The 83,579-nt window shown below is 42.0% G+C and carries 50 protein-coding genes, 2 tRNA genes and 15 rRNA genes; 57 read left to right on the top strand and 10 right to left on the bottom strand.

Annotated features, from left to right (window positions below; all coding sequences use genetic code 11):
• The first annotated feature begins 263 nt into the window (after positions 1 to 263).
• The 8 genes from HWV00_RS20780 (at position 264) to mnmE (ending at position 6,601) form a co-directional block, all read left to right on the top strand.
• Positions 264 to 1,016 (top strand): amino acid ABC transporter substrate-binding protein, encoded by a 753-nt coding sequence (locus tag HWV00_RS20780; protein ID WP_211684156.1) that lies wholly within the window; start codon positions 264 to 266, stop codon positions 1,014 to 1,016.
• 66 nt (positions 1,017 to 1,082) lie between these two features.
• A complete protein-coding gene (locus HWV00_RS20775) occupies positions 1,083 to 1,682 on the top strand; it encodes an amino acid ABC transporter permease (protein ID WP_255554851.1) in 600 nt (199 codons plus the stop codon).
• A gap of 1 nt (position 1,683) precedes the next feature.
• Positions 1,684 to 2,418, top strand: a complete 735-nt coding sequence (locus tag HWV00_RS20770) for an amino acid ABC transporter ATP-binding protein (protein WP_211684155.1) — start codon at positions 1,684 to 1,686, stop codon at positions 2,416 to 2,418.
• A 373-nt stretch (positions 2,419 to 2,791) separates the two neighbouring features.
• Positions 2,792 to 2,926: a 50S ribosomal protein L34 gene (gene rpmH / locus HWV00_RS20765; protein ID WP_211684154.1), complete on the top strand. Its 135-nt coding sequence runs from the start codon at positions 2,792 to 2,794 to the stop codon at positions 2,924 to 2,926.
• 42 nt (positions 2,927 to 2,968) lie between these two features.
• The gene (gene rnpA / locus HWV00_RS20760; protein WP_017223413.1) at positions 2,969 to 3,292 is read left to right on the top strand and encodes a ribonuclease P protein component; all 324 of its coding nucleotides are present in this window, start codon (positions 2,969 to 2,971) and stop codon (positions 3,290 to 3,292) included.
• On the top strand, positions 3,259 to 3,510 hold the full coding sequence (yidD, locus tag HWV00_RS20755) for a membrane protein insertion efficiency factor YidD (protein ID WP_211684153.1): 252 nt from the start codon (positions 3,259 to 3,261) through the stop codon (positions 3,508 to 3,510). Before rnpA ends, yidD begins: the two co-directional genes overlap by 34 nt.
• A gap of 7 nt (positions 3,511 to 3,517) precedes the next feature.
• Positions 3,518 to 5,161, top strand: a complete 1,644-nt coding sequence (yidC, locus tag HWV00_RS20750) for a membrane protein insertase YidC (protein WP_211684152.1) — start codon at positions 3,518 to 3,520, stop codon at positions 5,159 to 5,161.
• 75 nt (positions 5,162 to 5,236) lie between these two features.
• Complete coding sequence (mnmE, locus tag HWV00_RS20745; protein ID WP_211684151.1) at positions 5,237 to 6,601, top strand: tRNA uridine-5-carboxymethylaminomethyl(34) synthesis GTPase MnmE; 1,365 nt, start codon at positions 5,237 to 5,239, stop codon at positions 6,599 to 6,601.
• Positions 6,602 to 6,879: 278 nt separating this feature from the next.
• Here mnmE and HWV00_RS20740 read toward each other — a convergent pair whose 3' ends face one another.
• On the bottom strand, positions 6,880 to 7,917 hold the full coding sequence (locus HWV00_RS20740; RefSeq protein ID WP_211684150.1) for an HDOD domain-containing protein: 1,038 nt from the start codon (positions 7,915 to 7,917) through the stop codon (positions 6,880 to 6,882).
• Positions 7,918 to 8,007: 90 nt separating this feature from the next.
• Between HWV00_RS20740 and mioC the strand changes: the two genes are divergently transcribed.
• From mioC to glmU, 15 genes are all read left to right on the top strand, one after another.
• Positions 8,008 to 8,457, top strand: coding sequence for an FMN-binding protein MioC (mioC, locus tag HWV00_RS20735; protein WP_211684149.1), 450 nt, complete (start codon positions 8,008 to 8,010; stop codon positions 8,455 to 8,457).
• Between the two features lie 388 nt (positions 8,458 to 8,845).
• Complete coding sequence (gene mnmG, locus HWV00_RS20730; RefSeq protein WP_211684148.1) at positions 8,846 to 10,729, top strand: tRNA uridine-5-carboxymethylaminomethyl(34) synthesis enzyme MnmG; 1,884 nt, start codon at positions 8,846 to 8,848, stop codon at positions 10,727 to 10,729.
• A gap of 190 nt (positions 10,730 to 10,919) precedes the next feature.
• Positions 10,920 to 11,540, top strand: coding sequence for a 16S rRNA (guanine(527)-N(7))-methyltransferase RsmG (gene rsmG / locus HWV00_RS20725; RefSeq protein WP_211684147.1), 621 nt, complete (start codon positions 10,920 to 10,922; stop codon positions 11,538 to 11,540).
• 12 nt (positions 11,541 to 11,552) lie between these two features.
• Positions 11,553 to 12,356 carry a ParA family protein gene (locus HWV00_RS20720; RefSeq protein ID WP_211684146.1) on the top strand — a complete coding sequence of 268 codons (804 nt, stop codon included), beginning with the start codon at positions 11,553 to 11,555 and terminating at the stop codon, positions 12,354 to 12,356.
• On the top strand, positions 12,353 to 13,246 hold the full coding sequence (locus HWV00_RS20715) for a ParB/RepB/Spo0J family partition protein (protein WP_211684145.1): 894 nt from the start codon (positions 12,353 to 12,355) through the stop codon (positions 13,244 to 13,246). The genes HWV00_RS20720 and HWV00_RS20715 overlap by 4 nt, the downstream gene beginning before the upstream one ends.
• A 388-nt stretch (positions 13,247 to 13,634) precedes the next feature.
• Positions 13,635 to 14,024 (top strand): ATP synthase subunit I, encoded by a 390-nt coding sequence (locus HWV00_RS20710; protein WP_211684144.1) that lies wholly within the window; start codon positions 13,635 to 13,637, stop codon positions 14,022 to 14,024.
• A gap of 3 nt (positions 14,025 to 14,027) precedes the next feature.
• Complete coding sequence (atpB, locus tag HWV00_RS20705) at positions 14,028 to 14,804, top strand: F0F1 ATP synthase subunit A (protein WP_211684143.1); 777 nt, start codon at positions 14,028 to 14,030, stop codon at positions 14,802 to 14,804.
• A 51-nt stretch (positions 14,805 to 14,855) separates the two neighbouring features.
• Positions 14,856 to 15,098, top strand: coding sequence for a F0F1 ATP synthase subunit C (gene atpE / locus HWV00_RS20700; RefSeq protein WP_017223402.1), 243 nt, complete (start codon positions 14,856 to 14,858; stop codon positions 15,096 to 15,098).
• Positions 15,099 to 15,134: 36 nt separating this feature from the next.
• A complete protein-coding gene (gene atpF, locus HWV00_RS20695) occupies positions 15,135 to 15,605 on the top strand; it encodes a F0F1 ATP synthase subunit B (protein ID WP_211684142.1) in 471 nt (156 codons plus the stop codon).
• A 14-nt stretch (positions 15,606 to 15,619) separates the two neighbouring features.
• Positions 15,620 to 16,153, top strand: a complete 534-nt coding sequence (gene atpH, locus HWV00_RS20690; protein WP_211684141.1) for a F0F1 ATP synthase subunit delta — start codon at positions 15,620 to 15,622, stop codon at positions 16,151 to 16,153.
• A gap of 12 nt (positions 16,154 to 16,165) precedes the next feature.
• A complete protein-coding gene (gene atpA / locus HWV00_RS20685) occupies positions 16,166 to 17,707 on the top strand; it encodes a F0F1 ATP synthase subunit alpha (RefSeq protein ID WP_211684140.1) in 1,542 nt (513 codons plus the stop codon).
• 48 nt (positions 17,708 to 17,755) lie between these two features.
• Positions 17,756 to 18,622: a F0F1 ATP synthase subunit gamma gene (gene atpG, locus HWV00_RS20680; RefSeq protein ID WP_211684139.1), complete on the top strand. Its 867-nt coding sequence runs from the start codon at positions 17,756 to 17,758 to the stop codon at positions 18,620 to 18,622.
• A 29-nt stretch (positions 18,623 to 18,651) separates the two neighbouring features.
• The gene (atpD, locus tag HWV00_RS20675; RefSeq protein ID WP_211684138.1) at positions 18,652 to 20,037 is read left to right on the top strand and encodes a F0F1 ATP synthase subunit beta; all 1,386 of its coding nucleotides are present in this window, start codon (positions 18,652 to 18,654) and stop codon (positions 20,035 to 20,037) included.
• A gap of 15 nt (positions 20,038 to 20,052) precedes the next feature.
• The gene (locus HWV00_RS20670) at positions 20,053 to 20,478 is read left to right on the top strand and encodes a F0F1 ATP synthase subunit epsilon (RefSeq protein WP_211684137.1); all 426 of its coding nucleotides are present in this window, start codon (positions 20,053 to 20,055) and stop codon (positions 20,476 to 20,478) included.
• A gap of 162 nt (positions 20,479 to 20,640) precedes the next feature.
• On the top strand, positions 20,641 to 22,005 hold the full coding sequence (gene glmU, locus HWV00_RS20665; protein WP_211684136.1) for a bifunctional UDP-N-acetylglucosamine diphosphorylase/glucosamine-1-phosphate N-acetyltransferase GlmU: 1,365 nt from the start codon (positions 20,641 to 20,643) through the stop codon (positions 22,003 to 22,005).
• A gap of 66 nt (positions 22,006 to 22,071) precedes the next feature.
• On the opposite strand, the gene nadE is transcribed toward glmU, so the two are convergent.
• Positions 22,072 to 22,911, bottom strand: a complete 840-nt coding sequence (nadE, locus tag HWV00_RS20660; RefSeq protein WP_211684135.1) for an ammonia-dependent NAD(+) synthetase — start codon at positions 22,909 to 22,911, stop codon at positions 22,072 to 22,074.
• Between the two features lie 446 nt (positions 22,912 to 23,357).
• On the opposite strand from nadE, the gene HWV00_RS20655 reads away from it, so the two are divergent.
• From HWV00_RS20655 to HWV00_RS20545, 23 genes are all read left to right on the top strand, one after another.
• A 16S ribosomal RNA gene (locus HWV00_RS20655) occupies positions 23,358 to 24,902 on the top strand.
• Positions 24,903 to 25,002: 100 nt separating this feature from the next.
• Positions 25,003 to 25,078: transfer RNA gene (locus HWV00_RS20650), tRNA-Glu, on the top strand.
• Between the two features lie 219 nt (positions 25,079 to 25,297).
• Positions 25,298 to 28,189, top strand: a 23S ribosomal RNA gene (locus HWV00_RS20645).
• 140 nt (positions 28,190 to 28,329) lie between these two features.
• A 5S ribosomal RNA gene (gene rrf, locus HWV00_RS20640) occupies positions 28,330 to 28,445 on the top strand.
• A gap of 1,031 nt (positions 28,446 to 29,476) precedes the next feature.
• Positions 29,477 to 31,021 (top strand): 16S ribosomal RNA (locus HWV00_RS20635).
• Between the two features lie 266 nt (positions 31,022 to 31,287).
• Positions 31,288 to 34,179: ribosomal RNA gene (locus tag HWV00_RS20630) — 23S ribosomal RNA — on the top strand.
• A 140-nt stretch (positions 34,180 to 34,319) separates the two neighbouring features.
• Positions 34,320 to 34,435: ribosomal RNA gene (gene rrf / locus HWV00_RS20625) — 5S ribosomal RNA — on the top strand.
• Between the two features lie 1,031 nt (positions 34,436 to 35,466).
• Positions 35,467 to 37,011: ribosomal RNA gene (locus HWV00_RS20620) — 16S ribosomal RNA — on the top strand.
• Between the two features lie 266 nt (positions 37,012 to 37,277).
• Positions 37,278 to 40,169 (top strand): 23S ribosomal RNA (locus HWV00_RS20615).
• A 140-nt stretch (positions 40,170 to 40,309) separates the two neighbouring features.
• Positions 40,310 to 40,425 (top strand): 5S ribosomal RNA (gene rrf / locus HWV00_RS20610).
• Positions 40,426 to 41,456: 1,031 nt separating this feature from the next.
• A 16S ribosomal RNA gene (locus HWV00_RS20605) occupies positions 41,457 to 43,001 on the top strand.
• A 266-nt stretch (positions 43,002 to 43,267) separates the two neighbouring features.
• Positions 43,268 to 46,159 (top strand): 23S ribosomal RNA (locus tag HWV00_RS20600).
• A gap of 127 nt (positions 46,160 to 46,286) precedes the next feature.
• A 5S ribosomal RNA gene (rrf, locus tag HWV00_RS20595) occupies positions 46,287 to 46,402 on the top strand.
• Positions 46,403 to 47,440: 1,038 nt separating this feature from the next.
• Positions 47,441 to 48,985, top strand: a 16S ribosomal RNA gene (locus HWV00_RS20590).
• A 266-nt stretch (positions 48,986 to 49,251) separates the two neighbouring features.
• A 23S ribosomal RNA gene (locus HWV00_RS20585) occupies positions 49,252 to 52,143 on the top strand.
• A 126-nt stretch (positions 52,144 to 52,269) separates the two neighbouring features.
• Positions 52,270 to 52,385, top strand: a 5S ribosomal RNA gene (rrf, locus tag HWV00_RS20580).
• Together the 16S, 23S and 5S rRNA genes with 2 tRNA genes alongside form the textbook arrangement of a ribosomal RNA operon.
• Before the next feature lie 56 nt (positions 52,386 to 52,441).
• Positions 52,442 to 52,518 (top strand) — tRNA-Asp (locus tag HWV00_RS20575).
• Between the two features lie 207 nt (positions 52,519 to 52,725).
• Positions 52,726 to 53,325, top strand: a complete 600-nt coding sequence (locus HWV00_RS20570; RefSeq protein WP_211684134.1) for a Yip1 family protein — start codon at positions 52,726 to 52,728, stop codon at positions 53,323 to 53,325.
• 286 nt (positions 53,326 to 53,611) lie between these two features.
• Complete coding sequence (locus HWV00_RS20565; RefSeq protein WP_211684133.1) at positions 53,612 to 55,771, top strand: FAD-dependent oxidoreductase; 2,160 nt, start codon at positions 53,612 to 53,614, stop codon at positions 55,769 to 55,771.
• 147 nt (positions 55,772 to 55,918) lie between these two features.
• A complete protein-coding gene (locus HWV00_RS20560; RefSeq protein ID WP_211684132.1) occupies positions 55,919 to 57,334 on the top strand; it encodes a PLP-dependent aminotransferase family protein in 1,416 nt (471 codons plus the stop codon).
• A gap of 316 nt (positions 57,335 to 57,650) precedes the next feature.
• A complete protein-coding gene (gene ccoG, locus HWV00_RS20555) occupies positions 57,651 to 59,057 on the top strand; it encodes a cytochrome c oxidase accessory protein CcoG (RefSeq protein ID WP_211684131.1) in 1,407 nt (468 codons plus the stop codon).
• Positions 59,058 to 59,228: 171 nt separating this feature from the next.
• Positions 59,229 to 60,218, top strand: a complete 990-nt coding sequence (locus HWV00_RS20550) for a serine/threonine protein kinase (protein ID WP_211684130.1) — start codon at positions 59,229 to 59,231, stop codon at positions 60,216 to 60,218.
• 50 nt (positions 60,219 to 60,268) lie between these two features.
• On the top strand, positions 60,269 to 60,892 hold the full coding sequence (locus HWV00_RS20545) for a thiol:disulfide interchange protein DsbA/DsbL (RefSeq protein ID WP_211684129.1): 624 nt from the start codon (positions 60,269 to 60,271) through the stop codon (positions 60,890 to 60,892).
• 72 nt (positions 60,893 to 60,964) lie between these two features.
• Here the strand turns inward: HWV00_RS20545 and HWV00_RS20540 are convergent, their stop codons facing one another.
• From HWV00_RS20540 to HWV00_RS20525, 4 genes are all read right to left on the bottom strand, one after another.
• Positions 60,965 to 62,626 (bottom strand): AMP-binding protein, encoded by a 1,662-nt coding sequence (locus HWV00_RS20540; protein WP_211684128.1) that lies wholly within the window; start codon positions 62,624 to 62,626, stop codon positions 60,965 to 60,967.
• A gap of 235 nt (positions 62,627 to 62,861) precedes the next feature.
• The gene (locus HWV00_RS20535) at positions 62,862 to 63,758 is read right to left on the bottom strand and encodes an acyltransferase (protein ID WP_211684127.1); all 897 of its coding nucleotides are present in this window, start codon (positions 63,756 to 63,758) and stop codon (positions 62,862 to 62,864) included.
• The gene (locus HWV00_RS20530) at positions 63,759 to 64,655 is read right to left on the bottom strand and encodes an acyltransferase (protein WP_211684126.1); all 897 of its coding nucleotides are present in this window, start codon (positions 64,653 to 64,655) and stop codon (positions 63,759 to 63,761) included.
• A gap of 75 nt (positions 64,656 to 64,730) precedes the next feature.
• Positions 64,731 to 66,248, bottom strand: a complete 1,518-nt coding sequence (locus tag HWV00_RS20525; RefSeq protein WP_211684125.1) for a YifB family Mg chelatase-like AAA ATPase — start codon at positions 66,246 to 66,248, stop codon at positions 64,731 to 64,733.
• 499 nt (positions 66,249 to 66,747) lie between these two features.
• On the opposite strand from HWV00_RS20525, the gene ilvG reads away from it, so the two are divergent.
• From ilvG to ilvA, 8 genes are all read left to right on the top strand, one after another.
• Complete coding sequence (gene ilvG, locus HWV00_RS20520) at positions 66,748 to 68,406, top strand: acetolactate synthase 2 catalytic subunit (RefSeq protein ID WP_211684124.1); 1,659 nt, start codon at positions 66,748 to 66,750, stop codon at positions 68,404 to 68,406.
• Positions 68,393 to 68,650 carry an acetolactate synthase 2 small subunit gene (gene ilvM / locus HWV00_RS20515; protein WP_255554850.1) on the top strand — a complete coding sequence of 86 codons (258 nt, stop codon included), beginning with the start codon at positions 68,393 to 68,395 and terminating at the stop codon, positions 68,648 to 68,650. The genes ilvG and ilvM overlap by 14 nt, the downstream gene beginning before the upstream one ends.
• A 97-nt stretch (positions 68,651 to 68,747) precedes the next feature.
• The gene (locus HWV00_RS20510; protein ID WP_211684123.1) at positions 68,748 to 69,677 is read left to right on the top strand and encodes a branched-chain amino acid transaminase; all 930 of its coding nucleotides are present in this window, start codon (positions 68,748 to 68,750) and stop codon (positions 69,675 to 69,677) included.
• Between the two features lie 139 nt (positions 69,678 to 69,816).
• A complete protein-coding gene (gene ilvD / locus HWV00_RS20505; RefSeq protein WP_211684122.1) occupies positions 69,817 to 71,664 on the top strand; it encodes a dihydroxy-acid dehydratase in 1,848 nt (615 codons plus the stop codon).
• A gap of 281 nt (positions 71,665 to 71,945) precedes the next feature.
• Positions 71,946 to 73,061, top strand: a complete 1,116-nt coding sequence (gene ald / locus HWV00_RS20500) for an alanine dehydrogenase (RefSeq protein ID WP_211684121.1) — start codon at positions 71,946 to 71,948, stop codon at positions 73,059 to 73,061.
• A 62-nt stretch (positions 73,062 to 73,123) separates the two neighbouring features.
• Positions 73,124 to 74,056, top strand: coding sequence for a glucosaminidase domain-containing protein (locus HWV00_RS20495; protein ID WP_211684120.1), 933 nt, complete (start codon positions 73,124 to 73,126; stop codon positions 74,054 to 74,056).
• A gap of 520 nt (positions 74,057 to 74,576) precedes the next feature.
• Entirely contained in the window at positions 74,577 to 75,854 is a 1,278-nt protein-coding gene (locus HWV00_RS20490) for a dicarboxylate/amino acid:cation symporter (protein ID WP_211684119.1), read from the top strand.
• 176 nt (positions 75,855 to 76,030) lie between these two features.
• The gene (gene ilvA / locus HWV00_RS20485) at positions 76,031 to 77,596 is read left to right on the top strand and encodes a threonine ammonia-lyase, biosynthetic (protein WP_211684118.1); all 1,566 of its coding nucleotides are present in this window, start codon (positions 76,031 to 76,033) and stop codon (positions 77,594 to 77,596) included.
• Here the strand turns inward: ilvA and HWV00_RS20480 are convergent.
• Positions 77,593 to 78,354 carry a DUF4852 domain-containing protein gene (locus tag HWV00_RS20480; RefSeq protein ID WP_255554849.1) on the bottom strand — a complete coding sequence of 254 codons (762 nt, stop codon included), beginning with the start codon at positions 78,352 to 78,354 and terminating at the stop codon, positions 77,593 to 77,595. The two genes, ilvA and HWV00_RS20480, sit on opposite strands and share 4 nt — an antisense overlap.
• 201 nt (positions 78,355 to 78,555) lie before the next feature.
• On the opposite strand from HWV00_RS20480, the gene HWV00_RS20475 reads away from it, so the two are divergent.
• The 3 genes from HWV00_RS20475 to HWV00_RS20465 all read left to right on the top strand — a co-directional run bounded on the left by HWV00_RS20475 (position 78,556) and on the right by HWV00_RS20465 (position 81,425).
• The gene (locus HWV00_RS20475; RefSeq protein ID WP_211684116.1) at positions 78,556 to 79,398 is read left to right on the top strand and encodes a 23S rRNA (adenine(2030)-N(6))-methyltransferase RlmJ; all 843 of its coding nucleotides are present in this window, start codon (positions 78,556 to 78,558) and stop codon (positions 79,396 to 79,398) included.
• Positions 79,399 to 79,476: 78 nt separating this feature from the next.
• Positions 79,477 to 80,331, top strand: a complete 855-nt coding sequence (locus tag HWV00_RS20470; protein ID WP_211684115.1) for an alpha/beta fold hydrolase — start codon at positions 79,477 to 79,479, stop codon at positions 80,329 to 80,331.
• Positions 80,332 to 80,348: 17 nt separating this feature from the next.
• Entirely contained in the window at positions 80,349 to 81,425 is a 1,077-nt protein-coding gene (locus HWV00_RS20465) for a potassium channel family protein (protein ID WP_211684114.1), read from the top strand.
• Positions 81,426 to 81,528: 103 nt separating this feature from the next.
• Here HWV00_RS20465 and HWV00_RS20460 read toward each other — a convergent pair whose 3' ends face one another.
• The 3 genes from HWV00_RS20460 to ilvY form a co-directional block, all read right to left on the bottom strand.
• Positions 81,529 to 81,765, bottom strand: coding sequence for an accessory factor UbiK family protein (locus HWV00_RS20460; RefSeq protein WP_211684113.1), 237 nt, complete (start codon positions 81,763 to 81,765; stop codon positions 81,529 to 81,531).
• Between the two features lie 85 nt (positions 81,766 to 81,850).
• Positions 81,851 to 82,462 (bottom strand): LA_2272 family surface repeat-containing protein, encoded by a 612-nt coding sequence (locus HWV00_RS20455; protein ID WP_211684112.1) that lies wholly within the window; start codon positions 82,460 to 82,462, stop codon positions 81,851 to 81,853.
• Between the two features lie 86 nt (positions 82,463 to 82,548).
• Positions 82,549 to 83,427 (bottom strand): HTH-type transcriptional activator IlvY, encoded by an 879-nt coding sequence (gene ilvY / locus HWV00_RS20450; RefSeq protein WP_211684111.1) that lies wholly within the window; start codon positions 83,425 to 83,427, stop codon positions 82,549 to 82,551.
• Positions 83,428 to 83,579 lie beyond the last annotated feature (152 nt).

Raw genomic sequence — 83,579 nt, 5'->3', positions numbered from 1 at the left:
TCTCCACACTCCAGATAAATAATAAAAAATAATGCATTATTTTACTGCTAATTGTGAATAAGCGCTAGCATGAATAAACAGTTATCCACACAAAAGCAAAATAAAAACCAATAACACGCTAATCAGTATAAAAAAAACCAACATTACAATTAATCACACTATCTTTTAGCAATTAGTTATAACTAAACGCTATTTATAATTCATTTTACATTAGAATATCATGCACGCATTAAACATATAATTTGCGTCACATAGGATGGACCATGAAAAAACTATTATTAGCCGCAGCAGTACTTATAAGCTCAACGTTAACCACATTTGCACAGGCGCAAGAAACAATTAAAGTCGGCATGTCAGGTAACTACTTTCCGTTTACTTTTTCAAAAAACGATCAGCTACAAGGCTTTGAAGTCGATTTATGGAAAGAGATAGCGAAACGTAATGACTCAAAAGTTGAATTCATCACTGTTAATTTTTCTGGTCTATTTGGTATGTTAGAAACGGGTCGTATCGATACAATTTCTAATCAAGTAACAATCACACCAGCACGCACAGCTAAATATTCATTTAGCCAAACTTACGTTTATGACGGTGCACAAGTTGTCGTAAAAAAAGGCAACAAAGAAATTAATGGTATTAAGGACCTATCGAACAAAACTGTAGGTGTGAATTTAGGTTCAAACTTTGCTGATTTATTACGCAAATACGACACCAATAACAGTATTACGATTAAAACTTACGACACTGGTATTGAACGTGATGTAGCATTAGGTCGTACAGACGCATTTGTGATGGATCGTTTATCATCACTTGAATTAATCAACAAATCACCATTACCGTTGCAACTAGCAGGCCCAACGTTTGAAACAATCGAAAATGCAATGCCATTTTTGAAAACAGAAAAACAAGAAGCACTGCGTTTGAAAGTAAATACAACACTCGATAACATGCGTGCAGATGGGACGCTTGCAACAATTTCAGAAAAATGGTTCTCAACGGATATCACTGTAAAATAAATGCAATTTAATTTCGAATACATGCTGAACCTGTTCCCAATACTATTTAAGTATTTGGGAACAACCATGCAGATGGCACTTATCGGTGTCGTCTTTGCCTTGATATTAGCAATCGGCTTAGCAGTGGTACGTACCTTCAAAGTACCTGTACTTAATCAGCTTGCCATATTGTTTATTTCTTTTTTCCGTGGCACCCCGCTTCTAGTCCAGTTGTTTTTGTTGTATTACGGCCTACCTCGCCTATTTCCAATACTCATTAACATGGATGCCTTTACCGCATCTGTGATTGGCTTAACGCTACATTTTGCCGCCTACAAAGCAGAAAGTATTCGCGCTGCAATCATGGCTGTTGATAAGTCACAAATGGAAGCATCACTCAGTATAGGGATGACCTCGAGTCAAGCGATGCGCCGCATCATTTTGCCACAAGCAGCACGTATCGCGACGCCATCATTAATGAATTACTTTATTGATATGATTAAAAGTACTTCATTGGCATTTACGTTAGGTGTTACCGAAATCATGGCAAAAACCCAAATGGAAGCCTCATCAAGTTTTTACTTTTTCGAGAGTTATCTTGCCGTTGCGCTGATTTATTGGGCTGTAGTACTTGTGTTTACCCAAATACAAGCACAGCTAGAACGCTACCTTAATAAGGCGTATTAACATGATCAAAGTGGAAAATTTAAGTAAACATTTTGGTGACAACATTGTATTACGCCAAATTGATTTAAGCATAAAAGAAGGTGAGACAACCGTTATCATTGGTCCTTCTGGTACCGGAAAGTCGACACTTTTACGCTGTCTAAACTTTCTAGAACAGCCTACAACAGCTAATATAACAATTGATGACTTAATTGTTGATGCCAATACGGCAACAAAAAAACAAATAACAGAATTACGTAAAAAAACAGCGTTTGTATTTCAAAATTATGCATTATTCGCTAATAAGACAGCATTAGAAAATATTACTGAAGGCTTGATTATCGTTAGAGGTAAATCACCTGCTATCGCTAAACAAGAAGCACTTACTATCCTAAATAGTATTGGTTTAGCTGATAAAAAAGACAGTTATCCATCTGCCCTTTCTGGCGGTCAGCAGCAGCGTATCGGCATCGCTCGCGCCATGGCTGCACAAAGTAAGGTCATTTTATTTGATGAACCGACGTCAGCACTAGACCCTGAATGGGTCGGTGAAGTACTCGGATTAATGCGCCAATTAGCAACACAGAAACAAACAATGCTGATTGTCACGCATGAAATGCAATTTGCAAAAGAAATCGCAGACCGGGTGATTTTTATGGATCAAGGTCAGATTATTGAACAAGGATCCGCGGATATGATCTTTAATAACCCGCAAGATCCTCGTACTCGTCGATTTTTACAGCGAGTAAATCAATAATCAGGCACTATAAAGTGGATAAATTAGCAGCGCTGACTTGTTAGTTAGTAAATAGCCTGTATAATTCCCCGCTTGATCCCTTGTGATCAGATTGGAATAACAGCAATTATTAAACCGAATTATAATTTTTATCTGTATAGATAGGAATTTAGCCCATTATTTCATGTATCCAATCGCATATTAATCGGCCGAAATAATCGAATTGAAGTAAGATATTGCTATTTTCACGAGGCGAATATTGATTAATTATTGACTTGTTTTACAACAATGATTAAAATTCCGCCTCTTTTTGTGTTAGTCAAGTTGACGACCGGTCATTATTTCTTGACTGACTCAACATAACTGTACAGTTAATTTTATAACGGATAAAGCTATGAAACGTACTTTTCAACCAAGTAACCTTAAGCGTAAACGTTCACACGGTTTCCGCGCACGCAAAGCAACTGTAGGTGGCCGTAAGGTTCTTGCACGTCGCCGTGCAAAAGGTCGTAAGTCTTTAAGCGCTTAATTATCAGACGTGATAGATAAGAGCTTTCCTCGGGAGTTACGTTTGTTAACTCCCGAACACTTCAAAAACGTATTCGCAGACCCTGTGCGATCAGCCTCACCTCATATAACTATACTTGCCAAAAATAACTCACTTGGACATACTCGTCTTGGTTTAGCTGTACCTAAAAAAGCAATTAAACTTGCTGTCGGCCGTAACCGAGTTAAGCGTCTAATTAGAGAAAGTTTTCGGACACGCCATCATGATTTTCCCAATGTTGATATCGTGGTTATCGCTAAATCTGGTATTGCAAACTTGGAAAATGCAGAAATCGATGCATTATTGGAGAAGTTATGGCGCAAACTTTGTCGCCGTTGCAATGGTTAGGCACCAAATTAATACGAGGTTACCAATTATTTATTAGTCCAATAATTGGCCCTCGCTGTCGCTTCACTCCTACGTGTTCCCAATATGCGATAGAATCAATAAAACTCCACGGATTTACAAAAGGTTGTTGGCTCACAGCCAAACGTCTATTAATATGTCATCCTTTTAGTAATAAACATGGTTACGATCCTGTACCAGAACCCAAACAAAGAGATTAATTAGATTATGGAATCCCAACGTAATTTACTTGTCATCGGATTATTGTTTGTCAGCTTTTTGCTATTCACCGAGTGGCAAAATAAAGACAACCCGGTTGCAGTACAAACAACGACTCAAGCGATCACAAATGGTTTAACTGGCGATGTACCAGCAGGCAGTGACGCAACAACTGACGCTCCGAATTCTGAGCAATCAAATAACTTGATTACTATCAGCTCTGATGTACTTGAACTGACTATCGACACATTAGGTGGTGATATCGTTCGTGCAGATTTACTTGAGCATGCGACAGAATTGGATGCTGAAGAGCGTTTCACATTATTACAAAATGACGCAACGAATGTGTATATCGCACAAAGTGGTCTTATTGGCGCAAATGGTCCTGATGCAAATGCAAATGGCCGTCCACAATACACGACAACTGCAGAAAGCTTCTCTATCTCAGGTGATACGTTAAGTATCCCGCTTTCATATACAGATGCAAACGGTGTTCAGTTTACGAAAGTATTCACTCTGACACGTGGCAGCTATGACATTGAAGTTAGCTATAAAATTAATAACCAATCAGCTAATGTAATATCAGTTCAAATGTACGGTCAATTAAAGCAAAACATTGATTTGTCAGAAGACACTGGTAGCAGCATGATGATGCAGGCTTACCGTGGTGCAGCACTGGGTACAACTGATAAACGTTATGAAAAATACGATTTCAGTGATATCAGTGATGCAAACCTAAGCCGCACTACTACGGCAGGTTGGGTTGGCATGTTACAGCATTACTTTGTATCCGCTTGGATCCCTGGTAATAGCCAAAACCACTTCTACAGTTTGAACATTGGTCGCACTGACTTTACACAAGGTCAAGCGATTATCGGTTTCAAACAACCTGTTGAAGCGATTGCACCGAACAGCGAAACAACTATCTCTGCGAAACTTTGGGTTGGTCCAAAATTACAAGATGAGATGGGCGAATTAGTTGAAGGTCTTGACCTAACAGTTGATTACAGCTGGTTATGGTTCATTGCACAGCCGCTATTTAAATTACTACAGTTCTTCCATGGTTTAGTGGGTAACTGGGGTATTGCTGTAATCATGATCACGTTTACCGTGCGTGGTTTGATGTATCCGCTAACTAAAGCGCAATACACATCAATGGCAAAAATGCGTTTACTACAGCCTAAACTGACTGCATTACGTGAAAAACACGGTGATGACCGTCAAAAAATGTCGCAATCAATGATGGCATTGTATAAAGAAGAGAAAGTTAATCCATTAGGTGGCTGTTTCCCAATGATCATCCAAATGCCGATTTTCATCTCGCTATACTGGGCATTAATGGAAAGTGTGGAATTACGTCACGCACCATTCGCATTATGGATTAACGATTTATCAGCACAAGACCCGTACTACGTATTACCGCTATTAATGGGTGTTACTATGTACATGATTCAGAAAATGTCTCCGACACAAGTTCAGGATCCAATGCAACAGAAAGTAATGCAGTTTATGCCTGTTATGTTTACTTTCTTCTTCTTGTGGTTCCCTGCTGGTCTAGTTCTATACTGGTTAATGAGTAACGTAGTTACAATTATCCAACAAACTATTATTTTCCGTGCACTGGAAAAACAAGGTTTGCATAGTAAGAAATAAGCTTGCTAATCTTATCAAGGCGGCACTTGTGCCGCCTTTTTTCATATCAAAAACCTACTATCTTCGGGTAATCACATGCTAACTAATGAAACTATCATTGCACAAGCCACACCGCCAGGACGAGGTGGTGTTGGTATTATTCGTATCTCTGGACCAAAAACAGAGTTAGTCGCACAAACAATTTTAAATAAAATACCAACCGTGCGTAAAGCCGATTACTTATCTTTCCTGGATGAAGAGCAACAGACTATTGACCAAGGTATCGCTATCTTGTTCAAAGCGCCGAATTCATTTACCGGTGAAGACGTTTTAGAATTACAAGGTCACGGTGGTCCAGTGATCATGGATATGTTAATGCGACGTATCTTAAAAATTGATGGCATTAGAATGGCTCGCCCTGGTGAATTCTCTGAGCGTGCATTTCTGAATGACAAAATGGATTTAACCCAAGCAGAAGCAATTGCCGATCTTATTGATGCAACATCTGAACGTGCAGTTAAATCAGCAATGAATTCATTACAAGGTGAGTTTTCAAAAAAAATTAATACGCTGACAGAAAGTTTAATTCACTTACGTATTTATGTTGAAGCAGCCATTGATTTCCCAGAAGAAGAAGTCGATTTTCTTGCCGATGGTAAAATAGCCCAAGCACTCTACAAAATTATGGACAACCTAACCGCAGTTCAAAAAGAAGCGAAGCAAGGTGCCATTATTCGAGAGGGTATGAAAGTCGTTATTGCTGGTCGTCCTAACGCCGGTAAATCAAGCTTATTAAACGCATTAGCAGGTAAAGAGTCTGCGATTGTGACAGACATAGCTGGTACAACACGTGATGTACTACGCGAGCATATTCACATAGACGGCATGCCGCTACATATTATTGATACAGCCGGTCTACGAGAAAGTCCGGATCGTGTAGAGCAAATTGGTATTGAACGAGCTTGGGAAGAGATCAACAATGCGGATCAAGTACTCTTCATGGTTGATGGAACAACAACTGATGCAACGGATCCTGCCGAAATATGGCCAGACTTTATTGATCGTCTTCCAGCGTCGATCGGACTGACAGTCATCAGAAATAAGATGGATCTAACCGGAGAGACGTTAACGAAAGGTGAAGATCAAGGCCATGCTGTTTTTAAAATATCAGCAAAAGAAAATCTCGGCTTAGATGAATTGAAGGACCACTTGAAAGAGTGCATGGGTTATCAAAGCAGTACAGAAGGTGGCTTTATTGCCCGTCGTCGCCATTTAGATGCAATTGAAAAGGCCGATGAGCACCTGCAGATAGGTAAGCATCAACTAGAGGTTTACATGGCTGGAGAGCTGCTTGCAGAGGAACTGCGCTTAGCACAAGATCAATTATCAGAGATTACAGGTGAATTCACCTCAGATGATCTTCTTGGTCGTATCTTTACATCATTCTGTATCGGCAAGTAATCTTCTAACATTATTTAAGATGATCCTAACTGGGATCATCTTAAATAGCAGCAACGACTCCCTTAGTGCATCAGAGAGTTAAGATCATAATTGCCACATTTAATATACTTACGCAACGATTAAATAAAATCCTGATTACAAACCCATCCACAGAGTTACCCACAACTTAGCATGACTAAATGATAACTATTTCAAGGTCTAAACGAGCGTGTTCAGCCATCTAAGAAAGAGCTAATTATAAGTAAATAAGCCTCGTAGACTAGGTGCTAATATTGAAGTTAAACACCCGCAATACAAGCATCGATATCTAAATCATGCTCACGGCAAAACTCACTCGCCTGCTGTAGTGAAATAAGCTGCTTTTCGAGTAATAAATGTATCTCGCTATATAAATTAGCATCTTCCAGTACCTTTCCAGGGCCTGTATGCTCAACTGTCGCCGTATTATTAACTTGCTCATGTAGTGCTTTAACCACTGAGCCTGGAAGCAACCAAGACTGAGCGATAAGAGTCGACAATCGTAAAGAGTGTTTCGTCATCATCTGACGAAATAGCTTCGAGTTTGGTCTGAATTGCGGGTCGCTTATATTCATTTCATCCACAATTAATTTAAACAGCGCAATCTTACCCACATCATGAATCAACCCTAAAAAATAAGCTAAATCAGGATCCTCTCCCCTACTCTTCGCTAACTTTTTTGCCCACAAGGCAGTGCTTAACGAATGTTGCCATAAATGCTGACCAAACAATTTAAAGTAAATCGGTTTTATATCGGTCATATTTTGCATCACGATCGTTAATACTATCGACTTAATTTGTAATCCGCCTAAACGAACAACAGCTTCCTGTAAGCTAGTCACCTCTTGCCCACCTAATTGATACCCAGCAGAATTAACAAGCTTAATAACATCAGCAGCAAGTACTGGGTCCCGAGAGATCAATTCAGCGAGTTGTTCCGCAGTGTAACTATCACTGTCAATTAAGTTCGATACCTTATGCAACACCTCCGGTAATCGAACCACATTCAATGCAATACTTTTTGGTCGCCCAATACTCGCCTCAACTTTCAGTAAAATACTTTTTTCTAGCGGGTTCAACCCAGCATTAGATTCAGCATTTACATCTTGATTATTGAAAAGTAGATCGTAAAACAATGAGCTAGTGTCAATTATCTCATCCCTTAAACCGACATCAGGTATACTCACTGGAGCTGTAGCAATTCTATTAATAACAGGTTTGGGTGTGGAGATCGTCGTTTGTTTCGTTACTTTAGGCTTACTAAATACATTACACAAACGTTGAAAAATTGAAGCCATAAACACCTTAATAAGCTATAAAGAAAATAGTTAGAATTACGATATATTACCGTAAAAATAAAATAATAAACCATTTAATAAGAGGAAATCATGTATACATTTGAAATTATTGTCGGTACTACCTTGGGATCAGCTGAATACGTAGCGGATCATTTAGTTGAAAAACTTGTAGAGCAAGGTTTTAAGACCAACATACACCTCGATCCTAAGTTAACAGACTTGCCGATCAACAAAAATAACCCTTGGATCATCTGTACAGCGACCCACGGGGCTGGCGATTTTCCAGAAAACATACTTCCATTCACACAGCAGCTCGAACAAAACAGCCCTGATTTAAGCAACGTAAAATACAGCGTGATCGCCCTAGGCTCCAAATCTTATGATCAATTTTGTAATGCTGGACATATGATCGATCGTCAACTAGCAAAACTTAAGGCAGAAAAAGTAGCGATCACACTCGAGATATGCACATTAGAAACGCCGATCCCTGAAGACATGATCGATATTTGGTATCCAGAATGGTCTCAAAATTGGCTATAATATGACCATGATCGCATTTTTTTATTTTTATTTTCTGTGGATAACTATGGATCTTTCTTGTGATCAACCTATAGTTATCCTTGTAGAATAAATCAAGGCTTTCAGACCCTGTGTATAACTCGGCTATTTACACCCAACTTATACGTAACAAGCACAACCCTTACTAACAGCAAGTGATCGCACCTAAATAACTGATCTTGCTAGATCAAAGTGAGTTATCAACAGAACAAGGCGATCTTAATAATAGATCTAATAAGATCTCTTTTAAGATCTAAAGATCAACAGTTAGATCTAAATAAAAAAATATTTAAGATCATTTGCATCTGTTAGAGAAAACCGTAAACTGTGCCGCTCTGAATATTTCCGCCAAATAAAACCGAGGTGATACATGGCATACCATGAACAATTTGAAGTTATCGTCGTAGGTGGCGGACATGCTGGCACTGAAGCTGCTGCAGCTGCTGCTCGCATGGGAAGAAGCACATTATTATTAACCCATAACATCGATACGCTAGGGCATATGTCATGCAATCCAGCAATCGGTGGTATTGGTAAAGGCCATCTGGTTAAAGAAATTGATGCACTTGGCGGTATCATGGGTCAAGCAACTGACCTTGGTGGTATTCAATTTAGAACATTAAATTCAAGCAAAGGCCCTGCTGTTCGAGCTACTCGTGCTCAAGCGGATCGATTATTATATAAATCTGCAGTACGTCAGAAACTTGAAAACCAGCCAAACTTAACTATATTTCAGCAATCAGTTGATGATCTTATCGTTGAGAACGATCGTGTTGTAGGTGTTGTTACTCAAGCTGGTCTTACATTTAGAGCAAAATCAGTTGTATTAACGGTAGGTACATTCCTTGATGGACTTATCCACATCGGTTTGCAAAACTATGCAGGCGGTCGTGCTGGTGATCCAGCATCTGTTTCATTAGCAGCTCGTTTACGTGAGTTACCTATACGTACTGATCGTTTGAAAACTGGTACGCCACCACGTATTGATGGTCGCACGATCGATTTCTCTGTAATGGAAACGCAGCATGGTGATGAAATCACGCCTGTATTTTCTTTTGTAGGTAGCCGTAAAGATCATCCACAACAAACACCTTGTTTTATTACTCACACCAATACGAACACACATAACGTGATCCGTAACGGTATGGATCGTAGCCCTATGTATACAGGTGTGATCGAAGGTATTGGTCCACGCTATTGTCCGTCGATCGAAGATAAGATCACTCGTTTTGCCGATAAAGATTCACATCAAATATTTATTGAGCCTGAAGGTTTAACGACGCACGAAGTATATCCTAACGGTATTTCAACAAGCTTACCGTACGACGTTCAAGTTGATCTTGTACGTTCGATCCGTGGTTTAGAGAATGCGCATATCACTCGTCCTGGTTACGCGATCGAATACGACTACTTTGATCCCCGCGATCTTAAGTTAACGTTAGAGAGTAAATTTATTGAAGGTTTATTCTTTGCGGGTCAAATCAATGGCACAACGGGTTATGAAGAAGCTGCTGCACAAGGTTTACTTGCTGGTTTAAATGCTGCTCGTACAGCACGTGATGAAGACACATGGAACCCACGTCGTGATCAAGCCTATTTGGGTGTGTTGATCGACGATCTTGCAACGCTAGGTACTAAAGAACCGTACCGCATGTTTACTAGCCGTGCTGAATATCGTTTATTGTTACGTGAAGATAATGCTGATGCACGTTTGACAGAGCAAGGTCGTGAACTTGGCTTAGTTGATGATCATCGCTGGCAGGTGTTTAACGAGAAGATGGAAGCGATCGAACTAGAACAGCAGCGTTTACGTTCTACGTGGATCAATCCAAATAAAGACTTTGCAGATAAGATCAATGCATTGCTAGCAAAACCATTATCTCGTGAACATACTTTAGAAGATCTTGTTCGTCGTCCTGAAGTGACTTATAACGAATTAATGACGATCGAAGAGTTAGGTCCGAAGCTAGAACATGAATCTGCAGCGGAACAAGTTGAGATTACTATTAAGTATGAAGGTTACATTAATCGTCAGAAAGCGGAAATTGAAAAGCAACGACGTCATGAAAACACGACGTTACCAACAGACTTAGATTACGCAAAAATTAAAGGCCTTTCTAACGAAGCTGTGGCTAAATTAGTTGAAGTTAAACCTGAAACAATTGGCATGGCATCTCGAATTTCAGGTATCACACCTGCGGCAATCTCAATTCTATTAATTTACTTGAAAAAGCAAAACCTACTAAATAAATAAAATTTTACTACTACAGCCACCGTTAACTCATTTATCGGTGGCTATATAACCTCATTTTTGACATTATTCCCTAATTTTCAATGCTACTATTTAACCAAGGTGTCTTTACCTTGCTTAGTAGGTTGTCTATTCTTTTTTCTACGATTCAATATTCACTTATATAATCAAGTTTACCGGAGTAAATCTACGCATGATCAACCGCCTCGAAGCCTTATTAGCACAAACATCTTTAGTTGTTACTGATACCCAAAAACAGCAATTAGTGGCATTAGTGAACTTGTTACATAAGTGGAACAAAGCATACAACCTGACTTCGGTTCGTGATCCTGAAGAGATGTTAGTAAAACATATTCTAGACAGTATTGTCGTTAGCCCATACTTAGAAGGTGAGCGCTTTATTGATGTTGGTACTGGTCCTGGTTTACCTGGTTTGCCACTCGCTATCATGAACCCTGATAAAGAATTTGTTTTACTTGATAGTCTAGGCAAACGAATTCGTTTTATTACCCAAGCTGTTCACGAATTAAAATTAACGAACGTAACGCCAGTTCAGTCTCGTGTTGAAGAGTACCAGCCTGAAATTAAATTTGATGGGGTATTAAGTCGTGCGTTTGCTTCACTAGAAGATATGTTACATTGGTGTAAGCACCTACCAAAACAAGATGGATTATTTTACGCGTTGAAAGGGGTTAAACCAACGGGCGAAATAAAAACATTGAATACCAAATTTAAACTGGAAGTTGCACATAAACTAACTGTGCCAGAGTTAGAGGGCGAACGTCATCTAATTGTCATGTCTGAGATAAAATAATAGGGAATATTTGTGGGCAAAATCATAGCAATAGCTAACCAGAAAGGTGGCGTAGGAAAAACAACGACTTGTGTCAATTTAGCAGCCTCAATGTCGGCGACTAAACGTAAGGTATTGCTCATTGATCTTGACCCACAAGGTAACGCGACAATGGGAAGTGGTGTTGATAAGTATACGGTCGAACACTCGGCTTATGACTTATTAGTCGATGAAAAACCTGTTAATGAGGTGATGGTTACTGAGACCTCGGGAAAATATCATTTGGTTGCGGCTAATCAAGATGTCACCGCCGCGGAAATTAAATTGATGGAATTTTTTGCCCGTGAGTTACGTTTAAAAAATTCGTTAGCGGCAGTAAAAGATTATTACGATTATATTTTTATTGATTGTCCGCCATCATTAAACTTATTAACCATTAATGCGATGGCAGCTGCGGATTCGATTATCGTGCCGATGCAATGTGAGTATTACGCGCTTGAAGGTCTTACAGCATTAATGGATACCACCAGTAAATTAGCCGCTGCTGTTAACCCTAATCTAAAAATTGAAGGCATATTACGGACGATGTTCGATCCACGTAATCGATTAGCCTCAGATGTTTCAGAACAACTGAAACAACATTTTGGTGATAAAGTATATCGCACCGTCATTCCACGTAATGTACGTTTAGCTGAAGCGCCAAGTTTTGGTACGCCTGCGATGTATTATGATAAATCATCGAATGGTGCTAAAGCGTATCTTGCGCTTGCAGGTGAAATTATACGTCGTCAAGAATTAGCCAATGAACAGAGCGAACAGACTAAGGAAGAAGCATGAACGCGAAAAAACGAGGTTTAGGTAAAGGTCTGGACGCATTATTGGGCACAAGTGCTGTTGCAAGAACGAAAGAACAAAATGCTGATGCGCAATTACAACCTGTCGTTACTGTTGATAATGAATTAAAGAAATTACCTGTTGAATGGTTATATCCAGGTAAGTACCAACCACGCAAGGATATGGCGACTGATGCATTAGATGAATTAGCTGCATCAATCAAAGCACAAGGTATTATCCAGCCTATTATTGTTCGTGAACTAAAGACACACGAATTTGAAATTATTGCCGGTGAGCGTCGTTGGCGTGCTGCGCAATTAGCAGGGTTAACTAAAGTGCCTTGTATTGTCAAAAATGTCGCTGATGAGGCGGTAATGGCAATGGCCTTAATTGAAAATATTCAGCGTGAAGACTTAAATGCAATGGAAGAGTCAATTGCATTACAGCGTTTAATTGAAGAGTTTTCATTAACACATCAGCAGGTCGCGGATGCTGTTGGTAAATCACGTGCTTCAGTCTCTAATTTATTACGCTTAAACAGCCTTAATAATGATGTCAAAATACTACTTGAACACGGTGATATTGAGATGGGGCACGGGCGTGCTTTATTGGCATTAGAAGGTGAGTTACAATCGCAAGCGGCAAGCAATATAGCCCAGCGTGGTTTAACGGTTCGTGACACCGAAAAGTTGGTTCGAAAGTTACTGGAACCGAAGACAGAAGTCGGCTTGAAAAAGGTTAAAGATCCAGATGTTGTTAATCTAGAATATCGTTTATCTGAGCGCTTAAAAGCTAAAGTGATCATCAAACAAGGTGCAAATGGCTCTGGAAAGTTAACAATTGACTATAATAGCCTTGCTGAATTGGATGATATCATTACAACTTTTGGTTAAACTTTAACCTTAAGATGATAAAGATCAAAATAAGTTAACATTTTTTAAAGTGGTATGGTGAGTGCATAAATGCACTTACCTTATTGATATTAGCTTTTTTTTATTATTATCTTCACTTGAAATATCAAAGGCTTATATTTACCCAAATGTCAAAATAACTTTATTTCATAATAATAGCGTTATTTAGAATTTAATATTATAAGGGTGGTACTCATTAGTGGGTAACACCTGTCATCTCTCATTTTTCAGAATATTCTACTTAGCTTTCCGGATCGGCTCTGCAATGAGTTGCATTAGAATCACTTCAACGTATAATTTAAGCTGCTTTTAGAAGCGTTTTTGTATATTTTTTTTAAATGCTTCAAAAAGATTGTTTTAGGGGTTAATTGTGTCTAATAAATTAGCAATGAATGCGTTCAATCAAGCTATTAAATTGATTGTATTTCAGGTGCTATTAGTAGCCCTTTGCGCGTTAATCTTTTTGTTTATTGATGGCGAGCTTTCAGCTCGATCTGCAGTGTTTGGTGGCATTATTTATGTCTTACCAAATTACATCTTTACGCGCTTGGCTTTCCGTTTCATGGGAGCCAGACAAATTCAAGATGTTGTAGCATCATTTGCATTAGGTGAATCGCTAAAATTGGTACTGACAGTTGTGTTTTTTATTGTTGTGTTAGGTTTCGTTAAGGTGAATTATCTTCCTCTTTACGTGACGTTTTCATTAGCGATAGGCTCACAATTATTTGCTCCTTATTTTATGAACAAAAAACTGGGATGAAAAATGTCTGCAACAGGTGAAGCACTAACGTCGACCCAATATATCCAACATCACTTAACTAATTTAGCGGTTGGTGAAGGATTTTGGACTTGGCACCTAGACACACTTTTCGTAACCCTCGCTTTAGGGATTTTATTCTTAGGGACATTCTATAAAGTTGGTCAGAAAGCGACAACGGGCGTACCGGGTAAATTTCAATGTTTTGTTGAAATGTGCATCGAGTTCGTAAACGACACTGTGAAAGAATCTTTTCACGGTCGTAATGCATTAATTGCACCATTGTCATTAACTATCTTCATGATGGTTATTCTGATGAATACAATGGATTTAGTTCCTGTGGATTTTATTCCTGAAGCAGCAAAAGCAATGGGAATTGACTACATGAAAGTTGTTCCAACAACCGACTTAAATACTACTTTCGCTATGTCGTTAAGTATTTTTGCGCTTATTGTTGGTTTCAGCATCAAGGTTAAGGGTTTCGGTGGGTTCACTAAAGAACTGACTATGAATCCATTTAACCACTGGTTATTTATTCCTTTTAACTTTGCACTGGAAATGGTTACTTTACTGGCTAAGCCTATTTCATTAGCGCTTCGTTTGTTTGGTAATATGTACGCAGGTGAGCTGATCTTTATTTTGATCGCGCTTATGCCTTGGTACCTTCAGTGGGGACTAAGTGTGCCATGGGCGATTTTCCATATTTTGGTAATCGTTCTACAAGGGTTTATCTTCATGATGCTGTCTATGGTTTATCTAAGCAGTGCATGTGAAGAACATTAATTTATAAACACAAATTTTTAATTAAAATTTTTTATCTTATTGGAGAATAAAATGGAAACTGTATCAGCTACTATTTTCGCTGTTGCTATCTTACTAGGTTTTGCTGCATTCGGTACAGCAATTGGTTTCGCTATCTTAGGTGGCAAATTCCTAGAGTCTTCTGCACGTCAACCAGAGATGGCACCTGCACTACAAACTAAAATGTTCATTGTTGCTGGTCTTCTTGATGCGATCTCTATGATTGCAGTTGGTATCGCATTATTCCTATTATTCGCGAACCCATTCATCGCTTAATCAGCTTTTGGTCCACTACTAACCAGGAGGTTCGTTGTGAATATCAACGCAACTCTTTTAGGCCAAGCGATTTCTTTCACGTTATTCGTACTATTTTGTATGAAATATGTATGGCCACCATTAATTGCGGCTATCGAAGAACGTCAAAAGAAAATTGCTGATGGCCTTGCAAGTGCGGATAAAGCTGCTAAAGATCTGAAGCTAGCGGAAGCTAAAGCAACAGATCAATTAAAAGATGCTAAAGCGCAAGCGGCAGATATCATTGATGCAGCAAACAAGCGTAAAGCTCAGATAGTCGATGAAGCTAAAGAAGAAGCAAATGCAGAGCGAGCTAAAATTCTTGCTCAAGCAGATGCTGAAGTTGAAGCTGAACGTAATCGTCTAAAAGAAGAGTTACGCAAACAAGTAGCTGGTTTAGCTATTGCCGGTGCTGAAAAAATTATCGAACGTTCTATCGATGAAGCTGCTAACAGTGACATCGTAGACAAAATCGTTGCAGAACTTTAACAACTGGGGGGCTTATGTCTGATTTGACTACTATTGCTCGTCCATATGCTAAAGCTGCATTTGATTTTGCCGTTAAGGAACAGGCTATTGATAAATGGCAAGAAATGTTAGCGTTTACGGCGGAAATCGCGATAAACAAAGACATTTCTACATTATTAAATGGAGCTGTTGGCTCAAACGCTATTGCTGATATCTTTATCAACGTAGCTGATGAGCAACTTAACGAATCGGGTCAAAACTTTATTAAAGTATTGGCTGAGAACGCTCGGTTAAGCGCATTACCAAGTATTGTTACTTTATTTGCACTTTACAAAGCTGAACATGAGAAATCTATTGAAGCTGATGTAACTTCTGCAATGCCATTAACGGCAACGCAAGAAGCAAATATCGTAATCGCGTTGGAAAAGCGTTTAGCACGCAAAGTTAAGTTAAATTGCAACGTTGATAACACTTTAATTGGTGGTTTGATTATTCAGACTGGTGATTTAGTTATTGATGGCTCTGTACGCGGTAAGTTAAATAAACTTGCGGAAGCGCTACAATCGTAATTGGGGAATAGCATGCAACTGAATTCTACAGAAATCAGTGATCTGATCAAACAACGTATTGAAAAATTCAGCGTTGTTAGTGAAGCAAGAAATGAAGGTACGATCGTTTCAGTAAGCGATGGTATTATTCGTATTCATGGCCTTGCAGACTGTATGCAAGGCGAAATGATTGAACTACCTGGCGACCGTTTTGGTATCGCACTTAACCTAGAGCGTGACTCTGTTGGTGCGGTAGTAATGGGTTCTTACTTAGGTCTTGCAGAAGGCCAAAAAGTACGTTCAACTGGACGTATTTTTGAAGTGCCAGTAGGTCGCAACTTATTAGGTCGTGTTGTAAACACACTTGGTGAGCCAATCGACGGTAAAGGACCAATCGACAACGATGGTTTCTCTCCTGTTGAAGTAATTGCACCTGGTGTAATGGAACGTAAATCTGTTGATCAACCTGTACAGATCGGTATCAAAGCGATTGACGCTATGATCCCAATCGGTCGTGGTCAACGTGAGCTTATCATTGGTGACCGTCAGGTTGGTAAAAGTGCGATTGCACTTGATGCTATCATCAACCAAAAAGACTCAGGCATTAAATGTGTATACGTAGCAATCGGTCAGAAAGCTTCTACCGTAGCTAGTGTTGTACGTAAGCTTGAAGAACATGGCGCAATGGAAAACACTATTCTTGTTGTTGCAACAGCTTCTGAAGCTGCGGCACTACAATACCTAGCACCATACTCTGGTTGTGCTATGGGTGAATACTTCCGTGACCGTGGTGAAGATGCACTAATCGTATATGATGATCTGTCTAAGCAAGCCGTTGCTTACCGTCAGATTTCATTACTATTACGTCGTCCACCGGGCCGTGAAGCATACCCTGGTGATGTTTTCTATCTACATTCACGTCTACTAGAGCGTGCTGCTCGTGTAAACGCTGAATATGTAGAAGCGTTCACTAAAGGTGAAGTGAAAGGTAAGACTGGTTCTTTAACTGCTCTTCCAATCATTGAAACTCAAGGTGGTGACGTATCTGCGTTCGTACCAACGAACGTAATTTCTATTACCGATGGTCAGATTTTCTTGACTACAGAACTGTTTAACTCAGGCACTCGTCCTGCTGTTGATCCAGGTATCTCTGTATCGCGTGTTGGTGGTTCAGCACAAACGAAGATCGTTAAGAAACTATCTGGTGGTATTCGTACCGCACTAGCACAGTACCGTGAATTAGCAGCATTTGCTCAATTCTCTTCAGACCTTGATGATGCAACGCGTAAGCAGCTTGATCATGGTGCGAAAGTTACTGAGCTAATGAAGCAAGGCCAATATGCACCGATGAGCGTTGCAGAGCAGGCTCTATCTTTATATGCAGCAGAAACTGGTGCATTAGAAGATGTAGAAGTTAACAAAATTGTTAGCTTTGAAGCGTCTCTACAAGCTTACGCTAAAGCAGAACACGCTGATTTACTTGCTTCTATTAATGAAACAGGCGCGTACGACAAAGATGTTCAAGCTAAGCTAACAAGCTTACTTGAAAGCTTTAAGTCTACACAAACCTGGTAAGAGCGGTGGCAGCCTTTGCTGCCACAGCTAGCTTAATAGGAGAAGCAAATGGCCGGCGCTAAAGAAATTAAAAACAAGATCGGGAGTATTACTAATACTCAGAAGATCACCAGCGCAATGGAGATGGTTGCCGCGAGTAAAATGCGTAAAGCACAAGATCGCATGGCAGCTAGTCGCCCATACGCTAACACAATGCGCAGAGTGATCGGTCATCTCGCTGAAGGTTCTCTAGAGTACTCTCATCCGTACCTAGAAGAGCGTGACGCGAAACGTGTTGGTTATATTGTGATTTCAACTGACCGTGGTCTATGCGGCGGCTTGAACATTAACCTTTTCAAAAAGACTCTCTCTGATATGAAGGGATGGTCGGATAAAAATGTAGAAATAGATTTAGGCCTTATTGGCGCTAAAGCTGGTACATTTTTCTCTAGTGTAGGTGGAAACGTGGTTGCTAATGCAGCAAACCTCGGTGAAGAACCTACGTTAGAAGATTTGATTGGTTCTGTTCGAGTTATGCTAGAAGCATACGATAACGGTAAATTGGATCGCTTATTCGTTGTATATAACAAATTTGTTAATACAATGACGCAAGAACCAACTATCGATCAACTACTGCCGTTGCCTGCATCGGAAGAAAATGAAGCATTACCTAAGCATGGCTGGGATTACCTATATGAAGGTGAACCTGCTGAGCTTCTAACTAAGTTATTAGTTAGATTTATTGAATCTCAAGTGTATCAAGGTGTTGTTGAAAACGCAGCATCTGAACAAGCAGCACGTATGTTCGCAATGAAAAATGCAACAGACAATGCTGGTGACATTATTGATGAGCTGCAGTTAGTATTTAACAAAGCCCGTCAATCTGCCATTACACAAGAGATTTCTGAAATTTGTGCTGGTGCTTCAGCGGTTTAGGCAAACTTGTAAAGTTTAGAGGATTTAAAATGAGTACTGGTATTATTGTCCAGATCATCGGTGCTGTTGTGGACGTTGAGTTTCCACAGCAATCCGTACCTCAAGTGTACGATGCACTGACGTTTGACGACGCTAACCTATCTGAATTGGTGCTAGAAGTTCAGCAACAAATTGGTGGTGGTGTTGTTCGTTGTATCGTTATGGGTTCAAGTGACGGCTTACGCCGAGGCCTTAAAGTAACTAACACTGGTAGCGCAATTAGCGTGCCTGTTGGTGACGAATGTCTTGGTCGTATTGTAAACGTTCTTGGTACTCCAATTGACGGTAAAGGCGCTATCCCAACAGATACGCGTTACGAAATTCACCGTACAGCTCCTTCTTATGAAGAGCAGTCACTTTCTAGCGAATTGCTAGAAACAGGTGTTAAAGTTATCGATCTGATTTGCCCATTTGCTAAAGGTGGTAAAGTCGGTCTATTCGGTGGTGCCGGTGTTGGTAAAACCGTAAACATGATGGAACTGATCAACAACATCGCTAAAGCTCACTCAGGTTTATCTGTGTTTGCTGGTGTTGGTGAGCGTACTCGTGAAGGTAACGATTTCTACTACGAGATGGAAGAAGCCGGCGTACTTGATAAAGTAGCAATGGTTTACGGTCAAATGAATGAGCCTCCAGGTAACCGTTTACGTGTTGCTTTGACTGGCTTATCAATGGCTGAACGCTTCCGTGACGAAGGTAAAGATGTATTACTATTCATCGATAACATCTATCGTTATACACTTGCGGGAACTGAAGTATCTGCACTTCTAGGTCGTATGCCATCAGCGGTAGGCTACCAGCCTACACTAGCTGAAGAAATGGGTATCCTACAAGAACGTATTACTTCGACTAAGCATGGTTCAATTACATCTATCCAAGCGGTATACGTACCTGCGGATGATTTAACGGATCCATCTCCAGCTACAACATTTGCTCACTTAGATGCAACAGTTGTACTGAACCGTAACATTGCTTCAATGGGTATGTACCCTGCGATCGACCCACTAGATTCTACTTCTCGTCAGTTAGATCCTCTAGTAGTTGGTCAAGAACATTACGACATCGCTCGTGGCGTTCAAGGTGTACTACAGCGTTATACTGAGTTAAAAGACATTATTGCGATCCTAGGTATGGATGAGCTATCTGAAGAAGATAAGCAAATCGTATCTCGTGCTCGTAAGATCCAACGTTTCTTAACTCAGCCATACCATGTTGCTGAAGTATTTACTGGTGACCCAGGTGTTCTAGTATCATTAAAAGAAACTCTACGAGGCTTTAAAGGTCTGTTAGAGGGTGATTACGATGATCTTCCTGAGCAAGCATTCATGTATTGTGGTTCTATCGACGATGCTGTTGAAGCTGCGAAGAAAATGTAACTAAGCGAGGGCACTATGGCTATGACTTTTGATTTGAATGTAGTAAGCGCAGAAGGTGTTTTATTTTCTGGGCGTGCTGAAAGCATTCAAGTTACCGGTACTGGCGGTGAGTTCGGCATTTTAGCTGGACATACACCACTATTAACTGGAATAGTACCTGGCATGGTGCGCTTGGTTAAACAACACGGTGAAGAAGAAGTTATTTTCGTTTCAGGTGGTACTTGTGAAGTACAACCTGGCGAAGTTACCGTGCTGGCTGATACTGCGATTCGTGCAGAAGATCTAGATTTAGCCAAAGCGCAAGAAGCCAAAAGACAAGCTGAAGAACTACTTAATAATACTGCAACGAACCAAGATGTAGATTATGTTAAAGTAGCGAATCAATTGGCTGATGCAATTGCTCAACTTCGCGTGCTTAAATTGGTTAAAAAATTCAACTAGTTTGAATTTTTAGCTGAACACGTTTAGTTGTCAAAAAAGCGACCTTAGGGTCGCTTTTTTTATATCTTTAATACACAATTCATATTGTTAAACCTAATAATTACCTATAATCTGAACATTCTATTTATATTTTAAATACCATCTTTCAGATAAGAGCCCATTATGCCTATTAGTGTTGTTATTCTTGCCGCAGGTAAAGGAACGCGCATGCGTTCAGATCTTCCTAAAGTTCTTCACCCAATCGCTAAAAAACCAATGGTTCAGCACGTTATTGATACCGTTAAACAGTTAGATGTTAACGACATCCATCTCGTCTATGGTCATGGTGCTGAGTTACTGAAGTCTCGAATTAAAGACGATAAATTAGATTGGGTTTTACAAGCAGAACAACTTGGTACTGGGCATGCAGTACAGCAAGCGGCCGATCAATTTAAAGCCGATGAGCAAGTACTCGTTCTTTATGGCGATGTGCCATTAATTAGCCAAGAAACACTGACTCATTTATGCCTGTCACAGCCTGAAGGTGGCATTGGTTTACTTACTGTTAAACTAGATAACCCGATGGGTTATGGCCGTATTGTTCGTGATGGTGAGACTGTTGTTGGTATTGTCGAGCAAAAAGATGCATCGGCAGAAGAGCTTAAAATTAACGAAGTAAACTCTGGTATCTTAGTTGCTAACGGTGCCGATTTTCAACACTGGTTATCTCTGTTAGATAATAACAATGCCCAAGCTGAATACTACTTAACGGATGTTATTGCACTTGCACATAAAGCTGGTCGCAAAATTAACGCTGTTCATCCAATTGCTAATATCGAAGTTGAAGGCGTAAATAATCGCATGCAACTGGCTGAACTTGAGCGTGCATATCAAGAGTTACAAGCATACAAATTAATGGAACAAGGCGTGACGATGTTGGATCCGCGTCGTTTCGATTTACGTGGTGAAGTGACAGTTGGTAATGATGTAACTTTTGATATCAATGTGATCATTGAAGGTCAAGTGACGATTGGTAGCGGTGTAACTATCGGTGCAAACTGTATTTTAAAAGATTGTCATATTGGTGAGAACTCTGAGATTAAACCAAATTCGATCATTGAATCAGCGGTTATTGGTGTTGATTGTAGTGCCGGTCCATTTGCCCGTTTACGTCCTGACACGGTATTAGAAGATGATGCACATGTTGGTAATTTTGTTGAGTTGAAGAAAACGACATTAGGCAAAGGTTCTAAAGCTGGTCATCTTGCGTATTTAGGTGATAGTGTTATTGGTGCAAAAGTAAATATTGGCGCTGGTACTATTACTTGTAACTATGATGGCGTAAATAAATTTCAGACGGTTATTGAAGATGGTGCATTTATTGGCTCTGATAGCCAATTAATTGCGCCCGTTACGATTGGTAAAAATGCCACTGTTGGTGCCGGTTCAACTATTGCAAAAGATGTCGCTGCTGATGAACTTGTTATTACACGTGTTAAGCAACGTCATATTAAAAATTGGCCAAAACCCGTTAAAATTAAAAAATAAATTTTATTTAGATTAAGAAAAAGCAGAGATAGAATATCTCTGCTTTTTTATTTAATAAATACGATATTAGCAAGCGGGTGTTGGTATCGCATTACGTTTATGTATCGTCTTATTATATGTATCTATAATTTTAGCTTCTGCACTCATATCAATATCTCTACCTTCTAAAAAGTCATCGATTTGATCGTAAGTAACGCCAAGCGCTATTTCATCTTCCAGCTGTGGACGATCTTCTTCTAAATCTGCAGTTGGTATTTTTTGATAAACATCTTGAGGAGCACCTAAATATTCTGCTAATGCTCGAACTTGGCGTTTATTTAAACCAAATAAAGGCGCTAAATCACAAGCTCCGTCACCGTGCTTCGTAAAGAAACCTGAAATATTTTCAGCACTATGATCTGTACCTGGTACTAGACCGCGGTATAACCCTGCTATCTCATACTGGGCAATCATACGCATTCTAGCTTTTACATTACCTTTATTAAAATCTTGGTTAAATGCTGTTGTTTCTGGTAAGTCTGCATCTTTAACAGATTTTAGTACTTCTGTGTGAATACTATCTGCGCCAGATTGGATGTTTACCGTGACAGATGTTTTTGGATTAATAAAACTCAGTGCTTTTTGCGCATCATCTTCATCAGCTTGAACAGAATAAGGTAAGCGAACGGCAATAAAGTTATAGTCATCACTATTATGATCTGAATTTAGCTCTTCAATTGCGAGTTGGCAAAGGCGCCCACAAGCTGATGAATCAACACCACCACTAATCCCTAGGACTAAACTCGTTAATCCAGAGTTTGTTAATTGCTGTTTGATAAAATCAATGCGGCTACGGATCTCATAAGCGACATCAATACTCGGTTTAACTTTCATTTCTGCGATAATTTGATTTTTAAGTTCAGTCATTGAATTAATCTCCTTCTTTAGGATTATTGTATCGTTATAAACAGACAATACTAGTTATCTCATCATGCAAATATGGCTTATCCATAAGTACTTCAGCTCGAATATTATACGATATTTCGTTATGTCACCTTGTTTGTCTGTTTTTTGTTCGAACTGGTTTTTGTTTTACATATTTCATCATTAAGGCTTGTCAATAAACGTCAGTTCCCTATAATGGCGCCTCACTGACACGGCAATAGTCGTTCAGTATGTTCTTTAACAATTTATTCAAGCAATCTGTGTGAGTACTTACAGAGATATAATGACCAAAAATTATATCAATGTAATTATGAACATTAAATTAAATCGAAAGATTTGGTTTTATAAACAACAAGCTTCGGTTTGTTGTTGAAGTACAGAATTCATTGAGCCGACTTGATTACTTAGGTAATCAGTCAAAAAAACTTTAATTGAAGAGTTTGATCATGGCTCAGATTGAACGCTGGCGGTAGGCTTAACACATGCAAGTCGAGCGGAAACGAAGAATAGCTTGCTATTCTGGCGTCGAGCGGCGGACGGGTGAGTAATGCTTGGGAATCTGCCTAGTCGAGGGGGACAACAGTTGGAAACGACTGCTAATACCGCATACGACCTACGGGTGAAAGGGGGCCTCTTCTTGAAAGCTCTCGCGACTAGATGAGCCCAAGTGGGATTAGCTTGTTGGTGAGGTAAGAGCTCACCAAGGCGACGATCCCTAGCTGGTCTGAGAGGATGATCAGCCACACTGGAACTGAGACACGGTCCAGACTCCTACGGGAGGCAGCAGTGGGGAATATTGCACAATGGAGGAAACTCTGATGCAGCCATACCGCGTGTATGAAGAAGGCCTTCGGGTTGTAAAGTACTTTCAGCGAGGAGGAAAGGTAAGTAGTTAATAACTGCTTACTGTGACGTTACTCGCAGAAGAAGCACCGGCTAACTCCGTGCCAGCAGCCGCGGTAATACGGAGGGTGCAAGCGTTAATCGGAATTACTGGGCGTAAAGCGCATGCAGGCGGTTTGTTAAGCGAGATGTGAAAGCCCCGGGCTCAACCTGGGAACTGCATTTCGAACTGGCAAACTAGAGTTCTTGAGAGGGTGGTAGAATTTCAGGTGTAGCGGTGAAATGCGTAGAGATCTGAAGGAATACCAGTGGCGAAGGCGGCCACCTGGCAAGTAACTGACGCTCAGATGCGAAAGCGTGGGTAGCAAACGGGATTAGATACCCCGGTAGTCCACGCCGTAAACGATGTCTACTCGGAGTTTGGTTCCTTGAGAACTGGGCTCTTAAGCTAACGCATTAAGTAGACCGCCTGGGGAGTACGGCCGCAAGGTTAAAACTCAAATGAATTGACGGGGGCCCGCACAAGCGGTGGAGCATGTGGTTTAATTCGATGCAACGCGAAGAACCTTACCTACTCTTGACATCCATAGAACTTTTCAGAGATGAATTGGTGCCTTCGGGAACTATGAGACAGGTGCTGCATGGCTGTCGTCAGCTCGTGTTGTGAAATGTTGGGTTAAGTCCCGCAACGAGCGCAACCCTTATCCTTATTTGCCAGCACGTAATGGTGGGAACTCTAAGGAGACTGCCGGTGATAAACCGGAGGAAGGTGGGGACGACGTCAAGTCATCATGGCCCTTACGAGTAGGGCTACACACGTGCTACAATGGCGCATACAAAGGGCTGCAAACCAGCGATGGTAAGCGAATCCCATAAAGTGCGTCGTAGTCCGGATTGGGGTCTGCAACTCGACCCCATGAAGTCGGAATCGCTAGTAATCGTGAATCAGAATGTCACGGTGAATACGTTCCCGGGCCTTGTACACACCGCCCGTCACACCATGGGAGTGGGCTGCACCAGAAGTCATTAGCTTAACCTTCGGGAGGGCGATGACCACGGTGTGGTTCATGACTGGGGTGAAGTCGTAACAAGGTAGCCCTAGGGGAACCTGGGGCTGGATCACCTCCTTACGTAAAGTTGTTAATTTTTGTAAGTGCCCACACAAATTGCTTGAATAGAAACGTTAAAGACAACGTTTGGGATGAAATCCAAACGTCGAAAGTAAATTGTGTCCCGTTCGTCTAGAGGCCTAGGACACCGCCCTTTCACGGCGGTAACACGAGTTCAAATCTCGTACGGGATACCACTTTTCTTTCTGATTAAAAATCAAAGCTAAGTATTACTACTTATCTTTGCTTTTTAGCAAATTGCTCTTTAAAAATTTGGAAAGCTGAATAAATAAAGAAGTTCTTAAAACACGTTATTGCTTCGGCAATAACAATATAGTGTTCTTGAGTATTCTTGAGGCGAAAAAAACTAGATAATACCTAGTTATTTCAATTGTACGGTCGACTTTAGATTGTATGGTTAAGTGACTAAGCGTATACGGTGGATGCCTAGGCAGTCAGAGGCGATGAAGGACGTGTTAATCTGCGTTAAGCTGTGGGGAGTTGATAAAAAGCGTTAATCCACAGATTTCCGAATGGGGGAACCCACTCTACTTTGTAGAGTATCGTAACGTGAATACATAGCGTTACGAAGCGAACCGGGAGAACTGAAACATCTAAGTACCCCGAGGAAAAGAAATCAATAGAGATACCCTTAGTAGCGGCGAGCGAACGGGGTCTAGCCCTTAAGCAGTTTGGAAGTTAGTGGAAGATTCTGGAAAGTTTCACGATACAGGGTGATAGTCCCGTACATGAAAACGACCTTACTGTGAAATCGAGTAGGACGGCACACGTGATATGCTGTTTGAATATGGGAGGACCATCTTCCAAGGCTAAATACTACTGACTGACCGATAGTGAACCAGTACCGTGAGGGAAAGGCGAAAAGAACCCCTGTGAGGGGAGTGAAATAGAACCTGAAACCGTATACGTACAAGCAGTGGGAGCAGACTTGTTCTGTGACTGCGTACCTTTTGTATAATGGGTCAACGACTTAATTTCAGTAGCAAGGTTAAGCGAATAGCGGAGCCGTAGGGAAACCGAGTGTTAACTGCGCGAATAGTTGCTGGGATTAGACCCGAAACCCGGTGATCTAGCCATGGGCAGGTTGAAGGTTGAGTAACATCAACTGGAGGACCGAACCGACTAATGTTGAAAAATTAGCGGATGACTTGTGGCTGGGGGTGAAAGGCCAATCAAACCGGGAGATAGCTGGTTCTCCTCGAAAGCTATTTAGGTAGCGCCTCGCGTCTAACTATTGGGGGTAGAGCACTGTTAAGGCTAGGGGGTCATCCCGACTTACCAACCCTTTGCAAACTCCGAATACCAATAAGTTCAATCGCGGGAGACACACGGCGGGTGCTAACGTCCGTCGTGGAAAGGGAAACAACCCAGACCGTCAGCTAAGGTCCCAAAGTGTATGTTAAGTGGGAAACGATGTGGAAAGGCTCAGACAGCCAGGAAGTTGGCTTAGAAGCAGCCATCTTTTAAAGAAAGCGTAATAGCTCACTGGTCGAGTCGGTCTGCGCGGAAGATTTAACGGGGCTAAACATACCACCGAAGCTACGGATGCAAGACTTGTTCTTGCATGGTAGAGGAGCGTTCTGTAAGCCGTTGAAGGTGAGTTGAGAAGCTTGCTGGAGGTATCAGAAGTGCGAATGTTGACATGAGTAACGATAATGGGGGTGAAAAACCTCCACGCCGAAAGACCAAGGGTTCCTGTCCAACGTTAATCGGGGCAGGGTGAGTCGACCCCTAAGGCGAGGCCGAAAGGCGTAGTCGATGGGAAACTGGTTAATATTCCAGTACTCACTTATATTGCGATGGGGTGACGGAGAAGGTTAGGCTAGCATGGCGATGGTTGTCCATGTTTAAGGTTGTAGGCTGTATTCTTAGGCAAATCCGGGAATACATTAAGGCTGAGAACTGATGACGAGTCTCTACGGAGATGAAGTAGTTGATACCCGGCTTCCAGGAAAAACCTCTAAGCTTCAGATATAAGAGAATCGTACCCCAAACCGACACAGGTGGTTAGGTAGAGAATACTAAGGCGCTTGAGAGAACTCGGGTGAAGGAACTAGGCAAAATGGTACCGTAACTTCGGGAGAAGGTACGCCAATGATGGTGAAGGACTTGCTCCGTAAGCTATTGTTGGTCGCAGAGAAATGGTGGCTGCAACTGTTTATTAAAAACACAGCACTGTGCAAAATCGAAAGATGACGTATACGGTGTGACGCCTGCCCGGTGCCGGAAGGTTAATTGATTGGGTTAGACTTAGGTCGAAGCTCATGATCGAAGCCCCGGTAAACGGCGGCCGTAACTATAACGGTCCTAAGGTAGCGAAATTCCTTGTCGGGTAAGTTCCGACCTGCACGAATGGCGTAATGATGGCCACGCTGTCTCCACCCGAGACTCAGTGAAATTGAAATCGCTGTTAAGATGCAGTGTACCCGCGGCTAGACGGAAAGACCCCGTGAACCTTTACTATAGCTTGGCACTGAACATTGAACCTACATGTGTAGGATAGGTGGGAGACTGTGAAACATTGTCGCTAGATGATGTGGAGTCTATCTTGAAATACCACCCTTGTACGTTTGATGTTCTAACGTAGGCCCCTTATCGGGGTTGCGGACAGTGTCTGGTGGGTAGTTTGACTGGGGCGGTCTCCTCCCAAAGAGTAACGGAGGAGCACGAAGGTTGGCTAAACATGGTTGGACATCATGTGGTTAGTGCAAAGGCATAAGCCAGCTTAACTGCGAGACAGACACGTCGAGCAGGTACGAAAGTAGGTCTTAGTGATCCGGTGGTTCTGAATGGAAGGGCCATCGCTCAACGGATAAAAGGTACTCCGGGGATAACAGGCTGATACCGCCCAAGAGTTCATATCGACGGCGGTGTTTGGCACCTCGATGTCGGCTCATCACATCCTGGGGCTGAAGTTGGTCCCAAGGGTATGGCTGTTCGCCATTTAAAGTGGTACGCGAGCTGGGTTTAGAACGTCGTGAGACAGTTCGGTCCCTATCTGCCGTGGGCGTTTGAGAATTGAGAGGAGCTGCTCCTAGTACGAGAGGACCGGAGTGGACGAACCACTGGTGTTCGGGTTGTTATGCCAATAGCATTGCCCGGTAGCTAAGTTCGGAACTGATAACCGCTGAAAGCATCTAAGCGGGAAGCAGGCCTCGAGATGAGTTCTCACTGGGACTTTAAGTCCCCTGAAGGGCCGTTGGAGACTACAACGTTGATAGGCAAGGTGTGTAAGTGCTGTGAGGCATTGAGCTAACTTGTACTAATTACCCGTGAGGCTTAACCATACAAATTAAAGTATGATTAATTGAAATATCGACTTAAGAATAGATTGAACACTTTATGTTTTAAAGACTTCTTTATTTATAGCTTTTCAGATTTTAAAGATTGAAACCATGTGTTTCAAGTTGAAAGCAAACTAGATTTGCTTGGTGACCATAGTGTTACGGTACCACCTGATCCCATTCCGAACTCAGTAGTGAAACGTAATAACGCCGATGGTAGTGTGGGGCTTCCCCATGTGAGAGTAGGGCATCGCCAAGCGCCAAATTAGAGAGAGCCGATATCAGTGATGGTATCGGCTTTTTTGTGTCTGAAATTTAGGGATCGGTGCGTTCCGCTTATTAAATTAGAGACACAAGTAATAAAATTAAGCTGCACTAGCTGTACATAAGATAGTAAAAACCAGCCGTCGGCTGGTTTTTGTGTATTTGAGGATTTGCTTATAGTTGCTGTTCTATGCATAAAGGGATCTGCCAGCATTAATGATGTTATTGGCATGCTCGATGATTAAGAATAACGGGTAGGAATGATTACTTTGGCCCTGTATAAATTAAACGAGCACTATTTTTAGTCATCGATGGCCTCGTTAAATAAAAATAGTGCATTGGTAATGCTTAAGTAACAATAATATTTACAGTGTCACTTCGCTAATTTTTGCTGTTGATCTAATTTTGGTTGGCTAATGTGCATTTATTTTGATTATTATTGGCGTAATTTACTCATTGCTACTAAATTAACGGGGGCTGAGGTGTCGTTTTTATTAAAAAGACATGAGAGAGCTGTGTATTATAAATAATGAGAAGCGCTGTAATAATCACCGTTCGTACGAATCGTGATCGTTAAAATCGGCTTTATTGTTGGTTTTTTCGGCGTTAGATATTAAATCAAGATCTGTGCATAAAAAGCATTGCCAATGTGATCGAAATCTCTATAATGCGACCTCACTGACACGGCAACAGCCGCTAAGTTAAGGTGTTTAAAAACGACTTAGGTTACTTTTTAAGCTTCCGGAATAAAGCATAAATATGTGCTTGACTTCAAAATTGGTTTGCGTAGAATACGCAGCCTGACTACGACGCAAGACGTCAAGGTCAACGCTCTTTAACAATTTATTCAAGCAATCTGTGTGAGTACTTACAGAGATATAATGACCAAAAATTATATCAATGTAATTATGAACATTAAATTAAATCGAAAGATTTGGTTTTATAAACAACAAACCTCGGTTTGTTGTTGAAGTACAGAATTCATTGAGCCGACTTGATTACTTAGGTAATCAGTCAAAAAAACTTTAATTGAAGAGTTTGATCATGGCTCAGATTGAACGCTGGCGGTAGGCTTAACACATGCAAGTCGAGCGGAAACGAAGAATAGCTTGCTATTCTGGCGTCGAGCGGCGGACGGGTGAGTAATGCTTGGGAATCTGCCTAGTCGAGGGGGACAACAGTTGGAAACGACTGCTAATACCGCATACGACCTACGGGTGAAAGGGGGCCTCTTCTTGAAAGCTCTCGCGACTAGATGAGCCCAAGTGGGATTAGCTTGTTGGTGAGGTAAGAGCTCACCAAGGCGACGATCCCTAGCTGGTCTGAGAGGATGATCAGCCACACTGGAACTGAGACACGGTCCAGACTCCTACGGGAGGCAGCAGTGGGGAATATTGCACAATGGAGGAAACTCTGATGCAGCCATACCGCGTGTATGAAGAAGGCCTTCGGGTTGTAAAGTACTTTCAGCGAGGAGGAAAGGTAAGTAGTTAATAACTGCTTACTGTGACGTTACTCGCAGAAGAAGCACCGGCTAACTCCGTGCCAGCAGCCGCGGTAATACGGAGGGTGCAAGCGTTAATCGGAATTACTGGGCGTAAAGCGCATGCAGGCGGTTTGTTAAGCGAGATGTGAAAGCCCCGGGCTCAACCTGGGAACTGCATTTCGAACTGGCAAACTAGAGTTCTTGAGAGGGTGGTAGAATTTCAGGTGTAGCGGTGAAATGCGTAGAGATCTGAAGGAATACCAGTGGCGAAGGCGGCCACCTGGCAAGTAACTGACGCTCAGATGCGAAAGCGTGGGTAGCAAACGGGATTAGATACCCCGGTAGTCCACGCCGTAAACGATGTCTACTCGGAGTTTGGTTCCTTGAGAACTGGGCTCTTAAGCTAACGCATTAAGTAGACCGCCTGGGGAGTACGGCCGCAAGGTTAAAACTCAAATGAATTGACGGGGGCCCGCACAAGCGGTGGAGCATGTGGTTTAATTCGATGCAACGCGAAGAACCTTACCTACTCTTGACATCCATAGAACTTTTCAGAGATGAATTGGTGCCTTCGGGAACTATGAGACAGGTGCTGCATGGCTGTCGTCAGCTCGTGTTGTGAAATGTTGGGTTAAGTCCCGCAACGAGCGCAACCCTTATCCTTATTTGCCAGCACGTAATGGTGGGAACTCTAAGGAGACTGCCGGTGATAAACCGGAGGAAGGTGGGGACGACGTCAAGTCATCATGGCCCTTACGAGTAGGGCTACACACGTGCTACAATGGCGCATACAAAGGGCTGCAAACCAGCGATGGTAAGCGAATCCCATAAAGTGCGTCGTAGTCCGGATTGGGGTCTGCAACTCGACCCCATGAAGTCGGAATCGCTAGTAATCGTGAATCAGAATGTCACGGTGAATACGTTCCCGGGCCTTGTACACACCGCCCGTCACACCATGGGAGTGGGCTGCACCAGAAGTCATTAGCTTAACCTTCGGGAGGGCGATGACCACGGTGTGGTTCATGACTGGGGTGAAGTCGTAACAAGGTAGCCCTAGGGGAACCTGGGGCTGGATCACCTCCTTACGTAAAGTTGTTAATTTTTGTAAGTGCCCACACAAATTGCTTGAATAGAAAATGTTAAAGACGTTAGAGAGTAAAGATAAGCAACGCTTATCTTTGCTTTTTAGCAAATTGCTCTTTAAAAATTTGGAAAGCTGAATAAATAAAGAAGTTCTTAAAACACGTTATTACTTAGGTAATAACAATATAGTGTTCTTGAGTATTCTTGAGGCGAAAAAAACTAGATAATACCTAGTTATTTCAATTGTACGGTCGACTTTAGATTGTATGGTTAAGTGACTAAGCGTATACGGTGGATGCCTAGGCAGTCAGAGGCGATGAAGGACGTGTTAATCTGCGTTAAGCTGTGGGGAGTTGATAAAAAGCGTTAATCCACAGATTTCCGAATGGGGGAACCCACTCTACTTTGTAGAGTATCGTAACGTGAATACATAGCGTTACGAAGCGAACCGGGAGAACTGAAACATCTAAGTACCCCGAGGAAAAGAAATCAATAGAGATACCCTTAGTAGCGGCGAGCGAACGGGGTCTAGCCCTTAAGCAGTTTGGAAGTTAGTGGAAGATTCTGGAAAGTTTCACGATACAGGGTGATAGTCCCGTACATGAAAACGACCTTACTGTGAAATCGAGTAGGACGGCACACGTGATATGCTGTTTGAATATGGGAGGACCATCTTCCAAGGCTAAATACTACTGACTGACCGATAGTGAACCAGTACCGTGAGGGAAAGGCGAAAAGAACCCCTGTGAGGGGAGTGAAATAGAACCTGAAACCGTATACGTACAAGCAGTGGGAGCAGACTTGTTCTGTGACTGCGTACCTTTTGTATAATGGGTCAACGACTTAATTTCAGTAGCAAGGTTAAGCGAATAGCGGAGCCGTAGGGAAACCGAGTGTTAACTGCGCGAATAGTTGCTGGGATTAGACCCGAAACCCGGTGATCTAGCCATGGGCAGGTTGAAGGTTGAGTAACATCAACTGGAGGACCGAACCGACTAATGTTGAAAAATTAGCGGATGACTTGTGGCTGGGGGTGAAAGGCCAATCAAACCGGGAGATAGCTGGTTCTCCTCGAAAGCTATTTAGGTAGCGCCTCGCGTCTAACTATTGGGGGTAGAGCACTGTTAAGGCTAGGGGGTCATCCCGACTTACCAACCCTTTGCAAACTCCGAATACCAATAAGTTCAATCGCGGGAGACACACGGCGGGTGCTAACGTCCGTCGTGGAAAGGGAAACAACCCAGACCGTCAGCTAAGGTCCCAAAGTGTATGTTAAGTGGGAAACGATGTGGAAAGGCTCAGACAGCCAGGAAGTTGGCTTAGAAGCAGCCATCTTTTAAAGAAAGCGTAATAGCTCACTGGTCGAGTCGGTCTGCGCGGAAGATTTAACGGGGCTAAACATACCACCGAAGCTACGGATGCAAGACTTGTTCTTGCATGGTAGAGGAGCGTTCTGTAAGCCGTTGAAGGTGAGTTGAGAAGCTTGCTGGAGGTATCAGAAGTGCGAATGTTGACATGAGTAACGATAATGGGGGTGAAAAACCTCCACGCCGAAAGACCAAGGGTTCCTGTCCAACGTTAATCGGGGCAGGGTGAGTCGACCCCTAAGGCGAGGCCGAAAGGCGTAGTCGATGGGAAACTGGTTAATATTCCAGTACTCACTTATATTGCGATGGGGTGACGGAGAAGGTTAGGCTAGCATGGCGATGGTTGTCCATGTTTAAGGTTGTAGGCTGTATTCTTAGGCAAATCCGGGAATACATTAAGGCTGAGAACTGATGACGAGTCTCTACGGAGATGAAGTAGTTGATACCCGGCTTCCAGGAAAAACCTCTAAGCTTCAGATATAAGAGAATCGTACCCCAAACCGACACAGGTGGTTAGGTAGAGAATACTAAGGCGCTTGAGAGAACTCGGGTGAAGGAACTAGGCAAAATGGTACCGTAACTTCGGGAGAAGGTACGCCAATGATGGTGAAGGACTTGCTCCGTAAGCTATTGTTGGTCGCAGAGAAATGGTGGCTGCAACTGTTTATTAAAAACACAGCACTGTGCAAAATCGAAAGATGACGTATACGGTGTGACGCCTGCCCGGTGCCGGAAGGTTAATTGATTGGGTTAGACTTAGGTCGAAGCTCATGATCGAAGCCCCGGTAAACGGCGGCCGTAACTATAACGGTCCTAAGGTAGCGAAATTCCTTGTCGGGTAAGTTCCGACCTGCACGAATGGCGTAATGATGGCCACGCTGTCTCCACCCGAGACTCAGTGAAATTGAAATCGCTGTTAAGATGCAGTGTACCCGCGGCTAGACGGAAAGACCCCGTGAACCTTTACTATAGCTTGGCACTGAACATTGAACCTACATGTGTAGGATAGGTGGGAGACTGTGAAACATTGTCGCTAGATGATGTGGAGTCTATCTTGAAATACCACCCTTGTACGTTTGATGTTCTAACGTAGGCCCCTTATCGGGGTTGCGGACAGTGTCTGGTGGGTAGTTTGACTGGGGCGGTCTCCTCCCAAAGAGTAACGGAGGAGCACGAAGGTTGGCTAAACATGGTTGGACATCATGTGGTTAGTGCAAAGGCATAAGCCAGCTTAACTGCGAGACAGACACGTCGAGCAGGTACGAAAGTAGGTCTTAGTGATCCGGTGGTTCTGAATGGAAGGGCCATCGCTCAACGGATAAAAGGTACTCCGGGGATAACAGGCTGATACCGCCCAAGAGTTCATATCGACGGCGGTGTTTGGCACCTCGATGTCGGCTCATCACATCCTGGGGCTGAAGTTGGTCCCAAGGGTATGGCTGTTCGCCATTTAAAGTGGTACGCGAGCTGGGTTTAGAACGTCGTGAGACAGTTCGGTCCCTATCTGCCGTGGGCGTTTGAGAATTGAGAGGAGCTGCTCCTAGTACGAGAGGACCGGAGTGGACGAACCACTGGTGTTCGGGTTGTTATGCCAATAGCATTGCCCGGTAGCTAAGTTCGGAACTGATAACCGCTGAAAGCATCTAAGCGGGAAGCAGGCCTCGAGATGAGTTCTCACTGGGACTTTAAGTCCCCTGAAGGGCCGTTGGAGACTACAACGTTGATAGGCAAGGTGTGTAAGTGCTGTGAGGCATTGAGCTAACTTGTACTAATTACCCGTGAGGCTTAACCATACAAATTAAAGTATGATTAATTGAAATATCGACTTAAGAATAGATTGAACACTTTATGTTTTAAAGACTTCTTTATTTATAGCTTTTCAGATTTTAAAGATTGAAACCATGTGTTTCAAGTTGAAAGCAAACTAGATTTGCTTGGTGACCATAGTGTTACGGTACCACCTGATCCCATTCCGAACTCAGTAGTGAAACGTAATAACGCCGATGGTAGTGTGGGGCTTCCCCATGTGAGAGTAGGGCATCGCCAAGCGCCAAATTAGAGAGAGCCGATATCAGTGATGGTATCGGCTTTTTTGTGTCTGAAATTTAGGGATCGGTGCGTTCCGCTTATTAAATTAGAGACACAAGTAATAAAATTAAGCTGCACTAGCTGTACATAAGATAGTAAAAACCAGCCGTCGGCTGGTTTTTGTGTATTTGAGGATTTGCTTATAGTTGCTGTTCTATGCATAAAGGGATCTGCCAGCATTAATGATGTTATTGGCATGCTCGATGATTAAGAATAACGGGTAGGAATGATTACTTTGGCCCTGTATAAATTAAACGAGCACTATTTTTAGTCATCGATGGCCTCGTTAAATAAAAATAGTGCATTGGTAATGCTTAAGTAACAATAATATTTACAGTGTCACTTCGCTAATTTTTGCTGTTGATCTAATTTTGGTTGGCTAATGTGCATTTATTTTGATTATTATTGGCGTAATTTACTCATTGCTACTAAATTAACGGGGGCTGAGGTGTCGTTTTTATTAAAAAGACATGAGAGAGCTGTGTATTATAAATAATGAGAAGCGCTGTAATAATCACCGTTCGTACGAATCGTGATCGTTAAAATCGGCTTTATTGTTGGTTTTTTCGGCGTTAGATATTAAATCAAGATCTGTGCATAAAAAGCATTGCCAATGTGATCGAAATCTCTATAATGCGACCTCACTGACACGGCAACAGCCGCTAAGTTAAGGTGTTTAAAAACGACTTAGGTTACTTTTTAAGCTTCCGGAATAAAGCATAAATATGTGCTTGACTTCAAAATTGGTTTGCGTAGAATACGCAGCCTGACTACGACGCAAGACGTCAAGGTCAACGCTCTTTAACAATTTATTCAAGCAATCTGTGTGAGTACTTACAGAGATATAATGACCAAAAATTATATCAATGTAATTATGAACATTAAATTAAATCGAAAGATTTGGTTTTATAAACAACAAACCTCGGTTTGTTGTTGAAGTACAGAATTCATTGAGCCGACTTGATTACTTAGGTAATCAGTCAAAAAAACTTTAATTGAAGAGTTTGATCATGGCTCAGATTGAACGCTGGCGGTAGGCTTAACACATGCAAGTCGAGCGGAAACGAAGAATAGCTTGCTATTCTGGCGTCGAGCGGCGGACGGGTGAGTAATGCTTGGGAATCTGCCTAGTCGAGGGGGACAACAGTTGGAAACGACTGCTAATACCGCATACGACCTACGGGTGAAAGGGGGCCTCTTCTTGAAAGCTCTCGCGACTAGATGAGCCCAAGTGGGATTAGCTTGTTGGTGAGGTAAGAGCTCACCAAGGCGACGATCCCTAGCTGGTCTGAGAGGATGATCAGCCACACTGGAACTGAGACACGGTCCAGACTCCTACGGGAGGCAGCAGTGGGGAATATTGCACAATGGAGGAAACTCTGATGCAGCCATACCGCGTGTATGAAGAAGGCCTTCGGGTTGTAAAGTACTTTCAGCGAGGAGGAAAGGTAAGTAGTTAATAACTGCTTACTGTGACGTTACTCGCAGAAGAAGCACCGGCTAACTCCGTGCCAGCAGCCGCGGTAATACGGAGGGTGCAAGCGTTAATCGGAATTACTGGGCGTAAAGCGCATGCAGGCGGTTTGTTAAGCGAGATGTGAAAGCCCCGGGCTCAACCTGGGAACTGCATTTCGAACTGGCAAACTAGAGTTCTTGAGAGGGTGGTAGAATTTCAGGTGTAGCGGTGAAATGCGTAGAGATCTGAAGGAATACCAGTGGCGAAGGCGGCCACCTGGCAAGTAACTGACGCTCAGATGCGAAAGCGTGGGTAGCAAACGGGATTAGATACCCCGGTAGTCCACGCCGTAAACGATGTCTACTCGGAGTTTGGTTCCTTGAGAACTGGGCTCTTAAGCTAACGCATTAAGTAGACCGCCTGGGGAGTACGGCCGCAAGGTTAAAACTCAAATGAATTGACGGGGGCCCGCACAAGCGGTGGAGCATGTGGTTTAATTCGATGCAACGCGAAGAACCTTACCTACTCTTGACATCCATAGAACTTTTCAGAGATGAATTGGTGCCTTCGGGAACTATGAGACAGGTGCTGCATGGCTGTCGTCAGCTCGTGTTGTGAAATGTTGGGTTAAGTCCCGCAACGAGCGCAACCCTTATCCTTATTTGCCAGCACGTAATGGTGGGAACTCTAAGGAGACTGCCGGTGATAAACCGGAGGAAGGTGGGGACGACGTCAAGTCATCATGGCCCTTACGAGTAGGGCTACACACGTGCTACAATGGCGCATACAAAGGGCTGCAAACCAGCGATGGTAAGCGAATCCCATAAAGTGCGTCGTAGTCCGGATTGGGGTCTGCAACTCGACCCCATGAAGTCGGAATCGCTAGTAATCGTGAATCAGAATGTCACGGTGAATACGTTCCCGGGCCTTGTACACACCGCCCGTCACACCATGGGAGTGGGCTGCACCAGAAGTCATTAGCTTAACCTTCGGGAGGGCGATGACCACGGTGTGGTTCATGACTGGGGTGAAGTCGTAACAAGGTAGCCCTAGGGGAACCTGGGGCTGGATCACCTCCTTACGTAAAGTTGTTAATTTTTGTAAGTGCCCACACAAATTGCTTGAATAGAAAATGTTAAAGACGTTAGAGAGTAAAGATAAGCAACGCTTATCTTTGCTTTTTAGCAAATTGCTCTTTAAAAATTTGGAAAGCTGAATAAATAAAGAAGTTCTTAAAACACGTTATTACTTAGGTAATAACAATATAGTGTTCTTGAGTATTCTTGAGGCGAAAAAAACTAGATAATACCTAGTTATTTCAATTGTACGGTCGACTTTAGATTGTATGGTTAAGTGACTAAGCGTATACGGTGGATGCCTAGGCAGTCAGAGGCGATGAAGGACGTGTTAATCTGCGTTAAGCTGTGGGGAGTTGATAAAAAGCGTTAATCCACAGATTTCCGAATGGGGGAACCCACTCTACTTTGTAGAGTATCGTAACGTGAATACATAGCGTTGCGAAGCGAACCGGGAGAACTGAAACATCTAAGTACCCCGAGGAAAAGAAATCAATAGAGATACCCTTAGTAGCGGCGAGCGAACGGGGTCTAGCCCTTAAGCAGTTTGGAAGTTAGTGGAAGATTCTGGAAAGTTTCACGATACAGGGTGATAGTCCCGTACATGAAAACGACCTTACTGTGAAATCGAGTAGGACGGCACACGTGATATGCTGTTTGAATATGGGAGGACCATCTTCCAAGGCTAAATACTACTGACTGACCGATAGTGAACCAGTACCGTGAGGGAAAGGCGAAAAGAACCCCTGTGAGGGGAGTGAAATAGAACCTGAAACCGTATACGTACAAGCAGTGGGAGCAGACTTGTTCTGTGACTGCGTACCTTTTGTATAATGGGTCAACGACTTAATTTCAGTAGCAAGGTTAAGCGAATAGCGGAGCCGTAGGGAAACCGAGTGTTAACTGCGCGAATAGTTGCTGGGATTAGACCCGAAACCCGGTGATCTAGCCATGGGCAGGTTGAAGGTTGAGTAACATCAACTGGAGGACCGAACCGACTAATGTTGAAAAATTAGCGGATGACTTGTGGCTGGGGGTGAAAGGCCAATCAAACCGGGAGATAGCTGGTTCTCCTCGAAAGCTATTTAGGTAGCGCCTCGCGTCTAACTATTGGGGGTAGAGCACTGTTAAGGCTAGGGGGTCATCCCGACTTACCAACCCTTTGCAAACTCCGAATACCAATAAGTTCAATCGCGGGAGACACACGGCGGGTGCTAACGTCCGTCGTGGAAAGGGAAACAACCCAGACCGTCAGCTAAGGTCCCAAAGTGTATGTTAAGTGGGAAACGATGTGGAAAGGCTCAGACAGCCAGGAAGTTGGCTTAGAAGCAGCCATCTTTTAAAGAAAGCGTAATAGCTCACTGGTCGAGTCGGTCTGCGCGGAAGATTTAACGGGGCTAAACATACCACCGAAGCTACGGATGCAAGACTTGTTCTTGCATGGTAGAGGAGCGTTCTGTAAGCCGTTGAAGGTGAGTTGAGAAGCTTGCTGGAGGTATCAGAAGTGCGAATGTTGACATGAGTAACGATAATGGGGGTGAAAAACCTCCACGCCGAAAGACCAAGGGTTCCTGTCCAACGTTAATCGGGGCAGGGTGAGTCGACCCCTAAGGCGAGGCCGAAAGGCGTAGTCGATGGGAAACTGGTTAATATTCCAGTACTCACTTATATTGCGATGGGGTGACGGAGAAGGTTAGGCTAGCATGGCGATGGTTGTCCATGTTTAAGGTTGTAGGCTGTATTCTTAGGCAAATCCGGGAATACATTAAGGCTGAGAACTGATGACGAGTCTCTACGGAGATGAAGTAGTTGATACCCGGCTTCCAGGAAAAACCTCTAAGCTTCAGATATAAGAGAATCGTACCCCAAACCGACACAGGTGGTTAGGTAGAGAATACTAAGGCGCTTGAGAGAACTCGGGTGAAGGAACTAGGCAAAATGGTACCGTAACTTCGGGAGAAGGTACGCCAATGATGGTGAAGGACTTGCTCCGTAAGCTATTGTTGGTCGCAGAGAAATGGTGGCTGCAACTGTTTATTAAAAACACAGCACTGTGCAAAATCGAAAGATGACGTATACGGTGTGACGCCTGCCCGGTGCCGGAAGGTTAATTGATTGGGTTAGACTTAGGTCGAAGCTCATGATCGAAGCCCCGGTAAACGGCGGCCGTAACTATAACGGTCCTAAGGTAGCGAAATTCCTTGTCGGGTAAGTTCCGACCTGCACGAATGGCGTAATGATGGCCACGCTGTCTCCACCCGAGACTCAGTGAAATTGAAATCGCTGTTAAGATGCAGTGTACCCGCGGCTAGACGGAAAGACCCCGTGAACCTTTACTATAGCTTGGCACTGAACATTGAACCTACATGTGTAGGATAGGTGGGAGACTGTGAAACATTGTCGCTAGATGATGTGGAGTCTATCTTGAAATACCACCCTTGTACGTTTGATGTTCTAACGTAGGTCCCTTATCGGGATTGCGGACAGTGTCTGGTGGGTAGTTTGACTGGGGCGGTCTCCTCCCAAAGAGTAACGGAGGAGCACGAAGGTTGGCTAAACATGGTTGGACATCATGTGGTTAGTGCAAAGGCATAAGCCAGCTTAACTGCGAGACAGACACGTCGAGCAGGTACGAAAGTAGGTCTTAGTGATCCGGTGGTTCTGAATGGAAGGGCCATCGCTCAACGGATAAAAGGTACTCCGGGGATAACAGGCTGATACCGCCCAAGAGTTCATATCGACGGCGGTGTTTGGCACCTCGATGTCGGCTCATCACATCCTGGGGCTGAAGTTGGTCCCAAGGGTATGGCTGTTCGCCATTTAAAGTGGTACGCGAGCTGGGTTTAGAACGTCGTGAGACAGTTCGGTCCCTATCTGCCGTGGGCGTTTGAGAATTGAGAGGAGCTGCTCCTAGTACGAGAGGACCGGAGTGGACGAACCACTGGTGTTCGGGTTGTTATGCCAATAGCATTGCCCGGTAGCTAAGTTCGGAACTGATAACCGCTGAAAGCATCTAAGCGGGAAGCAGGCCTCGAGATGAGTTCTCACTGGGACTTTAAGTCCCCTGAAGGGCCGTTGGAGACTACAACGTTGATAGGCAAGGTGTGTAAGTGCTGTGAGGCATTGAGCTAACTTGTACTAATTACCCGTGAGGCTTAACCATACAAATTAAAGTATGATTAATTGAAATATCGACTTAAGAATAGATTGAACACTTTATGTTTTAAAGACTTCTTTATTTATAGCTTTTCAGATTTTAAAGATTGAAACCATGTGTTTCAAGTTGAAAGCAAACTAGATTTGCTTGGTGACCATAGTGTTACGGTACCACCTGATCCCATTCCGAACTCAGTAGTGAAACGTAATAACGCCGATGGTAGTGTGGGGCTTCCCCATGTGAGAGTAGGGCATCGCCAAGCGCCAAATTAGAGAGAGCCGATATCAGTGATGGTATCGGCTTTTTTGTGTCTGAAATTTAGGGATCGGTGCGTTCCGCTTATTAAATTAGAGACACAAGTAATAAAATTAAGCTGCACTAGCTGTACATAAGATAGTAAAAACCAGCCGTCGGCTGGTTTTTGTGTATTTGAGGATTTGCTTATAGTTGCTGTTCTATGCATAAAGGGATCTGCCAGCATTAATGATGTTATTGGCATGCTCGATGATTAAGAATAACGGGTAGGAATGATTACTTTGGCCCTGTATAAATTAAACGAGCACTATTTTTAGTCATCGATGGCCTCGTTAAATAAAAATAGTGCATTGGTAATGCTTAAGTAACAATAATATTTACAGTGTCACTTCGCTAATTTTTGCTGTTGATCTAATTTTGGTTGGCTAATGTGCATTTATTTTGATTATTATTGGCGTAATTTACTCATTGCTACTAAATTAACGGGGGCTGAGGTGTCGTTTTTATTAAAAAGACATGAGAGAGCTGTGTATTATAAATAATGAGAAGCGCTGTAATAATCACCGTTCGTACGAATCGTGATCGTTAAAATCGGCTTTATTGTTGGTTTTTTCGGCGTTAGATATTAAATCAAGATCTGTGCATAAAAAGCATTGCCAATGTGATCGAAATCTCTATAATGCGACCTCACTGACACGGCAACAGCCGCTAAGTTAAGGTGTTTAAAAACGACTTAGGTTACTTTTTAAGCTTCCGGAATAAAGCATAAATATGTGCTTGACTTCAAAATTGGTTTGCGTAGAATACGCAGCCTGACTACGACGCAAGACGTCAAGGTCAACGCTCTTTAACAATTTATTCAAGCAATCTGTGTGAGTACTTACAGAGATATAATGACCAAAAATTATATCAATGTAATTATGAACATTAAATTAAATCGAAAGATTTGGTTTTATAAACAACAAACCTCGGTTTGTTGTTGAAGTACAGAATTCATTGAGCCGACTTGATTACTTAGGTAATCAGTCAAAAAAACTTTAATTGAAGAGTTTGATCATGGCTCAGATTGAACGCTGGCGGTAGGCTTAACACATGCAAGTCGAGCGGAAACGAAGAATAGCTTGCTATTCTGGCGTCGAGCGGCGGACGGGTGAGTAATGCTTGGGAATCTGCCTAGTCGAGGGGGACAACAGTTGGAAACGACTGCTAATACCGCATACGACCTACGGGTGAAAGGGGGCCTCTTCTTGAAAGCTCTCGCGACTAGATGAGCCCAAGTGGGATTAGCTTGTTGGTGAGGTAAGAGCTCACCAAGGCGACGATCCCTAGCTGGTCTGAGAGGATGATCAGCCACACTGGAACTGAGACACGGTCCAGACTCCTACGGGAGGCAGCAGTGGGGAATATTGCACAATGGAGGAAACTCTGATGCAGCCATACCGCGTGTATGAAGAAGGCCTTCGGGTTGTAAAGTACTTTCAGCGAGGAGGAAAGGTAAGTAGTTAATAACTGCTTACTGTGACGTTACTCGCAGAAGAAGCACCGGCTAACTCCGTGCCAGCAGCCGCGGTAATACGGAGGGTGCAAGCGTTAATCGGAATTACTGGGCGTAAAGCGCATGCAGGCGGTTTGTTAAGCGAGATGTGAAAGCCCCGGGCTCAACCTGGGAACTGCATTTCGAACTGGCAAACTAGAGTTCTTGAGAGGGTGGTAGAATTTCAGGTGTAGCGGTGAAATGCGTAGAGATCTGAAGGAATACCAGTGGCGAAGGCGGCCACCTGGCAAGTAACTGACGCTCAGATGCGAAAGCGTGGGTAGCAAACGGGATTAGATACCCCGGTAGTCCACGCCGTAAACGATGTCTACTCGGAGTTTGGTTCCTTGAGAACTGGGCTCTTAAGCTAACGCATTAAGTAGACCGCCTGGGGAGTACGGCCGCAAGGTTAAAACTCAAATGAATTGACGGGGGCCCGCACAAGCGGTGGAGCATGTGGTTTAATTCGATGCAACGCGAAGAACCTTACCTACTCTTGACATCCATAGAACTTTTCAGAGATGAATTGGTGCCTTCGGGAACTATGAGACAGGTGCTGCATGGCTGTCGTCAGCTCGTGTTGTGAAATGTTGGGTTAAGTCCCGCAACGAGCGCAACCCTTATCCTTATTTGCCAGCACGTAATGGTGGGAACTCTAAGGAGACTGCCGGTGATAAACCGGAGGAAGGTGGGGACGACGTCAAGTCATCATGGCCCTTACGAGTAGGGCTACACACGTGCTACAATGGCGCATACAAAGGGCTGCAAACCAGCGATGGTAAGCGAATCCCATAAAGTGCGTCGTAGTCCGGATTGGGGTCTGCAACTCGACCCCATGAAGTCGGAATCGCTAGTAATCGTGAATCAGAATGTCACGGTGAATACGTTCCCGGGCCTTGTACACACCGCCCGTCACACCATGGGAGTGGGCTGCACCAGAAGTCATTAGCTTAACCTTCGGGAGGGCGATGACCACGGTGTGGTTCATGACTGGGGTGAAGTCGTAACAAGGTAGCCCTAGGGGAACCTGGGGCTGGATCACCTCCTTACGTAAAGTTGTTAATTTTTGTAAGTGCCCACACAAATTGCTTGAATAGAAAATGTTAAAGACGTTAGAGAGTAAAGATAAGCAACGCTTATCTTTGCTTTTTAGCAAATTGCTCTTTAAAAATTTGGAAAGCTGAATAAATAAAGAAGTTCTTAAAACACGTTATTACTTAGGTAATAACAATATAGTGTTCTTGAGTATTCTTGAGGCGAAAAAAACTAGATAATACCTAGTTATTTCAATTGTACGGTCGACTTTAGATTGTATGGTTAAGTGACTAAGCGTATACGGTGGATGCCTAGGCAGTCAGAGGCGATGAAGGACGTGTTAATCTGCGTTAAGCTGTGGGGAGTTGATAAAAAGCGTTAATCCACAGATTTCCGAATGGGGGAACCCACTCTACTTTGTAGAGTATCGTAACGTGAATACATAGCGTTACGAAGCGAACCGGGAGAACTGAAACATCTAAGTACCCCGAGGAAAAGAAATCAATAGAGATACCCTTAGTAGCGGCGAGCGAACGGGGTCTAGCCCTTAAGCAGTTTGGAAGTTAATGGAAGATTCTGGAAAGTTTCACGATACAGGGTGATAGTCCCGTACATGAAAACGACCTTACTGTGAAATCGAGTAGGACGGCACACGTGATATGCTGTTTGAATATGGGAGGACCATCTTCCAAGGCTAAATACTACTGACTGACCGATAGTGAACCAGTACCGTGAGGGAAAGGCGAAAAGAACCCCTGTGAGGGGAGTGAAATAGAACCTGAAACCGTATACGTACAAGCAGTGGGAGCAGACTTGTTCTGTGACTGCGTACCTTTTGTATAATGGGTCAACGACTTAATTTCAGTAGCAAGGTTAAGCGAATAGCGGAGCCGTAGGGAAACCGAGTGTTAACTGCGCGAATAGTTGCTGGGATTAGACCCGAAACCCGGTGATCTAGCCATGGGCAGGTTGAAGGTTGAGTAACATCAACTGGAGGACCGAACCGACTAATGTTGAAAAATTAGCGGATGACTTGTGGCTGGGGGTGAAAGGCCAATCAAACCGGGAGATAGCTGGTTCTCCTCGAAAGCTATTTAGGTAGCGCCTCGCGTCTAACTATTGGGGGTAGAGCACTGTTAAGGCTAGGGGGTCATCCCGACTTACCAACCCTTTGCAAACTCCGAATACCAATAAGTTCAATCGCGGGAGACACACGGCGGGTGCTAACGTCCGTCGTGGAAAGGGAAACAACCCAGACCGTCAGCTAAGGTCCCAAAGTGTATGTTAAGTGGGAAACGATGTGGAAAGGCTCAGACAGCCAGGAAGTTGGCTTAGAAGCAGCCATCTTTTAAAGAAAGCGTAATAGCTCACTGGTCGAGTCGGTCTGCGCGGAAGATTTAACGGGGCTAAACATACCACCGAAGCTACGGATGCAAGACTTGTTCTTGCATGGTAGAGGAGCGTTCTGTAAGCCGTTGAAGGTGAGTTGAGAAGCTTGCTGGAGGTATCAGAAGTGCGAATGTTGACATGAGTAACGATAATGGGGGTGAAAAACCTCCACGCCGAAAGACCAAGGGTTCCTGTCCAACGTTAATCGGGGCAGGGTGAGTCGACCCCTAAGGCGAGGCCGAAAGGCGTAGTCGATGGGAAACTGGTTAATATTCCAGTACTCACTTATATTGCGATGGGGTGACGGAGAAGGTTAGGCTAGCATGGCGATGGTTGTCCATGTTTAAGGTTGTAGGCTGTATTCTTAGGCAAATCCGGGAATACATTAAGGCTGAGAACTGATGACGAGTCTCTACGGAGATGAAGTAGTTGATACCCGGCTTCCAGGAAAAACCTCTAAGCTTCAGATATAAGAGAATCGTACCCCAAACCGACACAGGTGGTTAGGTAGAGAATACTAAGGCGCTTGAGAGAACTCGGGTGAAGGAACTAGGCAAAATGGTACCGTAACTTCGGGAGAAGGTACGCCAATGATGGTGAAGGACTTGCTCCGTAAGCTATTGTTGGTCGCAGAGAAATGGTGGCTGCAACTGTTTATTAAAAACACAGCACTGTGCAAAATCGAAAGATGACGTATACGGTGTGACGCCTGCCCGGTGCCGGAAGGTTAATTGATTGGGTTAGACTTAGGTCGAAGCTCATGATCGAAGCCCCGGTAAACGGCGGCCGTAACTATAACGGTCCTAAGGTAGCGAAATTCCTTGTCGGGTAAGTTCCGACCTGCACGAATGGCGTAATGATGGCCACGCTGTCTCCACCCGAGACTCAGTGAAATTGAAATCGCTGTTAAGATGCAGTGTACCCGCGGCTAGACGGAAAGACCCCGTGAACCTTTACTATAGCTTGGCACTGAACATTGAACCTACATGTGTAGGATAGGTGGGAGACTGTGAAACATTGTCGCTAGATGATGTGGAGTCTATCTTGAAATACCACCCTTGTACGTTTGATGTTCTAACGTAGGCCCCTTATCGGGGTTGCGGACAGTGTCTGGTGGGTAGTTTGACTGGGGCGGTCTCCTCCCAAAGAGTAACGGAGGAGCACGAAGGTTGGCTAAACATGGTTGGACATCATGTGGTTAGTGCAAAGGCATAAGCCAGCTTAACTGCGAGACAGACACGTCGAGCAGGTACGAAAGTAGGTCTTAGTGATCCGGTGGTTCTGAATGGAAGGGCCATCGCTCAACGGATAAAAGGTACTCCGGGGATAACAGGCTGATACCGCCCAAGAGTTCATATCGACGGCGGTGTTTGGCACCTCGATGTCGGCTCATCACATCCTGGGGCTGAAGTTGGTCCCAAGGGTATGGCTGTTCGCCATTTAAAGTGGTACGCGAGCTGGGTTTAGAACGTCGTGAGACAGTTCGGTCCCTATCTGCCGTGGGCGTTTGAGAATTGAGAGGAGCTGCTCCTAGTACGAGAGGACCGGAGTGGACGAACCACTGGTGTTCGGGTTGTTATGCCAATAGCATTGCCCGGTAGCTAAGTTCGGAACTGATAACCGCTGAAAGCATCTAAGCGGGAAGCAGGCCTCGAGATGAGTTCTCACTGGGACTTTAAGTCCCCTGAAGGGCCGTTGGAGACTACAACGTTGATAGGCAAGGTGTGTAAGTGCTGTGAGGCATTGAGCTAACTTGTACTAATTACCCGTGAGGCTTAACCATACAAATTAAAGTATGATTAATTGAAATAATCGACTTAAGAATAGATTGAACACTTTATGTTTTAAAGACTTCTTTATTTATAGCTTTTCAGATTTTAGAGATACAACTTGAAAGCAAACTAGATTTGCTTGGTGACCATAGTGTTACGGTACCACCTGATCCCATTCCGAACTCAGTAGTGAAACGTAATAACGCCGATGGTAGTGTGGGGCTTCCCCATGTGAGAGTAGGGCATCGCCAAGCGCCAAATTAGAGAGAGCCGATATCAGTGATGGTATCGGCTTTTTTGTGTCTAAAATTTAAGGAAAAAGGACGTTCCAGCTTGTAAAATGACAGGCACAAGTAACGTAATACGATTAAGCAGCAGTAGCTGTACATCAGAAAATAAAAAACCAGCCGTCGGCTGGTTTTTGTGTATTTGAGGTTTTGCTTATAGTTGCTGTTCTATACATAAAGAGATCTGCCAGCGTTAATGATGTTATTGGTATGCTCGATGATTAAAAATAACGGGTAAGAATGATTACTTTGGCCCTGTACAAATTAAACTAACACTATTTTAGTCATCGGTGGCCGCGTTAAATAAAAAAACAGTGCTTGGTAATGCTTAGCCAACAATAATATTTACTGCGTCACCTCGCTAGTTTTTGTTGTTGATCTAATTTTGGTTGGCTAATGTGCATTTATTTTGATTATTATTGGCGTAATTAGTCCATTGCTACTAAATTAACGGGGCTGAGCTGTCGTTTTTATTAAAAAGACATGAGACGGCTACATATTATAAATAATGATAATCGCTGTAATAATCACCGTTCGTACGAATCGTGATCGTTAAAATAGGTTTTACTGTTGGTTTTTTCGACGTTAGATATTAAATCAAGATCTGTGCATAAAAAGCATTGCCAATGTGATCGAAATCTCTATAATGCGACCTCACTGACACGGCAACAGCCGCTAAGTTAAGGTGTTTAAAAGCGACTTAGGTTACTTTTTAAGCTTCCGGAATAAAGCATAAATATGTGCTTGACTTCAAAATTGGTTTGCGTAGAATACGCAGCCTGACTACGACGTAAGACGTCAAGGTCAACGCTCTTTAACAATTTATTCAAGCAATCTGTGTGAGTACTTACAGAGATATAATGACCAAAAATTATATCAATGTAATTATGAACATTAAATTAAATCGAAAGATTTGGTTTTATAAACAACAAACCTCGGTTTGTTGTTGAAGTACAGAATTCATTGAGCCGACTTGATTACTTAGGTAATCAGTCAAAAAAACTTTAATTGAAGAGTTTGATCATGGCTCAGATTGAACGCTGGCGGTAGGCTTAACACATGCAAGTCGAGCGGAAACGAAGAATAGCTTGCTATTCTGGCGTCGAGCGGCGGACGGGTGAGTAATGCTTGGGAATCTGCCTAGTCGAGGGGGACAACAGTTGGAAACGACTGCTAATACCGCATACGACCTACGGGTGAAAGGGGGCCTCTTCTTGAAAGCTCTCGCGACTAGATGAGCCCAAGTGGGATTAGCTTGTTGGTGAGGTAAGAGCTCACCAAGGCGACGATCCCTAGCTGGTCTGAGAGGATGATCAGCCACACTGGAACTGAGACACGGTCCAGACTCCTACGGGAGGCAGCAGTGGGGAATATTGCACAATGGAGGAAACTCTGATGCAGCCATACCGCGTGTATGAAGAAGGCCTTCGGGTTGTAAAGTACTTTCAGCGAGGAGGAAAGGTAAGTAGTTAATAACTGCTTACTGTGACGTTACTCGCAGAAGAAGCACCGGCTAACTCCGTGCCAGCAGCCGCGGTAATACGGAGGGTGCAAGCGTTAATCGGAATTACTGGGCGTAAAGCGCATGCAGGCGGTTTGTTAAGCGAGATGTGAAAGCCCCGGGCTCAACCTGGGAACTGCATTTCGAACTGGCAAACTAGAGTTCTTGAGAGGGTGGTAGAATTTCAGGTGTAGCGGTGAAATGCGTAGAGATCTGAAGGAATACCAGTGGCGAAGGCGGCCACCTGGCAAGTAACTGACGCTCAGATGCGAAAGCGTGGGTAGCAAACGGGATTAGATACCCCGGTAGTCCACGCCGTAAACGATGTCTACTCGGAGTTTGGTTCCTTGAGAACTGGGCTCTTAAGCTAACGCATTAAGTAGACCGCCTGGGGAGTACGGCCGCAAGGTTAAAACTCAAATGAATTGACGGGGGCCCGCACAAGCGGTGGAGCATGTGGTTTAATTCGATGCAACGCGAAGAACCTTACCTACTCTTGACATCCATAGAACTTTTCAGAGATGAATTGGTGCCTTCGGGAACTATGAGACAGGTGCTGCATGGCTGTCGTCAGCTCGTGTTGTGAAATGTTGGGTTAAGTCCCGCAACGAGCGCAACCCTTATCCTTATTTGCCAGCACGTAATGGTGGGAACTCTAAGGAGACTGCCGGTGATAAACCGGAGGAAGGTGGGGACGACGTCAAGTCATCATGGCCCTTACGAGTAGGGCTACACACGTGCTACAATGGCGCATACAAAGGGCTGCAAACCAGCGATGGTAAGCGAATCCCATAAAGTGCGTCGTAGTCCGGATTGGGGTCTGCAACTCGACCCCATGAAGTCGGAATCGCTAGTAATCGTGAATCAGAATGTCACGGTGAATACGTTCCCGGGCCTTGTACACACCGCCCGTCACACCATGGGAGTGGGCTGCACCAGAAGTCATTAGCTTAACCTTCGGGAGGGCGATGACCACGGTGTGGTTCATGACTGGGGTGAAGTCGTAACAAGGTAGCCCTAGGGGAACCTGGGGCTGGATCACCTCCTTACGTAAAGTTGTTAATTTTTGTAAGTGCCCACACAAATTGCTTGAATAGAAAACGTTAAAGACGTTAGAAAGTAAAGATAAGCAACGCTTATCTTTGCTTTTTAGCAAATTGCTCTTTAAAAATTTGGAAAGCTGAATAAATAAAGAAGTTCTTAAAACACGTTATTGCTTAGGCAATAACAATATAGTGTTCTTGAGTATTCTTGAGGCGAAAAAAACTAGATAATACCTAGTTATTTCAATTGTACGGTCGACTTTAGATTGTATGGTTAAGTGACTAAGCGTATACGGTGGATGCCTAGGCAGTCAGAGGCGATGAAGGACGTGTTAATCTGCGTTAAGCTGTGGGGAGTTGATAAAAAGCGTTAATCCACAGATTTCCGAATGGGGGAACCCACTCTACTTTGTAGAGTATCGTAACGTGAATACATAGCGTTACGAAGCGAACCGGGAGAACTGAAACATCTAAGTACCCCGAGGAAAAGAAATCAATAGAGATACCCTTAGTAGCGGCGAGCGAACGGGGTCTAGCCCTTAAGCAGTTTGGAAGTTAGTGGAAGATTCTGGAAAGTTTCACGATACAGGGTGATAGTCCCGTACATGAAAACGACCTTACTGTGAAATCGAGTAGGACGGCACACGTGATATGCTGTTTGAATATGGGAGGACCATCTTCCAAGGCTAAATACTACTGACTGACCGATAGTGAACCAGTACCGTGAGGGAAAGGCGAAAAGAACCCCTGTGAGGGGAGTGAAATAGAACCTGAAACCGTATACGTACAAGCAGTGGGAGCAGACTTGTTCTGTGACTGCGTACCTTTTGTATAATGGGTCAACGACTTAATTTCAGTAGCAAGGTTAAGCGAATAGCGGAGCCGTAGGGAAACCGAGTGTTAACTGCGCGAATAGTTGCTGGGATTAGACCCGAAACCCGGTGATCTAGCCATGGGCAGGTTGAAGGTTGAGTAACATCAACTGGAGGACCGAACCGACTAATGTTGAAAAATTAGCGGATGACTTGTGGCTGGGGGTGAAAGGCCAATCAAACCGGGAGATAGCTGGTTCTCCTCGAAAGCTATTTAGGTAGCGCCTCGCGTCTAACTATTGGGGGTAGAGCACTGTTAAGGCTAGGGGGTCATCCCGACTTACCAACCCTTTGCAAACTCCGAATACCAATAAGTTCAATCGCGGGAGACACACGGCGGGTGCTAACGTCCGTCGTGGAAAGGGAAACAACCCAGACCGTCAGCTAAGGTCCCAAAGTGTATGTTAAGTGGGAAACGATGTGGAAAGGCTCAGACAGCCAGGAAGTTGGCTTAGAAGCAGCCATCTTTTAAAGAAAGCGTAATAGCTCACTGGTCGAGTCGGTCTGCGCGGAAGATTTAACGGGGCTAAACATACCACCGAAGCTACGGATGCAAGACTTGTTCTTGCATGGTAGAGGAGCGTTCTGTAAGCCGTTGAAGGTGAGTTGAGAAGCTTGCTGGAGGTATCAGAAGTGCGAATGTTGACATGAGTAACGATAATGGGGGTGAAAAACCTCCACGCCGAAAGACCAAGGGTTCCTGTCCAACGTTAATCGGGGCAGGGTGAGTCGACCCCTAAGGCGAGGCCGAAAGGCGTAGTCGATGGGAAACTGGTTAATATTCCAGTACTCACTTATATTGCGATGGGGTGACGGAGAAGGTTAGGCTAGCATGGCGATGGTTGTCCATGTTTAAGGTTGTAGGCTGTATTCTTAGGCAAATCCGGGAATACATTAAGGCTGAGAACTGATGACGAGTCTCTACGGAGATGAAGTAGTTGATACCCGGCTTCCAGGAAAAACCTCTAAGCTTCAGATATAAGAGAATCGTACCCCAAACCGACACAGGTGGTTAGGTAGAGAATACTAAGGCGCTTGAGAGAACTCGGGTGAAGGAACTAGGCAAAATGGTACCGTAACTTCGGGAGAAGGTACGCCAATGATGGTGAAGGACTTGCTCCGTAAGCTATTGTTGGTCGCAGAGAAATGGTGGCTGCAACTGTTTATTAAAAACACAGCACTGTGCAAAATCGAAAGATGACGTATACGGTGTGACGCCTGCCCGGTGCCGGAAGGTTAATTGATTGGGTTAGACTTAGGTCGAAGCTCATGATCGAAGCCCCGGTAAACGGCGGCCGTAACTATAACGGTCCTAAGGTAGCGAAATTCCTTGTCGGGTAAGTTCCGACCTGCACGAATGGCGTAATGATGGCCACGCTGTCTCCACCCGAGACTCAGTGAAATTGAAATCGCTGTTAAGATGCAGTGTACCCGCGGCTAGACGGAAAGACCCCGTGAACCTTTACTATAGCTTGGCACTGAACATTGAACCTACATGTGTAGGATAGGTGGGAGACTGTGAAACATTGTCGCTAGATGATGTGGAGTCTATCTTGAAATACCACCCTTGTACGTTTGATGTTCTAACGTAGGTCCCTTATCGGGATTGCGGACAGTGTCTGGTGGGTAGTTTGACTGGGGCGGTCTCCTCCCAAAGAGTAACGGAGGAGCACGAAGGTTGGCTAAACATGGTTGGACATCATGTGGTTAGTGCAAAGGCATAAGCCAGCTTAACTGCGAGACAGACACGTCGAGCAGGTACGAAAGTAGGTCTTAGTGATCCGGTGGTTCTGAATGGAAGGGCCATCGCTCAACGGATAAAAGGTACTCCGGGGATAACAGGCTGATACCGCCCAAGAGTTCATATCGACGGCGGTGTTTGGCACCTCGATGTCGGCTCATCACATCCTGGGGCTGAAGTTGGTCCCAAGGGTATGGCTGTTCGCCATTTAAAGTGGTACGCGAGCTGGGTTTAGAACGTCGTGAGACAGTTCGGTCCCTATCTGCCGTGGGCGTTTGAGAATTGAGAGGAGCTGCTCCTAGTACGAGAGGACCGGAGTGGACGAACCACTGGTGTTCGGGTTGTTATGCCAATAGCATTGCCCGGTAGCTAAGTTCGGAACTGATAACCGCTGAAAGCATCTAAGCGGGAAGCAGGCCTCGAGATGAGTTCTCACTGGGACTTTAAGTCCCCTGAAGGGCCGTTGGAGACTACAACGTTGATAGGCAAGGTGTGTAAGTGCTGTGAGGCATTGAGCTAACTTGTACTAATTACCCGTGAGGCTTAACCATACAAATTAAAGTATGATTAATTGAAATATCGACTTAAGAATAGATTGAACACTTTATGTTTTAAAGACTTCTTTATTTATAGCTTTTCAGATTTTAGAGATACAACTTGAAAGCAAATAGAATTTGCTTGGTGACCATAGTGTTACGGTACCACCTGATCCCATTCCGAACTCAGTAGTGAAACGTAATAACGCCGATGGTAGTGTGGGGCTTCCCCATGTGAGAGTAGGGCATCGCCAAGCGCCAAACAATGTCGAAAGACTATAATTTAGACTGATAATATCAGCACAGATTGTGCGGAGCGGTAGTTCAGTTGGTTAGAATACCGGCCTGTCACGCCGGGGGTCGCGGGTTCGAGTCCCGTCCGCTCCGCCAACAAATAAAAAAAGCCTGAATCTTACGATTCAGGCTTTTTTTATGCCTAAAATTTGGCATAAATATCCAGACCACTTTTCAATAGCTTAACGATCAAATACGTATTCCTGATCACTATTATATGTAATAGTTCTTAATTCACATGGCAATCTCAATATAATCGCTAATACTTAATTTGATGAAACTTTCACATTAAGGGATCAGCTTATGTTAGTAAAACACTTATGGGGTTTATACGTACAGCCCAAGGACGAATGGATTGATATTGATACACACCATGAGTCTTTATTATCTGTAGTTGTGAGTTTGTTCTTTTTTGCGCTAATACCGGCAATCTCTGCATGGTATACCGCATCAGTAACAGGCTGGAAGCTTGGTGTTGGCGATACTACATATTTATCTTCTTCCAGTGCAGGAATAATGGCTGTTGGTATGGTCATTGTCAGTATTGCTATTGTTGCAATCTTTTCGGTATTTGTGCAGTGGATGGCTGGTAACTTTGGTGCATCAGCTACTTTTACTCAGGCTTTGGAACTGACGACTTATACTGCCGCACCGATTTTCATTACAGGTATTGCAGCATTAATACCTGTCGCTTGGGTTATTATGCTCGCATTATTAGTGGGCGTCGCTTTTTCGGTTAGAGCCTTATATACGGGCGTTCCCGTTATTATGCATATTGCCGAAGAAAGAGGCTTTATCTACGCATCGTCATTATTAACTGTTGGGCTCGTGTTGTTTGTTGCATCAATGGGGATCACAGTTGTTATGTGGAGCTTTGGTCTTGGGCCTCAATTCATTATCTAGCTGATAGTTTTATTTTTATATTGAAAGCGATATGGATTAATTTCCACATCGCTTTTTTGTTTTTATAGAACCTGAACTGATTAATACGTTTCCCTATCTATATTATCTCTCCTATTATTCATAAATAACAGGTTACTGTTAGAATCTAAGTTACGCCCACGTTAAGTTAATACTAAACTAATCACTGAATATAAAAATAATAGAGAGTTGTGAGACTTTCGTGATTATTGATGGTTAAGCTTACGGTAATATTTTAGAATTTAGTTGGACAAGGATAGATACCACAATGGCTACTGATGAAAATACTTCAGCGTCACAGAGCAAAAAAATTATTATTTTCGTCATTATTGCAGTATTTTCACTGTGGTATGCCTTTGACCTAAACCAATATGTATCATTGCAGCAAATTAAAGAGTTACAACAAATCTCTGGCGATTATATTAATCAGAATAAAGTGTTTGCGATGCTGGTTTTTTTCATTAGTTATGTGACGATCACTGGGTTCTCATTACCTGGTGCAGTGTTACTGACCCTCCTTGGTGGTGGCTTATTTGGCTTTGGCTATGGTTTACTACTCATCTCTTTTGCTAGTTCGATTGGCGCTACTTTAGCTTTTCTTGTTAGCCGTTATTTATTACGTGATTATGTACAAAATAAATTTGGTGCTCGATTAGATGCGATTAATAAAGGCATTGAAAAAGAAGGCAATTTTTATCTTTTTTCATTACGTCTAATACCCGTTTTCCCATTCTTTTTGATTAATATTTTGATGGGGTTAACTAAAATTAGTACCCGTAATTTTTATTTGGTGAGTCAAATTGGTATGTTAGCTGGCACAGCCGTTTATGTGTGGGCTGGGACTCAATTAAGTGAAATAAATAGCTTATCTGGTATTGCGTCACCATCATTATTAAGCGCACTTGTCCTATTAGGTATTTTTCCTTGGATAGCAAAAAAAGGACTCGCCATGTTTAGTGAACGAAAACGTTATGAAGGCTGGGACAAGCCTAAAAGTTTTGATCGTAATATGATCGTTATTGGTGCTGGTGCTGGCGGTTTAGTGAGTGCTTATATTGCTGCAGCGGTAAAATCAAAAGTTACGTTAGTTGAAAAACATAGGATGGGCGGGGATTGTTTAAATACAGGCTGCGTCCCGTCAAAAGCATTGATTCGCAGTGCTCATACTATTGCTGAAATTGGACGAGCTGATGAATTTGGCATTGATGCAGAAATCAAAAGTATCGATTTTGCAAAAGTCATGGGGCGTATTCAAAATGTAATAAAAACCATCGAACCACATGATTCTATAGCTCGTTATTCTGCTATGGGCGTAGAGTGCCTCACTGCTGAAGCTAAAATTATTGATCCTTGGCGTGTGAAAATTGGTGATCAAACATTGACGACAAAAAACATTGTCATTGCAACGGGGGCACGACCTGTTGTTCCTGCAATGCCAGGGTTAGATCTAGTTCCTTATTTAACATCTGAAACTCTTTGGCAATTAACGGAACAACCTGAACGTTTACTTATATTAGGTGGTGGCCCGATAGGTTGTGAGCTTGCACAAAGCTTTGCTCGTTTAGGCTCAACAGTCACACAAGTTGAGATGGCTGATAAATTACTCGGACGTGAAGATGATGATGCCGTTGCAGTAGTACAAGCAGAGTTATTAGCCGATGGTGTGACGGTTTTATTAGGTAGCAAAGTGGAACATTTTATTAGTGAAAATGGCCAATATAGCGCGGTGTTATCGAATGGTGATTCGGTTGTGTTTGATCAAGTGTTTTTAGCATTAGGGCGACAAGCTAATATTCATGGCTTTGGTGTTGAAGAGTTGGGGTTAGGGATTACTGACAGAGGATTAATTGAAATTAATGAGTTTCAGCAAACGTCGATACCCAATATTTATGCCGTTGGTGATGTTTCAGGGCCCTATCAGTTAACGCATGTGGCGGCACATCAGGCTTGGTTTGCTGCGGTTAATGCTTTGTTTGGTTCGCTGAAAAAATTTGCGACAGACTACCGTGTTATTCCTGCGGTTACTTATACTTATCCTGAGTTGGCTCGTGTTGGTATTAATGAAAGTGAAGCAAAGCAAGCTGGATTAGTTTATCAAGTGACAAAATACGAGATTGATGATCTCGATCGTGCTATTACAGATGGTGAAACGAAAGGTTTTGTTAAAGTCATTACTGCTGAAAACAGTGATAAAATTCTTGGCGTGACGATTGTTGCTAGTCATGCAGGTGAATTGTTAGCTGAATATACGTTAGCGATGAAATACAAACTAGGGTTAAATAAAGTGTTAGGTACTATTCATCCATATCCAACGATGAGTGAAGCGAATAAATATGTTGCAGGTAATTGGAAACGCAATAATAGCCCTGAAAAGCTGCTGGCTTGGGTTGAAAAATTCCATCGCTATATGAGAAAAGGCAAATCGTAATTATAGGCACTGCTAAGGTTATCAGTCTGGATTTAGAAGATAGCACTCATCTGAAAAAATCGTATATAATCAATCGTTCTTAATCAGGTTTTATGTACGATGGCTTGTTCGTTAGTTTTCGAATGATAGATTCAGGTAGATGTATTCATGTCTTTACACAAAAGTCGCTATCATGAGGTAGCTGCTGAAATTCAGTTGCAAATCGAACAACGTATATGGTTGCCGGGTGATCGTATACCGTCGATTCGTAAGATGAGTCAGATCCAACATATTAGCCCTATGACTGTACTCAAAGCATATGAGTTATTAGAATCAGAGGGCTGGGTCTACGCCAAAATTCGATCTGGCTATTTTGTCTCAGCGCATTTAAACCGTCTTGCGATACCAAAACAAACCACGCCACAAATGATTAATCGTGCAATTAAAATTAATGAGCATGTTTTTGATGTACTAAAATCCTGTAAACGACCAGATATTGTGCCTTTCGGTTCAGCTTTTCCAGACCCATCTTTATTTCCATTGAGGCAGCTAGGCCTAGCTCTCGCAAAAACAATTAAAACGATGCCAGTACAAAGTGCGGTGACAGAGCTTCCTCCTGGAAGTATTGCATTACGTCGAGCTATTGCTAAACGTTACATTCGCGATGGTATTGATGTGTCTATTGATGACATTGTTATCACGTCTGGAGCCATGGAATCATTAGGTTTAAGCTTGATGGCGGTGACTAAGCCTGGTGATACTGTTGCAATTGAATCTCCCGCATTTTATGGCGTATTACAAACAGTGGAGCGATTACAACTTAAGGCCGTTGAAGTGGCAACTGATCCACAATTAGGTATGTCTGTTGATGCATTAATGGCGGTCGTTGAACGCCATGATATTAAAGCCTGCTGGTTGATGAGTAAGTTCCAAAATCCGCTAGGGGCCTTGATGTCGGAAGAGAATAAACTTGCGATCAGGGATATTCTAGTGGAAAAAAAGATCCCCTTACTTGAAGATGATGTTTATAGCGAATTATATTTCTCTGAACAAAAGCCTAAACCGATTAAAGCGTATGATGAACAAGGACTTGTTTTGCATTGTTCTTCGTTTTCAAAATGTTTAGCGCCAGGTTTTAGAGTGGGTTGGGTTGTTGCGGGGCGCTATGCTAAGCAGGTAGAGCAATTACAATTGATGACGACATTATCAGCTGCGGTGCCAAATCAACTCGCACTGGCTCAGTTCGTATTACACGGTAATTATGATGTTCACTTACGTAAATTAAGGCGATTACTAGCTGGGCGGCAACAGCAAATGCAAAACGCTATTGAACTATACTTTCCAAGTGAAACTAAGATTACGCGCCCTGAGGGCGGTTATTTTTTATGGTTGGAGCTTCCTGCACATATTAATACGGCTAATTTATTACAAGTATTATTGGATGAGCACAATATTAGTATTGCGCCTGGCACTCTGTTTGCCAGTGATAATAAGTATCAAAATTGCATGCGTATTAATTGCTCCTATGCGTGGACCGATAAGACTAAACGGGCTTTAATTACGTTGGCTAGGTGTATTCATTAATATATATAACGGAGTTCAACTGTTATAGCTTGTTTTTATAACTAAACCATCTGTTATAGGGACGTTTAGTATTGATCTGTACTATGTCATTACACGTTATTTATGTTTCAATACCCCCGCTAGTTTATAAAATATAATCATCCATTTAGAGAGAAGTAAATTAGCCTTGTATTGGCTTGTCTTCAAATTTGTTGATGAGTTTAAATGTTGTGGTAAGTGTCTGATTAAATTAATAAGCATTTGATAAGTTATAGCATTATAAAGACTTATTAAGCTTCTTTGATATAATCGAAGATATAAAAATAAGGAGCATGTAATGTCTGAAGAACGCATAAATATAAAAGATGTAACCCCTAAAGTTAAGCCTAAATACACCAATGTCGGTCCTGATAATCATATCTATGTTAGGAATATGACGGGGGTATTTCAGCGTTTGAGAAAATACATGGGTTGGTTTTTTATGGTGCTGTTTTTTGCATTACCTTTGTTTCAATGGGATGGTCATCAAGCGATCTTATTGAATATCCTTGAGCAACGTATTCATATCTTCGGCTTAACTATTTTTCCCCAAGACTTAATGTTACTGGCTTTATTGCTAATTGTTGGTGCATTCGCATTATTTTTTGTCACGGCTTACTTAGGTCGAGTTTGGTGTGGCTTTATGTGTCCGCAAACAATTTGGACATTTATTTTCATTTGGTTTGAAGAGAAAATAGAAGGTTCAGCGAATAAGCGATTAAAATTAAATCAAGGACCAACAACAGCCGATAAAGTTAAAAAGAAAGTACTTAAGCACACTGCTTGGTTGAGTTTTTCCCTGCTTACTGGTTTAGCATTCATGGCTTACTTTGTGCCTATTTACGACCTTTACTGTGACTTTTTTACCCTTCAAGCTAGCGGTAATGTGTATTTCTGGGTTCTATTTTTTGCATTTTGTACTTATGGTAATGCAGGTTGGATGCGCAGTATTATGTGTACTCATATGTGCCCATACTCTCGCTTTCAGTCCGCTATGTTTGATTCTGATACCTTAATTGTCGGCTATGATTTTAACCGAGGTGAATCTAGAGGCGCTCGTTCACGTAAAGTTGATCATAAAGCTAAAGGTTTAGGTGATTGTATCGACTGTAATTTATGTGTTCAGGTGTGTCCAGCCGGTATTGATATCCGTGACGGCTTACAGTATGAGTGTATTAACTGTGGTGCTTGTATTGATGCTTGCGATCAGACTATGGAACGAATGAATTATCCAAAAGGCTTGATACGCTATACTTCTGAAAATGAATTAAGTAATAAACCGCATGCAAAAAGCAGATTTAAATTAGTGGGCTATGGTGTTGTTATGACGCTTATGATGGTCTTACTTGCAGTGAGCGTGATACGTATTTCACCGGTCCAAATGGATATTATTCGCGACCGAAATGCGCTATACCGTGAAAACTCGGATGGTAATATCGAGAATACTTACACTCTTAAAATTATTAACAAAACATCATTTACACAGAAATATAGTCTAGATGTTATTGATGTTCCTGAGCATGAATGGTTTGGACCGCGTGAAGTTGAAGTATTGCCCGGTGAGTTATTAGTACAACCTGTGAGCTTAGCTATTGACCCTTATGACCTAGAACAGCCAGTGCTTAAGATTAACTTTGTCATCACTGAGATTGGTAATGATCATTATGTTTTTACTCAGCAAAGTCGTTTTATCAGTAAGTTATAACGTTTTTATATTATTTATAAATAGCTTTATGAATAATGTAAGTTAAAGTAAATAACAAGCCCAGTGATACTGGGCTTGTTATTATTATATTCATCTAAAATCGGCTGTAGGTTAATGACGGTTATTTGGATGTAGAGATTAGTATAGATAGTAGTATTTTAGGAAATAAGAATGACAGAACAGCCCGTTGATTACAGCCTTCTATCACCTGACTTTATGCTGGATGCGATAGAATCTATCGGTATTCGTGTGGATTCAGGTTTATTGGAATTGAACAGTTATGAGAATCGCGTGTTTCAATTCCAAGACGAAGATCGCCAACGTTTTGTGGTTAAATTTTATCGCCCTGAACGGTGGAGTGATGAACAGATCCAAGAAGAACATAATTTTTCACTCGAGTTAGAACAAGCGGAAATTGATGTTGTTGCGCCATTACAATTTGATGGGTGTAGTTTATTTACTTATCAAGGATATCGCTTTGCTATTTTTCCAAGTGCTGGCGGGCGTCCTATTGAAGTGGATAATCTTGATGCATTAGAGTCGGTAGGGCGTAATTTAGGACGTGTGCATCAACTTGCAAGCAAGCAATCATTTTTATATCGACCAACATTGTCGATTGCGGAGTTTGTACAAACACCAAAGCAAATATTACAGCATAATAATTTTGTCCCAGCGCATTTAGAAACATCATTTTTTGATGTTTATGATGCGTTAGCAAAAGAAATCATGTTGCAATATAAGCCAGATGATAAGCAATTGATTCGTTTGCATGGCGATTTACATGCGGGAAATATTTTATGGCGTGATAAAGTCACGTTACTAGACTTTGATGATTGTCGCCAAGGTCCTGCAATACAAGATATATGGATGATGTTGCATGGAGAACGTCATGAGCAATTATTACAACTGGAAGTAATATTAGAGGGGTATGAAGAATTTTGCTCTTTTGACTCTAAACAGTTGCAGCTAATTGAACCATTACGTGCGATGCGCATGATGAATTATATGGGTTGGATTGCTAAGCGTTGGGATGATCCTGCATTTAGTCGTCATTTTTCGTGGTTTGCGGATGAACAATATTGGCAACAGCAGGTCGTATCTTTGCATGAACAGATTGGTAATATGCAAAAGTCGCCGTTATCTCTCATTCCTAATTACTAATTTTTTGTACAGTTAATTATGTTTAATTTAAATTTTCAGGAAGGAAAATAATGAAAAAATTATTTATATTGATCACCGCAATGTTATTTTTACCATTTGCGAACGCAGCACAGTTTAAAGAAGGTGTGCATTATGATGTTATTTCTGAGCAAGCAACATCAAAACCTGAAGTAGCTGAGTACTTTTCGTATTTCTGCCCACATTGTAATAAATTCGAACCAATCATGACTGACGTGACGAAACGTCTTGCAGACACTGATATTAAAGTCGAAAAAAATCACGTTGCTTTTATTGGTCGTGAAATGGGTATTGAAATGCAAAAAGCATTTGCGACAGCTGAGTTGCTAAATGTTGAGCATAAAATGTCATCGGCAATATTTACTGCGATACATGACCAAAAACGTCGTTTTAGTGGTCGTGATGATATCCGTACTGTATTTACTGATGCTGGTGTCGATGGTAAGAAATTCGATGCTGCTGTTAATAGCTTTGCTGTGAATGGTAAAGTAGCTCGTATGGATAAAAACACGGCTAAAAATAATATTCGTGGCGTACCTGCATTGATCGTTAATGGCAAATACCAAATTAACATGGGTGGTATTAAGGCCCGTGGTGAAGAGTTTAACGTTAAGCTAGCTGAATTAATTAAATATCTAGCAGCAAAAACTAACTAATACTCTTATATTTTAAATATTAAAAAAGGACGCAATTGCGTCCTTTTTGTTTATCTAAACTTATGTTTTAGCTTATTGTTCCCAAACAATCTTATCTTTATGGTTCTCTTCGTAGAAAGGTTTAAAACGACTTTCTAGTTCGTGACGCTTAAATTTAAGTGTTGGTGTTAATAAACCATTATCGACTGTCCATTCATCTTTTAATACGATGATATGACCAATACGTGCATGTGATTCTAATGACTTATTGATGTGTTGACGTGTTTCTTCAAGGTTGCTTGTCATGACTTCTTGACCTTGTTCACGTGCTTCCGGTGATAATACAACTAATGCAACAGGTTGTGTTAGTGCTGTACCTGTAATACAAATTTGTTCAATATTCGGGTTCTCACCAAATTTGCATTCAATTGGTACTGGCGTAACGTATTTACCTTTTGAAGTCTTAAAGATATCTTTAACACGGCCGGTAATTTTGACATAACCATTGGCATCAATTTCACCTTTATCACCTGTTTTGAAGTAACCTTCTTCATCGAATGATTCTTTGGTTTGTGCTTCATCTTTGTAATAGCCCGTCATCAGGCCGTCACCTTTTACTAAGATTTCACCAATCTCAGAAATTTTAAGAATTACACCTTTACCTGGTTTACCAATAGTACCGATTTTTTGCGGGTTGAATGGGTGATTCAATGTACCGTAAGCAAGGTTTTCTGTCATACCCCATGCTTCAGTAATATTTAAGCCAAGGCGTTCATACCATTTTAATAATGCAGGTGATACGGCAGCTGAACCACAACCAAGCATACGTGCATGGTGTAAACCTAGACCACGTTTAATCTTCGCTCTTACTAACCCATTTACGAATGGAATTTTGAGTAGGAAGTTAAGTTTATGTGCAGGCATTTTTTGTAATACGCCCATTTGGAAGCGAGTCCATAGACGTGGTACAGAAATAAATAATGTTGGTTCGACAGACTGAATATTACTCACGAAAGTATCAAGTGATTCAACAAATGAAACTACACCTTCACCAGCATAAATACTGCTACCTTCAATATAAACACGCTCAGTAATATGGGCGAGTGGTAAGTAAGACAGTAAACGGTCACCAGCAACAAACCCTAAGCTTGTGATAATATTTTGAGATGCTGATTTGAATGCTGCAAACGTGATCATCACGCCTTTCGGGTTACCTGTACTACCTGAGGTATAAATAATCGACATTAAGCTGTCTAGATCTATTTTCACTGGCGCTGCTAATGGTTGATGCTGTTCAAGCAGGTCATTCCATTTGTATTGGCAAGCCAATGTTTCGTAAGGATAGCTGATGGTAATTACGTCTGCTGGTAGCTTGCCTTCTAAGTTTTGATAGTTATCTAGCTTACCAACAAATAGTACTTTTGCTTCACTGTGCTCTAGTACATAGTTAATTGTTTTCGCGTTTGCTGTTGAATAAATTGGTACACTAATATAACCCGCGTACATAATAGCTAAATCGTTAATAAACCATTCAGCGCTATTCTTTGCGAGGATCGCGACTTTATCACCTGGTGCTAGTCCAAGAGACTGTAGTGCTTGAGCGATACGTTTTGTCTGGTCAGCCACTTGAGACCACGTGAATTCGTGAAATGTCCCATTAATAGGCTGGCGTAAATATACCTCATTGGCACGATGCTTTTCCCAGTGCAGTAAGGCATCGAGAGGTGTGTTTAAGTTTGGTGCTAATGTGCTCATGTGTGATCCCAAAAAAGATTAATGCAACAATGCATTAACAGTTATAGCATGTTACACCTTGTTTCGTTTAAGATTAAAGTAAAAGTGAGATCTTAATGTCCCTTTAGAATTCAGACTCTATTAAAGGCAGTTTTTATCTCTTCTTTTACCCCTAAAGCGTTATTTTTGTTGGTTGTTCGAGAATTAAAATGAAGTGGCCCACAAAGTTATTAGACTAACCTTGTGGGTTAAATGTTTAAATGCGTTGGTGAAAATCCGAGATTAGTTGGTCTTTTCTATGCCAAATGCTGGTGACCCATTGCTGAAAATGCTGTTTAAATTGAGCGTCATTTTCATAATCACCTTGTAGATCTGATGTGACTTCAATTGTTTCAACTCGAATAATAATACGCTTTAATTTACCTTGTAGCAGATCCTTGAAGGGTGAATCGGGGTTATCTGGATAGATGATCGTGACATCTAAAATTTGATCTAAGGTTGAGCCCATCGAAGCCAGTGATAATGCGATGCCGCCTGATTTGGGTGGCAGTAAATAGCGAAAGGGAGATTTTGTGTGCTGTTTTTTTGCTTCAGTAAATCGCGTCCCTTCTGCAAAATTAACGATGGTCGTCGGAGCTAGTTTAGCTTTGGCACAGGCTTTACGTGCACTTGCCATATCTTTCCCTTTCAAGTGTGGCTTTTTAGCTAACTTTTGTTTGCTGTAGCGTTTCATGAAGGGCATGTCTAAGGCCCAGCAAGCGGTGCCAACGAAGGGAATATATAAAACTTCTTGTTTTACAAAGAATTTAGGCAACGGGATCTTATTCGCAAAGACTGAAAATAGAATGACAATGTCAGTCCAGCTATGGTGATTGGAAATCAATAAGTACCAGCTCTTTTTATTTAAATCGCCGTTAATTTTAATATCCCATTCAACTTTATTGATGAATGAGATCATCCAAGTGTTAATGAAAACCCAGACTCCGAGTAATCGATCTGCAATTTTCCGAGAAACTTTTTGTACTGGGCTAAACGGTAAAATAAACTTAATGAGCCCTGTGATACTGATAAGCGTTAATGAGCAAACAATGTTAATAACGACTAATGATGTACTAATGATCATTAAAATAAACGTAGGCAGAAAATTAATCATTTAGTTTGCAGCCTGCTTAAGTTGATCGAGTTCTTGGTCTTTATTAACCCATAGTTCATTTATCCATTGCTGGAAATTCGCCTGAAAATCTTTGTCATTCGTGTAGTCACCAATATAACTTGAGTTAATATCTTGTGTACTCACTTGTACTTGGATCTGCTTGACCTGACCACTAATAAACTGCCAAAAGGTGGGAATACCTTGTGGATAGTGAATCGTAACATTCACTAAAGTGTCGAGTTGTCCGCCCATTGCATCGAGTGCAAATGCGATTCCGCCTGCTTTGGGTTTTAATAAATGCTTAAATGTAGAGGCTTGTTGGGTGTGTTTATCTTGAGTAAACCGTGTCCCTTCAACAAAATTCATCACACTTACTGGCTTGTGTTTGAATTTGGCACAAGCTTTTTTAGTTGTTTCAATGTCTTTACCACGCATGTGTGGATTCTTTTGTAAAAACTTTTTGCTGTAGCGCTTCATGAAAGGGAAATCTAACGCCCACCAAGCAAGGCCTAGAAAGGGAACCCAAATTAGCTCTTTTTTTAGAAAGAATTTTAAAAATGGAATCTGGCCGTTAAGCACGCGTTGTAAGACTAAAATATCAACCCATGATTGATGATTTGAGATGACCATATACCATTTATTTAATGATAGACCTTCAATGCCATTTACTTGAATATGAGGATTACCAATTAAGCGTTGGGTGATACCATTCACTGAAATCCAATTTGATGCGCAGCCATCAAGTAGATGATTTAGTACTTTCTGCGCTGATTTGAATTGAATGATACTTTTTAAAAGAGAAAAGATAACAATTGGTATTAACCAAAATATGGTATTCAAAAGATAACAGATAAATGCAATGGCGCCTGCCACCTTTTGCGTGAATGTCGATAACATAATATGGCCTTGGAGTGATGATAAGCTGAAATGATAAAACTATCATCACATTATGCCAAACTAAAATTGTAATAATTAAACATTTATTTGTTGTAGCAAGCGGTCCATCGCACGATAAGACAATGCTTCAAGTAAGTGTGATTTATTGATTTCAGTACAATTGTTTAAATCTGCGATGGTGCGAGCGACTTTGATTATCTTATGAAATGCTCTTGTTGATAACCCCATTTTTTCAATGGCCAGCTCTAGGAAAATGGCATCTTGGTGCTGAAGTGGGCAATGTAGCTCTATTTCTTTATTTGTGAGTGCATCATTTAATTTATGACTACGTTGCCGTTGTACTGCTTGAGCCGCACTAACCCGAAGTCTAATTTGTTCACTATTTTCGCCTCGTTGACCTTGCTCTGTGAGGCTGCCTTTAGGTAATGCTGGAACTTCAATGGTCAGATCAAAACGATCTAAAAAGGGACCTGATAATTTACTTAAATACTTAGCGACCTGACTATTATTTCCACCAAGTTTGTTGTTGTCATAATAGCCTGATGGGGAAGGGTTTAATGCGCCGATTAATTGGAACTTAGCTGGGAAGTCGACTTGCTGACTCGCTCTCGATATGCTGATTTTACCTGCTTCGAGTGGTTCTCGTAAAGAATCGAGCGCTTTACGCTGGTACTCAGGGAGTTCATCTAAAAATAAGACACCGTTATGTGCGAGTGTTATTTCGCCTGGTTTTGGTGTGCGTCCTCCCCCGACTAAGGCTACGGCTGATGAAGTATGGTGTGGCGTTCTAAAGGGACGTCGACACCAGTCTTGCGCGACAAATTCACCGCCACTAATAGACTTGATTGCTGCGCACTCTAAGGCTTCTTGCTCGGTCATGTCTGGTTGAATGGTCGTTAAACGACTTGCTAACATGGTTTTACCTGTCCCCGGAGGGCCAAACAAAAGTAAGTTGTGATTACCTGCCGCACAGATCTCTAAGGCGCGCTTTGCACTTTGCTGACCGATGATGTCTTGCATATCATATTGAGCGTAAGAGGCTGTTTCTGGGCTTGCTATTCGTGACGCTTTTTGTAGTGTTTGTTGTTCGTTAATATGTTCGCATACTTGTTGTAAATTATGTGCGACCAAGCAGTTTGCATTGTCTATTAGTGCCGCTTCATGACCATTATCAAAAGGAATAATTGTACTTCGTTGTGCTTTTTTACCGGCGATAATACTGGGAATCGTTCCACGGCATGTACGTAATTTTCCGGATAACGACAACTCACCAATAAACTCTAATTGCTGATGTTGATTGCTACTGATTTGTTGTGAGGCAATTAAAATCGCGATAGCAATGGGTAAATCATAACGGCTGCCTTCCTTTGGCAGATCGGCAGGCCCTAAATTGACAGTTATCCGTTTTGCTGGCATGACATAGTTCGAGTTCATCAAGGCACTGCGCACTCGATCTTTGGCTTCTTTAACGGATGTCTCTGGTAAGCCGACAATCGTGAACCCTGGTAAGCCTTCGCTGATATGCACTTCAATAGTAATTAAGGGTGCGTTAATGCCTAAAATTGCACGGCTATAGATTACGGCTAAATTCATTCATCATCCTTGGGTCGTTTATTGTTCTTCTCATACCCTAGTGCAATTAATGATAAGCACAGTTGAATTAGGTCGATTATTTTAAAATCTTAAGCAAGGCCTATTTGCAACAGTCTATTTTGTGATGCTTGTCATGCGCAAAACTTTAAACTGGAACTTTCGTATTTATCGATATGTTAAATTATCTGTGTCCATTTATTTGGTTGTTTTAGTTATTTTGACCACGGTTAAAGGCTTGATTAAATAAATTCGCCATGCTAATAATGAGGCATCAAAATTATTTAGAGTTGTTGGATTAGTTATATGTTTGGGTTTACTTCGCGTCTAATTATTGTAGTCAGCATTCTGGTGGTAATTATTAAATTACCAAGCCGGGGACTTACTGCTAAGCGAAAATAAGCTTAATCCAGCAATAAGAAAACCTCGGTAAATAACCGGGGTTTTTTTTTGTTTGGCGTTTAATTATTTACAAGAGTTATGTTTAAAGGGATGTAGATTAATGAAAGCAACAGAGTTTATTGTAAATGCTTTACGTAAACAGGGGGTAACTCAGGTATTCGGTTATCCAGGTGGCGCGATCATGCCGTTATATGATGCGCTATATGATGGTGGTGTTTCACATTTGCTTGCTCGACATGAACAAGGCGCTGTTATGGCTGCGCTTGGTTATGCACGTGCGGGTGAACGAGTGGGGGTTTGTATTGCGACTTCAGGTCCAGGCGCAACGAATATTGTGACTGGTTTGGCTGAAGCGATGGCTGATTCTATACCACTGGTTGCTTTTACTGGTCAGGTACCAAGTGCGTTAATTGGCGTTGATACGTTCCAAGAAGTGGATATTCTTGGCATGACGTTATCATGTACTAAGCACAGTTTCTTAGTTGAAGATCAAAATGATTTAGATCGTATTATTGCTGAGGCATTTACGATTGCAACGACTGGCCGCCCTGGACCTGTTTTAATTGATATACCTAAAGACATTCAACTTGCTGAAATGGCAGTTGAAACGGTATCTGAATTACCCGTACTACCTGCATTAGATGGTTTAGTTGAAGCGCAAGTCACCGCTGCTCGCGTGTTATTACACGCGGCTAAAAAACCGATTTTATATGTAGGTGGTGGTGTTGGTATGGCGGATGCTGTACCTGAGTTGCGTGAATTAGCTGCCGCATTAGACATTCCTATTGTAAGTACATTAAAAGGTATCGGTTCTCCGGATCCTGAACATCCTTATTATTTAGGCATGCTGGGTATGCATGGCTTAAAAGCAGCAAACTTAGCAGTGCAAGAAAGTGATCTCTTGATTGCTGTTGGCGCTCGTTTTGATGATCGTGTGACCGGTAAACTTGATGAATTCGCACCACATGCCAAGATTATTCATCTTGATATTGATGCTTGTGAACATAATAAATTACGTGTTGCGAATGTTGCGATTTCAACGGATCTAAAATTAATTCTACCGGCGTTAAAAATGACGCTAGATATTGCCCCTTGGCGATTGCACACGCTAGAGATGAAAGTTGAAACAGCTTTCCGCTATGACCATCCTGGTATTGCTATTTATGCACCTTTATTACTGAAGCAATTATCCGCTAGCTTACCTGAAGACCATTTTGTGGCCTGCGATGTTGGCCAGCATCAGATGTGGACTGCACAACATATGACGTTTACACAACCTGAAAATCTGTTATCGAGTGCTGGTTTTGGCACGATGGGTTTTGGTCTGCCTGCTGCTGTCGGTGCTGCGTTAGCACGTCCCGATGCAATGCCTGTTGTGGTAACCGGTGACGGCTCTATCATGATGAACATTCAAGAATTAGCGACAATTAATCGGGCAAAATTGCCGGTTAAAATTGTACTGATTGATAATCAACGATTGGGAATGGTTCGCCAATGGCAAACGCTATTCTTTGATGGACGTTTATCGCAAACGATTTTAGATGATAACCCTGACTTTGTTGCTTTAGCTGCAGCGTGCGGTATTCCTGGTGAAGCGATTGTCGTTAAAGAACAAGTGCAACCAGCAATCGATCGCATGTTAGCAAGCTCGGGTGCATATTTCTTACATGTACAAATATCAGAACAAGAAAATGTGTGGCCTTTAGTACCACCCGGTGTAAATAACGGTGAGATGTTGGAGCAATATGATGAGTGCTAAACAAGTACATGAAGTGGTTATTGAAGCGAATAATACCCCTGAAGTTTTAGAGCGTATCTTACGTGTTATTCGTCACCGAGGTTTTCGTATCAGCACGTTGAATTCGGTGCAAATGAATGATTGCAATAATATTAAGATAACGGTTACAGTATCTGGTGAACGACCAATCGATTTACTCTATAAGCAGTTAGATAAACTTTTTGATGTGAGTAAATTAAGCTATCAACAAAGTACTGCGATATAATACATTATTGAAAACGTCAGTTATATTAAAGCGCGGAGTGCTTGGACTGACGTAAATAAGACTACAATATAATTACAGCATAAAGGAAGAAGCAATTATGGCGAATACTGAACAGCAAGTTTGGTTTAATGGCAAGATGGTTCCAGAGTCTCAGGCTCAAGTGAGTGTATTTACGCATGCATTACATTATGGTTCATCTGTATTTGAAGGTATTCGTGCATATGATACGCCAAAAGGTCCGGCTATTTTCCGTTTACAAGAACACATCCAACGTTTGTTCGATTCAGCTAAGATCTATGGTTGGACTATCCCGTATTCAAAACAAGAAATAGAACAAGCGTGTAAAGATGCCGTATTAGCGAATGGGCTTACTAATGCTTACTTACGTCCATTGGCTTATATTGGTAATGTTGGCTTAGGTCTCACACCAAAATCAACCGTGTGTGATGCGCTTGTCGCTGCAATGAATTGGGGTGCTTACCTTGGCGATGAAAGTTTAGAAGAGGGCGTGGATGTTTGTGTTACATCTTGGAACCGTCTTGCTCCAAATACTATACCTACGGGCGCTAAAGCCGGTGGCAATTATTTATCATCACAGCTGATTTCATCAGAAGCGAAGCGTCATGGTTATGCGGAAGGCATTGCACTTGATGTAAACGGGACAATTTCTGAAGGCGCGGGTGAAAACTTATTCTTTGTTAAAAATGGCGTAATCCATACACCACCGACAACGGCTTGTATCCTACCGGGTTTAACGCGTAATACATTAATGGTACTCGCTCGAGACTTTGGTTATGAAGTTCGAGAAGAACCTATTGCGCGTGAAGCGATGTATTTAGCGGACGAAATGTTCATGTGCGGTACTGCCGCTGAAGTGGTACCAGTACGTTCGGTTGACCGTATTGAAATTGGTACTGGTAAACGTGGACCGATTACAGAGAGATTACAAACGGCTTACTTTGCATTGATTAAAGGTCAAAGTGAAGATAAGTGGGGCTGGTTAGACTACGTCGCTGATCCAAGCTAATCGTTCTATTTACGTTACGCTTATATAAGTAGGTGTTGTTAACGCTTACTTACGACGATGAGTCGATTTGATTATTAAGGTGAGGCGCAGATTTGCCTCCTTTATATTTACTGTTTATTTTGTTTCATGGAGAGAACCGATGCCTAAACTGCGTTCTGCAACATCTACCCAAGGCCGTAATATGGCTGGTGCTCGCGCCTTGTGGCGTGCTACTGGTACCCGAGAAGAAGATTTCGGCAAGCCTATTATTGCGATTGCCAATTCATTTACCCAATTTGTACCGGGCCACGTTCATCTCAAAGACATGGGCCAATTAGTTGCCGATGAAATTTTGAAAGCGGGCGGTATCGCAAAAGAATTTAATACGATTGCTATTGATGATGGTATCGCAATGGGCCACGATGGTATGCTATATAGCTTACCATCACGAGATTTGATTGCTGACTCTGTTGAATACATGGTTAATGCTCATTGCGCGGATGCGCTGGTATGTATTTCTAACTGCGACAAGATCACTCCAGGTATGTTAATGGCGGCTTTACGTCTTAATATTCCGGTTATCTTTATTTCCGGTGGTCCAATGGAAGCGGGTAAAACCAAACTTTCAGATCAACTGATTAAACTTGATCTTGTTGATGCCATGGTGATGGGTGCAGATAAAAATGTATCTGATGAAGATGTTGAAAAAGTAGAACGTAGCGCGTGTCCGACTTGTGGCTCATGTTCAGGTATGTTCACTGCAAACTCAATGAACTGTTTAACAGAAGCATTAGGGTTATCACAACCGGGTAATGGTTCACTCGTTGCTACGCATGCAGATCGTGAAGAATTATTCTTAAATGCAGGTCGTCGCATTGTTGATCTGTGTAAGCGTTATTATGAACAAGATGATGAATCAGTATTACCGCGAAATATTGCGAATCGTGATGCGTTTGAAAATGCCATGACGCTTGATATTGCGATGGGTGGCTCAACGAATACTGTGCTGCATTTAATCGCGGCTGCCATTGAAGGAGAAGTTGATTATAGCTTGGCTGATATGGATGCATTATCCCGTAAAGTACCGCAGTTATGTAAAGTCGCACCGTCAACGCCACTTTATCATATGGAAGATGTGCATCGCGCCGGTGGCGTAATGGGTATCTTGGGTGAGTTGAACCGTGCTGGTTTATTGCATACTGACAATATGACCGTAATGGGCATGACGATGGCTGAGCAGTTAGCTAAGTTTGATATTGTTACGACTGAATCTGAAGCTGTGAAGAAAATGTATTCGGCTGGTCCTGCAGGTATTCGAACGACTAAAGCATTCAGCCAAGATTGCCGTTGGGATTCACTGGACGATGATCGCGCTAACGGTTGTATCCGTTCAATCGAAAATGCCTACAGTCAAGAAGGCGGTCTTGCTGTATTGACGGGGAATATTGCTATCGATGGTGCGGTCGTTAAAACAGCGGGTGTTGCTGATGATAACTTGTTGTTCCGTGGTACTGCACGTGTATTTGAAAGCCAAGATTCTGCGGTAAGTGCTATTTTAGCCAGTGAAATTAAAGCGGGTGATGTGGTTGTTATTCGTTATGAAGGGCCGAAAGGTGGTCCGGGTATGCAAGAAATGCTATATCCAACCAGTTATCTAAAATCAATGGGACTTGGTAAAGAGTGTGCATTGATTACTGATGGACGTTTCTCCGGTGGTACTTCGGGCCTATCTATTGGTCACGCATCACCTGAAGCGGCAAGTGGCGGCTTGATCGGTCTTGTTGAAGATGGCGATATTATTGATATTAATATCCCTGAACGTTCAATGAATTTGATTGTTGCTGATGACGTTCTTGACGCTCGTCGTAGTGAAATGGAAAGCCGTGGCGATCTAGCGTGGAAGCCTGTTGAAAAGCGTGAACGTAAAGTAACACAAGCGTTACGCATTTACGGTCACTTCGCAACAAGTGCAGATAAAGGTGCGGTACGCGATAAAAATCTTATTTAACTTACCTAATTAGTATTAACTATCGATTGACCTCGATTTATATTAAGGGCTCAATTGTGATCAACTATGATTACAATTGAGCCCTTTTTTTGAGGGAGATCTTGCTCACAGAAAAAATTATCTTCTGTTCAACATCATTTTAACAAATCTTCTATAAATTTTTCTTAAAATTAGACTGATCTTTAGTGATTAATTCTGCACTTCTACGTCTATACTGCACCTATATATCGAGAAGCTTTTCTCAACCAGTTAAATAAACCAAATATCGGAGTAAATAGCATATGATTATCGGCGTACCTAAAGAAATTAAAAACCATGAGTATCGCGTAGGTATGACTCCTGCAAGTGCAAGAGAGCTTATTTCACATGGCCATACAGTTTATGTTGAAACATTTGCTGGTGCTGGTATTGGTTTTAGCGATAGTGATTATGAAACTGTTGGTGCAAAAATCTTAACAACTGCTGCAGAAGTTTTCGAAACTGCTGACATGATTGTTAAAGTAAAAGAGCCACAAGCAGTTGAACGTGCAATGTTACGTGATGGCCAAGTGTTATTCACTTACTTACACCTTGCACCTGATTTACCGCAAACTGAAGACCTAATTAAAAGTAACGCAATCTGTATCGCTTACGAAACAGTAACTGACGTAAACGGTGGTCTACCACTTCTTGCGCCTATGTCTGCTGTTGCTGGTCGTATGTCAATTCAAGCTGGTGCACAAGCATTAGAAAAATCACAAGGTGGTTGTGGTCTTCTTATGGGCGGCGTACCGGGTGTTGCTCCTGCAAACGTTGTTGTTATCGGCGGCGGTGTTGTTGGTATGAACGCAGCTAAAATGGCTGTAGGTATGGGCGCTAGCGTAACTATGTTAGACCGTAACCTTACAGTACTAGCTAACCTAGACAACCAATTCGATGGCCGTCTAAAAGTAGTTTACTCTACACATGATGCAATTGAAAAATATGTACTAGAAGCTGACCTAGTAATTGGTGCTGTATTAGTTCCAGGTGCTGCAGCGCCTAAACTAGTAACTAAAGACCTAATTTCACGCATGAAGCCTGGCGCTGCTGTTGTTGACGTTGCAATCGACCAAGGTGGTTGTTTCGAAACTTCACATGCTACAACACACCAAGACCCAACTTACATCATTGATGACGTTGTTCACTACTGTGTTGCTAACATGCCTGGTGCTGTTGCGAAAACGTCTACATTCGCATTAAACAATGCAACGCTACCGTACATCATCAAGCTTGCTAACCTAGGTTGGAAAGAAGCACTAATCCAAGATGAGCACCTACTAAACGGCCTAAACGTAATTGCTGGCCAAGTAACTGTTCAAGATGTTGCTGAAGCACATAACTTACCGTTCGTTGCACCAAAGAGCATGATTCTATAATCTAGCTTATTGCAATTAACGTGTTAAATTAGCACCATTATTTATTAATGGTGCTTTTTTATATGCAAAAGAAAATAACTGCTTTACTCCTTATTATAGGATTAGGTCTTTTCGGCCTGTACACCTTCCTTCAACCTGATGATAAAGAACCTGTCCCAGATTTTGCTGCTATCAGTGATGTTAACGCTAAGAAAACGGCATTCTTTAATTACCTGCAACCTGCCTTTGATGTTGTTACTGCTGAAGTATTAGCAGAGCGAGCTTTGCTTACAACGTGGCAAGCTAAAGCTGTATTAACGGAACAAGATCAAGCACAACTACAAGACATCGCAGAGATGTATAAAGTGACTGCAGATAGTGACAAGTTACTCATTACTAAGCTGCTTGCACAAGTTGACGTGATCCCTGAAGAATTAGTATTTAGTCAATCAGCGAATGAAACTGGCTGGGGTACATCGCGTTTTGCTAAATTAGGGCATAACTTCTTTGGTCAGTGGTGTTTTAGTAAAGGGTGCGGCATTGTGCCAAATCAACGCGACGAAGGTGCCGATCATGAAGTGGCAAGTTTTGATTCAATAGAAGCGTCTGTGCGCTCGTATTTCCGCAACATTAATCGTAATCAAAGCTACTTACCATTACGTGACATACGTACTGAGCTAAGTGCTAACGGCCAAACAATCAATGCGTGTGCGCTTGCCGCCGGGTTGATTAATTACTCAGAAAGAAAAGAAGCCTATATTGCAGAAATTCGCGCGATGATTCGTCATAACCGTAAATTTTGGCGTAATAATGAAAAAACTGATTATCGTTTATGTGCCGCGCCAAAACCAGTCGTAACAGAAGTTGTTGTAGAAGACGCGATTGAATTACCGGAAACAATTACCTTAACGCCAGATTCAACTATTGTTGAAGCGAAAAATAATGATTCAACAATAGTTGAATCTAATAAGATAATGGATACCGTTGAAAATAGTTCTGTAAGCACAGAAGAGTAAGTAAAACTGTCTAAGCAGAATAATTACCTAGTTTAATAAAAGGGTACTCAGCGCCCTGTTGAGTGCCTTTTAACACCCTGCCACTTTATAACTCATCTGTAATTAACTCTTATGTTGGTTCGTAATGGTAACTTAGGTTAAATTTACGGTATAAATCACTAACTTTGTTAAAAAAGTCCGGATTCACCATTTTTTAGCATTGTTGATATAATGCCTACTTTTGAGTATATGAGTGTTTTTAGCGGTTTTGATACAAAAAAATTGCGGTTTCTTAATTTTAAGTGGGTTTTATTGATGATTATATAGATGTTACATACTCGTAAAGTATTAAAAAATGCTTGGATATGTGACCGACCTCAATTTTTCTGGCTCTAGATGATTGAACTGCTTCCCATTCGTTATGTAGTTGTAATACTCTCCACTCATCAAATCTTGCAGTGCAAAGAATTGTAAAAATATAAAAATAATATATAAGCAAATAAACACACATTACTATGATAATTGAAAGGCTGAGTTTGTTATGGATAAATCACTAAGTTCGAAAATATTTATATCCCTGTTTGTGGGCTTGTTACTGGGTACAATCGTTCAGTATGGCTTTGGTGCAGGATCGTTCCTTGACACATACTTTGTCGGCGCAGCTACTGCAGTCGGTACCATGTTTGTATCACTAATTAAATTAATGGTAGTTCCACTAGTTTTCATCTCTATTGTATGTGGTGTATGTGAACTGAAAGACATTAAAAGTTTTGGTCGCCTAGGTGGCAAAACATTCTTCCTATATCTAGCTAATACAGCTGTTGCAATCACAGTGGCACTTATTGTTGCAATGATTGTACAACCAGGTGTTGGCGCTAACCTTGCTGAACTAGGTGGTACTGCGGTAACACTAGCAACAACTGAAACGCCAGATATCGGTCAACTTATTGTAAACATCGTACCAAGCAACCCTGTTCAAGCATTTGCTTCTGGTGACATGTTACAAATCATCTTCATGGCAATCATCACTGGTCTAGCGATTCAAGCTCTAGACAAGAAAGGTGGTCCAGCGATCAATGCATTCCAAATCGCAAATGACATCATGATGAAACTTGTTAGCCTAATCATGAGCTTTGCCCCGTTTGGTGTATTCGCGTTAATGATTCAATTAGGTGCGACACTTGATGGTGCAACACTGGCTTCAGTAGCTAGCTATGTTGGTCTAGTTGTAGCGTTACTTGTTGTTTGGATTCTAGTTGTTTACCCACTAGCAGTATGGGCTACTACAGGTATCCGTCCAGCTACGTTCCGTCGTCAGATTCGTGAGCAGTTCCTATTCTCACTATCTACTGCGAGCTCAAACGCAACTATCCCTGTAACAATGCGTACACTAACTGAGAAAATCGGTGTATCTAAAACAGTTGCTGGTTTCGGTGTTCCACTAGGCGCGACAATGAACATGTCTGGTGTATCTATCTACATCTCAATTGCAACAGTATTTGCTGCAAACGCATACGGCACACCAATCCAAGTGACTGACTTGTTCACTATGGGTCTAACAATTCTATTATTATCAGTAGGCGCAGGTGGTGTACCTGGTGGCGGTATCGTGATGATCGGTGTGTTACTAACACAACTTGGTCTACCTGTTGAAGCACTAGCAATCATCGCTGCGGTTGACCGTATCAACGATATGTTCTGTACTTCTGCTAACGTTATCGGTGATACAGCGGTTAACACTATCGTTGCTAAATCTGAAGGCGAGCTAAACGTTGATGTTGCTAACGCAGAACCTCAAGGTGAAGCTAAAACAGCTTAATCGATAAAAAGTAATACGAAGAAGGGAGCTTAATGCTCCCTTTTTTATTTTCTGCTAAAAGTTATCCTGAGTTAATTCTTTTTATCTGTTTCGATTGTTGTTATAACTAGGTAATAGTACTAGATAGCAGCGTTAACGATGGCATGCCAAAGCGTTAACTTGTCAGTTAAATTTCAATGGATGATCGAGTGACAAATAACGACCCCCAACAAGACCAATCGCTACTTACAGCAAATGATTATTTATGTAAGATCTTATTATCACCAGTCTATGAAGCTGCCGTGGTGACTCCTTTACAGCCATTAACTAAATTATCTTCACGCTTAGGTAATACGATCCTACTTAAACGAGAAGATCGCCAGCCAGTGCATTCATTTAAATTACGTGGCGCGTTTAATAAGTTAGTGCAATTATCTGAAGCGCAAAAACTGCGTGGTGTCGTTGCTGCATCTGCGGGCAACCATGCACAAGGTGTCGCGTTGTCTGCGAAGAAGTTAGGTATTAAAGCTACTATTGTGATGCCTGTCATTACGCCTGATATTAAAGTGAGCGCTGTGCGTGGCTTTGGTGCGGAAGTATGCCTGCATGGTGATAGTTTTGATGAAGCCTCTAGTCATGCAAAAAAACTATCAGCGGAAGAGGGTTATACGTTAATCCCGCCGTTTGATGATCCGGATGTGATCGCAGGTCAGGGCACTATAGCGCGTGAGTTATTAGAGCAGAATACACATCTCGATTATATTTTTGTACCTGTAGGCGGCGGAGGCCTTGCTGCAGGTATTGCGGTTTATATTAAACAGTTAAAACCATCAATTAAAGTCATTGGTGTGGAGCCGCGTGATTCAGCATGCTTACGCGCTGCGATTGATGCTGGCGAACCTGTGACACTTGATCGAGTGGGTATTTTTGCCGATGGCGTAGCAGTAAAACGCATTGGTGTGGAAACATTCCGTCTGTGTAATGAATTTATTGATGATGTGATTACAGTAAGCAGTGATGAAATTTGTGCGTCATTAAAAGATATTTTTGAAGATACACGCGCAATTGCAGAACCATCGGGTGCATTAGCGCTCGCAGGACTGAAAAAATACACCGAGTTAAACAGTCTGCGTGATAAGAACATGTCTGCTATTTTAAGTGGTGCGAATGTTAACTTCCACTCATTACGTTATGTTTCAGAACGCAGTGAATATGGTGAGAAGAAAGAAGCCGTTCTTGCGGTGACTATTCCAGAACGTCCCGGTGCATTCTTAAAGTTTTGTGAGTTAATCGGTAATCGCGCTGTGACTGAATTTAATTACCGCTATTCGAACCGTGCTGCAGCTAATATCTTTGTTGGTTTACGTACACCGCAAGGTACATCTGAATTAGCGACTGTGATTAAGCAATTGGAAGATGCTGAATACCCAGTGGTTGATTTGTCAGAAGATGAAATGGCAAAACAGCATGTTCGCTATATGGTCGGTGGTCGTCCTGCAGAAGCATTGCAAGAACGCTTATTTAGTTTTGAGTTTCCTGAACATCCCGGCGCATTGCAAAAATTCTTGTTAACCCTTGGTATGAATTGGAATATCACCTTATTCCATTATCGTAATCATGGTGCTGCTTATGGCCGTGTATTAACTGGATTTGAATTACCAGATGGTGAGATGAAAGCATTTTCAGCTTATTTGGTTAAGTTAGGCTATCAATATAAAGAAGAAACAAATAACCCTGCATATAAGTTTTTTCTTGCGCATTAGTACTCTTCATTAATGTCTACCACTGAGAATGAATCAATTCTCAGTGGTACTTCTCTGTTTTCATCGCTATAAAAAATAACGCGTGTCATGACAGCCCCCAACCCTTGTCCATTTTCACCTGCAACTTGATTAATATTGAGCTCGATATCAATGGGTAGACGATTGATGTGCCCTTTCTGAATATTGTTATTTGTTAATAAACGCGCTAATTCAGGCTCTAGTTTTAATTGTTTTAGTTGCTTAATATTACTGATGTAGAGATAAAAACTGGCTGGAAATGTACTTTCTTTAGAGAGGCTTCTCGTTAACTTATAATGATAAGTTGGCTCTCTGTCGTCTAATGTAAAATTTTGAATTGGAAATGCTTGTTGCTGACTATTGTAAGCGCCAAGATTTATTTCGCTGCGTAACAGTAGTGTCTGATTTCGTTGTTGTTCATTATCACTTTTCCAGCGTCTACGTAATTTTATTTTTTGTAGGGCGAACAACGCATCGTCATTTTTATAAAGTGTGAATATATCTGGGTGATAGAGAGCTGCATAAGCATTCATATGGAGACTAAAAGGGTAGTCTTTATTGAGCAATATAGATGCTGTTAATGCGCGATCCCAGTTCAGATAGGGTTGCTGTTTTTTTGTTGTTAATAACGTATTTTTATTAAAATCGTTGGATGTTGAAGATTCGCTAAAGAGATTGCGCTGATTTAGGCTACAAGCTGATATTAAGATTGATAATATAAGTATCAATGGTAGTTTCATCGTCATGTCCTTTGGCTTTTTTTATCAAAAAAGAGGTACGTTTTTTCATTTGGTTAAACACTATAACAACTGGGAAATTAACGAAAGTATGAATAAAGCATACTATTGATGACTTGAAAGATAGAATAAATAGCCTAGTTTTAAGCAAATGGTGATACCCTTTACCGTAATTAATTACACTCTTTTTATACTGGAAATATTATGCTGAGCTATCGTCACAGTTTTCATGCTGGCAACTTTGCTGATGTACTTAAACACGCTGTTGAAGTATTGATTTTAGAAGCGTTAAAGCAAAAGGATACGCCTTTTATTTATCATGATACCCATTCTGCTGCAGGCCGTTATAGCTTATCGAGTGCGAATGCTGAAAAAACAGCGGAATACGTTGATGGTATTGCTCGAATTTGGCAACAGGGTGAAGTTCCTGCGCCATTAATTCCTTATTTAAATGTGATTAAACAATTAAATAAAACACCTACACTTAAGCATTATCCTGGTTCTCCGCTTGTTGCTCGTTTATTACTACGTGAACAAGATCGTATGCAGATGACAGAGTTACACCCTGCGGATGTTAAATTATTAGAGCAAGAGTTTGCGGGTGACCGCCAAGCGCGTGTTCATAAGAAAGATGCTTATGAAGGCTTAAAAGCGTTATTACCTGGGCGTAATAAACGTGGTTTAGTATTGCTTGATCCATCTTACGAAATTAAAACTGAATACCGTCAGGTTGTTCAAGAGATAGCACAAACTTACCGTCGTTTTGCTACGGGTACGTATGCGCTTTGGTATCCGGTTATTGAACGTCGCACGATCGATCGTTTAATGCGTGATTTTGTTGGCACTGGTATTAAAAAGATCCTCGTGATCGAGCTATGTGTAAAGGGTGATACTGAAGAACGTGGCATGACTGGTACGGGTATGGTTGTGATTAATCCACCGTGGAAGTTAGTATCTCAAATGGAAGAGTTACTGCCTTGGTTAACGGCTGAATTAGGCCAAGACAAAGACGCATTTTTCCGCTTAGAGTGGTTAGTTCCTGAGTAAGTGTTTGTAATAGCGAGTTATGATATTGTTGGATATTGTTGGATGTTGTAACTCGTACTCGTATTAAATAGGTAGATTATGAAGCAATGGATAGCTGAACAACTATCAGCACAGGGGACTGTCGCTGAAGGATTACCCTCTAAACACATAGGGGGGGAAGGTGAGCACTTAGTTTTTTTTCATGCTAATGGTTTTCCACCCGCTATGTATCAACAAATGCTAAAGCCCCTCACAGATCATTACAAAGTGAGTGCGGTATATCAGCGCCCTTTATGGCCATTACCGGTGCCCGATGACTTTAATAATTGGCGGTTAATGATTGATGATGCTTGTCGCTTTATTGCTGCACAGCCAGAACCTATTACGATAGTTGGTCACTCGATGGGGGGATTAATTAGCATCATTTGTGCTGTACGCGAACCAACTAAAGTGAAGCAACTCATATTATTAGATCCCGTTATTTTAGCGCCACACCTCATTTGGGTGATGCGTAATTTACCCGATTTTTTACGTAAGAAACTACCCTTAGTAGAAAAGACATTAAGAAGACCAGATTGTTTTCAGAACAGGCAGAAAGGCTTTGATTTTCATCGTAAGGTTCGTGGCTTTAAAGGTATTTCTGATACTGTATTGTCGGATTATATGGCGGAAGGGTTATACCCAACGGATGATGGGTTTAAACTAAGCTATAGTCGAGAGTGGGAAGCGACGATTTATCAAACCGTACCTTGGGCTTGGTCGAGCATCAAGCATTTAAAAACGGATACGGTTGTTATTCGAGGACGAAAATCTGATACATTATCGACAGAAGCTATTAGTCGTTTAGTGCGTAAACAGCCGCACATTAACGTGATAGAAGTTGATGGTGGGCATTTATTTCCACTAGAACAACCGTTGGAAACAGCTGAAATTATTCGTCAACAGCTCGTATAAATAGGCATTATATTCATATGTATATATCTCGATTAATTAGTTTAGCGTTGCGTAAGTTAACCGCTGAATTACGTTGGGCTAATTTATTTTTAATTTTTTGCAGTTATTTAGCGGTTGTATGGTCGCTGCTTTGGTTAGCGGGAGAAACGGCATTAACTGAACCGCTGACTTATTTTTATTACACCGTTGTTGTTATTAGTACGGTTGGTTTTGGTGATTTATCACCGAGTACGCCACATGGACAATTGGTTGTGGCATTAATACAGATCCCGTTTGGGTTATTAATTTTTGGTGCTGCGATTGGTAAAACAACGCAAGCTATTGTGACAATTGCAAGGAAAGGTATGAAAGGTAAGAAAGACTTTAGCACTTATAGCGATCACATTTTAATTTTAGGCTGGCGAGCTCACCGAACTAAGCGCATTGTCGATCTTATTCTTGCCGATAAAAAACGTCACAAACGTAAAATTATCTTATGTGTTGAGCGGGATATTAATCACCCATTTCCACAACTGTTGGATGTAGAGTTTGCCAAACTTGAATCGTTTACTAATCATGACGAACTAGCCCGTATCGCCATTGGGCAGGCTAGTTCGATTATTGTGGATGGTGAAAATGATGAAATGACCTTATCAATGGCATTAAGTGCCTCATCACATGCGGCCAAGTCAGCGCATATTAGTGCCTATTTTCATGAAGAGAGTAAAGCGGAGTTACTACGTGCACACTGCCCAAATGTTGAATGTTCGAGTTCGCGACATGCCGAGATATTAGTAAGAACTATGCAATCACCAGGTGCAAGTATTGTCCACGAGCAATTGTTTTCGACTTTGGATGAAGCGACGTTGTATTGCCTGACGTTAGAGCAAGTACCAGAAATGACGGTCGGAGATGTATTTCAACCTTTACGTGAAAAATATGCGATGACGTTAATGGCGGTTGCTGATGATGAAAAAGGCACTAACTTTAAATTAAATCCAGCCATGGATACAGCGCTTAAAAATGGTCAGGTGCTACATTACATTGCCAATGAACGGATCCGTAAAAACGAAATTAATTGGGTCGATGTATTACTGCTAAAAATAGAAGGTTAGGTTAGTAGGTGTCGTCGATATGACGATAATAAGTAGATTTTTTGGTGTAAAAATAGTGGCCTGATAAAATTGTTATAAAACAGAACAATATCAGGCCAAACTATTATTTTTCTAGTTCAGTTAAGCGTGCTTCTAATGCTGCTAACTTTTCACGAGTGCGTAATAATACTTTCGTTTGTACTTCAAATTCTTCACGATTAACCAGATCAAGTTTATTCAACTGTGATTGTAATACCTGGTGGATCTTTTTTTCTACTTCTGTGCCTAATGTTTTAACACCAGTAGGTAGTGATTCATGTATTTGCTTCGCGATTTCTTCTAATTTTTGTGGCTTGATCATACGGCACCTAATTACGGAGTTAATTTAACTATAAGTTCATTATCGTTTAACGATAGTCTAGCATTTTAATTATCGATAAATCGACCTAAAATGAATGCTTAAAATTGATCAGCGGTAATATTTTTACTACACCATTTTCAGCATAGTTTAATAAACCGATCTGCAAACCTTGTAAGTTTTCGGTGACATTGAAAAGGCCGAATTGAAATTTAGTCGTTTTCGCATAATTCATCACACCAAAGTCCATTAAAGATAATCGGTCAGTGTGGTTAATCAATCCTATATTCGCGCCTGCAACACTCTTTGATAAGTTAACAATAGCGAAGTTAACCCCTTTTACTTGGGTCGTATTATTGACTATTGCCATGTTGAAACCAGTATCTTGACCTAAATGCCAGTTGAATAAGCTAAACGATGCACCAGAAAATTCTTTGTTTACTTTGCTAGCCCCTAATAATAAGTTGAAGCTAACACCTTCTAGTTTATCTACTTCAGACAGTCCCAGTGCTGCCATATCAAATCCTTGTACAGATTCAGTTTGACCATGGAATAATGAAAAACGGAAACCGTTTACGTCTTGGCTATCTGGGCCATTAAACCCCACTGTTGAAAACTGTGCTGGTACTTCATTCGCAATCGCTGCTTGGCTTAAGCTTAAGGCTGCAAACATTGTGATTAGAACTTTTTTAAATCCCATGAAAACTCCGTAATGATAAGAGGGAATTGCGTGAGCTCGATTATAGCGGAACTCATCTGTTATTTTTAATAATAATTAATGAAAAATCAGTGATTAATCATAGTGAAAAACGCCGCAATTGAAGGTTCATCAAAGCGTTTTCGTTGACAGCATAAGCCGAGATCAAACGGGTCAATTTTATTGCTATTTTCAAACGTTAATACCCGATCTCTCACGGGACTATTATCGACAACAACGGCTGGTGCAATACCAACACCTAATCCTAGTGCAACCATGCTGACAATCGCTTCATGCCCGGCAACGGTGGCATAAATACTTGGTTTGATTTTCATTTGTTTAAACCATTTATCAATGCGTTTACGGGCTGGGCCATGTTCAGGCAAGATAAAAGGAACAGAGTTCCAATCAATTGATTCCTGCATTATTTGTTGCTGAACTTGGCAAGATATAACAGGCGTAATAATGGAGAGTGGCACTTTCGCAATTTCGACAAACTTTAATCGATTCGATATCTGATCGGGATGTGCTGCAATCGCAATATCAATTTTTTCTTCATCTACCAATTGCATTCCCATTGCTGCGTCGCCTGTGATTAGCTTTAATTCGACGTTAGGGTGTAGCAACCTAAATTTATCTAATATCGGCGGTAAATGGCTATACGCAGCGGTCACTGAACAGAAGATTGTAAGCTCTCCATCGAGTTCACCGTTGTGACTGTTTAATTCCGCTTTTAATTGTGTCCAGTTTTCGAGGGTTTGCTGTGCAAAATTTTGTAAACGCTTTCCGCTTTCTGTTAGCGCGACAGAACGATTGTCTCGTGCAAAAATTTGGCTGCCAACAGCTTCTTCTAAACGTTGCATGGTTCGGGTTAGCGTTGATGTGCTGACATGCATCGCTTCTGCTGTTTTACCAAAATGAAGCGTTGTTGCAAGATGTAAAAAAAGTTGTAGTGACCGAATATCCATATTTCACCTTATTTTTGACTGATGAGGTCGTTATGACGATGTAATTATTGATTTAAATGTAAGGTATTGTAATTAATTACTACTACCGCTGTTGGTTTAAAATACTAATTTTTATTGCGTTGTTAGTGTTTAATTCTCAATGTTTAATCTTT

The organism is Moritella sp. 24 (genome assembly GCF_018219155.1).
Lineage (GTDB): Bacteria > Pseudomonadota > Gammaproteobacteria > Enterobacterales > Moritellaceae > Moritella.
This window is presented reverse-complemented; position numbering and strand designations above follow the sequence as displayed.

What these genes read in the sequence shown, in the direction of transcription:
- atpE (WP_017223402.1), top strand. Translation starts at nt 14,856, where the DNA reads ATGGAAACTGTATCAGCTACTATTTTCGCTGTTGCTATCTTACTAGGT.
- mioC (WP_211684149.1), top strand. Translation starts at nt 8,008, where the DNA reads ATGTATACATTTGAAATTATTGTCGGTACTACCTTGGGATCAGCTGAA.
- HWV00_RS20535 (WP_211684127.1), bottom strand. Translation starts at nt 63,758, where the DNA reads ATGATTAATTTTCTGCCTACGTTTATTTTAATGATCATTAGTACATCA.
- nadE (WP_211684135.1), bottom strand. Translation starts at nt 22,911, where the DNA reads ATGACTGAACTTAAAAATCAAATTATCGCAGAAATGAAAGTTAAACCG.
- HWV00_RS20530 (WP_211684126.1), bottom strand. Translation starts at nt 64,655, where the DNA reads ATGTTATCGACATTCACGCAAAAGGTGGCAGGCGCCATTGCATTTATC.
- HWV00_RS20780 (WP_211684156.1), top strand. Translation starts at nt 264, where the DNA reads ATGAAAAAACTATTATTAGCCGCAGCAGTACTTATAAGCTCAACGTTA.
- HWV00_RS20525 (WP_211684125.1), bottom strand. Translation starts at nt 66,248, where the DNA reads ATGAATTTAGCCGTAATCTATAGCCGTGCAATTTTAGGCATTAACGCA.
- mnmE (WP_211684151.1), top strand. Translation starts at nt 5,237, where the DNA reads ATGCTAACTAATGAAACTATCATTGCACAAGCCACACCGCCAGGACGA.
- HWV00_RS20770 (WP_211684155.1), top strand. Translation starts at nt 1,684, where the DNA reads ATGATCAAAGTGGAAAATTTAAGTAAACATTTTGGTGACAACATTGTA.
- atpG (WP_211684139.1), top strand. Translation starts at nt 17,756, where the DNA reads ATGGCCGGCGCTAAAGAAATTAAAAACAAGATCGGGAGTATTACTAAT.
- HWV00_RS20715 (WP_211684145.1), top strand. Translation starts at nt 12,353, where the DNA reads ATGAACGCGAAAAAACGAGGTTTAGGTAAAGGTCTGGACGCATTATTG.
- HWV00_RS20540 (WP_211684128.1), bottom strand. Translation starts at nt 62,626, where the DNA reads ATGAGCACATTAGCACCAAACTTAAACACACCTCTCGATGCCTTACTG.
- HWV00_RS20495 (WP_211684120.1), top strand. Translation starts at nt 73,124, where the DNA reads ATGCAAAAGAAAATAACTGCTTTACTCCTTATTATAGGATTAGGTCTT.
- HWV00_RS20550 (WP_211684130.1), top strand. Translation starts at nt 59,229, where the DNA reads ATGACAGAACAGCCCGTTGATTACAGCCTTCTATCACCTGACTTTATG.
- yidC (WP_211684152.1), top strand. Translation starts at nt 3,518, where the DNA reads ATGGAATCCCAACGTAATTTACTTGTCATCGGATTATTGTTTGTCAGC.
- HWV00_RS20465 (WP_211684114.1), top strand. Translation starts at nt 80,349, where the DNA reads ATGTATATATCTCGATTAATTAGTTTAGCGTTGCGTAAGTTAACCGCT.
- HWV00_RS20740 (WP_211684150.1), bottom strand. Translation starts at nt 7,917, where the DNA reads ATGGCTTCAATTTTTCAACGTTTGTGTAATGTATTTAGTAAGCCTAAA.
- HWV00_RS20775 (WP_255554851.1), top strand. Translation starts at nt 1,083, where the DNA reads ATGCAGATGGCACTTATCGGTGTCGTCTTTGCCTTGATATTAGCAATC.
- HWV00_RS20480 (WP_255554849.1), bottom strand. Translation starts at nt 78,354, where the DNA reads ATGAAACTACCATTGATACTTATATTATCAATCTTAATATCAGCTTGT.
- mnmG (WP_211684148.1), top strand. Translation starts at nt 8,846, where the DNA reads ATGGCATACCATGAACAATTTGAAGTTATCGTCGTAGGTGGCGGACAT.
- HWV00_RS20570 (WP_211684134.1), top strand. Translation starts at nt 52,726, where the DNA reads ATGTTAGTAAAACACTTATGGGGTTTATACGTACAGCCCAAGGACGAA.
- glmU (WP_211684136.1), top strand. Translation starts at nt 20,641, where the DNA reads ATGCCTATTAGTGTTGTTATTCTTGCCGCAGGTAAAGGAACGCGCATG.
- HWV00_RS20455 (WP_211684112.1), bottom strand. Translation starts at nt 82,462, where the DNA reads ATGGGATTTAAAAAAGTTCTAATCACAATGTTTGCAGCCTTAAGCTTA.
- HWV00_RS20545 (WP_211684129.1), top strand. Translation starts at nt 60,269, where the DNA reads ATGAAAAAATTATTTATATTGATCACCGCAATGTTATTTTTACCATTT.
- ald (WP_211684121.1), top strand. Translation starts at nt 71,946, where the DNA reads ATGATTATCGGCGTACCTAAAGAAATTAAAAACCATGAGTATCGCGTA.
- HWV00_RS20510 (WP_211684123.1), top strand. Translation starts at nt 68,748, where the DNA reads ATGGCGAATACTGAACAGCAAGTTTGGTTTAATGGCAAGATGGTTCCA.
- ccoG (WP_211684131.1), top strand. Translation starts at nt 57,651, where the DNA reads ATGTCTGAAGAACGCATAAATATAAAAGATGTAACCCCTAAAGTTAAG.
- ilvM (WP_255554850.1), top strand. Translation starts at nt 68,393, where the DNA reads ATGATGAGTGCTAAACAAGTACATGAAGTGGTTATTGAAGCGAATAAT.
- yidD (WP_211684153.1), top strand. Translation starts at nt 3,259, where the DNA reads ATGGCGCAAACTTTGTCGCCGTTGCAATGGTTAGGCACCAAATTAATA.
- HWV00_RS20560 (WP_211684132.1), top strand. Translation starts at nt 55,919, where the DNA reads ATGTCTTTACACAAAAGTCGCTATCATGAGGTAGCTGCTGAAATTCAG.
- HWV00_RS20670 (WP_211684137.1), top strand. Translation starts at nt 20,053, where the DNA reads ATGGCTATGACTTTTGATTTGAATGTAGTAAGCGCAGAAGGTGTTTTA.
- HWV00_RS20470 (WP_211684115.1), top strand. Translation starts at nt 79,477, where the DNA reads ATGAAGCAATGGATAGCTGAACAACTATCAGCACAGGGGACTGTCGCT.
- ilvA (WP_211684118.1), top strand. Translation starts at nt 76,031, where the DNA reads ATGGATGATCGAGTGACAAATAACGACCCCCAACAAGACCAATCGCTA.
- atpD (WP_211684138.1), top strand. Translation starts at nt 18,652, where the DNA reads ATGAGTACTGGTATTATTGTCCAGATCATCGGTGCTGTTGTGGACGTT.
- HWV00_RS20490 (WP_211684119.1), top strand. Translation starts at nt 74,577, where the DNA reads ATGGATAAATCACTAAGTTCGAAAATATTTATATCCCTGTTTGTGGGC.
- rpmH (WP_211684154.1), top strand. Translation starts at nt 2,792, where the DNA reads ATGAAACGTACTTTTCAACCAAGTAACCTTAAGCGTAAACGTTCACAC.
- HWV00_RS20460 (WP_211684113.1), bottom strand. Translation starts at nt 81,765, where the DNA reads ATGATCAAGCCACAAAAATTAGAAGAAATCGCGAAGCAAATACATGAA.
- atpA (WP_211684140.1), top strand. Translation starts at nt 16,166, where the DNA reads ATGCAACTGAATTCTACAGAAATCAGTGATCTGATCAAACAACGTATT.
- HWV00_RS20475 (WP_211684116.1), top strand. Translation starts at nt 78,556, where the DNA reads ATGCTGAGCTATCGTCACAGTTTTCATGCTGGCAACTTTGCTGATGTA.
- rsmG (WP_211684147.1), top strand. Translation starts at nt 10,920, where the DNA reads ATGATCAACCGCCTCGAAGCCTTATTAGCACAAACATCTTTAGTTGTT.
- atpH (WP_211684141.1), top strand. Translation starts at nt 15,620, where the DNA reads ATGTCTGATTTGACTACTATTGCTCGTCCATATGCTAAAGCTGCATTT.
- HWV00_RS20565 (WP_211684133.1), top strand. Translation starts at nt 53,612, where the DNA reads ATGGCTACTGATGAAAATACTTCAGCGTCACAGAGCAAAAAAATTATT.
- ilvY (WP_211684111.1), bottom strand. Translation starts at nt 83,427, where the DNA reads ATGGATATTCGGTCACTACAACTTTTTTTACATCTTGCAACAACGCTT.
- atpB (WP_211684143.1), top strand. Translation starts at nt 14,028, where the DNA reads ATGTCTGCAACAGGTGAAGCACTAACGTCGACCCAATATATCCAACAT.
- ilvG (WP_211684124.1), top strand. Translation starts at nt 66,748, where the DNA reads ATGAAAGCAACAGAGTTTATTGTAAATGCTTTACGTAAACAGGGGGTA.
- ilvD (WP_211684122.1), top strand. Translation starts at nt 69,817, where the DNA reads ATGCCTAAACTGCGTTCTGCAACATCTACCCAAGGCCGTAATATGGCT.